Origin of the sequence: Gordonia sp. SID5947, from assembly GCF_009862785.1 — a bacterium.
Classification (GTDB): Bacteria; Actinomycetota; Actinomycetes; order Mycobacteriales; family Mycobacteriaceae; genus Gordonia.
The window spans coordinates 1,091,778-1,207,120 of the sequence record NZ_WWHU01000001.1 but is presented as its reverse complement, the minus strand read 5'-3'; the positions used below and the strand labels follow the sequence as shown (position 1 = coordinate 1,207,120).

Here is a 115,343-nt window from a genome sequence, read left to right as displayed (position 1 = left end):
GGGAAGACGATTCACCTTCGACCGGGTGGAGTAGCGGGAGATCCGAGCGGTGCCGGTGTCGATGACGTACCGAATGCCCGGCACGGTCAGTGAGGTCTCGGCGACATTGGTCGCGAGGACGATCCGCCGTCCGCTCGACGGCGCGAAGACGCGTTGCTGGTCGGCGATCGACAGCCGCGCGAAAAGAGGGACGATCTCGGCACCTGCGGACACCCGGTGCCGCAAGGCGTCCGCGGTTTCGCGGATGTCTCGCTCTGTCGGCAGGAAGACGAGGATGTCACCCGAGCGATGCGACGCCCACAGTTCACTCACCGCTTCGTCGACGGCCTGGACCTGATCGAGGTCGCGATGATCGGAATCGGGATCCCGGTCGTCGCTGAACGGGCGGTACCTGACTTCGACGGGATACGTGCGTCCGGACACCTCGAGGATCGGCACCTCGGCGGGGGCGTCGGCCGCGAAATGTCGGGCGAACCGGTCTGGCTCGATCGTGGCAGAGGTGATGATCACCTTGAGGTCGGGGCGGCGAGGCAGGAGTTGCTTGAGGTACCCGAGGATGAAGTCGATGTTGAGGCTGCGTTCGTGGGCCTCGTCGACGATCAGCGTGTCGTAGTGGCGCAGCAGGGGGTCGGTGCCGATCTCACGGAGCAGGATGCCGTCCGTCATCACCTTGACGAGTGTGTTCGCGCCTGCCCGGTCGGTGAACCGCACGGAGTACCCGATCGCCTGACCGAGCTCGGTGTCGGTTTCGTCGGCGATGCGACGGGCGACGGAACTCGCGGCGATCCGACGTGGCTGCGTGTGACCGATGGCTCCTCGGATTCCGCGACCGAGCTCGAGGCAGATCTTGGGGAGCTGGGTGGTCTTGCCCGATCCCGTTTCACCCGCGATCACCACCACCTGGTGGTCGGCGATGGCGGCGGCGATCTCGTCACGAGCGGCCGACACCGGGAGGTCCGGCGGAAAGGTGATCGTCGGTACCGTGGCTCGTCGACGCTCGAGCCGGTGCGATGCGGCGTCGACGTCGGCGACCAGCTTGTCCCAGGCCGCCGGTTTCGGGGAGTTGCCGAGTTTGCCGATACGTCGGCGCAAACGGTGGGCGTCGAGGATGGTCACGTCGGCGAGGCGGTCGTTGAGCGCTCGTCGGTCCTCTGCGGTCGGAACGGGCATGATCAGTCCAGGATATGGGGTCGAGGGAGGTGACTCGGCGCACGCCCGGCATGATTGGGGCATGGCTGGTTCACTGTGGCACGGTTTCGCCGATATGGGTTCGGTCTCCACCAAGGGGCCGTTCGTGGTCACCCGCGGACAAGGAACGCGGATCTGGGATGCCTCCGGGCGCGAGTATCTCGACGCGACCGCGGGTCTCTGGTTCACCAACATCGGCCACGGTCGAACCGAGGTGGCACAGGCGGTTGCGGATCAGCTCGGCCGGCTGGCGCACTATTCGGGGTTCGGAGACATCACCGCCGACGTCACCGCCGAACTCGCGGAACGGCTGGCCTCGATCGCGCCGGTCCCCGACAGCAAGATCTTCTTCACCTCCGGTGGCAGTGACTCGGTCGACACGGCGGCGAAGCTGGCCCGCCGGTACTGGCACGAGCAGGGCAAGCCGGAGAAGAACATCATCGTCGGCCGTACCAAGGCCTACCACGGCATGCACGTCGCGGGAACGGCGCTCGCGGGCATCCCGGTCAACCGCGAGGGTTACGGCGAGCTGATGCACGACGCCGAGTCGGTGGAGTGGGACAACGCAAAGAGCCTCCTCGGCCTCATCGAGCGACTGGGCGCCGATCGCATCGCGGCGTTCTTCTGCGAACCGATCATCGGCGCGGGCGGGATCTACCTGCCCCCGGAGGGATACCTCGCGGAGGTCCGGCAGATCTGCCGCGACCACGATGTGCTGTTCGTCGCGGACGAGGTCGTCACCGGTTTCGGCCGGATCGGCGGCGAATCCTGGTTCGCATCGACCCGTTTCGATCTCGCGCCCGACATGATGACCACCGCCAAGGGCCTCACGTCCGGATATGTGCCGATGGGTGCGGTCTTCATCGCGCCACACATCGCCGAGCCGTTTTTCGCCGGCGGGGTGTGGTGGCGTCATGGCTACACCTACGGCGGCCACGCCGGTGCCGCCGCGGCCGCGATGGCCAACCTCGACATCATCGAGCGCGAAGGGCTGCTGGCCGAGGCGACCCGGTTGGAGGGCGATCTGGCTCAGGCGCTCTCACCGCTGACCGATCTTGACTCGGTGTCCGAGGTCCGCACCGGCATGGGCGCGGTCACCGCGGTCCAACTGGCCGACCCCGCGCAGGCGGTGCCGATGGTGGGCAGGCTGCGTGAGCACGGTGTCAGTGGGCGTGCCGCGGGCCAGGGCGCGCTGCAGATCTCGCCCGCCTTCGTGATGACGACCGATGAGGTCGGCGAGCTCGCCGACCGGATGCGGGCAGCACTGGCCTGACCCTCTGACGAACGAATCTGCCCCCGGCTCTTTCGACGAGTCGGGGGCAGATCTGTGTGGCGCGTCAGACCGCGGTGAGAGCCTCGGTGGTCGCGATCGCCTGGGCCACACCGGCGACGATCGATGCGACCTTGAGAGCCTCGAAGATGGCCTCACGGTCGACACCCGCCTCGCGCAGGGTGTTCTCGTGCGCGCCGACACAGTGCTCACAACCGTTGATCGACGACACCGCGAACGACCACAACTCGAAGAGTGCCTTGTCCACGCCCGGGTTGCCGATGATGTTCATGCGCAGGCCGGGGCGTAGGTCGTCGTACTTGCCGCCGAGAAATCCGCGGCCGCGGTAGAAGACGTTGTTCATCCCCATGATGGACGTCGCGCCCAGCGCGGCGTCGTAGGCCTCGGCCGACAGCGTGTCGGCTGCCTCGTCGGCGATCTCGGTCAGCACCTTGGCATTACGCGTCGCGGCCGCGGTGGACAACAGGGTGCCCCACAGCTGATCTTCGCTCAGCGCCGTGGTGCGGGTGATCGAGCCCAGGTTCAGCTTGAGATCCTTGGCGTAGCCGGGCAGTGCTTCCTTGAGATTCTCGATGCTCATACGATCTCCTCTCAGACGCTCGCGGTCAGCAGTTCGCCCGCGTCGATGGTCGGGTCGCCCTTCTTCCAGTTGCACGCGCACAACTCGTCGGACTGCAGCGCGTCCAGGACGCGGAGCACCTCCTCGACGTTGCGGCCGACCGAACCGGCGGTGACCGAGACGAATTGGATCTCATTGTTGGGGTCGACGATGAAGGTGGCGCGGTCGGCCACTCCATCCGCGTTCAGAACACCGGCCGCGGAGGCGAGTTCGCGCTTGAGGTCGCTCAACATGGGGAAGGGGAGGGTCTTGAGGTCCTCGTGCTGTGCCCGCCACTGGAAATGGACGAACTCGTTGTCGACCGAGGCACCGAGTACCTGCGCGTCACGATCGGCGAACTCGTCGTTCAGCTTGCCGAAAGCGGCGATCTCGGTGGGGCACACAAAGGTGAAGTCCTTGGGCCAGAAGAAGACGATGCGCCACTTCCCGGGATGATCGTCGCTGGTGACTGTGGTGAAGTAGTCGTCGGGCTTCTGGGCGTCGACCTTGGACAGATCGCCGCCGATGACCGCGGTGAGATTGTATGCAGGGAACTGGTCGCCGATGGTCAGCAAAGCCATGCTCTGTTTCGCTCCTTGGTGTTTCGATCATCGTGATGCGTCATACGGAAGACGCACTTCGTCGTCAGACATGCACCATCGTGCCGGAATCTCGGCAAGAGTGATACGTGATGATACGCACTATATTGATAGGTATGGCCAATAGAAGTAATCAGCCGTCCACGGCGGCGCTCCGGTCGTTCGTAGCCGTCGCTTATCGACGCCATTTTGGTTCTGCGGCAGCAGATCTGGGGGTAAGTCAGCCGACGTTGTCGCAGGCACTGGCGGGACTGGAGTCGGGTCTCGGCGTGCAACTCGTGGAACGGACAACCCGACGCGTGTTCTTGACCCCGCAGGGAGAGCGGTTGTTGCCCAAGGCAATTGCCGTCGTGGATGCAATCGACGAGCTACTTGCCGAGGCGTCAGGTGACGGCGATGCGCTCGCCGGTCCGATGCGGCTGGGTCTGATACCGACTGTCGCCCCGTACATCCTTCCGGCGGTGCTTCGCGGTGTCGCGGAACGAATTCCGGCGTTGCGCATTCAGGTGGTGGAGGACCGGACCGCACGTCTGCTTCGGCAGTTGAGAGAGGGCTCACTCGACGCGGCCATCGTGGCATTGCCCACCGATGAGCGTGGGTTGACCGAGGTGTCGATGTACACAGAGGATTTCGTCCTCGCGGTGCCGGCCGGTCATGCTCTTGCCGGGCGGCGCAGGGTGGACCCGGCATCGCTTGCCGACCTTCCGCTCCTGCTTCTCGACGAAGGTCATTGCCTACGCGATCAGGCGCTGGAGGTGTGTCGACTCGCCGGTGTCCGGCCGGACGTGGGACAGACGAGGGCGGCGTCGCTGGCGACCGCCGTGCAATGCGTGGAGGGTGGGCTCGGGGTCACCCTGATCCCGCAGACCGCGGTAGCGGTCGAGACCGACGGCGGGCATCTGGCCACCGCGACGTTCGCGAGACCGCGGCCGGGCCGGGAGGTCGGGCTGGTGTACAGAGACTCGACGCGCCGGGCAGACGTGTTTCACACGCTCGCCGGCGTCATAACCGATCTCGTCGTCGCGGCCGGCGCGGCACGGCGGAGCTGATCGGCCGCGCGGCGCCGGTACGACGGTCGACCAGGAGCCATGCGGTCCCACCTACCATGGTCGAACGATTCAGACGGCCGGATCTCAGCTGCGGGGTTCGAGGACGAACACCGGGATGACACGGTCGGTCTTTGTCTGGTATTCGGCGTAGTCGGGCCATGCCTCGACGGCTCGTGCCCACCAGGTCTCACGTTCTTCGCCGGTGACCTCGCGTGCGGTGTAGTCGCCGACCTTCTCCCCGTCGCGAAGTTCCACATGCGGCTCGGCGACGAGATTCCAATACCAGACGGGATGCTTCGGGGCACCGCCCAACGAGGCGACGACCGCGTAGTCGCCATCGTGTTCGACCCGCATCAGCGGTGTCTTGCGGAGTTTGCCCGTCTTACGGCCGACCGAGGTGAGGATCACGACAGGTTTGCCCTGCATCGTCGTTGCCGCGGTGCCGTTCGACGCCTCGTATTCGCGGACCTGATCCGTGGCCCAATCCGCCGGGCTGGGTTCGTACTCTCCGGTGAGTGGCATGTCTCCTCCAACGTGGTCGGTGGACTCGACTATTCCATACCGACCTGAGTGAGTTGCTCCCATTCGTCGACCAGGCTGGAGTCGACCTCACGGACCATGGCGCCCACCCGCTCGGTGATCTCGACCACTTCAGGTGTGCTCACGGCAGTCGGAAGTCCTTGTCGCAGAACTCGATAGCAGTCGGACAAGTATCGCAGCAGGACGCCCTCGCTCCTGGCGAGGCCATAGGCGGAGATCAGCTCGGTGAACGTCATCGACCGTTCCAGCATCTCGCGGAGCACCGACTTCGGTGACGGCGGGTAGGACGCCACCCACGGATGGCCGCGTCGGTAGACGCCGAACGCGAACTCGATCTCGTCGGCGAGTGGACGGGGCCACGTGATCTCTTCCAACCGCGCCATGCGTTCTTCGTATTCGACGCCGTCTGCCTTCATCTCGGCGATCGCGGCGTCGCGAGCGACCTTGCGCTGTGCGAACAGGAGGGGTCGAGGATCGTCGAGAGTGGACTCGAGGATGGACAACACGTCGAGTGAGTAGGTTGCCGAGTCCGGGTCGAGAATCTCGAAGGCGGCCAGCGCGAACGACGACAGCGGGTTGGTGAGCGCGAAGTTCTCCGGCATGTCGACCGACATCGCGACGTTCTTGCCGTCCGGGCCGGGTGTGTCGAGTTGCACGACGATGCCCGACTCACGCAGGCCGCGGTAGAGCTCGATGGTGTGCCGGATGTGGCGGAGCTGCCGGTTGCGCGGCTCGTGGTTCTCCTCCAGGAGATGTCGGAGAGCCGCGAAGCAGTCACCCGGCCGCGCAAGCACTTCCATGAGGATGGCGGTGGTCATCCGGAAATGTGACCGCAGAGGTTCGTCGGGTGCGTCGATGAGTTGGGTGAAGGTCTTCTCGCCCCAGGACACGAAACCCTCGGGTGCCTTCTTGCGGACCAGTTTGCGGAGCTTCTTGGGATCGTCACCCGCCTTCGCCACCGCGCGTGCGTTGTCGACATCGTGCTCGGGCGCCTGGACGACCACATAACCCACGCTGTCGAATCCGGCGCGACCGGCCCGCCCGGCGATCTGATGGAACTCACGCGCGCGCAGACGCCGGACCCGGGTGCCGTCGTATTTGCTCAACCCCGCGAACAGGACGGTGCGGATCGGCACGTTGATCCCGACACCGAGGGTGTCGGTGCCGGCGACGACCTTGAGGAGTCCTTGCTGCGCAAGACGTTCCACGAGCCGACGATAGCGCGGCAGCATCCCGGCGTGGTGTACGCCGATGCCCGAGCGCAGCAGCTTGGAAAGGGTGGCACCGAATCCGGTGTGGAAACGGAAGTCGCCGATCGCCTCGGCAATGAGGGCCTTCTCGGCCTTGTCGGCGATCTTGGCCGACAGCAGGGCCTGTGCGCGTTCCACCGCCGATGCCTGGGTGAAGTGCACCACGTAGACAGGGGCGCGACCCGCGGAGATCAGGTTCTCGATGGTCTCGTGGACGGGTGTCATCGCATATGTGTGCTCGAGCGGTACCGGTCGGTCGGTGCCGGTGATCGCCGTTGTCGGGCGCCCGGTGCGGCGCTGGAGATCGTCGACGAAGAACGAGACGTCGCCGAGTGTTGCCGACATCAGCAGAAACTGCGTGTGCGGCAACTCGATGAGCGGCACCTGCCAGGCCCAGCCCCGGTCGGCCTCACCGTAATAGTGGAACTCGTCGGCGACGAGAGTGCCGATGTCGCTGCGCGTGCCGTCACGGAGTGCGAGATTGGCGACGATCTCGGCGGTTGCGCAGACGATCGGTGCGTCGGCGTTGACCGCCGCATCGCCGGTCACCAGTCCCACCGATGCCGCTCCGAACATCGCACACAACTCGAAGAACTTCTCGCTCACCAACGCCTTGATGGGCGCGGTGTAATAGACACGCTCGCCGCGGCATCGCGCGAAATGGATCGCGCCTGCGGCGACGAGTGACTTACCCGAGCCGGTGGGTGTCGCCAGGATCACGTTGTTGCCGGCGATGAGCTCGAGAAGAGACTCTTCCTGGTGCGGGTACAACTCGATGCCCCGGTCGTTCCACCAGTCGGTGAACGTGTCGAACGCGGTGTCCTCGTCGGCCACCGGGGTCAGCACCGACCCCGGCGCCGCGCTCACATCGGGGATGGGGGGCCGCCCGCCTCGCCGCCGTCGGGATCGCCGCCGTCGCGCACCTGCTCGGCGAGGAACCGTTCGAGTTCGGCGCCCAGTTCTTCACCGCTCGGCAGATCCTCTTCGGCCGCGAGGAGTGATGCGCGTTCCTCCTGAGCCTGGGTGAAGGTGTCGTACTGCGTTTCCAGCGCAGCGACCACCGACTCGATCTCGGAATTGCCCGACACCTCGCTGTCGATCTGCGTGCGGACCTTCTCCGCTGCGTTCTCCAGGGCGGTGACCGGCAGTTGGAGGCCGGTCAACTCGCCGACCGCGTCGAGCAGTCGGGCGGAGGCCGCCGGATAGTCGGTCTGCGACAAGTAGTGCGGCACATGGACGGACAGTCCAGCGGCGCGGTGCTCGTGTTCGCTCATCCGCAATTCCAGCAGCATCGAAGCGCTGGCGGGCAACTTCATCGCCGAGCCCCACCGCGGCAGATCGCCGAGCCGATCCGGATCGCTCCCGTGGGCGGTGATCGACGGCGGGCGGGTGTGCGGGACCGCCATCGGAATGGCGTTGAGGCCGATGACGTCGGTCACCCCGAAGCGCTCCGCCAGGCGGCGCACCGCCTCGACGAACTGCTCCCAGCGAAGATCGGGCTCGGAACCCGCGAGCAGCAGGAACGGTCGCCCCGCGGTGTCGCGGATCGCGTGCATGGTCAGCGATGGCATCTCGACATCGGTGAACTTGTCACCGCTGAAGGTGATCGTCGGTCGACGCGACCGGTAGTCGATCAGTTCATCGGTGGAAAACGTCGCAACCAGTTCCGAATCGAACGCATCGCGCAGATGCCGCGCTGCCAGCGCAACAGCATGTCCTGCGTCCGCAAACCCCTCGAGGGCGTGGAGCAGCACCGGTCCGGTGCCCTCGTCATTCGAGACCTGGGGCGCGGGGAACTCCAGCGAGTACAGCGAACTGTTCTCGGCGGGCCGCTCGTCCATGGGTCGTCCCTCCTCGTCGTATGTCTGTCGATTCTCGCGCATCAGCGGCCGGCAGGGCCAATTTCGCAGATCGATGCGCTGTTCTCCTGTGTCAACAACTCCGCGGCAGACTCGATTCCCGCCGCTCCGGATTCGCCGGGTGTCGGTGCGCCGGACCCGCGCTCGTCGATGGCACAGTATGCCCTTGTGACCACAACCATGAGGCATCAGAAACGACGTCCCGTCGTGCTCGCCCCGATGCTGGTCGGGACAGCGATTCTCGTGGCTTCCGGGTGCACGGTGGACGGAGAGGGAGTCGCGGGAGCGGCAGATCTCTCGCACGACTCGGTGGCGGCATCGGATTTCCCGGGTGGATCGGCGAGTCGGGTGCCTCAGCCCGCGGTGCCGGCCGCTCTGGCCGATCTCACCGGACATCCCCTCCACGGGTCGGTGACGCCACCGCAGTGCACGCCCGTCGGCCTGCCCGCCGACGGTGCAGCGGTGCTGGTGGGCCCGGACCCCGACAACTCGACGGCGACCTTCACCTCTGCGGTGACCCGTGCCGGCAGGTCGCTGGCCGACGTGACCACCCAGGCGAGGAATTGTCCACGGGTGATCTCGGGTTCCGCCCCGACCGCCACGTCGCTGGTGACCGTTCAGGTGCTGGCGGCCCCGCGGAAACAGTCGGTCGACACTGCCGCTCTGCGCAGGCAGATCGCGACGGGCAATGTCGGATCGTCAGCGCTGACGACCGGGACGACGACCCTGATGGCGCAACACAGCGGAGTCCGGGTCACCGTCGAGTACCGCCGGCAGGGCGCGGAACCGATGTCGGCCCGAGAGAGTGACCAACTCGCGTCGCTCTTCGACAAGGCGGTCGACGCGGCGTTCGGATGACCCGACGCTGAACGTCGCAGCACTGTCCGCATCGCGCCTGCGTGATCTGTGGAACTTCGCGGGCTTGTGGACAACCAGCCCTCAACGGGCGGTTGCGGGAGGCGGTTGCGCGTGGTGAGCCGGTGGCCCATCCGACGATTGACCGCATGCCTTCATCCAGCAACGCCCGATCCCTGGCCCCATCCACGCTCCTGACGGCGGTGCCGGGGTTGCTCGGCTTCATCCCCGACCGATCCTTCATCCTGGTCGCCTTCGGCGACGACCCGCACGTGGTCCGCACCGCGATGCGTCACGATCTGGTCCTCGACGAGGCCGGCGAGGCGATTCCGGCCCTGACGTCGTTGTTCGGCGATCTCGCCAACGTGTGTGTACGCAACGAGATCCGCGCCGTGGTCGCCGTCATCGCCGATGATCGCTTCCTGCCCGGCGACGACCGGTACCGGCGGGTGTTCGCCGTCGCCGATCGCCGGTTCGTCGAGACCGGTGGCATCGCTGCGGGATTCGTGGTGCCGGAGTTCGCCGACGGCGCGCGATGGCAGCGGGTGTGGGACCCGCGCCCGCAGATGGCCGGCCCCCGCACGCCGCCGATCGCCCCGTCGTCATCGCCGCGCGGCCGGCTTGGCAACCCCAACACCAGTCCGACCGCAGTGCATCACGCGGTGACCACCGGTCGGCGTGTGCTCGCACGTCGCGCGGACATGGCGGCCATGCTGACGCCGCTCGACCACTGCGCGGGGACCGACTGCGCGGTGGGCAGCGTCACCGGCTCGGAGCGCGGCGACGTCCCGTCCGGGCGCCCAGCCGAGTCGCTCACCGACGGCGGACTCCTCCGCGGCCTCGTCGAGCAGGTGATCACCACCATGCCGTCGGCGGCCGGGTCGCAGGAGACCCGAGCACGACAACCCGGGCCACGCCAACTCGATTGCGCGACGGTCTCCATGCTCGGAACCGCGCTGACCCGACTGCCGGTCCGGGATGCGGCGCTGGCCCTCGCCGCGACCGATCTCCGGTACGCCGCCGAGATGCTGTGGCGGGAGCTGGCGCGGCGTCTGACCGGCTCGCAGCGGGCGAGCGCGGCAACCCTGCTGGCACATCTCCACTACATCAACGGAGAGGGAGGATATGCCGGCGTCGCACTCGACTGCGCTCTCGCGGCCGACCCGGAATGGTCGTTGGCCGTGTTGCTCGACAGCGCGCTCCGCGGTGGCATGCCACCGCGGATGCTCCGCGGAATGCTCGACCAGAGCTACGAGATCGCCCATTCGCTCGGGGTCCCGATGCCTGCGCCGACATCGGAGCTCGAGGCGGGCTGACTCAGACCTTGTCGACGAAGACGGAGTGGGCCATCTCCTCCGACAGTTCGAGACCGTCGTGGCCGGGCGAGTTGACCATCGCCTTCTCGCGGTTGATGGTGACCGTGACACGCGCGTTGGGCACCACGCCTGCGTCCCGCAGTTCGCTGATCAGCGCCTGATCGGACTGGGCATGCTCGGACAGTCGGCGCACGATCACGACGACCGGCTCACCCTGCGGTAGATCGGACAGACGGGTGGCGCCGTCGGTGAGCTGCGCCTGCTCGGCGCCCAGAAGTTCCAGACCGGGAATCGGATTCCCGTACGGGGACGTGGTGGGGTTGTCGAGGACGGTGAGCAGACGCCGCTCGACGTTCTCGCTCATCACGTGCTCCCAGCGGCAGGCCTCCTCGTGCACCTGATCCCAGGGCATCCCGATGACATCCACCAGCAGCCGCTCGGCCAGGCGATGCTTGCGCATCACCGCCACGGCGAGGTCACGGCCTCGTTCGGTGAGTTCGAGGTGCCGGTCGCCCGCGACGTGCAACAGGCCGTCGCGTTCCATCCGGGCCACCGTCTGCGAGACGGTCGGGCCACTCTGCTCCAGCCGTTCGGCGATACGGGCGCGGAGGGGGACGATCCCTTCCTCTTCGAGGTCGTAGATCGTCCGCAAGTACATCTCTGTGGTGTCAACCAGATCGTTCACGGTGCGCAGTCCCTTCGTCTAGGCCAAGGGTACCCTGATCAGGCCATGCGACCCTTGCGCGTGTCAGACGACACGCGTATGGGCACGTCGGTCGACCTCACTGCTGCCGCGCCGTGGACGAAGTACGTCGGCGGCCACCGGAAACCACTAGCCTGAGGTCGTGACGCGGACGACGAGCGATGAAGCGGCGGCAGTCATCTGGAGCGAGGACTTCCTGTCGTACAAGTGGGCCCACACCCACCCGATGAACCCGGTCCGTCTCGCTCTGACGATGACGTTGGCCCAGAGCCTCGGTGTCCTCGACGGCATCGACAGCCGCGCGCCACTCCAGATCGACGACTCGGCTCTGACGGTGGTGCATTCCACCGAGTACATCGACGCGGTACGCGCGGTCGGATCCGGCACGGCATCCCTGTCGGGCCCGTTGCTCGAGCGGCTCTTCGGGCTGGGGGATTCCGACAACCCGGTGTTCGACGGGATGCATGAGGCAGCCCGCCTGCTGGTCGGCGGGACGCTCGCCGCGGCGCAGGCGGTGGCGTCCGGGTCGGTGCGGCGCGCGGTGAACATCGGCGGCGGCATGCATCACGCCATGAAGGCGAGGGCGGCCGGCTTCTGTATCTACAACGACTGCGCGATCGCCATCAGATGGCTGCTCGAGAACGGGTACGACCGGATCGCCTACGTCGACGTCGACGCGCACCACGGGGACGGGGTCCAGGTGGAGTTCGCCGCCGATCCGCGCGTGCTGACCGTCTCGTTGCACCAACATCCGGCCACACTGTGGCCCGGCACCGGGTGGCCGACCGAGGTGGGCGACGAGACCGCTCAAGGCTCGGCGGTCAACGTCGCCCTGATGCCCGACGTCAGCGATCGGTTGTGGCTGCGGGCCTTCCACGCCGTGGTGCCGTCGGTCCTCGAACAGTTCCGTCCGCAGATCCTGATCAGCCAATGCGGTGTCGACAGCCACCGTGCCGATCCCTTGACCGATCTGGCCTTGACGGTCGACGGCCAGCGCGCGGCGATGCAAGCCATGCGCGGCTTTGCCGACAAGTACTGCGACGGGCGGTGGATCGCTGTCGGCGGGGGCGGCTACGGCGTCGTCAACGTCGTCCCTCGTAGCTGGGCCCACCTCATCGGGATCGTCGTCGATCGGGACGTCGACGTGGACACGACCATCAACGAATCCTGGTGTGCCACAGCAGAACAGATCGCCGAACAGGTCCACTCGGATTATTCTCAGGCCCCGGTGAGGGTCATGGGCGACGGGGGAGACGTCGGATATGTGGCGTGGGACGGCGACACGGGCCAAGAGCCGCCGGAGGGGATCACCGCCTCCGCGCAACGTCAGACCGATCGCGCGATCCTGGCCACTCGCCGTGCGGTGTATCCGCTACACGGACTCGATCCGGAGGACCCCCGTGACTGATGCGAGCGACGACCAGATGCCGTCCGAAGACCCTGTGACGGAGACGGACCCGGCGAACACCGCGACAGCGGTGAACTCCGGGGATGCGGCCGACCGACCGCAGCCGCGTGAGCCGTGGGACTATCCGCGTCACTGGATCGCCGATGTGCTGGCCTCCGACGGTGGTGTCGTTCATCTGCGTCCGATCGTCCCCGACGACGCCGATCGCGTGGTCCGGTTCCATGCCGGCCTGTCGGAGCGCACGCGCTACATGCGATATTTCGGGCCGACTCCGGCCCTTCCGCCGCGTGAGGTCGCGCGCATGACGACCGTCGACTATCAGAAGCGCGTCGCGCTGGTAGCGGTACTCGGCGGCGACATCATCGCAATCGGCCTCTACGAAGGACTCGAGTTCGACGGCAAGCCCGAATCCGCGGAGGTGGCCTTTGTGGTCGCCGACGACCATCAGGGCCGAGGCCTGGGGCCCATCCTGCTCGAACACCTGGCGGGTGCGGCCGCGGAGAGCGGATTTGTCCGCTTCGAGGCAGAGGTGCTCAGCGAGAACCCGAACATGGTGGCCGTGTTCCGCGACGCCGGTTATCAGTTGTCGCGGAACTTCGACGGAAGCACCGTGCACGTGGAGTTCCTGATCGACCCCACCGAGGCGTTGTTGTCGGTGCGCAACGCGCGAGAGCGTGCCTCCGAGGCGCGCAGCGTCGCCAACCTGCTGCGCCCGTCGTCGGTCGCCGTGATCGGCGCCTCCACCGATCCGAAGAAGGTCGGTAATGCGCTGCTCGCCAACATCATCGCCGGCGGATTCACCGGGCCGGTGTTCCCGGTGAACGGTCCGGGCCCCGCCGACGACGGATCGACGAGCGTCGATGGGCCCACCGGGTCACGGACTGCCCGAGGTCCCGGGCCGGCCCGGTCGACCCCGGCGGAGCGCCGCCGCCACACCCGGCCACCGTCTGTGCGCGGCATCCGGGCGTATCCCACAGTTCGTGACATCCCGGATCCGGTGGATCTGGCGGTGGTCGCGGTGCCCGCGTCCACCGTCGACGAGGTCCTCGACGACTGCCTGGTGAAGGGGGTCCGGACACTTGTCGTGGTCTCGTCGGGATTCGGTGAGAGTGGCGAGGCGGGTCTGGAGAGTGAGCACCGACTGCTCGAACAGGTCCGTGAACACGGCATGCGCCTGGTGGGTCCCAACGCACTGGGCGTCGCCAACAACGAACCGTCGGTGGCGCTCAACGCGACGCTGGCGCCACGGATACCGGCCACCGGCCGCGTCGGATTCTTCTGTCAATCAGGTGCCCTCGGGATCGCGATCCTGGACACCGCCGCGCGTCGCCAGATCGGTCTGTCCACGTTCGTTTCCGCCGGCAACCGTGCCGACGTGTCGGGCAACGACCTGCTCCAGTACTGGGACAGCGACACCGCGACCGACGTGATCTTGCTCTACCTCGAGAGCTTCGGTAATCCGCGCAAATTCTCCCGGATCGCCCGCCGCGTCTCGCGATCGAAACCGATCGTCGCGGTCAAGTCGGGTAAGGGCGCGATGACGGCTGCGCGTGCGGCCCGTTCGTCGGCGGCCAGTCTCGACGACCAGATCGCCCAGATGGTGCTCGAGCAGGCTGGTGTCATCCAGGTCGACACCATCTCCGAACTCTTCGATTGCGCAACGATCTTCGCCTACCAACCGCTACCGCGTGGCCCCCGCACCCGCATCATCGGCAACTCGTCGGTGCTCGGCAGCCTGGCCGCCGAGACCGCCCGTGGCGGAGGGCTGGAGGTGACCGAGACGATCGACCTCGGGGCCGGCGCGAGTGAGGACGCTTTCGAGTCGGCGGTGACGGACGCGATGGGCGACCCTTCGGTGGATGCCGTGGTCGTCGTGTTCGTACCGCCGGTGGCCGTGGACGCCGACTGGCATGCGCGCGCGCTGATGGCCGCGGCCAACTCGCAGACCACACCCGTCGGCGACGGCGCGGCCGAGCAGGACGTGAACCATCCGAAGCCGATCGTGACGACCTTCCTCGCGGTCGAGGGAATCCCGCCGGGGCTGATGAAGCCGGGCGCCAACGGACTGCCCGACGTCGGGTCGATCCCGTCCTACGGCAGCCCCGAGCGCGCGGCCAACGCACTGGCCCGGGCCTGGCAGTACGCGAAATGGCGGGAGCGACCGGAATCACCGATCCATCGACCCGAGGACACCGACCCGGAGGCCGCGCGTGGATTTGTCCGGGAGGCGATGGCCGACCTCGACGGGGCGGACGCGACATCCGATCCAGGCCGGGCTCTGGGACACGTCGAGTCGGCGACCGTGCTGAGCTGGTACGGCATCTCGATCGTGCCGTTCCGGGAGGCCACCACCATGCACGAGGCGTCTGCCGCGGCGCGCGAACTCGGCTTCCCGGTGGCGGTGAAGGCGACATCGAAGGCATGGCGCGGCCGTCTGGACCGCGAGGGGGCCCGGCTCGATCTGCCCGACGCCACCGCGGTGATCACTGCCTTCGCCGAGCTCAGTGAGCTGACCGGGGATCGCGTGCTGCACATCCAGAAGATGGCGCCGAAGGGGATCGGGACGATGATCCGGGTGCGCGACGACCGATCGTTCGGATCACTCATCTCATTCGGCCTGTCCGGGCGAACCTTCGATCTGCTCGGTGACCAGGGTTATCGCGCCATCCCGCTGTCGGCGCTCGACGCGTCGGAATTGATCGATGAACCTCGTTCGTCGGCGTTGCTGGACGGCTACGCCGGCGAGCCGCCGGTGGACCGTGCGGCGCTCGCCGATCTGCTGCTGCGGATCTCCACGCTGGTCGAGGACATCCCCGAGGTCCGTGAGGTGGTGCTGGACCCGATACTGGCCTCGCCGGACGGTGCCGCAGTGCTCACCGCCCTGATACGCGTCGGTCCGGTGCCCACACGAGCGGACACCGGACCGAGACGGCTGGGTTAGCGATCAGCTGGCATAGGCGCGCAGGCGTTCGGCACGCTCGCCCTGGCGCAGCTTGCCCATCACCTCACGCTCGATCTGCCGTACCCGTTCGCGGGAGAGCCCGAACATGCGGCCGATCTGATCGAGGGTGCGCGGCTGGCCGTCGTCGAGGCCGTAGCGCATCCGGATGACCTGCTGCTCGCGTTCGTCGAGCGTCGCCAGCACCGAGCGGATGTCGGAGTGCAGCAGACCGGCGATCACGGCGTTCTCGGCGGAGGTCGCCTCGGCGTCTTCGATGAAGTCGCCCAAAGGCGCTTCCTCGTCGCTGCCGACCGGCATGTCGAGACTCACCGGGTCACGACTGTGGTCGAGCAGGTCGGCGATCTTCTCCGCCGGGATGCCCGACTCGCTGGCGAGCTCGTCGTCGGTGGCCTCACGGCCGAGTTGCTGATGCAGTTCGCGCTTGATCCGAGCCAGCTTGTTGACCTGCTCGACGAGGTGGACGGGCAGGCGGATGGTGCGGCTCTGGTCGGCCATGCCGCGGGTGATGGCCTGGCGGATCCACCATGTCGCGTAGGTCGAGAACTTGAAGCCCTTCGCGTAGTCGAACTTCTCCATCGCGCGGATCAGACCCAGATTTCCTTCCTGGATCAGGTCGAGCAGGGGCATCCCGCGACCCGTGTACCGCTTTGCCAGCGAGACGACCAGACGGAGGTTGGCCTCGAGGAGGTGCGATCGGGCCGACTCTCCTTCGCGGACGATGATCGCGAGATCACGCTTCCGCGTCGCCGACAACCGCTTCTTGGTGGCCAACAGATGCTTGGCGTAGAGGCCTGCCTCGATCATCTTGGCGAGTTCGACCTCCTGCTCGGCGTTGAGCAGGGCGGTACGGCCGATGCCGTTGAGATAGACGCGAACGAGGTCGGCGGCCGGGGACTGTGCATCGAGATCCTGCTCCGTCATCGCGGGGCGGGTGCGGGCGGAAGTGGGATCGTCGGCGAATCCAGTAGTCGTGGTCGGGCGTGAAACTGTCGAGCGTGACATTCGGCCTCCTGACTTGAGTGCGTTCATGAGGTCCAACGCGTTCGGTGGGGTGAAAGTTCCCGGGGGTTCCCGCGACGCCGTCGTCGGAGACCGGGATGACCAGCGATTTCGGCAGGTCGATTCAGGGGGTTACATGAGAAGTTGCTGAGAGTGTGGTCAGCGGGTGCCGTGATCCGGGTCGTCGTCCCGCAGGCCGTCCGGCGTGTCGACGGTGGTGTCGACGACCCGGGGTCTCGGGGTGTTCTCCAACGACATCTGTTCGACGACGGAGTGGTCGGCGCCGTACTTGTACTGCGGTGCCTCGCCACGCTTGCGTGGCGGACGATCGTTGGCGATCAGGACCGCGACCCAGGGGATGGGGATCGAGATCGCGACGATTGCGAGGGCGAGCAGACCGTTGCCGGTCGAGCTGTAGACGATTCCGGCGATCACCAGCGCGGGAACGCGAAAGGCCATCAGCGTCAGATACTTGCGCACTCGCCTGCGTTGCTGGTCCTCGAGCGACTGCTGTGCGTCGGTGATCAGGAAGGCGTCGCGGTCGTGGCGGTGCGGTATCCGGGCACCATCTGTGCCCGTGCCCCCGCGTGCCCCGGATCCGTCGCCAGCCATGAATCCACTGTCCCACTTTCGGGAGTGGATTGCACCGTCGGGATCCCCCGCGGCCGCGGGCCTGCGGGATCGGACCGGCCCGGTGGCCGACGACCGGCGCGGCTGGCCGCGGACACCGGGTGTGTCGCACAATGGACCCATGGGAACTCAGACGATCGAGCGGCCGGACCTCGACGAACGGACCGATGTCGACGAACGGCCGGACGCCGACGCCACCGACCATGGTGATGACGACCGCCCCAAGTTCTTCCACTACGTGAAGAAGAACAAGATCGCCGAGAGCGCCGTGATGGGTAGTCATGTGGTCGCGTTGTGCGGGGAGACCTTTCCGGTCACCCGTTCCGCCAAGCCGGGTTCGCCGGTCTGCCCGAAGTGCAAGAAGATCTACGAGCGGATGAAGAAGGGCTGAGCGACGACGATCAGCCGGCCTGCCCGTCGTCGGGTGGTCGGGATCGTGTCGATCGTGTCCGGGCCGGTCGCTCTCGTCCGGTCTCCGGATCGTCGGGGTAGCGGCCACGCCGGATCGGGCCGGAGGCCAGCCGGTCGGGCAGCGTCTTGAGTTGACCCGTGATATCGGAGGTCTGCGAGGAGACCCACTCGCGTACCTGGGTGGACGCGGCCGGTTTGGCAGGCCAGAGGGACTGCACCGCCGCGTTGAACTCGGCGCCGACCACGATCGCGAACCCCAAGAAGAACGCGAACAGCAGGAAGGCGATCGGGGTCGCCAGGGCCCCGTAGGTGTAGCCGGCGCGGGTGATCGCGGTCAGGTAGATCCGCAGGATGTAGCTCGCGATCCAGAAGAACACCCCCGCCACCACGGCGCCGCCGACGAGGCGGTGCCAGGGCAGAGGATTGGGCAGTGCCAGGTGGTAGAGCGTGGTGAGAACGATCAGCATCAGTGCGGCGACAAAGGGGAAGTAGCCGTAGTCGATCAAGTGGGTGACGATCGGATCCCACGATTCGGGCACGATCTCGTGCAGATAGTTGGGACCGAGCGCGACGAGCGGGAGCAGGAACACCGCGATGACCAGGAATGCCACGTAGAGGAACAGGGCGAAGAAGCGCTGCCACACGGGATTTCGTACCTGATGCTGGTCATGCGCGCGCACGATCGATGCGACGAAACAGGAGACCGCCGACGATCCGGCCCACAGCGAGATGACGAAGCCGGCCGAGATCACCACGACGCGACCCCGTCCGAGCACGTTGTCGACGGTGGGTTTGATGATGTCGCCGACCACGTTGTCGGAGAATGTGCGGTTGGCGAAGGCGATGATCCGTTCGTAGATCACGTCGACGGTGTCGGGGCCGAACCATCCGGCGATGTAGCCGACGCTTCCCAGAATCCCGAGCACCAGCGGCGGTAGCGAGAGCGCCTGCCAGAAGGCGGCCTGGGCGGCCCAGCCGACGATGCCGTCGTCCCAGGCCTTCTTGATCGTCCGCCACACCAACCGGTGCAGATTCGGTAGCACCGGGGGCCCCGGAGAGCGCGAGAACTCCACTGCCGGGTCGTCGTGCCCGGTGGGCGGGCGGGATGAGGCGTCGTCGAGCGGCGGGCGACCGGTGCGTTCGCGCTCGAGCGCCTCCGAGGCGGGTTGCGGTTCGCGAGGGCGAGACGGCCTCGGCTCTGCCGTGCGACGGCCAGTCGGCGTGGTCGGCGGTGCGGGGCCGAAGAGCGGGGTGGTCGGAGTGTTCTGACCGGGTGTGCTGCTCGCGTTGCCGGGGTTCCGCGCATAGGACGCACCCGCCGACGACGAGCTGTCCTCGGGTATCGGTACGGGGTTCCGGTTGCGACTGTTTATGGGTCCAGCATCCCTGATCACGCACGGAAGCGGGTGACCGGTCCCGGCGTGGTGTGTGGTCGGTCGCCCAGGCCGCCGGCGGACGGGACCGTCTGCGTCACACCGCGCGACCGAGTGCGCGTCGCCCGGGCCGTCGTCAGCGGCCACCGGTAACATGTCGGAGGTCCCCTTGAGTGTGCGGATGGATCGGGAACCGAGCGACCGGGCCGGGCGAAGATCGCGTGCACGAGGGGATGTTTCATGCCCCCGGAACGTGGTGTCCGGCCCCGATGACAGGTGTCAGGAGCAGTGCAGGAGTGACTTCAGCAGCCCAGGACCCATCCGCCGACGACGAGGTGGCCGTCGCGGCAGGCCCGGCGCTACGCGCCTGGCAGCGGCGCGCACTGACGAAGTACCTGACACGCCGTCCCAAGGATTTTCTCGCGGTGGCCACACCCGGCGCCGGGAAGACCACCTTCGGGCTCCGGGTGGCGCGCGAACTGCTGGACGATCGGACGGTCGAACAGATCGCCGTCGTCGCGCCGACGGAACATCTGAAGCACCAGTGGGCGGAAGCGGCTGCCCGGGTGGGGATCGCACTCGACTCGCGGTTCAGCAACTCGACGGGCCAGACCAGTTCCGACTATCACGGGGTCGCTCTCACCTATGCGCAGATCGCGGCGCATCCCACCCGGCATCGTGTGCGGACCGAGAACCGGCGGACCTTGGTGATCCTCGATGAGATCCACCACGGTGGTGACGCCAAGTCGTGGGGCGATGCGATCCGGGAGGCCTTCTCGGACGCGACGCGCCGGCTGGCATTGACCGGCACCCCGTTCCGCTCCGACGACTCGCCGATCCCGTTCGTCACGTACGAGCCCGAGGCGGGCGGGGTCTTGCGGTCCAAGGCCGACCACACCTACGGCTACGCCGACGCGCTCGCCGACGGCGTGGTCCGTCCGGTTGTCTTCCTCGCCTACAGCGGGCAGGCGAGCTGGCGGACCAGCGCGGGTGAGGAGTTCACCGCGCGACTCGGCGAGCCGTTGTCGCAGGAGCACACCGCACGGGCGTGGCGGACCGCGCTCGATCCCCACGGCGACTGGATTCCCGCGGTCCTCGAGGGTGCGCACACGCGGCTGCGGCAACTGCGGGCGGGCGGTATCCCGGACGCGGGTGGACTGGTCATCGCCACCGACCAGACGACGGCGCGAGACTACGCCGAGCTGCTCACGGCGATCACGGGCAAGCGACCGACCGTCGTGCTCTCCGACGACCCCAAGTCGTCGTCGCGCATCGCCGAGTTCTCGGCATCCGACGACGAATGGATGGTCGCGGTGCGGATGGTGTCGGAAGGCGTCGACGTGCCGCGACTCGCGGTCGGTGTCTACGCCACCAGCGCCTCGACGCCGCTCTACTTCGCACAGGCGATCGGACGCTTCGTACGATCGCGGCGTCCGGGCGAGACAGCGAGCGTGTTTCTGCCATCGGTGCCGGTGCTTCTCGGGCTGGCCAGCGAGATGGAAGCCCAGCGCGACCACGTGCTGGGCAAACCACATCGGGAGAGCGAGGGCCTCGACGATGCGCTGCTGATCGATGCGAACAAGCAGAAGGACGAGCCGGGCGAGGACGAGAAGGCGTTCGAGTCGCTGCACGCCGACGCCGAGCTCGACCAGGTCATCTTCGACGGTGCGTCGTTCGGAACGGCCACCTTCGCGGGGAGCGAGGAGGAGTCCGACTACCTGGGTCTCCCCGGCCTGCTCGACGCAGACCAAGTTCGCGCCCTGCTGCGTAAACGACAGGCCGAGCAGGTGTCTGATCGCACCGCCGCGGCGGCGGTCGATACGCCTGCGGCCGCGCCGAGTCCACGTCCTGCGGGGGAGAACCTGCACGCGTTGCGCAAGGAGCTCAACGGCCTGGTCGCGATGCATCATCACCGGACGGGCAAGCCGCACGGGATGGTGCACAACGAGCTACGAACGCGGCTGGGCGGACCCCCGACGGCGATGGCGAGTGCTGATCAGCTGCGTGAACGGATCGCCGCGCTGCGCGAATGGCGCTGAGAACACACAGAGAAGCGTGAATGAGCGGGACCCGGATATGCGACGACCCGGCCGGATCTCCCGGCCGGGTCGTCGCGGTTGCTGGTATCGATCAGACCAATTCGCTCGCGGACTCCACGACCGTGGCGGACAGCTCGACGAGCTTCGCCTCGTGTTCGTTGAAGTGATGACGGCAGAAGAGAAGCTCTCCGCCCGCGGGCAGTACCGCCCGAACCTTGGCGGCTGCGCCGCAGCGGTCACAGCGGTCGGCAGCAGTGAGCGGCATGGAGATCGGGGATGTGGTGGCGGTGTCTGACATATTTCCTCCGTCCCGGTCCGGCGGATCCGTCCGAGGTCGGTCGCCTTTCCCTTCGTGAGCCGACACATCGGTCTGATGCGTCGCCCTCACCATGTCAGACGTTTGGGGGTTTCGTATTGTTCCGAGAGCCCGCTCGGGTGTGTCGTCACTCACCCGTAACACGGCGAGGCACGACGGCAACAAATCCGCACCGACATGTCACTGTCGGCGGTCAGCCGGTGGGTGCGACGGTGTCGACGGCGGCGGGTGTCACCGCGACCTGACGCTCTTCGCGGGCCCGGCTGATCGCGTCCGAGGACTCGTTCTCCCGGTCGCGCAGGTACTCGCGCAGCGAATATGCGAACGCGCTGGCCCAGATCACGACAACCGCCACGTAGATGGTTGCCTGGACCCCGGCCGGGACGTCGACGAGGTCGCTGCGCAGCAGCGAGCGGGTGTTGGTGAGCACGATCAGGCCGCCGACCGACGCTCCGAGCAGTCGCGGCGGGATGTGGCGCACCAGCCAGGCCGCGATGGGAGCCGCGATGATGCCGCCTACCAGGATCGCACCGACCCACGCGAAGTTGATGCCCTGGGAGCCGAGACTGAACAGGAAACCGAGGCTCGCGGCGACCGCGATGATGAACTCGCTTGTGTCGATCGAACCGATGACCTTGCGCGGCTCGAGTCGACCGCTGGCGAGGATGGCGGGCGTCCCCACAGGCCCCCAGCCTCCGCCGCCCGTGGCGTCGACGAACCCGGCGATCAGGCCGAGAGGGGAGAGGAAGCGCTTACGGAGCGGTTTGCCGAGGTGGTGGCGAGGGATGCCCTGCAGTGTGAAGCGGGCGAGGATGTAGATGCCGAGAAGCAGCAGGATGACGGCCATCAGCGGGGCGGCGGCCTCGGTTGACAGATTCGACAGGACCGTCGCACCCACGAAGGCGCCGATGGCGCCGGGTATCGCGATCCGGCGGACCACCTTCCAGTCGACGTTGCCGAAACGCCAATGGGCGACGCCGGAGACCAACGTGGTCCCGATCTCCGCCAGGTGGACGGTGGCCGACGCGGCGGCCGGATTGGTGCCGACCGCGAGAAGCAGTGTGGTGGTGGTCACCCCGTAGGCCATGCCGAGGCTGCCGTCCACGAGTTGTGCGGCGAGGCCCACGAGGCCGATCAGAACGATGGTGCGCATGCGGTGAGACTTTCGATTCAGGTGGCGGCGGGGAGCGGGACACGCGCGTCCATCGGGGTTGGCCCGGTACCGGACAGCGCGGTCGGGGACGCGCCGCGGCGACCGTCAGACGAACGGGCCGCGACGCCGCGGACACAGCATGGACGCCACCCGGAGGAGGTCGACGGCGCGTCGGGTCACCAGCATGCGGAGAATCGTAAGGCGCGCCGACCGGAAGCCACGCATCCGCCACGTCCGCGGAATCCGGCCGAGTACAACTCTTGACAAGACGTCGTTCGCGTGGGTACTCCGCAGGGATGATGTCGGACGAATCCGCTGGCGTGTTGCTGCATCTGTGCACCCATGGTGAGTGGGCCGAGGCGCGCCGCTCGGGGTTTCGCAATCCATCGTCGGTGGCCGACGACGGCTTCATCCATCTGTCCACACCGGATCAGGTGCATCTACCCGCGAATCGACTGTTCGCCGGGCGTGACGACGTGGTGCTCCTCGTCATCGACGCGGACCGGTTGTCGGCGCCTGTGGTGTGGGAGCCAGGGGCGCCCGACGACCCGGAGAGCATGCGCTTCCCACACCTCTACGGTGCACTGCCCACCGACGTCGTCGTCGAAGCACGGCCGTACACGCCGAACGCGGACGGCGCATTCGCACCGCCCGCGTTGTGACGCTTGAGTCCCGTTCGGATCAGTCCAGGTAGTCGCGCAGCACCTGGGAACGCGACGGGTGCCGCAACTTCGACATCGTCTTCGATTCGATCTGGCGGATACGCTCACGAGTGACGCCGTAGACCTGACCGATCTCATCGAGGGTGCGCGGCTGTCCGTCGGTCAGACCGAAGCGCAGCCGGACGACGCCGGCCTCGCGCTCGGAGAGCGTCTCGAGCACCGACTGCAGCTGATCCTGGAGCAGGGTGAAGCTCACCGCGTCGACCGCGACCACGGCTTCGGAGTCCTCGATGAAGTCGCCGAGCTGGCTGTCGCCCTCGTCACCGATGGTCTGATCGAGCGAGATGGGCTCCCGGGCGTACTGCTGGATCTCCAGCACCTTCTCCGGCGTGATGTCCATCTCCTTGGCGAGCTCTTCGGGAGTGGGCTCGCGACCCAAATCCTGGAGCAGCTCACGCTGGATACGACCGAGCTTGTTGATGACCTCGACCATGTGCACCGGGATGCGAATGGTGCGGGCCTGGTCGGCCATCGCACGCGTGATCGCCTGCCGAATCCACCACGTGGCGTACGTGGAGAACTTGTAACCCTTGGTGTAGTCGAACTTCTCGACGGCGCGGATCAGACCGAGGTTGCCTTCCTGGATCAAGTCCAGGAAGGCCATCCCGCGACCGGTGTAGCGCTTGGCCAGGGAGACGACGAGGCGGAGGTTCGCTTCGAGCAGGTGATTCTTTGCCCGGTTGCCGTCGCGCGAGATCCAGTTCAGGTCGCGCTTGGACGCCGTGCTGAGCTTGTCGCCGGAATCGACGATCCGGCGCAGTCGCTCGGTGGCGAAGAGTCCTGCCTCGATGCGCTTGGCGAGCTCGACCTCTTCTTCGGCGTTGAGCAGCGCGACCTTGCCGATCTGCTTGAGGTAGGCCCGGACGGAATCGGCGGACGCGGTGAGCTCGGCATCCTTGCGGGCCTGTCGCAGCGCTTCGGACTCGTCCTCGTCCCAGACGAAGTCGCCTGCGGTCTTCTCTTTCTCCTCCGCGGCCTGCTTGCCCTTGGCGGCGGACGGTTTGCCTGCTCCGCCTGCGGCGGGGACGACCACCGTCTCCTCGGGATCGTCGTCGGTCTCGGCGTCTCCGCCGTCGGCCGCGTCGTCATCGTCATCGTCGTCGTCGACGGCGATGTCGTCGATCACCACGTCCTCATCGAGTTCGCCGTCGGGGGCGTCGATGTCGTCGATCGTGCCGGTGCCGTCGAGGTCCTCGTTCGACTCGACGTTGTCGGCATCGGACGGCTTGGCGGCTTTCTTGGCTCCGCGCTTCGCCGGGGCCTTCTTTGCCGCCTTCTTGGCGGCTGCCTTGCGGGCAGGGGCCTTCTTGGCCGCCTTCTTTGCGGGTCGCTTCGCCGGCGCGCTCTCCGTGGCGGTCGTCGCGTCTGTCGAATCGTCGACGTCGGCCTGGCGGGTCTGGGTGGCTGCCACGTACAACCTTTCGGAACTGACTATCGTGAATCTCTCACGGCGGCATACGCCGACGCGGATCAGGGCTTGATTTCTCGGTGCGTGATCACCGGTGAGGACCATTGTAACGACATCGGTCCACCGAATGTGACAAAGGCCAGGTCAGTGAGTTGTGGGCGTGCCGCCGACGGTCCACAGCCGGACTCAGGTGCGAAGACCGGCATCGACGGCCATCGCGGCACCGACGATACCCGCGGTGTTGAGCAGGGTCGCCGGCACAACGGGCGTCTTGTTGGTGAGGTACGGGATCCACTTGTCCGACTTGCGACTGATCCCGCCTCCCACGATGAAGAGCTTCGGCCAGAGCAGCGCCTCGTACGCCTCGAGGACATGCGAGAGCTTGTGTGCCCACTTCTCGTAGGACCAGCCCTTGTCCTCCTTGACCTTCGAGGACGCTCGATGCTCGGCCTCCTTGCCGTCGACGATCATGTGGCCGAGCTCTGTGTTGGGTACCAGGGTGCCGTTGATGAGGATGGCGGTCCCGATCCCGGTGCCGAGGGTGAGGAGCATGACGACGCCCTCGATCCCCGCACCGCCGCCGTGGCGGTCCTCGGCCATCCCGGCCGCGTCGGCGTCGTTGAGCACCGACACGGTCCTGCCCGACAACGCGGAACTGAAGAGTTCGTAGACGTCGGTCCCGATCCAGCCCTTGTCGATGTTGGCCGCAGTGCGCATGGTGCCGTCGGTGATGACGCCGGGCAGGGTGATCCCGACGGGGCCGGTCCAGCCGAAGTGGTCGACCACCTCGGCGACGCCTCCGGCAACGGCGTCCGGGGTCGAGGGTTGCGGGGTCAGCACCTTGAACCGATCTCCGACGAGCAGGCCGGTGTCGAGGTCGACCATTCCGCCCTTGATGCCGGAACCGCCGACGTCGACCCCGAATCCGAGATTTGCCCCGGCTCGGGTGGTGCTCGCTACCTCGGCGTCGGTCATGTCGAATCCTCTCTGATCCACCCATCGGGAAATGGCGCGATCTCAAGGCTATCCAGCCCGCCGGGACCGTGCTCGGGGTCGATGCAAAGTCGTCACCCAGTGCACGGCCCTCGTTCAGGATCGAGCCCCCGTGGGCAGAACACGCACGGGTGTGCTCACATAGGGGCGTGACGGATCATCCCGGGCCAGAGGTCCTCGAGCGCGTCGCGATCGACGTGGCGCAACGCGCGGCCGACCATGTGCGGCGACGACGGCCAGAGCTGTTCGGTCCACGGCCGGGCCACGATCCGCACGCGGTCCGCGCCGAGAGCGACGCCCCGGACGAGGACGCGGCAGCGGTCAGCACCAAGTCGACACCGACCGATCCGGTGACCCTCGCCGATACCGAGACCGAACAGCTGGTCCGCGCGGAGCTCCGATCGCGCCGCCCCGGGGACGAGATCCTCGGCGAGGAGGCCGGTGGCACCGTCGACGTCCCTTCCGGGGTGCGGTGGGTGGTCGATCCGATCGACGGCACGGTGAACTTCATGTACGGCATCCCCGCGTACGCGGTGTCGGTCGCGGCCCAGATCGACGGACGCTCGGTGGCCGGAGCCGTGGTCGATGTGGCGCGCGCGATCACGTATTCGGCCGCTCTCGGTTGCGGCGCATACGTCGACGCGGGCGACGGACGGATCGAGCTGTCCTGCAACCCCATCGGTCGCCTGGATCTGGCGCTGGTGGCCACCGGGTTCTCCTACGACGCGGACCGCCGCGCCACCCAGGGCGCGATCATCGCCGAGATGCTCCCGCAGGTGCGCGACATCCGACGCGTCGGTGCGGCGGCACTCGATCTCTGCATGGTGGCCAGTGGCGCGGTCGACGCGCATTTCGAGCACGGGCTCAGTCCGTGGGACTGGGCCGCCGGTGGATTGATCGCCGCCGAGGCAGGCGCGCACGTGCTCACTCCGCCCCCCGACTCTCGGTCGGGTGACGGCCATCCGACGATCGCCGTGGCGCCGGGTATCGCCGACGATTTCCTACGGCTCCTCGATGGTCTCGGGGCACGAGGTTTGATGCCGTCCGCCTGATGCCGTCCGCCCGGTGCAGCCGGTCGGAAGCCGTTGCGCGTCAGCAGGACGCCGAGTGGACTGCCTTGACCAGGGTGGGGTCGGCGCCGGTCCGCGGGTCCTTGGGATCCGCCGATCGCAGCGCCTCGAGTGCGGCCTGCGCATCCTGAGACTGTTCGCGCCCCTCGTAGTACTTGCCCAGCGCGACGTCGACACCCGTGCCCTGGCGTCCGTCGTCGACGAGTTGGGCGCACGGCAGGGCCAGCCAGACGGCGGCGGCACTCGCTTTGCCCGCCGGACCGAAGCGGATCTGCGCGTAGCACGACAGATCCTGGTTGGTGTAGACCGTGTCGTCGCCGTACGGCGCGTCGGGAGCCGGATTGAACCCCTGGCCGGTCAGGTCGTCGGAGACCGATCGTGCCGCGCCGCGCTGCGACGACGCGTTGAGCACCCGGACCTGGAAAGTGGACAGGGCGGCGGGGGCCACGGCGAGCATCTCGTCGCGGTCGGCAGGTGTGACCGTGGTGGGCGCAGGCGTCGGTGCGGGCATTCCCGGATCCGGCGCCGCCACCCCGGATGGCTGCGCAGATGCCTCGGTGGGCTGGTTGCAGTTGGTGGGCACCGCCACCGGGCCCGAATCGGCGAGCGCCACCGCCCAGGTGATCAATCCCGCGATCAGCAACACCACGGCCAGGATGATGGCCGGGCGGAGTCGGCGACGACGAAACGGGCGACCCTTGGAGTCGACCGAGGATCCCGATGTTAGCTGCGACACCACCGTGAACTGGCTCCTTCTCCGACACCCGACCTTGGCGCCCACTGTAAACGGTGCCGATCCGCGCGACGCGCAGGCAGGCCGTGAGCCCGGATAACGCCTGGACAGAGCCCCTGTCCGACGCGTTCGGGCCAGGGATTCGGCATGGTCGGCTCATTCGGGCGGACGCGCCGGGAATGATCGAGCCGAGGAGATCGTTGACCGAGCCACACCGGTGGACTAAGCTTCGGGCGCCCGCCCCTCCAACCAGTGGGGGGCGCGCAGATTGAATGTGATGAAGATCACTCCGATCTGCAGGGTTCTGGGTAACGAATTGCACCGGTCACGACGTTGTAGAGACGCCGCCGGCAAGACAATCCCGGCGGGCTCGCGCACCTAGGTTTGTTCGGTCACAAGCCGACATATCCGAGAGCGCCCCTCACACTCTCTCTAATAGGTAAGGCACACAATGGCTACTGATTACGATGCGCCACGACGCACAGAGACCGAGGACATCAGCGAGGATTCGCTCGAGGAGTTGAAGGCGCGTCGCAGCGAAGCCCAGTCCTCGGCAGTCGATGTCGACGAGAGCGATACGGCCGAATCGTTCGAGCTGCCGGGTGCGGATCTCTCCGGCGAGGAACTGTCGGTGCGGGTGATCCCCAAGCAGGCCGACGAGTTCACTTGTACGAGCTGCTTTCTCGTCTACCACCGCAGCCGTCTCGCGCGCGAGAACGGCAATTCGATGATCTGCGTCGACTGCGCCTGAGCCTCGACGAGGAGGCGGGTCGCGTTGCCGATCCCGCCTCCGACGGTCAGTCGGCAATGCCTCCGACGGTCAGTCGGCAATGCCTCCGACGGTCAGTCGGCGATACCCGCCTCGGCGGCCGCGTCCGGTAGGTCGAGCGCCGCGAGCAGCGCCGACGGATTCCGGGTCGACACGAGCCAATACGGTGTCGGGTCATCGGGATCGTCGAGCACCAGCAGCACCATGGTCTTGACCCATGCCTTGTGCATGAGGAACGCGGCGGGATCGAGTTGGCGGCCCAGCGCGGCGCTCTTGGCGGTTGCCGGCACAGTGGCGCCACGCGCGATGACCGTCCGCGGAAGGCGTGCGCGTCCGGCGTGCAGTTCGCGGTCCGGGGTCACCCGGACCGACGCGCGGCCGAGTGACCACAACATCCACGCGCACAGCAATCCGACCACCACATAGCCCGCCACGCTCCAGGCCGAGCGGTGCGCCGACAGCTGGATCTCGTAGCCCAGCACGCCCGTGACGACCGCCGCGGCCACCCACCACCACCACGGCACGTGGAGTCGTTCGTGGAAGCGATCAGAACCTGAGTTCTCTTCTCCCGCTGATCGGTGTGCGTTGCCGGGAACCTCGACGTGATCGTCGCCGGATGACGGATCGGCCGGATTCTCAGGTGATGCTGGAGGAGTCACGCGACCAGCGTAGTCTGCCCTCGTGACGCCGAAATCCTCCGCCGCGGCATCTGACCGGCCGGCCCCGATCGGGGCGTTGCGGGTCCGCCGACTCGACCCCGACATCCCGCTGCCCACCCGTGCGCATCCCGGCGACGCGGGGGTCGACCTGTGTTCGACGACCGACCTCGAGCTGGCGCCGGGTCGCCGCCAGCTCGTCGGTACCGGACTCGCCGTGGCATTGCCGGTCGGAACCGTGGGGCTGGTACATCCGAGGTCTGGGCTGGCCGCGAGGGCGGGACTCTCGATCGTCAATGCGCCCGGCACCATCGACGCCGGATATCGTGGCGAGATCAAGGTGTGTCTGATCAATCTCGATCCCGACGAGTCGATCTCGATCGCGCGGGGGGACCGCATCGCCCAGTTGTTGGTCCAGCGTGTCGAACTGCCCGAGCTGGTCGAGGTCGACGAGCTCGACGACACGAGTCGCGGGTCCGGCGGTTATGGCTCCAGCGGCGGGCATGCGGTGCTGGCGGAGGCACTTCCGGAGATCGACGGCGATCCCGGTCCGTGATGCGACCGACGACCGGCCGACCGACGATGCGCTCGGTGAGCGAACACTTCCCAAGGAGTACACGACATGGCACGAGATGAGCAGGGCGAGTTGCGGATCGGCTCGGCAGGCGGGCCCTATGACATCGAAGCTCTCGACACCCCCGCCGAGGAACTCGAGAACTCCCACCTCGACCTCGGCTCCGTACTGGTGCCGGTCGTCGAGGGAGGCCAGGTCACGGTGGAGATGTCCGCCGCGCACGAGCCGGAGGCCGTCTACCTCGTGACGCCGCACGGGCGGATCAGCGTGAGCGCGTTCGCGGCACCGAAGTCCCCGGGCCTGTGGCGTGAGGTCGTCACGGAGCTCGCGGCCTCGTTGCGGGAGGAGGGCGCGCAGGTGTCGATCGAGGACGGCCACTGGGGTCGCGAGATCGTCGCGACCGTCCCGGGTGCCGCCCATCGTTTCGTCGGCGTGGACGGACCGCGATGGATGGTGCGATGTATCGCCAGCGGCCCCGACGAGACCGCCGACGAGCTCGGCCGGCTCGCCCGGGCGGTCCTCGCCGAATCCGTGGTGCGTCGGGGAGACGAGCCGCACCCGCCGCGGGACGCACTGCCGATCGTGTTGCCGCCGGTCCTCGCCGAGCAGGTCGCCGCAGCGCAGCAGCAGATGCTCGACGAGCAGGGGCCGACCGACGAAACTGGCGGCCCAGCGGGTTCTCCGGACGATTCGGTTCCCGGCGGCGCACTCGAGCAGGTCGCGTCGGCCACCGTGATCAGTGAAGACGGCGCGCCGCCCGCGACCGCGGAGGAACCCGCAGCGACGGAAGAGCCTGCGGTGGAGGACGACGAGCCGATGCCACGCTCATCCGGCTCGGCGATGCAGCGCTTCCGCCGCAACCGGCGCGGCTGAGCCGGCCGACCATCGTCGTCACCTGATCCCGAGCCAGCCTCGCGCGCAACCGAATCCGAGAACGGCCGGATTGTCGCCCCATTCGGCGAGCGTCACCTCGGCCAGCGCCGATCTCGGCGCCGCGGCCGCCCATGCCCGGCCCACCTCGCCGGGGTGGACCGGATCGTCGGTGGCCGCGGTGATCGCCAACGGCGCGGTGAGGGTGGCGATCTGCGCGAGGTCGGGGGAGTGGAACTCGGCGGCGTCGGCCAGCTGCTTGCCGAGCCCGGGATGGAGTCCCCGCCACGAGCGGCTCAGTTCGGCTGCGAGCCAAGCCGGACTCGACGCCGCCATCGCGGCAATGGTCGGTTCGAGACCGTCGGCGGCCAGGGCGGCGACCGTGGCGCGGGCGCTCCACGCCGCGGGCGCATCGGCCGGGTCGCCGGTCCAGGCAGGCAGCGCCGCCCACACCCCGGCACATGGGTTGTGCAGCGCCCAGGAAAGCGCTATCGCGGCGCCGATGGACACGCCTCCCACGATGAGCGGTCCGGCGGCGTCGGCGATCTCGTCGAGGCTGCGGAGATGCCCATCGACCAGGTCCGTCGATGGCTCGAGCGCAACCAGTGTGAGCCCCATCTCGTCTGCGGCGGGGCCGAAGGCGCGGTGCACGTAATCAGCGTCGGAACCCGTTCCGGGAATGGCCACGATCGTGGTCGGCACCCTCCGATCCGAACCTGCTGTCTCGGGCATGTCATGATCATGCCCGACGTTGAACAGGGAGCAAGAAGAGGATTAGGCTGGCGGAGGCGAGCAGGGTCTTGCACTCAGCCCACTTCGCTCGCGACAAGTCACCCAGGAGGGTGTGATGGCTACCACCGGTTATCTCAAGCGGTTGACGCGCCGGTTGACCGAAGATCTCGGAGATGCCGACGCCGTACAGATCGCAGAGGAGTCACGTGCCACGGGCGCGCAGCGCGCCTCGGAGTGCTGTCGTGGTGACGAGGTGACGATGCACGGCGAACTGCGGGCGGTGGAGACCTGTTCACGCTCCGCCAAGGTCGGGGTGAAGGCGGAGTTCTTCGACGGCTCCGACACCGTGATTCTCAAATGGCTGGGCCGTAACCGGATCCCGGGAGTCGAGCCGGGGCGAAAGCTGACGGTGCGTGGTCGGCTCGCCGAACACGACGGCACCAAGGTGATCTACAACCCGTACTACGAACTCTATGGCTCAGACGACGAATGATCCGTCGGCTGGTGGCCCCGTCGACGACGCGGCCGGCGCCGGGAGGCGACCGGAGCGCGTCGACGATCCCGCCGATCAGAGCCCGCCGCCCGCACCGACGATTCTCGAGCAGATGGGCGGCGTGTCCGGACTGATCTACTCGACGGTGCCGATCGTGGTGTTCGTGCCCGTCAACGCGGTGTGGGGTCTGACCGCCGCGATGATCGCGGCCATCGCCGTCGCCCTGGCGATCTTCTGCGTGCGCCTCGTGCGCCGTGAGCCGCTCAACCCCGCCATCTCCGGCCTGATCGGCGTCGCGATCTGTGTGTTCATCGCCCACAGGGTCGGAGACGCGAAGGGCTACTTCCTCTTCGGCATCTGGACCACGCTCGCGTACGCCGTCGTCTTCGTGGCGTCGATCGTGGTGCGATGGCCGTTGGTCGGTGTCGCCTGGAACTTGATCAGCGGCGACGGGATGGCCTGGCGCAAGCATCGAAAGACCCTGCTCGCCTATGACTTCGCCACGGCGTTCTGGGCTCTGGTGTTCTTCGCCCGGTACCTGACGCAGTCGGAGCTCTACGACCATGGCAGCACCGGCTGGCTCGCGGTTGCGCGGATCTCGATGGGCTGGCCACTGACCGCGCTCGCCGTGCTGGCGACCGTCGTGCTGGTCCGCCGGGCGACGCGCGAAGAGGACCGGATGGACGCCGTCGACGAGGCGACCGGTGCAGACAACGACACTGCCGGGATCGCCGACAACCCCTCACGCTGACACGTTCGAGCCGGGGCCGCCGCGCAACGGCGGGTTCGGCCGGGGTCGGTCCCTCAGTGGATCTGCATCGCCTGGTGCAATGCAGGCTCGGCCTCGGCGGGGGCGATGAACACCAACTCGTCGCCACCCTCGATGGCGTCGTCACTCTGCGGCACGATCACACGGCCGCCGCGCAGGATGGTGACCAATGCCACGTCGCGCGGGAGCTCCAGCTTCCGCACCGGCTTGCCTGCCAGGCTGGTGTTCGGTGGGAGGGTGAGTTCGACCAGATTGGCCTGGCCCTGACGGAACGTCATCAGGCGGACCAGGTCTCCGACCGATACCGCCTCCTCGACCAGCGATGCGAGGATGCGGGGCGTGGAGACCGCGACGTCGACACCCCAGTCGTCGTCGAACAACCATTCGTTGCGCGGATCGTTGACCCGGGCCACCACCCGGTTGACCGCGAATTCGGTTTTCGCGAGCAGACTCACGACGAGGTTGGCCTTGTCGTCGCCGGTCGCCGCGACCATCACGTCGAATGTCTGTAACGACGCCTGCTCGAGGTTGCTCAGTTCACAGGCGTCGGCCTGTACCCACGTCGCCTCTCGCACCGCATCCCGATCTATGTGGGACGGGTTGCGCTCGAAGAGGGTGACCTCGTGCGAATTGATCAGGAGCTCACGGGCGATCGAGCGCCCGACTGCGCCGGCACCGGCGATGGCGACCTTCATCGTGTGTTCTCTCTCACCCTCAGTCAGAGGTGCGGTATGGGGCCAGTGCGGTTGCACGGGCATTGGCGAGATTGTCGGTCAGTGTGGCTGCGTAGATGAGATCTTCTTGTTGGAGAACGGTTTTCACGTCCGGTAGGACTGGTCTGCCCAGCCGGGTGAGGAACGCGATCCGAGCGCCGGTCTCCTCCTGGAACTTCCCGACGGTCACGCCGATCCACGTTTCGTCGATGTCGAGTTGGGCGATGGCCAACGCGCCCGACGGGTCACGCCACGCAGTGGTCGTCGACGTCTCGCCGAGCGCCGAGACGAAGCGCTCGGTGGTCCAGGGCACGGTCGCCACTGTCGGGATGCCGAGGCGTTCGTAGACCTCGGCGCGTTTGGCGTCGTAGATGCGTGCCACGACTCGTTCGACGCCGAAGGTCTCCCGCGCCACCCGCGCCGCGATGATGTTGGAGTTGTCACCAGAGGAGACCGCGGCGAACGCGTCGGCGGTCTCGATCCCTGCCCTGGTCAGGACATCCCGGTCGAATCCGACCCCGATCACGGTGGTGCCGCGGAAGTCGGGACTGAGGCGGACGAACGCAGAATGATCGCGGTCGATGATCGACACGGTGTGGCCGCGCTTCTGCATCGCCATCGCCAGCGACGACCCCACGCGCCCGCAACCCATGATGACTACCTGCACGTCCATCCTCTCCACGGCCTCGGCGTCCGAGTCGGTGCCCGACGCATACGCGTTGGACGCATCGAACCTACCCGCACGGGTGAACCCGCGCGCGAGACCACCGATACCGTGTCGCGACCTCGGGTGGCCCGGGCCTGTGGCCCCTTGTGGCCCGGGCCTGTGGCCCCTTGTGGCCCGGGCCTGTGGCCCCTTGTGGCCCGGGCCTGTGGCCCCTTGTGGCCCGGGCCTGTGGCCCCTTGTGGCCCGGGCCTGTGGCCCCTTGTGGCCTTTGTCTACTACACGCTCTAGTGTTGCCTGGTGTCCACCGTGTCCAAGGTGTCCGTGGCGACGAAACGTCTGCTGCTCGGCCGCCCGTTCCGTAGTGACAAACTGGGTCACACCCTGTTGCCCAAGCGCATCGCGCTTCCCGTCTTCGCCTCAGATGCCATGTCGTCGGTGGCCTACGCGCCGCAGGAGATCTTCCTCGTCCTGTCCGTCGCGGGTCTGAGTGCGCTGACCTTCACCCCGTGGGTCGCGCTGGCCGTCGCCGTGGTGATGATCGTCGTCGTCGCGAGCTATCGGCAGAACGTGCACGCCTATCCCTCCGGCGGCGGCGATTACGAGGTGGCCACCGTCAACCTCGGCCCCAACGCCGGTCTGACGGTCGGTAGCGCACTGCTGGTCGACTACGTGCTGACCGTCGCCGTGTCGATCTCGTCGGCGGCGGAGAACATCGGTTCGGCGATCCCGTTCGTGTCCGAGCACAGGGTCTGGTTCTGTGTCGCGGCGATCGTGTTGATGGCCGCGGTCAACCTGCGCGGCATCAAGGAGTCGGGCACGGTCCTCGCCATCCCGACATACGCGTTCATCATCGGTGTTCTCGCCATGCTCATCTGGGGATTCATCGAGCTGGTCATCCTGAACGAGCCGGTTCGGTCGGAGGCTGCGGATTTCGGCATCCGTCCCGAGCAGGATCATCTCGTGGGGATAGCCTTCGTCTTCTTGATCGCGCGGGCGTTCTCCTCCGGTTGTGCGGCGCTCACCGGTGTCGAGGCCATCAGCAACGGCGTCCCGGCCTTTCGCAAGCCCAAGTCCCGCAATGCCGCCACGACACTGTTCCTTCTCGGCGCGTTCTCCATCACCTTGCTGCTCGGTATCGTGTTGCTCGCCCAGCGGATCGGCGCGAAATATGTGATGGACCCGGCCACCGACCTGATCGGCGCTCCCGAGGGATATCAGCAAAAGGCGATGATCGCTCAGCTCGCCCATGCCGTCTTCGATTCCTTCACGCCCGGCTTCTACTTCGTCGCGACGGCCACCGCGCTGATCCTGTTGCTGGCCGCGAACACCGCGTTCAACGGATTCCCGGTGCTCGGCTCGGTGCTCGCGCAGGACCGGTTCCTGCCGCGCCAGCTCCACACCCGCGGTGACCGGCTCGCATTCAGCAACGGGATCCTCTTCCTGGCGCTGGCGGCCATCATCTTCGTGGTCGCGTTCGGCGCTCAGGTCACGTCCTTGATCCAGCTGTACATCGTCGGCGTGTTCGTGTCGTTCACCCTCAGCCAGACCGGCATGGTGCGGCATTGGACGCGTCACCTGCGTACCGAGACCGATCCGCGCGCCCGGCGGCGGATGATGCAGTCGCGGGTGATCAACTCGATCGGCCTGGTGATGACGGCGAGCGTCCTCGTGGTGGTCCTGATCACGAAGTTCCGTGCCGGGGCATGGATCGCGATCCTGGCGATGGTGGCTCTGTTCGTGGTGATGAAGCTGATCCACCGGCATTACGCGACCGTGCAGCGCGAGCTCGAACTCGAGGAAGACGAACCGGTGTTGCCCAGCCGGACCCATTCGATCGTGCTGGTCTCGACGCTGCACCTGGCGACCAAGCGTGCGGTGCTGTACGCCCGCGCCACCCGGCCCGACGTGCTCGAGGCGATCACGGTGAACGTCGACGACCGCGACACCCGCAAGCTGGTGTCGCAATGGGAGGCGAGCGACATCACCGTGCCGCTCAAGGTGATCGCCTCGCCGTACCGCGAGATCACCCGCCCCGTCATCGAGTACGTCCGACGGGTGCGGCGCGAATCGCCCCGGGACGTGATCACCGTGTTCATCCCCGAGTACGTGGTCGGGCACTGGTGGGAGCAGATCCTTCACAACCAATCCGCGCTGCGTCTCAAGGGGCGGCTGCTCTTCGAGCCGGGCGTGATGGTGACCTCGGTCCCGTGGCAGCTGACATCGTCGGATCGCCTCAAGAACCGAGACCTCGCATATTCGGCTCCCGGGGACACCCGTCGTGCCCTCGGTGGTGACCCGGAGCAGCGATGAACGAATCCATCGGCAGGGCAGGCGGTGTGGGCGCCGAGCTGATCGTACGGCTGGACCGCCCCGCCAACGGCGGCGAGTCGGTCGGTCGGGTGGACGGTCGCGTCGTCTTCGTCCGTGGCGCCATCCCGGGTGAGCAGGTCCGCGTGCAGATCACCGACGACCGACGGGAGAGCTTCCTGCGCGGGGAGGTGGTCGAGATCCTGGAGCCGTCGGCGCACCGCATCGACACGCCATGCGACGCCGCACGTCACGGGGCAGGCTGCTGCGATCTCGGGTTCGTCGAGCCCGGGCACGCGCGAACGCTGAAGGGACAGGTCATCCTGGATGCGCTTACGCGCATAGGCCGGTTCTCGGTGGCCGATCTCGACGGCATCGACGCGGGCACGGTCGCGTCGCTGGGAGATGACGGCACCCACTGGCGGGTGCGGACCCGACTCGGTGTCGATGCCGAGGGTCGCGCTGGGATGCACGCGTTCCACGGCTCGTCCATCATCACCGATCACCCTTGTGCCGCACCTGAACCCGGAATGGTCGACGGACTCGACGCTTACACCGTCACGCCCGGAGCGGATCTCGCGGTGGTCGCCGACATGGACGGACGTCGCCACATCACCGAACTCGCCCCACCTCGTGTGCATGCGCGGCGAAGCCGACCCGGTACGCGCGGTCGGACGCAATCGATACGCAGGGGTCGCGAGGCGCCCCGCGCCCAGCGGGTCGTCGAGGGTGATCCCATGGCCGCCCATCGGGTGGGGGATCGGATATGGCAGATTCCGGTCGCGGCGTTCTGGCAGGCACATCGCGCCGCACCGTCGGCCTATGCGCGCACCGTGGTCGAACTGCTGGCCGGCGTGGAGCTCGCGGCCGGGCCGGAGCCGCTCGTCGCGTGGGATCTCTACGGCGGTGCCGGCGTATTCGCCGCGGCGATGCTCGACGCCCCGGGCGATGGACTGGAAGCCATCGGAACCGTGCACGTGGTCGAGTCCGATACGGCCGCCGTCTCGGCCGCCGAGCGGACCTTCGCCGACGATGACCGGGTGGTCCTGCATCCCGGTGACGTCGCCGGCGTGGCGGCCGGGCTACCCACGCCCGACGTGGTGATCCTCGACCCGCCCCGCACCGGCGCGGGGGCAGCCGTGATCGATGTGGTCGCCGATGCCGACCCGGCGGTGATCGTTCACGTGGGCTGTGACGTGGGACGGTTCGCGCGTGACCTGGCGCTCTTCGCCGAGCACGGGTACCAGCCCCGAGTGATCCGCTCCTTCGACGCGTTTCCGATGACACACCATGTGGAGGCCATCGCCTGCCTGGTACCCGCGCACCGCGAGATGTGACGGACTCGTCGCCCGAGCGCCGCCTTGCGGGGCGAGGACCCTGCGCAGGGTCCGTAGACTGTTGAGCACATGACCGTGTGTGCCGAATGGGCCCGGATATGCCGATCGCGCCGACAGCCCGGCGCGCTCACGGACCGGGCCGTGGACTTGTGATGGAGGATTCGATGGGCGTGCTGGACACGATCGGATCGCCGGCCGACCTGCGGACGCTGTCGTCGGAGGAGATGATCACCCTTGCGGGCGAGGTCCGCGAGTTCCTCATCGCAAAGGTCTCGGCGACCGGTGGCCACCTCGGTCCCAATCTCGGAGTGGTTGAACTGACGCTGGCGTTGCACCGCGTCTTCGACTCACCGACCGATCCGATCATCTTCGACACCGGCCACCAGAGTTATGTGCACAAGATCGTCACCGGCCGTACCGCGGGTTTCGACACCCTCCGCCAGAAGGACGGGCTGACCGGGTATCAGGACCGGGCCGAGAGCGAGCACGACTGGGTGGAGTCCTCGCATGCGTCGGCGGCGCTGTCGTATGCCGACGGGCTCGCGAAGTCGTTCGAGCTCACCGGGCAGGACACGCGCACGGTGGTCGCGGTCGTCGGCGACGGCGCTCTCACCGGCGGTATGTGCTGGGAGGCGTTGAACAACATCGCCGGGGGTGACCGCCCCCTCGTCGTCGTGGTCAACGACAACGGACGCTCCTATGCGCCGACGATCGGCGGGCTGGCACGACATCTGTCGGGCCTGCGTCTGCAGCCCGGATATGAGCGGTTTCTGGACGAGAGCCGCAGAGCGGTCAAGCAGTTGCCCATCGTGGGTCCACCGGCCTACGCGGTCCTGCACGGTATGAAGAGCGGGTTGAAGGATCTCATCGCGCCGCAGGCGATGTTCACCGACCTGGGACTCAAGTACGTCGGTCCGGTCGACGGACACGACATCGGGGCGTTGGAGTCGGCACTCGGCCACGCGAAGGCCTTCGGCGGCCCGGTGATCGTGCACACCGTCACCCGAAAGGGGATGGGTTACGCGCCGGCGGAGAATCACGAGGCCGATCAGATGCACTCGACCGGCGTCATCGATCCGCGGACCGGGCGCGCCACGAGTGTCTCACCGCAGGACTGGACGTCGGTGTTCTCGGCGGCGCTGGTCGAGGCGGGTGGGCGTCGCGACGATGTCGTCGCCATCACGGCGGCGATGCCCGGTCCGACCGGCCTGACACCGTTCGGCGAGAGATTCCCGGATCGTATGTTCGACGTGGGTATCGCCGAGCAGCACGCGATGACCTCCGCGGCCGGTCTGGCGCTGGGCGGGATGCACCCGGTGGTGGCCATCTATTCCACGTTCCTCAACCGCGCGTTCGATCAGTTGCTCATGGATGTGGCCCTGTTACGCCTCCCGGTCACCCTGGTTCTCGACAGGTCGGGGATCACCGGCCCCGACGGTCCCAGCCACCACGGCATGTGGGATCTGTCGTTGATGTCACTCGTGCCGGGTCTGGCTGTGGCGGCGCCCCGCGACGCCGTACGCCTGCGTGAAGAGCTCGACGAGGCGCTGGCGGTCACCGATGGCCCGACAGCGCTGCGGTTCTCCAAAGGCGCTGTACCGGAGGATATCCGGGCGGTGGAGCGTCTCGACGACGGCGTCGATGTGCTGTACCGGTCCACGCCCGGTGTCGGCGAGGCGTCCGGTGATGTCCTGATCGTCGCGGTTGGTGCGTTCTGCGCACTCGCGGTCGACACGGCGCAGCGGCTCGGACAGCAGGGCATCGACGCGACAGTGGTGGACCCGCGGTGGGTGTTGCCGGTTCCCGCGTCGATCGCGCCCCTCGCGGCACGGCACCGGCTGGTGGTCACGTTGGAGGACAGCGGTGTACGCGGTGGCGTCGGGTCGGCCGTCAGTGACGCGCTGTCGGAGGCCGACGTCGCGGTACCAGTACAGCACCGCGGCATCCCACAGGATTTCGTCACACATGCGTCGCGCGGCGAACTGCTCGCCGAATTCGGGCTCACCGCACAGGATCTGGCACGCACCATCACCGCGACGGTGGCCGGTATGCAGGCCGTGCCGGGCCTCGATGACACGGCCGACCTCGGTCACCACGCAGAGAATGCGAACGTCGAGCCGTCGAGCCGGAGTTCGGAACCGGACGCCTGAGCGGAGACCGCCGAGGGTCAGTCGCTCGGATCGGCAGTTGTCTCGTTGAGCGCGTCGGCGATCGCCGACGCGCACAGGTCACGCTGCCACTGTCGGGCGCCGAGCGCTGCCAGGCGGTGATCCACCGCGTCAGTGCCGGCGGGGAGATCGACACCATCCCAACACAATTGGCGAACCGTGTCGGGTGCGAGCAGGTTCTCGACGGGGAGATTGTGCGCCCCGGCGATGTCGCGGACCAGCGGTCGCACTTTCGCTGCACGGGCCGCCGCCTCGGGATTGCGTTGATCCCATCGGTTCACCGGCGGCAGCCCGACCGTCGGTGACCTACGCGACGGCAGTTCGTTGTCCGGCAGTTCACGGGCCCGGTGTAGGGCCTCGAGCCAGATACGGGCCTGCCGGCGTTGCCGCGGGCCGCCGAACACCGGCAACCCCAGGAGTTCGGACTGTGTCGTCGGATCTGCGGTGGCCGCGGTGACGATCGCAGAGTCGGGCAGGATACGTCCGGGCGCGACATCGCGACGCTGCGCGAGCTCTTCGCGCGCGGTCCACAACTCCCGGATCGCCGCCAGCGTCCGGGTGCTCTTGATGGTGTGCAGATTCGACGTCTTGCGCCAGCGGTCGGTTCGCGGCGGGGGCGCCGGCCGATCGAGTACCGCCTGGAACTCCTCCCGGGCCCAGGCCGACTTCCCCGCCTCGACGAGGGCGGCCTCCATCGCGTCACGTAACTCCACCAGGACCTCGACGTCGAGCGCCGCGTAGTTGAGCCAGTCCGCGGGAAAGGGGCGTCGCGACCAGTCGGCTGCGCCGTGCCCTTTGACCAGGCCGAGACCGAGGAATTCGGCCACCATCGCGGCGAGATTCACCTTGGCCAGGCCGAGCAGTCGGCCGGCCAATTCGGTGTCGTAGAGGTTCCGGCAGACGAATCCGAGTTCACGCAGGCACGGGAGGTCCTGGTCAGCGGCGTGCAAAACCCATTCGGGGCCGTCGAGCGCGGCGATGACGGGTGCGAGCGCGTCCGGGTGTTCGATCGGATCGAGCAGAAATGTGCCCGCTCCCAGCCGTCGGATCTGGATCAGGTATGCCCGTTGCGAGTAGCGGTACCCCGATGCGCGCTCGGTGTCGACCGCGATCGGTCCGTCGGCGTCTGCGATCAGCGCGGCCGCCTCGGCGAACTCGGATGGTGTGGTGAGCACCGGAGGGACGCCGTCGGAGGGCCGGAGAAGCGGGACGGTGGGCGGCTCGGCGGCCACATCGTCGGGCTCACTCCGGCCGCCGGGCTGATCGTCAGCGGTCGTCATGGCCGGACCCGCGGCGACTCAGATCGAGCCCAGTTCGGTGACACCGGCCGGTGGGAGACCGGCGGCAGCGGAGAGGACATCACAGAAAGCCTCGAGATGGGTGCCGAGGTCAAGGCCGGTCGCCGTCCACGAGGCGCGGAGTTCGAGCTGATGCGCCCGCGGCGGACCGGCGATGTCGCCGTAGCGCACCGACGTCGTGGAGGTCACGGTGCCGCCGAGGGCGGTCACCTCGACGTCGCGGTCCGACGTGGACGCATCGGTGGTTGCTGTCTCGCCCGGCGGCACGCCGAGCGCGTCCGACAGCCAGCTCCAGGCCACCTCCGGCAGCAGCGGGTCCATCGCGAGCGCCGCCTCCACCTCGGCCTGGATGTAGGCGACCAGGCGCATCGTCCCGTTCCAGGCCTCCTGGCCCGCCGGGTCGTACAGCAGGATCAGACGCCCGAAGGAACTCCCGGTCGAGTCGACCGGGATCTCGTCGGGATCATCGGCACCGGGCCGGACCTCAGCGCCCACCGCGTAGCTGTAGGGGGCCAATCGTTGCGGGGGCGGATCGGACCGACCTCGATTTCCGGCCGGATCCGCGCGGCGTGCAATGACTCGACCGCGGTGCGGAAGTCAGCAGGCTCCGTCGGAGCTCCAGAAGAGGTCACCGTTCGACGGTAGGGCGGGCCACCCCACCGTCGTCGGAGGCGCGCCGACACATGGCAGAGTAGGCACTGATGTCCGAGACAACGCGATCCCAGGCCCGCCGTGCGCACCATCGTCCGCTCGTCGCCGCGGCCACCGGTGAGACCCCCAGCCGTCGACCGGTGTGGTTCATGCGCCAGGCAGGACGATCCCTGCCCGAGTATCGCGCCATCCGGGCCGACCACGGAATGCTCGAGTCGTGTTTCGACTCGGCCCTGGTCTGCGAGATCACCATGCAGCCCGTGCGCAGGCACGACGTGGACGCCGCCATCTTGTTCTCCGACATCGTGGTGCCGCTGAAGGCGGCCGGCATCGACCTCGACATCGTGGCCGGCACCGGTCCGGTGATCGCATCGCCGATCCGCACGACCGCCGACGTCACGGCCCTGCCGCGCCTGGAACCGGAGTCCGTGGGCGCGATCGCCCGCGCGATCGAGCTGCTCCTCGACGAACTGCCGGAGGCGGCGGCGCTGATCGGCTTCGCCGGCGCGCCGTTCACGCTGGCGTCATACCTGATCGAGGGTGGACCGAGCCGCAACTACGCGCGTACCAAGGCGCTGATGCACGGTGAGCCGGAGACGTGGCATGCGTTGATGGGCCGGCTCGCCGACATCACCATCGCCTTCTTACGAGTCCAGCTCGACGCAGGTGTGGACGCGGTCCAGCTGTTCGACTCGTGGGCAGGCATGTTGTCCCTCGCGGACTACCAGACCTTCGTGGCGCCGCACAGTGCGCGTGTCTTCGCCGAGATCGCCGGCTACGGGGTGCCGAGAATCCACTTCGGCGTGGGTACGGGCGAGCTGCTCCGCGCGATGTCCGATGCCGGTGCCGACGTGATCGGCGTCGACTGGCGGGTACCGCTCGACGAGGCGGTGCGTCGGGTCGGCCCGGGGAAAGCCGTCCAGGGCAATCTCGATCCGACGATGCTGTTCGCCGGACCCGACGTCGTCGAGCGTGAGGTTCGCCGGGTGATCGCAGACGGAGAGCGTGCGGTCCGGGCGGGCGCGACCGGGCACATCGTCAACCTCGGTCACGGTGTGTTGCCCGACACCGACCCCGACGTGCTCACCCGGGCCGTCGAGTTGATCCACACGATCTGATGGTCCGGGTCGCGGTCGTCGGAGGTGGCATCTCCGGACTCACGGCGGCCTACCGCCTGCGACGGGCACTCGGGCACGACGCGCAGATCGACCTCTTCGATGCGGGTGACCGGCTCGGCGGCGACCTGCTGACGACGGAGGTCGGTGGCCGGCGGGTCGACGTGGGAGCTGAGGCGTTCATCGTCCGCCGACCGGAGGCGCTGGACCTGATCGGCGAGCTCGGACTGGCCGACCGAGTCGTGGCGCCGACGCCGCGACGTCCCGCGGTCTGGGCCGGGGGACGCCTGCACCCGATGCCCACGCCCGCCCTGATGGGGATCCCGGCAGGTGCGGAAGCTGTTGCCGGACTGGTTGATCCGGCCGATCTCGACCGAATCCGGGCCGAACCCCACCGGGGCCTGGATTGGAGTCCGGACCGCACACCGACAGTCGGCGAGTTGGTGGCGGAGCGATTCGGTCCGTCGGTGGTTGCGCGCAGCGTCGATCCGATGCTGGGCGGCGTCTACTCGAGCCTGGCGGGTGACATCGGGCTGCGCGAGTCGATCCCGGCCCTTGCGGCAGGCCTGGATGCCGGCGCGCCGAGTCTGTCGGCGGCGGTGGCCGACCTGACCTCGCGCGCGACCGGTTCGGGTCCGGTCTTCGGGGCGTTGATCGGTGGCTACTCGGTACTTCTCGAGACGTTGGTCGACGCAGCCGGGATCGAACCGCGGAACTGTTCGTTCGTCACCGGATTGGCCCCGCGACCGGGGGGCTGGACGCTGGAGATCGGTGACCACACCGTCGACTACGACGGGGTTGTCCTCGCGATCCCGGCCTGGTTGGCCGGTCACATCATGCGCAGATCGCTGCCGCATCTCGCCACGCCGCTGATCGCGGTGCGGCGCGCCTCGTCGGTGGTGGTGTCCATCGCGCTCGAGCCGGGCACACGGCTACCGGAGCATTCCGGCGTGTTGGCGGCCACCGGGGACAGCTTGCGCGCCAAGGCCTTCACCTTCAGCTCGCAGAAGTGGCCGCACCTGTCCGACGATGATCGCCCGGTGTCTGTGCGTGCCTCCTTCGGTCGGTTCGGCGCCCCCGTACCCGACGACTGCGTCGAGGAAGGCGTGGACGACCGGATTCGTGCCGAGGCGGTCGACGATCTCGACGAGGTGTGCCGGGCGGCGGGAGTCCCGCAGCCGTCGGGTCGCGTGACCGACGTGTTCGTGCAGCGTTGGACAAACGGCCTGCCGGTGTATGGTCCGGGCCACCTCGCGGCCATGGCCGAGGTTCTGCGGTCGCGACCCGCACGTCTCACCTTCGCCGGTTCCGCGTACGCCGGGGTGGGCGTCCCGGCCTGCATCGGCCAGGCGGGGCGTGCGGTGGCCGACCTGCTCACGGATCTCGCCTGACCGAGCCGATCGTCCGCGGGGCCCCGGCACCCGGCGATGTGACCTGCCTTCCCCGGATTCGGCCGCCGGTGGCACCATGAACCCATGAGCCGCTTGGACTATGCAGAACTCAACGCCACTGTTCGCTACCTGATGTTCTCGGTGTTCGCGGTCAGGCCCGGCGAGCTGGGGGCCGATCGCGATCAGGCGAAGGCCGACGCGACGGACTTCTTCAAGTCGCTGGAGGACGCCGGGGTGGTGGTGCGCGGCGTCTACGACGTGTCCGGCCTGCGCGCCGACGCCGACTTCATGATCTGGTGGCATGCCGAGGAGGTCGAGCAGCTGCAGGCGGCGTATGCGCGATTCCGGCGGGAGACGGTGCTGGGGAAGGCCTGTGATGCAGTGTGGAGCAATGTCGCACTCCATCGGCCGGCGGAATTCAACAAGAGCCACATCCCGGCGTTCCTGGCCGGTGAGGAACCGGGTGCCTACATCTGCGTCTACCCGTTCGTCCGGTCCTACGAGTGGTATCTGCTGCCCGACGAGGAACGTCGCAAGATGCTCGCAGATCACGGCATGGCCGCCCGCGCGTACAAGGACGTCCGGGCCAACACCGTGTCGTCGTTCGCTCTCGGCGACTACGAATGGTTGCTCGCGTTCGAGGCGCCGGAACTGCATCGGATCGTCGATCTCATGCGTGACCTGCGTGCCACCGAAGCACGTCTGCACGTGCGCGAGGAGACCCCGTTCTTCACGGGTCCGCGGGTCGAACCGACCACGTTGATCGACGCGCTGCCCTGAGGGGCGGCGCCGGCAGGCGTGTTCGGGTCTCAGTCCTCTGCCGGTTCGTGCGTGAGGCTGATCGAGTTGATGCAGTACCGCAGATCGGTCGGGGTGTCGTAGCCCTCGCCCTCGAAGACGTGCCCGAGGTGACTGCCGCAATTGGCGCACAGCACCTCGACGCGGCGCATGCCGAGCGAGTTGTCGGCGCGTTCGATGACCGCGTCGCCGGCGAGCGGGGAGAAGAACGACGGCCACCCGCAGTGCGACTCGAACTTCTGCTCGCTGCGGAACAGCTCGGCGTCACAGGCACGGCAGCGGTAGACGCCGACGGTCGTGGTGTCGGTGTACTCACCGGTGAACGGAGCCTCGGTCCCGGCCTCGCGGAGCACGCGGTACTCCTCGGGGGTCAGCCGCTCACGCCACTGCTCATCGGTGATGTCGGCGGCGTCGGGATCGGCAGGACGATTCGAGGTCATTTCTCCACGGTAGCCACTGCGCCACGATCATCGCCACCGCCGCCGGATGTCTCGCCGCCGGCCGGGGCCGCGGAGGAGCTCGACGCGGCGTCGTCACCGAGTGCGGTGACGCCGTCCCGGCGCATGTCGAGGTATCGGAACAGCAGCGAACAGAAGACCGCGATCATCAGCAGCGACCAGCCCCAGGTGACCTTGTTGAACTCGAGCTGGCGACCGAACGCCTCCCATCGCACCGAGTAGAACGAGTCGAAACTCATGCAGCCGTACACGCCGAGCCACGCCGGCCAGTTGCGCATCGTCGACCCGGACAGGAACACCGTCATCAACAGCGGGAACAGCAGCATCGAGTAGTAGCCCTGGCCGAGTGCGCCGACCAGGAAGGTGGTCACCAGCAGCACCCCGGACGACGTGGTGAGCCACAGCAGTTCGTCGGTACGGCGGTAGTAGCGGTAGAGGAACCAGAGCGCGAACACCGCCATCACCACGAATGCGACGCGGAGCAGGATGATCAGCCAGTCCGCGACCCCGAAATAGGCGCCGTTGCCGGCGATCGAACTGTTGTAGTAGTCCCGGGCCTCGTTGAGGTAGGGCATCGTCCGGGTGATGAAGTCCTTCGGATCGACCACCAACGGCCACGCCACCACGGTCAGCACCACCGGGATCCCGATCGCCGTGACCAGGATCCGCCACTGCCGGTTGAGCAACGGCAGCAGCAGAAGTGGCAACAACACGGGTTTCACCGCGACGGTGAGACCGATCGGGACGCCGGCCCACAGATCTCGGCGCCGCATCATCAGCAGCATGAACGCGAGCATGCCGAGCAGGACGAACGAGTTGAAGTTCGTGAAGATGAGGGTGTGCGCCACCGTCTCGGTGCTGAAGAAGAAGAACAGGATCACCGGCACGACCCACGACCGCGCAGAGAACCCGAACAGCTTGGCGAGCAGGTAGGCGCTTGCGATGAGCGCCAGAACGCTGAGCGCGATGAACAGCCAGCGAGCGCGCTCCGGATCGATGATCGCCATCGGCGCCATCAGCAGTGTTCCCGACGGCGGGTACAAGTAGTGCGGATCGACGGTGTTGAAGTTCTCGCCGTAGACCGGTTGGCGATTCAGGAACTGCAGCGCAGCCTGGTACACGGGCTTGAAGTCGTCGGTGCGGTCTCCGTTGACACCGAGGATCACCGAGCGGTGGAAGATCATCATGATGGTGATCGGCCACAACACCAGCGGGATGATCCGCTGCGCACTCATCTGCGGGTGGAGGTACCTGTCGAGAATCGCCACCCGCGAACCGTACTACGTCTGCGCGCCCGCATTCGCACAGCCTGTGCCGTCGGCCGTGCTGCCGTGCAGGTCGATCAGGTCGGGCACCCACGTTCGGTGGGTTCTCCGAGGGGCCGATCTCCGAGGTACTGGGTCACGGTGTCGGCTGCGCATCCGCTGCGTGCCAGCACGGAGTAGCCCAGTCCGTCCCAGGAGACAGTGGTAGGCGTGACGCCTGCCTTGATGAACAGTGCCTTGAGTGCGTCCGCGCCGCCGGCACCGTTGACCGGATCGTTCGCACCCGCGAGCACCAGGGGGTCGACGGGGAGAGCGTTGGGTGGATTGACCGGCGTCGATGACGCCCAGCCGTTGCATCGCAGCATCGACAGCGCGCTGTCGGCGCCGGTGAGCGGGTTCTGCTTGGTCCATGCATCGATCAATCCGGGAATCTCGTTCTGGCCGACCGGGCCGCTGACGTCGTTGCAGCGGGAGACCAGCTGTCCGTCGCCGGTCCGCAATCCCTCCGCGCGCCGGACGAGCCCGGTCAGGGCGCCGGTGTCGCCACGATCGGCGGCGGAGATCGCGGTGGCCAACTCGGTCACCGCCTGCGGTCGGCTCGGGGACAGTGCGATGGCCGTCGTGATGGCCGAGAGGGCCTGCGTATCCGAGATGTCACCGAGACGTCCGGTCCGTCCCTTGACGAGGACATCGCCGATGGTCGACAGGCCGTCGGCGCCCAGCGGGCAGGAACCGGCGCTCGCGCAGCTCTGTGCGAACGTCCGGAGGGCGGCCTGCACCCCCGTCGCCTGCGTGGCGGCACGATCACGCGCGTTGGCCCCGAACGGGGTGGGGGTGTCGAGGACGATACGTCCGGCGCGGCCCGAGTAGTTGCTGGCATAGGAGAGCACCACGTCGGAACCCTCACCGACGCCGATGAGCCCGAGATGATCGACGCCCCAACGGATGCGCAGGGCCTCGATGTCGGCGGCCGCGAATCCCGCACCGAAGTCGAGCTGATGCGGGGTCAGGGTCTCGGTGCAGCCGTCCGACGCCGACGATGCGGCCCGGGCCAGCCGGCTGATGCGCTCGGACTGGTTCGACGACCCGGCGTCGGGAAGACCGTTGCGACTCATGGCCGACCGCTCGATGCGGGTCATGCAGTCGAGGTCACCGCTCATGGGGGTGCCCCTACGGTCGATTGCCACCACCGGGTGCTGCGACAGCAGGTTGCGGCCGGGCCCGGCCGCGAGCAGAAGGAGCGTCCGCGACGACGGGAGATCCGACCCGGAGGTGAGCACCAGTGGCGCAGCATCTTTCGGGGTGGCGGCCACCGCCGTCCGGGTCAGTGCGACCGAGAGGGTGTCGCCGGTCGGGTTGTTCGGGTTGACCGGTACGTCGAGCTCGGCGCATTCGACGGAGACCCCGCTGGGGCGGGGACGCCGAAACGAGCCGCCGTCGGCCGTGCGCAGTCTTTCCAGTCGAGGTCCGACCGGGGCGCCGCGAGTGCCGGAAGTGCGGGGGCGGCCTTCGACGACGACGTGGCCGCGTCGCCGGCGCCATCCCCGCCCGTCACGGCGTCCGGTCCGATGTCGGGGCCGATCGCACAACCCGCCAGCCCTATCACCATCGCTGTCGCCGCGGCCGCGGCCGCGAACAGCATCGCGGCGGACCGTGATCCGATGCCGTCGGCGTGCCGCCGGGGTGCTCGTCGCATGTCCGCGAGCCTAGTCATGCCGCCCGGGCATACCCGTCACGGCTCCTCGGCCGAAGCGCGGACCCAGCGGATGAACACGAAGCCATCGTCGTCGGTGATGATCGTGACCGGGCGCATCCGATGGAGGCCCGCCTGGGCAGGGTGATGCGCGATGCGTCCGGCGTCACCGGCCACCGCGTTGGGGCTCGTGGTGACACACAGTTCGTCGAGGACGTCGTCGTCGATGAACGATCCGAGCAGGGTGGGACCCCCCTCGCTCAGCGCGCGCACCCAGCCCCGCTCGGCGCAGACGTCGAGGACCATCTGCATGTCGACGTCGTCGTCGCCGCAGTCGATCACCGTCGCACCGGCGTCGCGAAGTGCGGCGCGCCGATCCGCGGACGCCGACCGGCAGGTGAGGACCACCGTGTCGGGGTGCGCAAGGGGTGCGAAGTCGGTGGGGATGGACAAGGTGCGTGACAGTAGTGCGAGGGCCGGGGCGGGCGCCTGGTCACGTTCGGCGCGCATGGCGGCGAACACCTCGTCGGGTGCAGGCCGGTGATAGCCCTCCACGACGGCGGTGCGCGCACCGACGATGATCACGTCGGCCAGTGCCCGCAGCACCCGGAAGACCGCCTTGTCGCCCGGGCCGGCGAGGTCGCCGGAGCGGCCGTTGTGGGTGACCGCCCCGTCGATCGAACTGATCATGTTCACCCGCAGACAGGGACGGGGCAGACATGGTGGGGACGCGGGTCGGTCCGGATACGCGTACTGCGCGGCGAGCCACCGCAGGGTGGACGCCTCATCCTGCGTCGATGTGACCTGGGTCGCTTTCTGGAGACCGAACATGAGTCCATCATGTCCGAGGTGGATACCCTCCCACTATGACGGCACGACTCTGCGATCGAAATCCGATGGTCGCCCCCGAGGCGCTCATCGACGAGATGGTGCCACCGTCGACGTTCGACACGGTCAGCTTCGACTCGTACATCCCGGATCCGGCCGAACCCTCCCAGGCGCAGGCGGTGTCGAAGGCCCGGGATTTCGTCGCCCGCGCGAGCAAGGTCCGCGGCGGCAAGCGCGGCCTGTTCTCGCGCAAGTCGACAAGCGAGGGTGTCGGCCTCTACCTCGACGGCGGCTTCGGTGTCGGCAAGACCCACCTGCTCGCCTCGATCTACCACTCGATGCCGGAACCGAAGGCGTTCGCGACCTTCGTCGAGGTCACGCACGTGGTGGGCGCTCTCGGGTTCGTCAACGCGGTCGAGCGGCTCGCCGATCACACGGTGTTGTGCATCGACGAGTTCGAACTCGACGACCCCGGGGACACCATGCTGGTGTCGCGTCTCTTGACCGAGCTCACCGCAAAGGGCGTCTCGATCGCCGCGACCTCCAACACATTGCCCGGCCAGCTCGGCGAGGGCCGGTTTGCCGCGCAGGACTTCCTGAGGGAGATCCGCAAGCTCTCGGCGGTCTTCGAGACCATCCGGGTGGACGGGCCCGACTACCGGCACCGAGACCTACCGCCCGCCCCGGAGCCCCGTGGTGACGCGGAACTCGAGGAGGTCGCCGCGGCGACACCCGGGGCCACTCTCGACGACTTCGACGCGCTGTGTGATCACCTGAGCACGCTGCATCCCTCGAAGTACAAGGCCCTGGTCGACGGCGTCTCGCTGGTGTGCATCGAGGGTGTGCACCCGGCGAAGGATCAGTCGGTGGCGCTGCGTCTCGTCGTGCTGGCCGACCGCCTCTACGATGCCAACATCCCGGTGACCGTGTCGGGGAGCAAGCTCGACGAGATCTTCACCGACGAGATGCTCGCGGGCGGGTATCGGAAGAAATATCTCCGTGCCACCTCCCGCCTGCTCGCGTTGTCGAGGTTCGCCGAGACCACTGTCTGACCGGAGGGCCGGTCACGTCAACGGCTGCGCCAGGATGAAGTCGTGCTCGATCGAGCCGTTCAGGTCGAAGGTCTTCACGCCGACGCGGGTGAAGCCCATCTTGGCGTAGAAGCGTTGTGCGCGGACGTTCTCCTGGTTGACGCCGAGCCACGCCAGCACACTCCCGCGCTCTCTCGCCAGATCCAGTGCGGCACGCATCAATGCGTGTGACGGGGGAGTGCCGCGCCCCAGCGCGTGGTGGGTGGGTGCGACATACATCTTGGAGATCTCGGTGACCGGCCGCTCGGTGACCACTGCCGCGACATCGGGGTGGGTCGGGGCGCAGTGGTGGATCAGTGCGTAACCCACGATCGGGCCCGCGATGCCGTCACGCGCCGTGAGGACATCGCTGTCGGGACTGTGGATGTGGTCGGCGAATCGTTCCGGGTGCAGGTTCTCCCGGATGAACCCCGCGATGTCGTCGGCCGTCGAGTGCGGCGGGCATGCCAGAGGGAACGTGGCAGCCGCCACCTCGGCCACGGCGCCGGCCTGGGCCGGGTCGGTGACGGTCTCGATCACTGCTTCGACAGGCACATCGGCAATCTACGCCCAGGATGTTCGGGCCCTCACTCGCCCGCCAGATCGGCCGACAGGTCGGCCACCTCCACTCCCTCGGGGACCTGCACCTCGGTGATCCGCTCCGGGACGTTGTCGAACTCGAGTTTCAGGGCTTTGCTCATCGTCGCGTGCATGTCGTACATCGCCGTGATGTAGGTCAACTGGAGGATCTGATCCGACGGGAGGTGTTCGGTGAGGACCTCGAAGACCCCGTCCGGCACTCGGCCCCCGTCCAGGACCAACGCGTCGGTGTAGGCCAGGACTGCCCGCTCGAGCGGCGAGAACAGTTCGCTGACCTGCCACGCGGGGATGGCCGCGATCTTCTCCTCCGGCATCCCCAGCGATCGCATCTGTTTGCAGTGCTGGGAAAACACGAACTGGCTCCCGCGCGCATACCCGGCCCGGCCCTGACCCAGCTCGCGCAGCAACGGATCGAGAGTCGCGTTGCGGTACAGGGCAAATCCGCGCACCGCGTGACGGAACACCTCGGGGGACTGGGCGAAGACCGTCCACCAGTCGCCCGGTGTCGCGTGAATGGTGCCGTGGTCGACCGCCGGGTCCCGGTCCTTTCCGAACAGGTGGTCGTAGAAGAAGAGGATCTTCTCGTCGGTGACGTCGGCGCGACGGACCTCGGGCAGGCGTGGCATCGGGTTCCTTTCGGGGCTGTACAGGTCAGTTGGCGGCGTGAACGTGGCGGTCGGCCGCCGTCTTGGGTTCGTGAGCTACGTCTGCATCGGTGAATTCTCTTGTCCAGCAGGCAAACTCCAGCAAGACTCCATCGGGATCCTGGAAATAGAACGATCGGACGAAAGTGCCCGGGTGGACGTGGCGGGAGACCCCGGCCGGGCTGTCGTCGTGATTGAGGACGGGGCTGACCGCCACGCCCTCGGCTTCGAGGCGGGACCGGTACTCGTCGAACTGTTCCGGCGGGACGGCGAATGCGACATGGTTCATGGAACCGACGGCACTGGCGAGTTCGCCCTCGTCCGGCCGTCCTTTGGGGGCGGCGATGCCGGGGGCGGCATCCGGCGAGTCCGCGAGCCAGAAGAACGCGACGGTGTTGCCGCCACCGCAGTCGAAGAAGAAATGTTGTCCGAGCCCGGCAGGCAGATCGAGGGTCTTGACCAAGGGCATGCCGAGCACGCCCGAGTAGAAGTCGATCGTCCGGCGCATGTCGGCACACACCAACGCCAGGTGATTGATGCCGCGCAGTTCGAACTTGGGGTTCGTGGTCGACATGGAGCTCCTTCCCGAACATGACTTGACTGTCATGTCATCTTCTTGGAGAGTCTCGAACGTGGCGAAGTCATCTGTCAACACCCCGACAGCAGATGTGGATTCGCTGTCGCCGCGGGGAGGGCGACACGTGATGCGCTGCTCGACGCTGCCACGCGGGTCTTCGAGCGTGTGGGTTTCCTCGACGCCCGGGTGGAGTTGATCGCACAGGAGGCCGAGGTCTCCTACGGCACCTTCTACCGGTACTTCGAATCCAAGGAAGACATCTTCCGCGAACTGAGTACGCGGCTGTTCAACGATGTACACCTGCGCGAACCGGTGGCCCCCGGCCGGACCCCTGCCGAGCGGCTGATCGCATCCAATCGCGCCTATTACCAGGCCTATCGACGGAACTCGCGCATGATGGCGATCGTCGAACAGGTCGCGACCTTCAACTCCGACTTCCGAGAGTTGCGTCACCAGCACCGGGCGCAATGGATCGAGCGCACCGCCGCCGCGATCTCGCGGTGGCAAGACGAGGGTCGGGCCCGCGCCGGCATCGATCCCACCATGGCAGCGCGTGCGATGGCCGCGATGGTCGATCACAGCCTCTACCTGTGGCTCGTCCAGGGCGAAGACGCGGACGAGACGAAGCTGCTCGACACTCTCGACCAGATGTGCCTCGGGGCATTGGGTATCGACGACTGAGAACACGGGTCGGTCGCCGAAGGGCGGCCGTGAGGAACGGAGACAGCGATGACGATCGACGAGCTCGCAGATCGCTTCTTTGCGGCGATCGAGGCCGGGGACACGGCGACGCTCCGCGCGATGTACACCGACGACGCGATGATCTGGCACAACGAGGATCGGTCCGCACAGACCGTCGACCAGAATCTGCGAGTGCTCGGCTGGCTGTCGCGGACAGTCGCCCGACTCCGATACCGCGACGTCCGCCGCATCGTCCATGACTCAGGGTTCGTGCAGCAGCACGTGCTGACCGGTGTCCTCGACGACGGCACCGAGCTGTCCATCCCGGCGGCCTTGTTCGTCGACGTCACCGACGAGATGATTTGCCGTATAGATGAATACGTCGATTCCGCCCACATCGCCCCGTTGCGTGCCATGGTGGCCCGAGACCGTGCGGCCGGGACACGATGACCGGCCCCCATCAGAAAGTGACCACGATGACCGATCCGGCGACCTCTGCACCCGGCGACGATCTCGCCCGACTGTGCGCCCGTATGCGCGCATTCATCGATGACGAGGTGATACCCCGCGAGCACGAGCTGCTCGGCGAAGACGATGTCTCGGCCAAGGTGCTCGACGAATTGCGCTCCCGCGCCAAGGACCTCGGCCTGTGGGCGCTCGGCCACCCCGCGGAGGTGGGCGGCGGTGGCGTGCCGTTCATGGACTTCGTCTATCTCAACGAGATCATCGGACGCTCGGAATTCGGCCAGCTCGCGGTCGGTTCGGTCACCATGCAGGACACCATCATGCTGCACAAGCACGGTACCGAGGAGCAACAGCGTCGATGGATCCCCGGGATGGTCGCCGGTGACGTGTTCCCGTCCGTCGGCCTGACCGAACCCGAGGTGGCCGGATCCGATCCGACGCTGATCAACACCAGGGCCGAACTCGACGGCGACACCTGGGTGATCAACGGCCACAAGTGGTTCACCACCGGTGTCAACCACGCGGCCTATTGCTCGGTGTTCGCGCGAACCGAGGACGAGTCGGTTCCGCGGCATTCGCGGATCAGCTCGATCATCGTGCCCACCGACACCCCGGGATTCGAGATCGTCCGCGCGATTCCGACCATGGGGCATGATCCGAGTGACCATTTCGAGGTCCGTCTGACCGACGTCCGGGTGCCGAAGGAGAGCCTTCTCGGCGAGCGGGGCAAGGGCTTCGTGATCGCGCAGGACCGGCTCGGGCCCGGTCGGATCTTCCATTGCATGCGCTGGCTCGGCCAGGCCCAGCGCGCCTACGAACTCATGTGTGAGCGTGCCAATTCGCGCTACGTCCACGGCTCGTTGCTCGCGGAGAAGGGCGAGATCCACCGCTACGTCTCGGAGTCGGCGGCCGAGATCCAGGCGGCCCGGCTGATGACCCTCGACGCCGCCCGGGTGATGGACACCGGTGACGATGCGCGGGTCCAGATCGGCCTGATCAAGTTCTGGGGCGCACGGATGCTCCACAATGTGATCGACCGGTCGATCCAGGTGCACGGTGCTCTCGGCCTGACCGCCGACACCCCGCTGGAACGGATGTACCGGCATGCCCGATACGCACGCGTCTACGACGGCCCCGACGAGGTCCACCGGATGTCCACCGCGCGACGGTTGCTCCGCGACCCCGATGCCGCGCCGTGGCGGTGACCACGACGATGACCGACAGCGACCAAGCACTCGGCGCCGGGATCGCGAAAGTACTGACCGACTCCACCGGGGGTGAGATCGTCGTCGACGAGGTGCGCCGACTCACCGGTGGCGCCAGTCGTGAGACCTGGGCAGCGCGGGCGCAGACCGATGCCGGCGAACGCACAGTCGTGTTGCGGCGCGACCCGCCCGGTCATGGTGAACCGGCACGGATGCGAGCCGAGGCCGCCTGTCTGCGGGCGGCCGCGGAAGCCGGCGTTCCGGTCCCGACGCTGATCGCCTCGGGTGACGATGCCCCGGGTATCGACGCGCCCTTCCTCGTGACCGACATGGTCGAGGGCGAGGCGATCGCCCGGAAGATCCAGCGCGACGACGCGTTCGCCGCGGTGCGCGGGCACCTCGCTCGGGACATGGGACGGGTACTGGGACTCATCCACCGCACTCCCACCGACACGCTCGACATGCTCGACGATCCCGACCCGGTCGACCTCATCGAGTCGATCTACCGCGACGTCGACGAGCCGCGGCCCGCGGTCGAGACCGGGCTGCGTTGGCTGCGCGAGCACCGGCCCGTCCGTCGGCCGAACACCTTGGTGCACGGTGACTTTCGCATGGGAAATCTTCTGATCGACGACTCGGGCATCCGGGGGGTGCTGGATTGGGAACTGGCGCACCTCGGCGACCCGATCGAGGACCTCGGATGGCTGTGCGTGCGCGCCTGGCGCTTCGGCCAACGAGCGCCGGTCGCCGGGATCGGCTCACGGGAAGATCTGCTGGACGGTTACGGCGACGTCACCGGTGACCGCCCCGACGCCGCCGAGCTGCATTGGTGGGAGGTCTTCGGGACGCTTCGATGGTTGGTGCTCAGCCGATTTCAGGCCTACCGGCACCTCAGCGGTGCCGAGCATTCGCTGGAGCTCGCGGCCGTGGGCCGTCGGGTCTGTGAATCCGAGTACGACCTGTTGCTCGCGCTCGGTTTGCTCGACGAGAGTGTTCACGACGTGGCCGTCGAAACTCGGACCAGCACGGTGCACGACCGGCCTGCGCTGACCGAGATCGTCGACCTGGTGTCCGAGGCGCTGCGCACCGATGTGCTCGGCGCGCTGCCGCCCGACCGGGGACGTGAGAAGTACCTGCTGAAGATCTGCCTGAATCTTCTCGGCATGGTCGACCGCGAGATCGGCAGCAGCGCCGATCACGCCACAGTGGCGCAGGCCTTGGGTGAGGCCGGCGTCGCCGACGAGGTGACGCTCGCCCAGGAGATCCGGGCAGGAACCGTCGATCCGACCACGGCAGGTATTCGGCGAGCGATGTCGGCGGCGGTGTTCGCCCGCCTCCGGGTGGCCAATCCCCGCCATTTCGTCTCGTAGCCGAGGGAGTGAACCGGTGTCCGCGTCGGGGTGATCGTCGACGCGGACACCCTTCGACCGCTACGGCCCGACGACCCACCGGCCGCCGGAGCACATGACGGCCTTGCCCCGCGGTGTCCGCGCCACCGGGTACTGGCCGGAGCATGCGGATCCCGGTGTACGCACCGTCGGGTCGACCGCGGCGGTCCGCACCCATTTGTATCCGCCGGAGCCGAGGTAGGCGCAGACGGTGGGTTGCTTCTTCACCGTGTAGCGCAGATTGCCGGCCTCCGAGGCGCCGCAACGGTGGCCGATGGCCGGGGTGCTCGCGTCTGCGGCGCCTGGGACGACCGCGACGAGAGCGCCCGCGGCAGCCATCGTCGCCAGTCCTGCGATCATGCGGGTTCTCATGGTCTCGGAGTGTAGCCATGGGCAGTGGGGGACGAGGCCTTTGTAGTCCGACCAGATGACTTGCGGCGCGGGGGATTCGCGGCCTGTGTCGATGGACGACGCTTCCGTGGCCGCAGACAGTCGTGGCTGACGCAATAGGCACCCGAGGATCGGGCGGTCGTGATTCACTTGTCGCAGTCAACCTGTACCGATGCGGTCCGTTCTGGGCAGTCATCGTTCACATCGGGGGTCCGTGGCCGGCGCAGGTTGAGGGGGAATGTCGGTGGGCCGGGGGAAATGAGGAACCGCCATGTGGTGGAAACCTGTCGCCATGTGCAGTGCTCTGTGGACCGCGATCGCGGCCTCTCTGGTGGGAGTCTCACCGGCAGAAGCGGTGCCAGAGGTCTCGACTCGAGCCGCGCCCGGGGCGCGGCTCGTCGCCGTCGCCATGACGTCGCCGACGCACGCGACGGTGACGGTGTACTCGGCCGCGATGCGGCGGCCGATCAGCGTCACGGTGTTGCTACCGAGGGACCGCGGGAAACCACGACCCACGCTGTACCTCCTCGATGGCATCGACGCAGGGGTGTACACGAAATACACCGAGAGTGGGTGGACATATCAGACCGATGTCGCCCGATTCATGGCCGACAAGAATGTCAACGTCGTGCTGCCCATCGGGGGGACCGGTTCGTATTACACCGACTGGGCGACACGGGATCCGGTCCTCGGACTGAACCGTTGGGAGACCTTCTTGACCGAGGAACTGCCGCCTCTCCTCGATTCCCGCTTTCACGGTAACGGGGTGAACGCGATCGGCGGACTTTCCATGGGCGCCCTGGGCGCGATGTCACTGGCCGTCCGCAATCCCGAACTGTATTCGGGCGTTGCCGCATTCAGCGGCTGTCTCGACCAGGGGAGCGTCGAACTCCGTCAGGCGACGGCGGCGACGGTGGCCACGCGGGGCGGGAACCCCGACAACATGTGGGGGCCGCTCGGTGGCACCGATTGGGCGGCGCACGACCCGGCCGCCAATGTTTCCGCGCTCCGGGGGAAGCCCATCTACGTCGCGGTCGGGAACGGCCTTCCCGATCCATCTCTGGGGTTGGCAGGGATGGCGTCACCGGTGGGCGGCATCCTCGAAGGCGTCGTCCTCCAGTGCACGGTGAGCTTCCGGAGGCAGGCCGAGCGCGCGGGTGTCCACGCGACCTATGACTTCCGGGCCGGCTTGCACTCGTGGGGGTACTGGAACCGGGATCTCCATCGCGCGTGGCCCACCCTGGCCACAGCGCTGCGCGTCCGCCCCTGACACGACGGTCGTCGTCACGATGTCGCGTCGCGGCCCTCGCAGGGGCTAAATCGATTTCGTCCAGCGCGCGATGAGATCGCGAATGCGCTCCTCGGTGAACATGTCTGCGCCGGTGTCCGGGTCGGTGTAGGGCGACGCATCGGCGGCGACGACGAGCCGGAACCGGTCGGGAGTCGTCAGTTGGTGCACGACGCCGCCGATCTCCACACGCGCGGACGGCCCCGGCATGGTGACGTGAAAACCGTGCGGCCGCGTGAGCGCATTGAGTTCCTCGAGTTTGGAATGTGACGGACCCGGGACCTGAAAGCTCACGATGCGACCTCCTCGATGGCGACAATCTGCCTCATCACCTCAGGGTAGGGGTGCTGATCCGCCGGGTGCTGATCCGCCGAAGCGCCACCCCAGCGGTCCGATGCAGCGGCGGCCCATCACGCCCGTGCAGATACCGTGCGGCACCCGCAACCCCGCGGCCGACGCCGGACAGCATCCCTGAATCGCTGAACTGTCGCCACGTGGAAGCCGGCCTCCGACAGCCCGTTTCCCACACAGACGAGCGAGGGGCTCGCGCTCCGAATGCGGTCATGCGCGGGAGTATCGATCAAGCCCCCACCTGCTCTTTCATCGGGATCGTGACACCCGTCGCGCCCGGTGTCGACGATGACTCCTATCACCCCCGGCCCGCTTTATCAGGCTTCGTTCAGGGCTCAGTGAGTAACCTCGCCGTGTCCTTGCCGATACCGCACTGTTATCAAACGAACGGACCTGAACGTGCTACGACACCAATTGAACGCCCAGACCTCGACGCCGCCCGTCGCCGACATCCTGACCGACAATCCGCGGCGCGCCGAGCAGCAGGGCCGGCATCGCGCAGCCGTCCGCAGCTCCCGGACCGCCAAGATGAAGGCCACCGCGGTGGCGGCCTTTGTCGGCGCCATCGGCCTGAGCGTCGGCGGCGCAGCTCACGCAATGGCGCAGCCCGCTCCGCAGAACCCCGCCCTGCCGGCGAACCTGACACTTCCGCCGCAGCTGCATGACCTGGCGCGCGACATCCTTCCCCCGCACATGCTCGTGCCCGGGCCGGGTCGCGCAGTCGCGCCGGCCAGCGGCACCGTCACCTCGGGGTTCGGCCCACGCTGGGGCGCCAGCCACAACGGCGTCGACATCGCCAACAAGATCGGGACTCCCGTTTACGCGGTGACCGACGGGGTCGTCCTCGAGTCCGGCCCGGCATCGGGCTTCGGCCAGTGGATCCGGGTCCGTCAGGACGACGGCACCACCGGCGTCTTCGGACATGTCGACCAAAGCTTCGTGCGTGCAGGCCAGCAGGTACACGCAGGCCAGCAGATCGGCACCGTCGGCAACCGCGGCGAGTCCACCGGCCCCCACCTGCACTACGAGGTCTGGGACAAGGGCGGCAAGAAGATCGATCCGCAGATCTGGCTGAACAAACGCGACGTCCATCCGTGACCGCCCTTTGAGGCAGACTCGCTCGCCACGCACCGACGAGTGTCGAACGTTCCGCCACAACTGCAGGCCGTTTCTCAAACCTGCCCGTGCATCGGACCCCGCATCCCTTCGATGTCCTGTTGATCAATCCTGGTATTTCTGGGGCTCAGAGTGACAATCGAGCAGTCTGGTTGTGGGGTTCGATCCGTGGACTCACTGCTGAAACGAAGCTAGCCCCGGCAAAAACCGGGGCTGACCTGCGTAAACTTTGGTGCGCGATACTGGGATTGAACCAGTGACCTCTTCCGTGTCAGGGAAGCGCTCTCCCACTGAGCTAATCGCGCGAGACTATGAAGTTGGTGTTTCTTGGAGGCGGCGACGGGAATCGAACCCGTGTGCACGGCTTTGCAGGCCGTTGCCTCACCACTCGGCCACACCGCCAATTGCGAGAGGACTCGCTCGCCGAGCGGATGACGGGATTCGAACCCGCGACCCTCACCTTGGCAAGGTGATGCGCTACCAGCTGCGCTACATCCGCATGGTCGGGAGCTGATCTTGTGGATCTTTTGTTGCTCTCGACGCGAAGCAGAACACTATCGGACCACTCGGCGCCTCGCCAAATCGCCTGGTCAGCGCGTCGTGTCACGACGGAGAAACGTGGCGACACGATCACCGGGTGGGGATTTGGGTTCCGCGTACCAACCCGTGTAATCTTCCTCCTCGTGCACCGGCGCCGAGCGCGCCGAGCGCGGTCCCGTGGCTCAGTGGAAGAGCGTCCCGTTCACACCGGGAAGGTCGCTGGTTCGATCCCAGCCGGGACCACCTCGATCAGAGCGACTTCTGTTCAGCGCGTTCGCGTTCCGTCGCTGTGCGGGATCATCCTTCCGAAGTTCTCGTCGGTACGTCGACTGTCAATCGTGGTCGGCGGTGGGAGACAGGCGGGCTACTCCTCGAAGCAGCCATGGAGTTCGCCGGGCCATCACCTCCACCGCACGATCCGTTCGGCGCATGGTGGCACGCCGGCCCGGGGTGGGCGACTGTGCGAGTCGCGCCTCGGCCGATCCCGCCCGTGCGCCGTCTCGGTCGACCGCCAGTAGCTGCCAACTGCCGGACACGCCACGGAGTTCGACCGCGCCGCGGTCTGTGAAACCGATACCCGAGCCCACTACGAGGTCACGGACCGTGCGCGACACGAGGATGTCCCCGGCACCGGCCTGCCCCAGTATCCGTGCCGCGATGTGCACCGCGATCCCGCCGATGTCGTTGCCCATGAGCTCGCACTCGCCCGCGTGTATCCCGGCGCGTATCTCGACCCCCAGTGCCTCGATGTCGCGGCGCAGCGCCTCGGCGCAACGGATGGCCTGCGTCGGTCCGCTGAAGGTGACGAGATATCCGTCGCCGGTGCTCTTGACGACCGTGCCGTCGAATCGGTGGGTGAGATCCGATGTCATCTCGCCGAAGCGGTGCAGCACCGCGCGCCAGCGCTCATCGCCCGCGGCCTCGGCGCGCCGCGTGGAGGCGACGATATCGGTGAACAGGACCGTGCGCAGCGCGCGATGTGACTGCGCGGGAGCGGCGTGGCTGCCCGTGAGGAACTCTTCGATCGCCGTCAGGATCCGGTCGGGTTCGGTGGACCACGGCGCGTGGTCGACCCCGTCCACCTCGAGCAACGCGGCTCCCGGGATGTGGGCGGCCAGGTAGCGACCACATTCGAGCGGGATCGTCTCGTCTCGCGCATGGATCACCAGGGTGGGTGTGTGCAGTGACGGCAGGATCGGACGGACGTCGATCGCGAGGTTCGAGTACAGCGTCGCGCGTGCCATCCCCGGACTCGCACACATACGTTCGACCATCGCGAGCTGGCGTATCGATCTGATCGACGGGAACATGCACTTGGCGGCAGCGCCGCTGCCCCAATCCGAACGGGTCGCATGCGTGAGCTCCTGGAGACCGACGACCTTCTCGACGGTCGGCGTGAACTCGGGACCCAGTTCGAGTTGCATGCGTGCCCGGATCTCGTCCGGTTCGCCGTCCAGGGCCTCCCAGTCCGCGCCCGCGAGAAAGGCGAACGATCCGTACAGGATCAACGCCCGGACGCGGTCGGGCCGCTGCGCTGCAAAGAAGATCGCCTGCGGGCCACCCTCGCTCATCCCCAGCATCGCGGCCGAGTCGAAGCCGGCGGCGTCCATCACCGACTCGATCTCGCGTGCCCGGTCGTCCAGGGTGCGTACCCGGGGCAGTGGATCGGACAATCCGACACCTGCCTTGTCGAACATGAGGACACGACCGAACGTCGCAAGCTGGTCGAAGAACGCCTTGAACTCGGGCAGGGTCCAGAACAGCTCGAGGTGGGTCACCATGGGGCCCACGAAGACAAGGTCGATGGGCCCGTCGCCGATCACGCGGTACGCCAGGCTGATGTCGCCGCACCGTGCATACGACGTTTCCTGCACGGTCCCGACGATACGGCTTCCCGAGCGCGTGCACGCGGGCTTCGGCGGGTGCGCCCGATCAGCTCGCGGTCGGGGTGATCAGGTGCTCGCCGTCGGTGGCGAGGTGACGAAACGGGGTGCCGTCCTCGAGTTCTGCGACCAGCGTCCCGGCCTCCGCATCACGTCGGATGATCGTGCCGAGCCGTGCAGCGGCTTCGGCATATCCGGAATCGTCGAGCAGTCGCTGTGTCGCGTCGGCTATCTTGGTTGTTTTTGCCTTGCGGGACAACGTGATTCCGGCACCTCGGGTGGTGACGCGGACAGCATTGTCCGCCTGGTCGCGGCCATGGGGGAGCGCGAGGACGGGTACACCTGCGGCGAGGGCCCGGCAGACCGTGCCGTGGCCGGCGTGGGTGATGACCACGCTCGCGTGTTGCAGGACCTGCGAGTGCGGGGCCGCTTCGACGACGGTGACGTTGTCCGGCGCGTGCACAGCGCCGGGTTCGACGGCGGGGCCGGTGGTGACATAACCGCGAACCGGCAGCTCGGCCAGCGCATCGATGACGCGCTGCAGGCAGTCGACCTGATCCTGGAACGTCGACGAGAGTGCCACCAGGACAAGTGGTGCGTCGCCGGGCGGGGGTGTCCACGGCGCCGACCGGGTCCAGGCCGGATCGTCCAGAACGGCTCCGACGTAGCGGACGTGAGATGGCAGCTGTGCGGGGAAGTCGAACTCGGCGGAACTGAGGACGAGGTGTTTACGGGCGAGGTGGACCTGATCGAAGAACTGCCGCACCGGTGGGAGACCGTATGACGCCCGCACCGAGTTCAGCATCGGGACGCCCTTGTCCCATTGCCGCAGAGTCAACCGCCGGACCACTCGATCGCGGAACCGGGTGAGCGGACCGTGTGCGGGACGAAGTCCCAGTCCGATGGGCGGCATGCCGTCGGCGGGAAGCAGATACGTGTTGGGAAAAGGCACATCGAACGGGACGCCCCGCGCCTGTGCTGCCACCATCGCGCCGATGGCGAAGAAGGAACAGACCGCCAGGTCCGGCTGCACATCGTCGATGGCATCCGACATGTCGCGCGCGTAGTCCGCGGCGGGCCCGGCGAATTGGCTGTCGAGGAGTCGACCGAACAGCTCGAGCGGGTTGGTGCACTCCCAGTCCCGGTAGGGATCGTCCTCGGGCCGACGCGACGCGCGGTTGGGTGCCGCGGTCCACCGGACGAAGGTTGCGCCGCTGGCCTCGACGTCGGCTGCCATCGAGTCCTCGGCGAGGACCGTCACGCGATGGCCGCGTTCCACGAGGCGGCGGGCTGCGCCCAGTTCGGGCGGCACCGTGCCGCCCCCGTCGACGAGTGCGAACAGATAGGTGTGAGCGTTCATGATGCGATGCCTTCCAGTACGCCGGCCACGAGGTCGGCCATGGTCTTCTCGGTCTCGGCGCGGGTTCGCCGCAGATCTCGTCGGAGCAGCTTCCAGACGTAGACGTCGGTGGCCGCGTGCAGCGCGTCCAGAACGGGTTCCCGTCGTTCCGGGTCCGCGGGCAGCCTGTCGTCGAACATCGCCTCCAACCACGTCCGGTGGCCGGCCCTCGCGATGTCCATCTGGGCGGCCAACTCGGGGAAGCGATCTGCTGAGATGGCCCACCGGACGTTGGCGTCGCCGATCTGTTCGTAGTGGCGCACGAGCGCCTCGATGGCACCTACGACGTCTCCTGGGCGGGCTTGGTAGCGAACCTCGAAGGTCTGTTCGGCGATCAGCTCCGTGACGCCGAGCACCACGCCGGCTTTGGACTCGAAATGGTTGAGCACGGTCTGATGCGACACCCCGGCGGCCTTGGCGATCGACGCGAGCGTGACCTCCTCGAAGGCCTTCTCGAGGAAGAGGTCTTGTGCGGCAGCGAGGATTCGGGCGCGCGTGGCGACTTTGCCGTCGGCGCGGCCGGACTGGATGTAGGTGCGTGTCGTTTTCATTTGACTGTCACTCAACCATGTATTTGAGTGGCAGTCAAGTGAAATCTGCCATCATGTCGGACTCCCGTCGCACAGTCGGGCAGCTGTGGTCCGTCGCGTAGGCTGAGCGGGCGAATTCGGTCAGAGCGGTGACGGAGTGGGGATTATGTCGGCCTGGAAGCGGTTGCGGCTCTGGGGCCGCCAGCGGCGGTACCTCATCCGCCGGAATCCGAGATTGCATCTCGCGTACCGCATCGCGGTCGGCGTGGTCGGCACGCTGGTCTTGGTGTGCGGCGTCGTCACGATCCCGTACCCGGGTCCCGGCTGGCTGATCGTGTTCCTCGGCCTGGGCATCCTGGCCTCGGAGTTCGCATGGGCGCACCGGGTGCTGACCTTCGCGCGGGGCAAGTACGACGCCTGGATGGACTGGATGAAACGGCAACACTGGTCGGTCCAGGCGGGCGCGTGGTTGGGCACCGCGGCGATCGTCGTGGTCACCCTGTGGCTGTTGGGCGCGATCGGGATGGTCGCCGGATGGGTGAACATCGACGCCTCGTGGCTCGCGAGTCCCATCCTCTCCTGACGAGACGGGTACGCCGCGCCGAACGGGTCGGCGGATGCGGGTCGCCGAACAGGCGCAGATACGATCAGAGGCGCAACCAAACCGCCTCGACACGTCCATCGTGTTCTGACTGCTGAGGAGCGTCCTCGTGCCCGACGATCTCCAGGTGACCGCCCCCGCCACCATCCGTGTGCCGGCCGGGACCACCGCGGGTACGGCGCTCCGCGACCACGACCTGCCCAACAAGGGGCCGGAGGCGGTCGTCGTGGTCCGCGACCCGGCGGGGCAGCTGCGTGACCTCTCCTGGACTCCGGAGCTCGACACCGACGTCGAGCCCGTCGCCGCGAACACCGAGGCCGGTCGCAGCGTGATCCGGCATTCCTGCGCGCACGTGCTCGCGCAGGCCGTGCAGGAGCTGTTCCCCGACGCCAAGCTCGGTATCGGTCCGCCCATCAAGGACGGCTTCTACTACGACTTCGACGTCGCCGAGCCCTTCACCCCCGAGGACATCACCGCCCTCGAGAAGAAGATGAAGCAGATCGTCAAGTCGGGGCAGCGGTTCTCCCGTCGCGTCTACGCGTCGAAGGACGAGGCGCGCGCCGAACTGGCTGCCGAGCCGTACAAGCTCGAACTCATCGACGACAAGGGTGCCGCCGACGACGCCGAGGTCATGGAGGTCGGTGGCGGCGAGCTGACCGCGTACGACAACCTCAATCCGCGTACCGGCGAACGGATCTGGTGCGACCTGTGTCGCGGTCCGCACGTACCGACGACCAAGTACATCTCGGCGTTCAAGCTGACCCGCAGCTCCGCGGCCTACTGGCGGGGCGATCAGGCCAACGCCGACCTGCAGCGGATCTACGGCACCGCCTGGGAGTCGGCGGAGGCGCAGGACGCGCATCTCGCGATGCTCGCCGAGGCCGAGAAACGCGATCATCGACGACTGGGCTCCGAACTCGATCTGTTCAGCTTCCCCGACGAGATCGGGTCGGGTCTGCCCGTGTTCCACCCCAAGGGCGGGATCATCCGCAAGGAACTCGAGGACTATTCGCGACTACGGCACTCGCAGGCCGGTTACGAGTTCGTCTACACGCCGCACGCGACCAAGGGTGATCTGTTCAAGAAGTCGGGTCACCTCGACTGGTATGCCGACGGCATGTACCCGCCGATGCAGCTCGACGAGGAGGTCGATGCCGAGGGCGCCGTTCGGCGTCCGGCCATCGACTACTACCTGAAGCCGATGAACTGCCCGATGCACAACCTGATCTTCAACTCGCGCGGACGTTCGTATCGCGAACTGCCCCTGCGGTTGTTCGAGTTCGGCACCGTGTATCGCTACGAGAAGTCCGGCGTGGTCCACGGCCTGACCCGAGCGCGCGGCTTCACCCAGGACGACGCCCACATCTACTGCACCCGTGAGCAGATGGGTGCAGAGGTCCGATCTCTGCTGCAGTTCGTGCTCGACCTGCTCCGCGACTACGGACTCGACGACTTCTACCTCGAGCTGTCGACGCGGAACCCGGACAAGTCGATCGGCTCCGACGAGGCGTGGGACGAGGCCACCGAGGTGCTGCGCGAGGCCGCGTCGAGCTTTGGACTCGATCTCGTGGACGATCCGGGCGGCGCCGCGTTCTACGCGCCGAAGATCTCCGTGCAGGCCCGCGACGCCATCGGGCGGACGTGGCAGATGTCGACGATCCAGGTCGATCTGATGCTGCCGGACCGGTTCGAGATGGAATACACCGGTTCCGACGGCGCCAAGCACCGCCCCGTCATGATCCACCGGGCGCTTTTCGGCTCGATCGAGCGGTTCTTCGGAGTGCTCACCGAGCACTACGCGGGAGCGTTCCCGGCATGGCTGTCACCGGTGCAGGTCGTCGGGATCCCGGTCGCGGAGGCCTTCGCCGACCATCTGCAGGCCGTGATCGATGAGCTGCGCACGAGAGGGATACGCGCCGAGGTCGATCACTCCGACGACCGGATGCAGAAGAAGATCCGCAACCACACGACGGCCAAGGTGCCGTTCATGCTCCTCGCCGGAGAGCGCGACGTGAGTGCCGATGCCGTGAGCTTCAGGTTCCGGGACGGCTCCCAGGTCAACGGGGTGCCCGTGGCCGCCGCCGTCGATCTCATCGCGGCGTGGGTGTCCGGGCGTCGCAACGACTCACCGTCGGCGGAGACCATCGACCTCGGCGCAGGCGGATCGGACGCTGCCGATGGCTGAGCAGGCAGGCACCGACGGCGACCGCGAGATCCGTGACTGCGGAACCGGGGATCCTGATCGCTTGCAGCGCTTGTGGAGCCCGCATCGGATGACCTACATCACGTCCGACCCGCCACCGGCAGCAGCGTCGACCGGGCATCCGTTTCTCGACATCCCACTCATGTCCGACGAAGACGGATTGATGGTGGCGCGTGGTGCGGCTGTCTATGCGGTCCTCAATCTCTACCCGTACAACCCGGGCCACACCATGATCGTCCCCTATCGCCAGGTGGCCGACCTCGAGGATCTGACCGCCCAGGAGTCCGACGAACTGATGTCGTTCACGCAGCGGATGATCCGCACCATCAAGTCGGTGTCGAACCCGAATGCGTTCAACGTCGGCCTCAACCTCGGTTACGCCGCAGGCGGTTCGCTCGCCGAGCACCTTCACCAGCACATCGTCCCGCGATGGATCGGCGACGCGAACTTCATCACGGTTGTCGGGGAGACGAAAGTCATGCCACAGTTGCTGCGCGACACCCGGTCGCTGCTCGCCGACGCATGGCTGGACCAGCCGTGACACCGGCAGCGCCGATCGCGGTCGGGCGGAGGACGAAAGGAGCGGTCACATGTTGAGCATCCGGGGCCGTGCCTCGGTCTCCAAGGTGACGTTGCCGCTCGGTCGCGCATTGCTCCGCACCGGCCTCAGTCCGGACATCATGACCCTGATCGGCACTGCGGCGACGATCGCGGCGGCCCTCACGCTGTTCCCGATGGGCCATCTCTTCATCGGCACGCTGGTGATCTGGCTCTTCGTGATGTTCGACATGCTCGACGGAGCGATGGCGCGGGCCCGTGGTGGCGGGACCAGGTTCGGTGCGGTGCTCGACGCCACCTGTGACCGCGTCGCCGACGGAGCGATCTTCGCCGGACTGGCGTGGTGGTGTGCGGTGACCGAACCACACCAACTGTTGCTGATCGCCACGTTGATCTGTCTGGTGACCTCACAGGTCATCTCTTACGCGAAGGCGCGCGCGGAGGCGAGCGGCCTCTACGGCGACGGTGGATGGATCGAGCGTCCCGACCGTCTGATCATCGTGCTCGTGGGCACGGGCCTCACCGGCCTCGGGCTGGATTGGGCTGTGCACGTGGCGGTCTGGGGGCTCGCGGTGCTGTCGGTCATCACCGTCGGCCAGCGCATGTGGTCGATCTACAAGTCGCCGGGCGCCCGGGATCTGATCCCGCTGTCCACCTCGAGCGCCGACGAAGACGAGCCGCCCGCGGCGGGCAAGCAACCCGAGGCCGGGGCACACTGACACACATGGTGACGGGGGAGAGGGCCCGATGAGCTCGGTCACGGGCGCGATGGCCGACCTGGGGTACGCGGCCGGCTGGGCCGCCGTGCGCCATGCGCCGGAGTCGGTGGCGCGCGGCCTGTTCGACAAGGCCGGTGAATTCGCCGGTCGTCGTAAGGGTGGGCCCGCGCAGCTGCGCCGGAATCTCGCCCGGGTGGTCGGCACCACGCCGGAGGAGGTGCCCGACGACCTCGTCGCGGCCGCGGTGCGTTCCTATGCCCGGTACTGGTGTGAGGCGTTCCGGTTGCCGGTCCAGGATCTCGCCGCGACAGCGGCGACGGTGACGGTTCCGGCGCCCGACCAGGTCGTCCTCGACACTGCGTTGGATGCCGGGAAGGGCGTGATCCTGGCCCTACCGCACACGGGCAACTGGGACATGGCCGGTGTCTGGCTCGTGCAGAATCGTGGACACTTCGCGACGGTCGCGGAGCGTCTCGAGCCGGAATCGCTGTTCAACCGGTTCGTCGAGTACCGGGAATCCCTGGGCTTCGAGATCTTTCCGCTCAGCGGCGGCGAAGAACCGCCGTTCGCGCGGCTCGCCGAGAGACTGCGTGCGGGTGGCGTCGTCTGTCTGCTCGGCGAACGGGACCTGGCCCGGCACGGCGTGCCGGTGACCTTCTTCGGCGAGACCACACGGATGCCTGCCGGTTCGGCGAAGCTGGCCATCGAGACCGGCGCGGCGCTGGTGCCGGTCCACCACTGGTTCACCGAGGCGCCCACCTCGATGATCTCGTGCGGGACGCCGATCGACGTGTCCGGCGGGGTAGGACCGGCGACGCAGGCGCTGGCGAACGTGTTCGAGAAGAACATCGCCGCCCACCCCCAGGACTGGCACATGCTGCAGCCGTTGTGGGAGGCCGACTGGTCGTCGGAGCGGCGCGCGCGCATCGAGGACGGCTCGACGATCGAGGATTCGGGCCGATGAGGATCGGGATGGTCTGCCCCTACTCCTTCGACGTCCCCGGCGGCGTGCAGGCGCACGTCGTCGAACTCGCACAGGTGTTCATCGGCCGTGGACACGAGGTCAGCGTGCTGGCGCCGGCGGCCGACGAGACGCAGCTGCCCGACTACGTGGTCTCGGCAGGCCCCGCGCTGGCGATCCCCTACAACGGGTCGGTCTCGCGGGTGAGCTTCAGCCCGAAAGGCTATCTGCGCCTGCGAAACTGGGTCGACGAGAGCGGCTTCGACGTCCTGCACGTACACGAACCGAACGCGCCGAGCATCTCGATGTTGTCGCTGATGGTGGCTTCCGGCCCGATCGTGACGACCTTCCACACCTCCACCACGCGCTCGATGTGGCTGAGCGTCTTCCAGGGCATCCTCCGGCCCTACCACGAGCGGATCTCGGGCAAGATCGCCGTCTCCGAACTCGCGCGGCGCTGGCAGATGGAGTCGCTGGGCTCCGATGCGGTGGAGATCCCCAACGGGATCGACGTGGGCGGGTTCGCCGACGCGCAGCCGCTGGACGGCTATCCGTGGCCGGGCCACACGATCCTGTTCCTCGGACGCTACGACGAACCGCGTAAGGGCATCGACATCCTGATGCGGGCACTTCCGTCGATCGTGGCGGAGTTCCCCGACGTGCGGGTGCTGATCGTCGGTGGCGGCAGCGAGCGTGCCCTGCGCCGCCGCGCCGGGACCCTGGCGTCACATCTCGTCTTCCTGGGCCAGGTCGACGACGCGACGAAGGCGCGGGCGCTGCGTTCGGCGGATGTCTACTGCGCGCCCAACCTCGGCGGAGAGAGCTTCGGCATCGTGCTCGTCGAGGCGATGGCCGCGGGCGCCGCGGTGGTGGCCAGTGACCTGAACGCGTTCCGGCGCGTCCTCGACGACGGTCGCGCCGGACGCCTGGTGCCGACCGGATCACCGGAAGCGCTGAGCGGCGCGGTCCGGGAACTACTCGGGGACGGTGAGGCCAGGGCAGAACTGGTGAGAGCAGGCAGGCGACGGGCCGATCGGTACGACTGGTCGCGGGTCGCCGACCAGATCCTGCGCGTCTACGACACAGTGACGGTCGGCACCGGGCCGGTCGTCGTGTCCGATTGAAGGAGGTGGGCAGATGACGATATCGGGCCTCACGATTCTCGTGATCGGGGTGATCATCCTGCTCGTCGTCCTGGCGGGCGGATGGGCATTCCAGACAGCGAATCGTCTCGACCGGCTCAACGTCCGTGTGGATCTGGCCCGCCAGGCACTCGACGCTGCCCTGGCGCGTCGTGCGGTGGTGGCACGGGCGATCGCGTCCGGGATGGTCGTCAGCTACGACGAGGAGATCCGGACCGCCGGCCAAGCGTTGGCGGCCGCAGCCGATCATGCCGAGCATGCCCCGGTCCACGCCCGGGAACAGTCGGAGAACCGGGTGTCGGCCCTCCTCGCCCAGACCGATACGCAGACCAGGCCGCAGGGACTCGTCGTCGAGTTGGCCGATTCCGAGACCCGGGTGATGATGGCGCGACGGTTCTACAACGACGCCGTGCGTGACACCCGCAACCTGGCCGAACGTCGACTCGTCCGTTGGCTACACCTCGGCGGTACCGCGGAGCTGCCGCAGTACTTCGAGATCATCGAACGCGTCACCCCCAGCAGCGGCGGCTGAGTCCGGCCGCGGAGCGTAGGCGGCTGCACCAGGGCTGATGGGCGACCGACGATGACCGCCGTCGTACGACTCGCCTAGACTTGTGGGGCAACCGCGTCATGCGGACCCGGCACGCAGTGCCGGAATGACGACATCAGGAGACATCACAGTGAGTCAATTCCAGTCAGGGAACACTCCCGGACCGGACGCCCCGAACACCCACGACGGCACCGCCGGCAACGGACTTCGAGATCCGGCACCGACCGTCGGGCAGGGTACGGCCCGGGTGAAGCGCGGCATGGCCGAGATGCTCAAGGGTGGCGTCATCATGGACGTCGTCACGCCGGAGCAGGCACAGATCGCCGAGGACGCCGGCGCGGTGGCGGTCATGGCCCTCGAGCGCGTGCCCGCCGACATCCGCGCGCAGGGCGGCGTGTCGCGGATGAGCGACCCGGACATGATCGACGGCATCATCTCGAAGGTCTCCATCCCGGTGATGGCCAAGGCCCGGATCGGCCATTTCGTGGAGGCCCAGATCCTGCAGAGCCTCGGCGTCGACTATGTCGACGAATCCGAGGTGCTGACTCCGGCCGACTACGCCAACCACATCGACAAGTGGCAGTTCACGGTGCCTTTCGTCTGTGGCGCCACCAATCTCGGTGAGGCACTGCGACGGATCACCGAAGGTGCGGCGATGATCCGCAGCAAGGGCGAGGCGGGTACCGGCGACGTGTCGAACGCGACGACCCACATGCGCAAGATCCGCGACGAGATCCGCCGGCTCACATCGCTCCCGAAGGACGAATTGTTCGTCGCGGCAAAGGAACTCCAGGCACCGTACGACCTCGTCGTGGAGGTCGCCGAGGCCGGAAAGCTCCCGGTCACGCTGTTCACCGCGGGCGGTATCGCCACTCCGGCAGACGCCGCGATGATGATGCAGCTCGGCGCCGAGGGCGTGTTCGTCGGTTCGGGCATCTTCAAGTCGGGCAACCCGCAACAGCGGGCCGCCGCGATCGTGCAGGCGACCACGTTCCACGACGATCCGGATGTGCTGGCCAAGGTCTCGCGAGGCCTGGGCGAGGCGATGGTCGGCATCAACGTCGACGACATCCCGCAGCCACACCGACTCGCAGAGCGGGGCTGGTAGGTCTGATCTGCCGTAGGATCTGCTGATCATGGACGCGGCGACGATCGTTCGGGACGCATCCCGTTGCGGCACCGACACACTGGCGGGCCTGCAACTCGAGTGGGCGGCGGTGTGCAACGTCGGCCGGGTGCGTGAGACAAACGAGGATGCCGCGCTGGTGGAGCCGGGCCGATACCTGCTCGCCGACGGCATGGGCGGGCACGACAGCGGTGAGCTGGCCAGTGAGGCGGCTCTCGAGACCCTGGCAGCTGTCCAGGCGCTGGGCGACCAGACCGAGACCCAGTTGGCCCTCATCGAGCTGCTGTCAGACGCCCAGGTGCGGATCGGCGAGATCGACACCGAGTCGCAGCGCCGCGCGGGAACCACCGCAACCGGTGCCGTTCTGGTGACCCACGAGGGGGAGCCGCACTGGTTGGTCCTCAACATCGGCGACTCGCGGACCTATCGTCTCCAGAGCGGCGAACTCGAACAGCTCACGGTGGACCACTCGCAGGTCCAGGAGTTCGTGGACGCCGGCTTCCTCACGCCCGAAGAAGCCCGTGTCGACCCACGACGCAACGTGATCACCCGTGCGCTCGGAGCCGGTATGGCCGAGCCGGAGGCAGACTTCTTCTCGCTTCGGGCGTTGCCCGGCGACATGCTGTTGATCTGTTCCGACGGACTCACCGGCGAACTGCCCGACGAGGAGATCGCCGATCTCCTGCGGAGCGCGTCGTCGGCGGAAGGCGGCGCCGAGGCGCTGGTGGAGGCGACGCTTGCGCTCGGTGCGCACGACAACGTCACGGTCATCGTCATCGCGGTCGGCGAGGCCGCCTCTGAGGTCGACGGTGCCGAGGTGGATGGTGCCGAGGTCGATGATGCCGAGGTCGACGGCGCCGAGGTCGATGGTCGGGTGGTCGACGGCGGCCACGGCGACGGTCCCGACTGAAGCAGCTCCGACACGGTCGGCCGCCGCGTCGATGAATTAGTTCTCAGATTCACGGAACCTTGTGGCGATTCGTCGCGTCTAACTCACGACACCAGGGCAGATACACCGGATGCCCCCTGACGGAGTGAGGACAACCATGACAGTGATCGCACATCAGCTTTCGCAGCACCGTTCTTCTGTCGCCGGCACAGATCAGCCCGCTCCCGGCGCCGGCACTGATCGGCCCGCTCGCTGCGCTCCCGGCGCCGGCACTGATCGGCCCGAGCGCGACGCGCGCCTGCACGCCGAGTCGTCACGGCGTCGCCAGGAGGCGCTCGCCCGCCTCGCGCAACGACGGATGCCGCTGCCTGGGCAGCCACTCGACGGCCCCCTCGTCGCTTCCCGTCGCACGGGTCCCGGTCGCGCACACATGACTCTGGTCACGTCCGCGGCCCGCGCCGAATCCGATCGTCGGCTCTGTTCGTGCGGAGCCGACGCCGCGGAGAGCGAGCATCCCTCGCTCACCACCCGTGAGATCGAAGTCCTCCGTACCTGGCTGATGCTCGACTCCAAAACCGCAGTGGCAGAGGCACTGTTCATCTCTCTCGGGACAGTGAACACGCACCTGACGAGGATCCGTGTCAAGTATTCGGATGCCGGTCGGACGGCCTCCACCAAGGCCGCGCTGGTCGCGCGTGCCGTTCAGGACGGGCTGATCTCGCTCGACGAACTCTGACCGTTCCCGGGCGCGGAGGACGTGACGTCGGCAACACACCCGGTCAGACCGCACGGGCAGCACCCGCGCCGGACGCCCGGTGCGCGATACTGGGCCCGTGGCAACCATCGAAGAGATCCTCCAGGTCGAGTCCATCGAGACCGACATCTATCGGGGACTGGCGTTTCCCACGCTGATGCAGCGAACGTTCGGTGGCCAGGTCGCCGGTCAGGCACTGATGTCGGCCACCCGCACGGTGTCCGCCGAGTACGCGGTCCACTCGCTGCACGGCTACTTCCTGCGGCCCGGGAAACCGGAGAAGCCGACACTGTTCCTCGTCGATCGGATCCGCGACGGTCGGTCGTTTGTCACACGGCGGGTGACCGGTGTCCAGAACGGCGTGGCGATCTTCACGATGTCGGCATCGTTCCACGTGCGCACCGACCAGGGCATCGAGCATCAGGACCGGATGCCGCCGGCCCCGGCTCCTGACGATCTGCCCGACGAGGCGCACGATCTGCCGGAGGACGCCAAGGCGATCTTCCGGGAATGGAAGAACTTCGACATCCGCCTGGTCCCACCCGCGCAGCTCGCGACCTCCGACTATTTCGCCGCGCAGCAGCGGGTGTGGTTCCGCTACCGTCACCGGTTGCCCGACGACCAGGTCTTCCACGTGGGAACCCTCGCGTACATGAGCGACATGACCCTTCTCGGCTCGTCGAAGGTGCCGCACCCTGAAGCCGATCTGCAGGCCGCCTCGCTCGACCATGCGATGTGGTTCATGCGTCCGTTCCGCGCCGACGAGTGGCTTCTCTACGATCAGACTTCGCCGTCTGCGTTCGGTGGGCGGGCGCTCACCCAGGGCCGGATCTTCGACCATGCCGGCCGGATGGTCGCCGCGGTCACCCAGGAAGGGCTGACCCGGATCGGACGGGCCGCTCCCGCTGAGCAGCATGACGATGCCCGGTGAGCGGGTCCACCACACCGCGGATCGGGGTTCTGGCTCTCCAGGGCGACGTGCGCGAGCACCTGGCCGCTCTGACCGAAGCAGGCGCTGAGGCAGAGACCGTCCGCCGCCCCGCCGAACTCGCAGCTGTCGACGCGGTGGTGATCCCGGGCGGCGAATCGACGACGATGAGCCATCTGCTCAGCGTGTTCGACCTGTTCGATCCTCTGCGTGAACGGCTCGCCGCGGGCATGCCGGCCTACGGTTCCTGCGCCGGCATGATCATGTTGGCGAGCACCATCCTGGACACGCGCGCCGACGCCCGCCACCTCGACGCCCTCGATATCACGGTGCGGCGCAACGCTTTCGGTCGGCAGGTGGAGAGTTTCGAGGCCGATCTGCAGTTCACGGGCATCACCGATCGGCCCGGGGACGCCCTGATGCGGGCGGTGTTCATCCGCGCACCGTGGGTGGAGTCGATCTCGCCGGAGGTCGAGGTGCTCGCACAGGTCCCCGAAGGTCCTGCCGAGGGGCGGATCGTCGCGGTGCGGCAGGGCAACGTGCTGGCGACGTCGTTCCATCCCGAGGTCACCGGCGACCGGCGGGTGCATCAGTACTTCGTCGACATGGTGCGGGCGCCGGGAGCGTAGCGAGCGGGCCTGATGGTGGGGCGCCGGGAACGAAGTGAGCGGGCCGGTTGACGCGGGCGCCGGGAGCGTAGCGAGCGGGCCTGATGGGTGGGGCGCCGGGAACGAAGTGAGCGGGCCCGGTTGACGCGGCGCCGGGAGCGTAGCGAGCGGGCCCGTCAGTACATGGTCCGTCAGTACCGCGCCGGGAGCGTAGCGGACAGGCGAGTCGACACGCACCGGTAAGATCTTTACGTTGGGCCGATCGTCATCTGGCGGTCGTGCCACGTGGTACTGACGTCGAGAAGGATGTGGGAGTCTCATGAGCGGCCATTCCAAATGGGCCACCACCAAGCACAAGAAGGCGGTCGTCGACGCCAAGCGCGGCAAGATGTTCGCCAAGCTGATCAAGAACATCGAGGTGGCGGCGCGTACCGGCGGCGGTGATCCGGCCGGCAATCCCACGCTCTACGACGCCATCCAGAAGGCCAAGAAGTCGTCGGTGCCCAACGACAACATCGAACGGGCCCGCAAGCGCGGTGGTGGCGAAGAAGCCGGCGGCGCCGACTGGCAGACCATCATGTACGAGGGATACGGCCCCAACGGTGTCGCGATCCTCATCGAGTGTCTGACCGACAACCGCAACCGTGCGGCGGGCGAGGTCCGAACCGCGATGACACGCAACGGCGGCAACATGGCCGACCCGGGCTCGGTGGCATACCTGTTCACCCGCCGCGGGGTGGTCACGCTGGAGAAGAACGGCCAGTCCGAGGACGACGTGTTGATGGCCGTCCTCGATGCCGGTGCCGAGGAGGTCAACGATCTCGGGGAGTCCTTCGAGGTGGTGAGCGAACCGACGGATCTCGTCGCGGTGCGGACGGCGCTGCAGGAAGCCGGGATCGACTACGACTCCGCGGAGGCGGACTTCCGGGCCTCGGTCGAGGTTCCGGTGGACGCCGACGGCGCACGCAAGGTGTTCAAGCTGATCGACGCTCTCGAGGACTCCGACGATGTGCAGAACGTGTACAGCAACGTCGACGTGAGTGACGAGGTTCTCGCTGAGCTCGACGCCTGAGCCCATCGAGTCGTTCCCACGGGGATCACCGTGTGGTGACTGCCGGACGGTCTGGATGGTCGTAGCGGACCTCGATGTCGGCGGGTGCTGCCGTCCGCGCCGCCGCTGTCAACGCCGGCACGGTCCAGAGGTCGGGCTCGGCGGTACGTCGCCGTAATGCGCCCTCGCTCATGGTCAATGCCACCGTCGCATCGACCGGGAGTCCGCTGCCGAGCAGCAGTGGGCCGGCCAGGAGCAGCACCTGGTCCGGCGCGGCCGTCCGGGGGACGTCCCGGAAGGATCGGTCGCGCGTGGCGTCCCACAGGCGGGGTAGCCAGCGACCGCGCTCGTGAAGCGCATCGATGACCTCTCGTCGCACGGCTTCATGGTCGAACCAGATGGTGCGATAGCTCTCCGGATCGGTGTGACCGTATTCGAGGCGCAGCGACGCCGGACGCATGAAGTCGGACATGACGACCACCGCGGCCGCATGTCCGGCGATCTCGAGTCGGGCTGCGATCTCGGCGGCAAAGGCATCGGGACCGGCGGCGTCGGCACCGTCCACGGCCACGACGCGACATCCGGGAATTCGTGCCACGAAGTCCACACAGAGATCGACGAGACCGTCGGGGGAGATGGGGCGCACGTTCGGCATGTCACTGCCATTGTGGCCTGATGATCGTCGCGTGTTGTTCGGCCACCTCGTCGGTGACGGCCGATAAGATGTCGAACAACTGTTCGGTCCGGTGAAGCGGAGGGTCTGCGTGCGTGTGATGGGAGTCGATCCGGGCCTCACGAGGTGCGGCATCGCGCTGGTCGAGTCCGGTCGGGGGAGGGCGGTCACCGCGCTCGATGTCGACGTCGTCCGCACGCCCACCGACATGGAACTCGCCGAGCGTCTGCTGGCGATCTTCACGGCGGCGAGCCACTGGCTCGACACCCACCAGCCCGACGTGGTCGCGATCGAGCGGGTGTTCGCCCAGAATCAGGTGTCCACCGCGATGGGGACCGCGCAGGCCGGCGGGGTCATCGCGTTGGCGGCGGGCCAGCGTGGCGTGCCGGTGCGCTTTCACACGCCGTCCGAGGTCAAGGCGGCCGTCACTGGGAGTGGTCGGGCCGACAAGGCACAGGTGACCATGATGGTGACCCGCATCCTCGGAATGCAGACGAAGCCGAAGCCGGCGGATGCCGCCGATGCCCTGGCACTGGCCATCTGCCACTGCTGGCGAGGAGCGACCACCGAGAAGATGATCGAGGCACAACGTAAGGCCGAACAGTTGGCGCGGCGCCATCGGGAGCGGGTGGCGCAGGCGTCTGCCGCGCGCATCGCGTCGGCGGGACGGTCGCGGTCCGGGGGAGCGGCATGATCGCCTCGGTGCGGGGTCCAGTGGTCGATGTCGCCCTCGACCATGTGGTGATCGATTGTGGCGGCGTCGGTTATCGCGTCCTCGTGACACCGGGAACCGTGGGATCGCTGCGCCGTGGCGAGGAGGCCACGTTGCTCACGTCGATGATCGTGCGCGAGGACTCGATGACGCTCTACGGCTTCACCGACTCCGATGCGCGGTCGCTGTTCACTCTGCTGCAGACGGTGACCGGGGTGGGCCCCCGCCTGGCGATGGCGACCCTGGCCGTGCTGGAGCCCGACGCGCTCCGCCGGGCGCTGGCCGAGTCGGACGTGAAGGCCCTGACCAGCGTGCCGGGAATCGGCAAACGGGTGGCCGAGCGCCTGGTCGTCGAACTGCGGGACAAGGTCGAGGCGCCCGCGGTAGGGGATGGGGTTGCGTCGACCACCGCAATCGGCGGCACGGTGCGCGATCAGGTCTCGGAAGCGTTGCTGGGTCTCGGCTTCACCGCCGCGCCCGCCGACCGCGCGCTGACCGCAGTACTCGCCGAGGCGCCCGACGTGGACGCGTCCACACTTCTCCGCAAGTCGCTCGCGCTCCTGGGGAAGACCGCATGACCGACGATCAGGTTCCTGGCCCCGCAGAGCGGGACACGAGTGCGGCCGAGTTGAGCTCGGACGGCGATTTCGACGCCGGGCTGCGTCCACGATCACTGGCCGATTTCATCGGCCAGCCCCGGGTTCGCGAGCAACTCGAACTCGTGTTGCGTGGCGCCAAAGGCCGCGGCGGTACCCCCGACCACATCCTGCTGTCCGGCCCTCCGGGGCTCGGCAAGACGTCGTTGGCGATGATCATCGCCGGCGAGATGGGGGCGGCCATCCGCGTGACGTCCGGACCAGCGCTCGAACGGGCGGGCGATCTGGCAGCGATGCTCTCCAACCTGGTCGACGGCGACGTCCTGTTCATCGACGAGATCCACCGGATCGCCCGGCCGGCCGAGGAGATGCTCTATCTGGCGATGGAGGACTTCCGCGTCGACGTGGTCGTGGGCAAGGGGCCCGGTGCCACGTCGATCCCGCTCGACGTGGCACCGTTCACCCTCGTCGGCGCCACCACCCGATCCGGGTCGCTCACCGGGCCATTGCGGGACCGGTTCGGTTTCACCGCGCACATGGAGTTCTACGAGAACGATGAACTCGTGCACGTGCTGCGCAGGTCGGCCGGGATTCTGGGCATCCGGCTGCTCGAGGACGCGGCCGTCGAGATCGCCGGCCGGTCCCGCGGCACCCCGCGTATCGCCAACCGGTTGCTGCGCCGCGTCCGCGATTACGCCGAGGTGCGCAGCGACGGTGTCATCACCAAGGACATCGCGCGGGCGGCGCTCACGGTCTACGACGTCGACCAGCTGGGTTTCGACCGCCTCGACCGCGCCGTGCTCAACGCCCTTGTCCGGGGTTTCGGCGGCGGACCTGTCGGGGTCTCAACCCTGGCGGTCGCGGTGGGTGAGGAGCCCACCACCGTCGAGGAGGTGTGCGAGCCCTTCCTGGTGCGCGCCGGGATGATGGCGCGCACGCCGCGTGGCCGTGTCGCGACCGCCGCGGCCTGGCATCATCTCGATCTCACGCCCCCGGCCGGTGCGCTGAATGCCAGCTTCGGTGTCCGCACCCGCGATCCTTTGACCGAGAGCTTGTTCGACGACCTCTGAGCGGCGCCGGAGCACAAGGATCGCGAGGATTCTCCGCGGCATGGCACACTGGGGACAGCCCGCCGGAGGACTTGGTGCGATCACGCGCGCCTGCGAGCGGCATTCGGCTGACCGGCCGAACCCGACATAACGCCCACAATTAGACCGAACCGACAAGGATTGTTGCTGTCATCATGGAGTCCCTCTTCTTCCCCTTCTGCTGGCCTTGCTGGCCGGTTTCATGTTCCTGAGCATCCGCAAGCAGAAGAAGCGCATGTCCGAGATGCAGGACATGCAGAACTCCGTGGCCACCGGTGCGCGCGTGCAGCTGACCTCGGGCATGTTCGCCACCGTCGTCGACGCAGGATCCGGCGACTTCGTCGACCTCGAGATCGCGACCGGTGTCGTGACGCGCTTCAATCGCGCCGCAGTGGTGCGGGTGGTGCCGACCGAGGACGCCGCCGAGACCTATCCGGGTGCCCTGGCCGGGCGCCCGGAGGAGATCGAGGATCCGTCGCCGTCGCTGGGCGCCGATCCCATCGACGACAGTGTGACCAGCGATCGTCCGGGTGACACCCCCTCCGACGAGAAGTGAGCCATCGCCTGCGGGCGTGTGAGCGCCCGCAGGCTTCGAGCGCGTGCGGCACCGGAGGACGGTTGCTACCGCGGAGTCAGTAGAGTGGGCGACCGACCGCCACGACCGCGCGGCGGGGCCTCATGATGCCCGCGCGCATTCCCTAGGAGACCAGAACAGCAGTGACCACACCTCGCCGGGCGTCGGCGAAGCGGTCGGGACCTCCACGTGAGATTCCGCCGTGGAGACCCCTGACCGCTTTCTTCGTGTTGTTGGCCGTCGTCTGGGGGCTGGTCTTCTTCACCGGCGGCGGATCAGCGACACCCAAGCTGGGCATCGACCTGCAGGGTGGCACGCGTGTGACCCTGACCGCTCGCACCCCTGACGGCAAGCCGCCGTCACGCGAGCAGCTCGACCAGGCGAAGCAGATCATCGAGCAGCGTGTGAACGGGCTCGGTGTGTCCGGCTCGGAGGTCGTGGTCAACGGCAACAACCTGGTCATCACGGTTCCGGGTGACGACGGCAAGCAAGCGCGATCACTGGGCCAGACGGCTCGGCTGTTCGTGCGCCCGGTGGAGAACGTGCAGCCGGCGACTCCGCAGCCGAAGACCGAGCAACAGAAGCAGCAGGAGGAAAACCAGTCCGACGAGACCTCCGCCGCTGCGATCGAGGAACAGCGCAAGCTGCGGCAGGCACCCGCCGGGGCCAACCTGGATGCGCTGACGGCGCAGATGGCGAAGATGGACTGCTCGCCCGGTGCCAACGATCCGCTGCTCGGCAACGATCTGCCCGACCAGTACCTCGTCGCGTGTTCACAGGACGGCAAGGAGGTCTACCTCCTCGGTCCGGAGATCATCGACGGCAGAGACATCAAGAACGCCACGGCCGGCACCACGCAGCAGGCCGGAGCGTGGATCGTGCAGGTCGAGTTCAAGGGTGAGGCACAGAAGTTCTGGCCCACCTACACCGGTCAGAACACCGGTAAGCAGACGGCGTTCACGCTCGACACCAAGGTGGTCTCCGCACCGCAGATCCGCGGCGCGATCACCACACCGTCCACCGAGATCAGCGGCAACTTCACTCAGCAGGAGTCCAAGGACCTCGCCAATGTCCTCAAGTACGGCTCGTTGCCGCTGTCGTTCGAGGCCTCCGATGCCGAGACGGTGTCGGCGACGCTGGGTCTTGCGTCACTGCAGGCCGGCCTGATCGCCGGACTCGTCGGACTGATCGCGGTCCTGCTCTACGCACTGTTCTACTACCGTATGCTCGGCATCCTGACGATGTTGTCGCTGGTGCTGTCGGGAATGATGGTGTACGGCATCATCATCCTGCTGGGCCGCTGGATCGGCTTCACGCTCGATCTGTCCGGCATCGCGGGTCTGATCATCGGTATCGGTATGACCGCCGACTCGTTCGTCGTCTACTTCGAGCGAATAAAGGACGAGATGCGGGAGGGCCGGAGTTTCCGGTCGGCGGTGCCGCGCGGCTGGGCGAGCGCGCGGCGCACGATCTGGTCGGGTAACGCGGTCAGCTTCATCGCCGCGGTCGTCATCTACGTCCTGGCCATCGGTGAGGTCCGTGGATTCGCGTTCACGCTGGGTCTCACCACGATCCTCGACGTCGTGGTCGTCTTCTTGGTGACTCATCCGCTTGTCGTCCTGGCGAGCCGGTCCGAGTTCCTGTCCAGACCGAAGGTCAACGGACTGGGAGCCGTGAGCGAGGTGGCGCGCCAGCGCAGATTGTCAGCCCGGACCGTCAAGGTCGAGGCGTCGGAAGGAACGGCGAAATGAGCAGTACGCAACGCCCCGATTCCGGTCGCACAGACGGCTCCCGCGGTGCGGGACAGACCGACAGCATGGTTGACGAAGCGGGGGTGACGAACGGGACGGCCCGCACGTCGGAGGCGAACTTCGTCGCGGAGTCCGACCGGTCGTTTCTGTCCCGTCTCTACACGGGAACCGGCGCGTTCGAGATCGCCGGCCGCCGTCGGACGTGGTACATCGTCACCGCCGTGATCCTGGCGATCTGTATCGCGTCGATCGCCATCCGTGGATTCACCCTCGGCATCGACTTCGAGGGCGGCACGCAGGTCTCCATCCCGGTCTCGGCCGGCGTCACCAGTGACGCCGTCGAGGAGGTCTTCACCAAGACGCTCGGCAGCGAACCCGAGTCGGTTCAGACTGCGGGGTCGGGAAGTTCCGAGACCGTCCAGGTGCGCACCGAGACACTCACCATCCAGCAGACCGAGCAGGTGACGAGGGCGCTTGCCGACAGATTTGCTCCCGAGTTGACCGCGGCCGAGGTCAGCTCGTCGGATGTCAGTTCCACATGGGGCGGGGAGATCACCGAGAAGATGTTGATCGCCTTGGCGGTCTTCCTGGTGATCGTGTTCGTCTACATCGCCGTTCGCTTCGACCGGGAGATGTCGCTCGCCGCACTGGCATCCCTGTTCTTCGACATCGTCGTGACGGCCGGTGTCTATTCGTTGGTGGGCTGGGAGGTCACCCCGGCGACCGTGATCGGCCTCCTCACCATCCTGGGTTTCTCGGTGTACGACACCGTCGTCGTGTTCGACAAGGTCTCGGAGAACACCCGATCCGTGTTGCAGACGACGCGCCGGACCTACGCCGAGCAGACGAACCTGGCCATCAATCAGACGCTCATGCGGTCGATCAACACCACGATCATCTCGGTGTTGCCGATCATCGCGTTGATGGTGATCGCGGTGTGGCTGCTGGGCGTGGGCACGCTGAAAGACCTGGCGCTCATCCAGCTCGTCGGCGTGGTCGTCGGTGCGTATTCCTCGATCTTCCTGGCCGCGCCGCTGCTCGTCACGCTCAAGGAGCGTCGCCCGGAGATCGCTCGCCACACCAAGCGGGTCCTCGACCGGCGTGCACGCGTCGCCGCCGGGCAAGATCTCTCCGACGAGCGGCCGACTAGGGGTCGGTCGGCAGCAAGCCGGTCGGCGAAGCGGTCCGACGATGATGACGCACCGTCGAGCCCGACCGGAAAACGCCGGCGGTCGCGCTAGTCTACGGGTCGTGAGTGTGCGGACCGGGTCGGACGCCCGGCGACGAACCGGCCTGCCCATGACGACGATCGCCCTTGTCGGCGTGGTGGTGGTTCTCGCCGGACTACTCGCCGGGTGCGGTGAGGACGGTCCTCCGACGATCGACTACGCGGTGGATGCGCGCATAGACAGCTACAACGCCAACACCGTCGACGGCAACGCCGGCGGTGCGCTGATGGCAACCACCCGTATGTTGCCCGGCTTCAGTTATCTGGGCGCGCACGGCCAGGTCACCCCCGACCGCGACATCGGAACCGTCACACCGGTTCCCGGGTCGTCGCTGACCCTTCGCTATGACTTCAACCGGGAGGCGAGGTTCTCGGACGGTCCGTCGGTGGACTGCGACGATCTGGTGCTGGCCTGGGCGGCGATGAGTGGCCGATTCCCCGGCTTCCGCCCGGCGACCACAGCGGGCTACCGCGACATCGAGCTCGTGGACTGCTCGCCGGGCCAGACGACCGCGACCGTGACGTTCGCTCCCGGCCATGACTATCGAGACTGGCTGTCGCTGTTCGGCGCCGGGACGATGCTGCCCGCACACGTGGTGGCACGCGAGGCCGGTGTCGCCGATGTCGTCGAACCGATCCGTACGCGGAATCAGGTCGTGGTGGGGAAGCTCGCACGCGCCTGGAACTCCGGATTCGCGCTCGCCCCGGGACCTGTCGACCCCGCGCGGTTTCCGTCGTCGGGACCGTATCGGATCGACCGGTATTCGACATCCGGCGGACTCGTGCTGGTGGCCAACGACAAGTGGTGGGGTGACGCGCCGAAAACTCCGCGGATCGTGATCTGGGGCCGCGGAACCGACGCGGAGAGCCGAATCCCGGACGGCTCCTTCGATGTCGCCGATCTGACGGGCGGGATGACAACCGACGAGGTCGCCCCGTCGGGATCGACCGATGAGACCATCCAGCCGCTGCCTCAACCGGATCGCGCACTCGCCGTCGAGGAGCTCGTGCTCTCCTCACGTGGGGTTTTCGGCGATGTCCGGGCCCGGCAGGCGTTTGCCTCCTGCGTGCCTCGAGATGCGTTGGCGCGTCAGTTCGGTCAGGGGGCGCAGTTGTGGAACCTGCGCGTCCTGGCCCCCGCCGACAACCTCGCCGGCCAGCTCAACGGTGACTTCGGCCGTGCCTATGCCAGACCGGACATGGGCCGTTCACGTGCACTGGCCGATGCCGTCGGATCCCCCGGCCGCTGCGGGTGCGGCTGGGGTACCTCGCACCGAATGCGCGGCGGCAACAGATGGTCGCGACGATCGCCGAGTCCTGTCGCCGGGCTGGGATCGACGTGGTCGACGCCGGGGCGCCCGACCTCACCCCGTCCGCGCTGGGCAAGGATGTCGATGCACTGTTGGTCGCCAACGGTGCTTCGTCCGCGGCGGCCGGCGCAGCCAATCCATCTCGGGACGCGTACCAGCTGCGCGGCGGGGATCCGTTGAACCTCAGCGGCTTCCGTGACGCGGATGTGAGTGCCGCGATCGACCGGCTGGTCGCCTCGGACCTGGCTGCCGACCGGCTCGAACTCGTCCGCACCATCGAGAACGCCGCCTGGGCCGCGGTCCCGTCGATCCCGCTGTTCGCGGCCCCGCGCGTGCAGCGGTGGGGTGGCCGCGTCGATAATGTGATGGCCGGGTTGGGCCGCAACGGAACCGGATGGAACATGGATCGGTGGACAGTACGTGACTGACGATGTGCGCAAGGCCGGGTCCGCACCCGACGACGACATCACCACGCGGGCGCTCGACGAGGCCCGGCGGGCGATCGACGACCACGCGCGGATGGTGGCCGACTTCCCGGCGCCCGGCATCGACTTCAAGGATCTGACACCGGTCCTGGCCGATCCGGTCGGACTCTCGTCGGTGGTCACCGCGCTCACCCACGGGTGCCGCGGCATCGATCTGGTGGCCGGTATCGACGCGCGGGGCTTTCTGCTCGGCGGTGCGGTCGCCCGGGAACTCGCGGTGGGGGTGCTCGCCGTCCGCAAGGGCGGGAAGCTTCCGCCGCCGGTGCACAGCACCAGCTACACGCTCGAGTACGGGACGGCGGTCCTGGAGATCCCGGCGAGTGGCATCGACATCAGCGGGATGCGTGTGTTGCTGGTCGACGACGTGCTCGCGACCGGCGGGACCGTTGTGGCGGCAGCACAGCTGTTGCATCGGGCCGGCGCCGACGTGGTGGGTGTCGCGGTGATCATGGAACTCGACGGGCTGGGTGGGCGCGCGACCATCGCAGAAGGCCTCGGTGCGGATCTGCCGGTCCATACCGTCGTCAACGGCTGAGCGAACCGCGGTCCGCATACGGCGGACTAGACTCACCCTCATCCGGTGTTGTCCAGAGTGACCGGGAAACCGGCGATGGGTGGCCGGTGCCACGATGGAGGGCCACCCGGACGAGGAGAGGAGGTCACGATGCCCGACGAGGTCGACACCGATGCCCGGCGCCACGCAGCTGAGATGGCGGGATCGGTCACGCCTGGTGTGAAGAGCGCATCCGACCAGCCGCTCCCCGGGGCTGATGCGATGGGTTCGCCGTCGTCGTCGGCGTCCCGACGCGTTCGCGCCCGGCTCGCTCGCCGGATGACCGCCACCCGAAGCCTGGTCCGTCCGGTGCTCGAACCGCTGGTCACACTCCACCGGGAGATCTACCCGAAGGCCGACGTGGCGTTGCTGCAACACGCCTACGACGTCGCCGACGAACGGCATGAGGGGCAGAAGCGCAAGTCCGGCGACCCGTACATCACCCACCCGCTTGCCGTGGCGACAATTCTCGCCGACCTCGGCATGGACACCACCACGCTGGTGGCGGCCCTGCTGCACGACACCGTCGAGGACACGGGATACAGCCTCGAACAACTGGAGAAGGACTTCGGCGCCGAGGTCGCTCATCTCGTCGACGGCGTGACGAAGCTCGACAAGGTGGCCCTCGGCAGTGCTGCCGAGGCCGAGACGATCCGCAAGATGATCATCGCGATGGCCAGGGACCCGCGGGTGCTGGTGATCAAGGTGGCCGACCGGCTCCACAACATGCGGACGATGCGCTTCCTGCCGCCCGAGAAGCAGGCGCGCAAGGCTCGCGAGACCCTGGAAGTGATTGCGCCGCTGGCACACCGCCTCGGTATGGCGACGGTCAAGTGGGAGCTCGAGGATCTCTCGTTCGCGATTCTGCACCCGAAGCGTTACGAGGAGATCGTCCGGTTGGTCGCCGACCGCGCTCCGTCGCGGGACACCTACCTCGCCCGCGTGCGCGCCGACGTGAACAACGCGCTCGGTGGTTCGCGGATCTCGGCGACCGTCGAGGGACGGCCGAAGCACTACTGGTCGATCTATCAGAAGATGATCGTCAAGGGGCGCGACTTCGACGACATCCACGATCTGGTCGGCATCCGCATCCTGTGCGACGAGGTCCGCGACTGCTATGCCGCTGTCGGCGTGGTGCATTCGCTGTGGCAACCGATGGCGGGGCGGTTCAAGGACTACATCGCCCAGCCCCGGTTCGGTGTCTATCAGTCCCTGCACACCACGGTGATCGGCCCGGAGGGCAAACCCCTCGAGGTCCAGATCCGTACGCACGAGATGCACCGCACCGCGGAGTTCGGCATCGCCGCGCACTGGCGCTACAAGGAGCGCAGGGGCAAGAATCCGCGCAAATCGTCCGACGCTGCCGAGATCGACGACATGGCCTGGATGCGCCAACTACTGGACTGGCAGCGGGAGGCGGCCGACCCGGGCGAGTTCCTGGAGTCGCTGCGTTACGACCTGGCAGTCCAGGAGATCTTCGTGTTCACGCCGAAGGGCGACGTGATCACGCTGCCCGCCGGATCCACTCCGGTCGACTTCGCCTACGCGGTTCACACCGAGGTGGGGCACCGCTGTATCGGGGCCCGGGTGAACGGTCGGCTGGTGGCGCTCGAACGCAAGTTGGAGAACGGCGAGGTCGTCGAGGTCTTCACCTCCAAGGCGTCCAACGCCGGGCCGTCGAAGGACTGGCAGAACTTCGTCGTGTCACCGCGGGCCAAGGCGAAGATCCGTCAGTGGTTTGCCAAAGAGCGTCGCGAAGAAGCGCTCGAAACAGGCAAGGAGGCCATCGCCAAGGAGGTGCGTCGCGGCGGACTACCGTTGCAGCGCTTGATGAGTGCCGAATCCATGGCGTCGGTCGCGAAAGAGTTGCGGTACACCGATCTCACCGCCCTGTACACCGCGGTCGGGGAGCACCATGTCTCGGCCCGTCATGTGGTGAATCGCCTCGTCGCATCGCTCGGGGCATCGACGACGCGGTCGACGAGATCGCCGAACGGTCGACGCCGTCGACCCTGCCGACCCGCACACGCCAGGGCGGCGACGCGGGCGTCGTGGTGGAGGGTCTCGACAATGTGATGGCGAAGCTCGCCAAGTGCTGTACGCCCGTACCGGGCGACGAGATCATGGGTTTCGTGACCCGCGGTGGCGGCATCAGTGTTCATCGCACCGACTGCACCAACGCCGCGTCGCTGCAGGAACAGTCCGAGCGCATCATCGAGGTCTCGTGGGCGCCCTCGCCGTCGTCGGTCTTCCTCGTCGCCATCCAGGTGGAGGCGCTCGACCGTCACCGGTTGCTGTCGGATGTCACCAAGGTGCTCGCCGACGAGCGGGTGAACATCCTCTCCGCATCGGTGACCACCAGCCGTGACCGGGTGGCCGTCAGCAAGTTCACCTTCGAGATGGGTGACCCGAAGCATCTCGGTCACGTGCTGAACGTGGTCCGGAACGTCGAGGGGGTCTACGACGTGTACCGGGTGACCTCGGCCGCCTGACCCCCTCGCGCCCGGGTCAGGCGGCGGAGCCGCCGTCGACGGTTGCGGTGGTGATGTTCACCGGTTGCTTGGGCTTGCCGTCCTGCGCGCTCCCGTTGGGGCCGGGGATCAGACCGTTCTTCGCGATCTTGTCCAGCACGGTCAGGCCCTTCGGGTCGACCTTGCCGACGACCGAGTAGTTCGCCGCCAGCTGGCTGTCCTGCATGACCAGGAAGAACTGGCTCGAGCCGGTGTTCGATTGACCCGTCTGCGGGTTGTTGCTGTTGGCGATCGCCACGGTGCCGCGCGGGTAGATCACCGGCGCCTCTCCGGAAGTCGGGTCCGGCTGGCCCGCGGGCTTGAGGTCCGTGGGCAGTTCGTCGGGGCTCGACCATCCCGGGCCGCCCGCGCCGGTCCCGGTCGGGTCACCGCACTGCAGAACCTTCAGCGTCTCGCTGTTGGTGAGTCGATGGCACGGCGTGGCGTCGTAGAACTTCTTCTCGGCCAACGAGATGACCGCACCGGTGTTGCACGGTGCCCCGGTGCGCTGCAGCGCGATCGGGATGGCGCCCTGATTGGTGTCGAGCACCATGTTCGCGGTGCCTTCCTTCAGCTGCTTGGAGTCCGGCTTGGGAGAGGTCCGTTGTTTGGCCTGGCCAGCCTTCATCTCGTCGAGGTAGGCCTGAGCCTGTGCGCGCTGGTCGGCGGGGACCTCGGCCGGGACCTCCTTGGGAAGCTGCTCGAAGCGACTCGGCTGGTCTTCGTACGAACATGCCGTCCAGCGGGCGGCCTCGCGATCGTCGAGGACCTTCTTCACGATGAGGGTTGTCGCAGTTGCGACGATCGCCACGACCACGACGGTCGAGACCGAGGCGATGATGATCTTGCGCCGGCGTGCTTGCTGCCGTTCCCGTTCGAGGCGTTCTTCGAGCTTGCGCTTGGCGGCTTCGCGGCGTTCCTCATTGGTGGACACGCGGTTAGACCCTCCTGAACTCGTGTGCCGTGACTCCCCCCGGGAGGTGGCACGCCGGACGTGGTGTCGAGGCATGCGGTCGTCGCTGATGCTACGTCGACAGGCCAGTGTGCCAGCCGAACCTGAGAACTCCATGGCCGGGGCGCGCGTCCGTGCGGGCGGGCCGCGGACCTGTCGCGGACGGTTTGCCACAATGGGGAGATGCTGATCACCGGATTCGCAGCGGGGATGTTCCAGACCAACTGCTACCTGCTCGCCACCGAGGCAGGGGCGGAGGCCGTGATCGTCGACCCGGGACAGGACGCCGCCGCTCGCGTCCGTGAACTGTTGGCCGAGCACGATCTGACGCCCGTTGCGGTGCTGCTCACCCACGGCCACCTCGACCACACCTGGAACGCGGCCGAACTGTGCGACGAGTACTCCATCCCGGCCTACATCCATCCCGCCGACCGGCCGATGCTGGCCGACCCGGGTCGTGGCCTGGGTCGTGCCCTGGAGTCGGTGATCGGCGCCCTCGAATTCCGTGAACCCGAGAAGGTCGTCGACTTCGTCGACGGCGAGGACGTCGATCTCGCGGGCATCCGGATCTCGGTCGACCTCGCACCCGGGCACACGCAGGGATCGGTGTTGCTCGGCATCGAGGTCCCGCTGGACGCTGATGCCGAGCAGCAGGACGGGGTGTTGTCGGAGACGGTGCCGGTGTGTTTCTCCGGTGACGTACTGTTTGCCGGGTCCATCGGACGGACCGACCTGCCCGGTGGTGATCACCAGCAGTTGCTCGACTCGATCGCGACCAGACTCCTCCCGTTGCCCGACCACACCCAGGTACTGCCCGGACACGGGCCGCAGACGTCGATCGGCGCCGAACGGGCGAGCAATCCCTTTCTCGCCGACATGACCACCGCAGCAGCGGACACACCCAAGAAGGGACGATACGGACTGTGAGTGCCGACTTCGCCGCGCCGCGGGGCATCCCCGACTACTTCCCGCCGAACTCGGCAGACTTCCGGCGGGTCCGGGACACCCTGACCGACGCGGCACGCCGGGCCGGCTACGGACACATCGAGTTGCCCGTCTTCGAGGACACTGCGCTCTTCGCCCGGGGCGTCGGTGAATCCACCGACGTGGTCAGCAAGGAGATGTACACCTTCGCCGATCGCGGCGACCGGTCGGTGACCTTGCGTCCCGAGGGGACCGCCGGGGTGGTCCGGGCGGTCATCCAGCACGGGCTCGACCGGGGGCAGCTGCCCGTCAAGCTCTGTTACGCCGGACCGTTCTTCCGGTACGAGAAGCCTCAGGCCGGGCGTTACCGGCAGCTGCAGCAGGTGGGGATCGAGGCCATCGGGATCGACGACCCGGCGCTCGATGCCGAGGTCATCGCCGTCGCCGACGAGGGATACCGCCGGCTCGGACTGTCCGGCTTCCGCCTCGAGATCACGTCGCTCGGTGACGACGCGAGTCGGGGGCCGTACCGGGAAGCCTTGCAGCAGTTCCTGTTCGGACTCGATCTCGACGAGGCGACCCGCAAGCGCGCCGAACTCAACCCGCTGCGTGTGCTCGATGACAAGCGTCCCGAGATCAAGGCGGCCACCGCGGACGCACCGCTGCTCATCGACCACCTGTCCGAGGACGCGCGTGCGCATTTCGATGCCGTGCTGACCCACCTCAAACGGTTGGGCGTTCAGTACGAACTGAATCCGCGCCTGGTGCGCGGTCTCGACTACTACACCAAGACCACCTTCGAGTTCGTCCACGACGGGCTCGGCGCGCAGTCGGGCATCGGTGGCGGAGGCCGGTACGACGGCCTCATGTCACTGCTCGGAGCCAAGCAGGATCTGTCCGGGATCGGATTCGGTCTCGGCGTCGACCGCACGATGCTGGCAATGGAGGCGGAGGGCGTCGCGCATGCCGACACCGCTCGTTGCCTGGTGTACGGGGTGCCGCTCGGAGCCGACGCCAAGGCCGAATTGGTGGGTGTCGCCGGAGAATTGAGAGCCGCCGGGATCAGTGTGGACCTCGCCTACGGAGATCGCGGTCTGAAGGGTGCGATGAAGGCGGCGGACCGCTCCGGTGCCCGTCTCGCGCTTGTACTCGGCGATCGTGAGCTCGCCGAACGTCGGATCGAGATCAAGGATCTGAGCAATGGTGAACAGCACCAGATCTCGCTCGACGACGTCACCGTCGAGGTGTTGCGCCTACTCGGCTGAGGTCAGGTGCGGGTGACCTCGTCGACGAGGACGTCGAGGGACACCCCGCCGAGTGCGAGGGCCTCGCGGTGGAAGTCCTTGCGGGTCCAGTGCGGGTGGGTGCCGAGGGCGGCAGAACGGGCCTGCTCCCAGACCCGTTGTCCGAGTGCGTACGACGGTGCCTGTCCGGGCCAGCCGAGGTATCGGTCGAGTTCGAACCGCAAGACCGAATGGTCCATCGCGACCGAATCGGTGAGGAACCGCCAGGCCTTGTCGGCATCCCACACTCCGCCGCCGAGAGCCGCGGGGGCGGGTTGCCCACAGTGCACACCGATGTCGACCACGACGCGTGCTGCCCGCAACCGTTGTGAGTCGAGCATGCCCATCCGATTGCCGGGGTCGTCGAGCCAACCGATTTCGTCCATGAGGCGCTCCGCGTAGAGCGCCCAGCCTTCGCCGTGGCCCGAGGTGAACGACGCCAGTTTCCGCCAGGAATTGAGGTCGGCGCTGACGATGGCCGAGCCGAGTTGCAGATGATGTCCGGGGACGCCTTCGTGGAAGACGGTGGTCGTCTCCTGCCAGGTGTGGAAAACGGTCTGCTCCGGCGGAACCGACCACCACATCTGTCCCGGGCGTACGAGATCTGCGCTCGGCTGTGTGTAGTAGATGATCCCCGTCGACGACGGGGCCAGGCGGCATTCGAGTCGGGACAACCGGGGTGGGATCTCGAAGTGGGTACCGGACAGGCCGTCGACGGCCCGATCCGACAGGTCCTGCATCCACCTCACGAACTCGTGACGATCGCGAATGGCGTACTGCGGCAAGGTGTCCAGATGCGACAGGGCCTCGCGCACGTCTCCGCTCGGCACGAGATCACGAGCGATCGCGGATTGCTCGTCGATGATCGAGGCGAGGTGATCAAGACCCCACGCGTAGGCCTCGTCGGGATCGACGTCGCTGCCGAGATGGACGGGGAGATACCGGAGGTAGCGTTCCCGCCCGACCGCATCGACATCCGTCGCCGTGGGCGCCACCTCGGTCCGCAGGACCGCCGCCAAGGCGGCGAAGGCCGCGTCGGCGTCCTCGAGCGAGCTGCGGAGGTGATCGGCGAGGGAGGCATCGCCGGCCATCGCGGTGGCGGAGGACTCGATGGCCGCGGCCGCGCCCCGGGCCTGAGCGGCGACGAGCTCGACCTGGCGTAGTGCCGCCGCAGGCCCATGTGCCACCCGGTGCCGGAGACCGTCGATGACGGTGTCCACACATTCGGGAACGGCCCGCAGTCGGGCGAGGAACACCTCCCGCGATTCCGTGGTGTCGGTGGGCATGAGATCGAAGACATCGCGAATCGCCTGCAAGGGCGACGCGATCACGTTGCACTCGCCGATCCGCTCGCCGGCGTCCCCGAGGGCGATCTCCCGTCGAAGTGCGGCCGTCATCGTCGCGACGGTCACCCGGTCGACGTCGTCGGACACCGGCGCCGCCGCCAACGCGTGCACGGCGCCGCGTGCCAGTGACACCCGCGCCGCGCAGGCGTCGGGGAGAAGTCGGTCAGCAGGTGGTCGTGTCCGCCGACACCGATCTCGGTCGCGAAGAGCGGGTCGTGCCGTACCTGGTCGGCGAGATGGGCATCGGCCAGGCGATCGACGGGCGTCGGACGTCGCGTGGCGCCCGGGCGCGGCTCGCTCACAGATCGTTGGTGGCGAACGTGTCGCACCGGCCGGGGTCCCCGGACCGGTACCCGATGGTGAACCAGCGGGATCGCTGCTGAGCTGATCCGTGCGTCCATCCCTCGGGGTTCGAATCGGCGCCCTGGATGGTGTCGTCGCCGATTGCTTTCGCGGTCTGGATGACACTGGCGATCTGCTGCTGGGTCAGCGGTTCGAGCATCGCGTCCGGCCCCTTGTCGGCGTGGTATGCCCACACCCCGGCCAGACAGTCCGCCTGCAACTCGACGCGCACCGATCCCGACAGCGGGCCCTGCGACCCCATCCGGTTGCCCTTCTGGAGCGCTCCGGTCAGATTCTGGACGTGGTGGCCGTACTCGTGTGCCACCACGTACTCCTGGGCGAGCGGCCCGTCACTCCCGCCCATCTGCTCGAGCTGGGCGAAGAACGACGGATCGATGTACACCGTCTGGTCGGCCGGACAATAGAAAGGCCCGGTCGCCGAGGTCGCCGCGCCGCATCCGGTGGCGACCGAGCCGGTGAAGATCTTGGTCCCGGGCGGTGTGTAACCGCGCATCTCCTCCGACCACACCTTGTTGAGGCTGTTGGTGGTCGCGACGATGCGGCAGACGGAGTCGGTGTTGGCCTTCTCGACGGTGCACGACCGGATGTGCTCGTCGAGCTCGGCGGCGCTCTGGCTGGAGACGGTGTCACCACCGAGGCCCGCACCGCCGGTGACCGACCCGGGGTCGATCCCGAAGAACAGAGCCACCAGGGTGATGATCAGTCCGGCCCCGCCGCCGAGCGCGATGCGCGCCCCGCCGCCTCCGCCACCGCCCCCTGAGACGCCGCTGGTGTCGAGTGGACCGTCGCCCTGAAAAACCATGTCGCTCCTTGTCGCGGCTGCGCGCCGTCCACACCCACGGCCGGGTGAGTCCGAGTTCGGCACGCTCGAGCCTATTCGCCGCCACGGCGGTCGTGAGGAGATCGGAGTCGATGCCGGGTCCGTGTTGTCGCGGCCGATGTCCGGCGGACGGCCGGGTGCAGGTCACCCGAGGTCACGACAGTAGGATTGGCCGAGATTCACCACGTATCCGTTTGGGAAGGACTCTGAGTGCTCCGCACGCATCTCGCCGGTTCGCTTCGCCGCGCCGACGCCTCGCAGACCGTCACCGTCGCCGGTTGGGTCGCGCGTCGTCGCGATCACGGGGGCGTGGTCTTCATCGATCTGCGCGACAGCTCCGGGCTGGTCCAGGTCGTCTTCCGGGACGAGGCCGTTGCCGAGGCAGCCCATCGGCTCCGGGCCGAGTTCTGCGTCGCGGTGACCGGTGTCGTCGAGGAGCGCCCGGCGGGCAGCGAGAACCCGAACCTGTCGTCCGGCGAGATCGAGATCAACGCGGTGAGCCTCGAGGTGCTGAACGCTTCGGCGGCCCTGCCGTTCCAGCTCGACGAGGCGCCCGGCGAGGAGGCGCGTCTGCGGTATCGGTACCTCGACCTGCGTCGCGAGGGCCCGGCGCACGCGCTGCGACTGCGGTCCAAGGTGAACGCGGCCGCGCGCGGTGTGCTCGCCGGTCACGACTTCGTCGAGGTCGAGACCCCGACGCTGACGCGGTCGACCCCGGAGGGCGCCCGTGACTTCCTGGTGCCGGCACGCCTGCAGCCGGGCACCTTCTACGCGTTGCCGCAGAGCCCGCAGCTGTTCAAGCAGTTGCTCATGGTGGCCGGCATGGAGCGCTACTACCAGATCGCGCGCTGCTATCGCGACGAGGATTTCCGCGCCGACCGGCAGCCGGAATTCACCCAGCTCGATCTCGAGATGAGCTTTGTCGATCAGGACGACGTCATCGCGCTCGCCGAAGAGGTTCTGGCTGCGCTGTGGAAGCTGATCGGCGTGGAGATCACCACCCCGATCCCACGCATCACCTACGCCGATGCGATGCGGCGTTACGGGAGTGACAAGCCGGATCTCCGGTTCGGTCTCGAACTCGTCGAGTGCACCGACTATTTCGCCGACACCCCGTTCCGGGTGTTCCAGGCACCGTACGTCGGTGCCGTCGTCATGCCGGGTGGGGCGTCGCAGCCGCGTCGCCAACTCGACGCGTGGCAGGAATGGGCGAAGCAGCGCGGGGCCAAAGGTCTTGCCTATGTCCTCGTCGGCGACGACGGCGAACTCGGTGGTCCCGTCGCCAAGAACCTCTCCGAGGAGGAGCGTGCGGGCCTGGTCGCACACGTGGGCGCCGAGCCGGGCGACTGTGTGTTCTTCGCCGCCGGGCCGGCCAAGGCGCAGCGCGCCCTGCTGGGTGCCGCGCGCGGTGAGATCGCCGCACGGCTCGGGCTGATCAAGGACGGTGACTGGGCCTTCACGTGGGTGGTCGACGCCCCGCTGTTCGAGCCCGCCGACGATGCGACCGCCTCCGGTGATGTCGCAGTCGGATCCGGCGCATGGACCGCGGTGCACCACGCGTTCACCGCACCCAAGCCGGAGTCGCTGGACGTGCTCGAGACCGATCCCGGGGCAGCCCTGGCCTACGCGTACGACATCGTCTGCAACGGCAACGAGATCGGCGGCGGATCGATCCGTATCCACCAGCGTGACGTGCAGGAACGAGTTTTCGAGATCATGGGCATCAGCCATGACGAGGCACAGGAGAAGTTCGGCTTCCTTCTCGACGCCTTCGCCTATGGCGCCCCGCCGCACGGTGGAATCGCCTTCGGCTGGGACCGGATCACCGCGTTGCTGGCGGGGGAGAACTCGATCCGTGAGGTGATCGCGTTCCCGAAGTCGGGTGGCGGCGTCGATCCGCTCACCGACGCACCCGCGGCGATCACGCCGCAGCAGCGCAAGGAGTCGGGTATCGACGCCAAGCCGGTTGTCCGGAAGAAGCCGGACGGCGAGGGTGCGGCGCAGGAAGCAGGCCCCGGCGGCGCCTGACCGCCGGGTACCGACGGTGCTCCACGCGCGCCGGGCACGTACAGTTTTCCGGTGATCGTTTCGTCCGGTGGCCCGGCCGGGAATCGACTGCCCGGGGTCTTCGACGGGTACCGGTCCGATGGCTCTGCGCTATTCGATGTCGAGGGCCTGCCCGGTGGTGCTGACGCGCCCGGTTCGTCGGCTGCGCCCTTTGACGAGGTCGTCGACGGGCGTGGTCGGACGAGACCCGCCTGGTCGGATCTGGTGGCGGGTTATGCGGCGCGCGGCGACGACCGATTGCGAGGCGCGGCGGCGCGCCTGGCCACCGCAGTCAGCGACGAAGGCGTCATCTACAACGAGTTCGATGGCGCCGAGACCGTCGCCCGCGATTGGCAGGTCGACCCGGTACCGCTCGTCGTCGACGGGCTCGAGTGGACGCAACTGGAGAAGGCGGTCACCCAGCGGTCGATGCTGCTCGATCTGCTCCTGCGTGACATCTATCGCGATCAGAAGACGATCCACCGCGGTCTCATCCCGCCCGAGATGGTGTTCGGGCACCCCGGCTACATCCGGAAGGCCGCGCGAATGGAGGTCCCCGGACCGCACGCGTTGTTCTTGCACGCCCTCGATCTCGGGCGTGCGTCCGACGGCCGGTTCGAGGTGTACGCCGACCGGACGCAGGCACCGTCGGGGATCGGTTTCGCGATGGTCGACCGTCGACTGCTCTCCCACACCTTCCCGCAGCTGTTCCAGACCGTTGCACCAAGGCCCATCGCGACGTTCGCCGGGACGTTGCGGCTCGCCCTGTTCGACTACGCCCCGGCCGGCGTCGAGGAGCCCACGGTTGCGGTGCTGAGTCCCGGGAGCATGTCGGAGACAGCCTTCGACCAGGCCTACCTCGCATCGGTGCTGGGCTTCCCGCTGGTCGAGGGCGGTGACCTGACGGTGCGCGACGGTGCGGTGTACATGCGGTCGCTGGGCAAGTACAAGCGCGTCGACGTGCTGCTTCGCCGAATAGACGCCGAGTATGCCGACCCGCTGGATCTGCGGACCGACTCCCGGCTCGGTGTCGCGGGTCTGGTGGAGGCGATCTCACGCGGCACGGTCACCGTAGTCAACACCCTCGGCAGCGGCGTGCTCGAGAACCCGGCACTTCACACGGTGCTGGAACGACTCGCACCGGCGCTGCTCGACGAGGATCTCGCGCTGCCGTCGGTGCCGACCCTCTGGGCAGGCGATGACCTGCAGCGCACCAAGATCCGCGCCGATCTCGACGAACTGCTGCTGTCCAACTTCGCCACCGACGAAGAGCTGATCGGCCCGATGCTCGACGCGGCCGGCCGTGCCGACCTCGCCGCCCGGATCGAGGCACACCCGTGGCAATGGGTCGCCCGGACGCTGCAACCCGTGTCGATCGCACCCACGATGACAGCCGGCCGCATCACGTCGGAACGCACCGGAGTGCTGCGCGCTGCCCCGGTCGGACTGCGCGCCTTCAGCGTCGCGCAGGGGCCGACATATGCGGTGATGCCGGGCGGACTCGGGATGGTGCTGGCCGACGGGGTCGAGGGCGCGGCGCAGCGGACGGTTGCGGCGAAGGATGTCTGGGTGACCAGCGCCGATGTCGGTGGCCATGTCTCGCGCAAACCGGGTACACGGTCCGCGGTCGGTGAGAAGACGGTGGCGGCACCACGTCCGGCCCGTGCACATCGCGGCGTCGGCTACCACGACGTCGCCGCGGCGGCCAGCCCGCGCGTCCTTGCCGACCTCTTCTGGCTCGGGCGCTACGGCGAACGGACCGAATCGACGACGCGTCTGGCAAAGGTTGCGAGAGAGCGTTATCAGGAGGTGCAGTACCGACCGTGGATGAGCGGATCGGCCGCCGTGCCGCTGGTGCTGCACGCCGTCGCGCGCGTGACCGGCACGGCGCTCTACCTCGGCACCGCCGACCTCGCCGCCGAGCACGAAGACCGCCCGGCCGAGCCGGGGCGGGTCAACGAGGCGATCGCGAAGATCACGGATCTGACCATCGCGCGCTCGGTGGCCGGGACCATCGCACACTCGGCCGATCGGCTGGTCGCCACGGCGCGAGCGGTCCGCGACCAGATGTCGACGAGCACCTGGATGGTGCTGGCGCCGGTCGAACGGGCGATCGAGCAGCTGAGCCGGCAGGTCCGCGCGGCCCGCGCCGCATCCGATCCCGCCTCGGCAGCCGTCGACTCGACGCTCGAACTGGGCGCTGACCTCGGCCGCACACACGACGAGGTCCTCCACGGTGTGCTCGGGCTGGCGGGTCTCCAGGCCGACTCGATGGTGCACGATCCCGGGTGGTTGTTCATGGACATCGGCCGGCGCATCGAACGGACGATCACCCTTGCCGACCTCGCCGCGGCGCTGTTCGTCGAGGAGCAGGACCGCGAGGTCGAGCAGGCACTGCTGGAGACCTATCTGGTGGCCAACGAGTCGTCGGTGATCTACCGCAGGCGCAACCGTGGTCTCTACCAGTTCGGCGCGGTGGTCGGCCTGTTGTTCTTCGACGAGACCAACCCGCGCGCGGTGATCTACCAGCTCACGCAGTTGCGCGACGACCTGACCGCGTTGCCCGATGAACTGCGCTCGGTGGGCGCCGAACGGATCGTCGAGGAACTGACCGCCGAGTTGCGCCGTTCCGATCCGGACGATCTCGCCGCCGTCGACGGTGACGGCCGGCGTGCACAGTTGCGTGATCTGATGGCCGACCTGGGCGGTGGAGCGCGCGATCTCTCGGACATCCTGACGCGCACCCGCTTCGCGTTGCCGCAGCAGGCGCAGCCGATCTGGGGCGGGGGAGGTGAGAGCGCGTGACCGACCCGCGCCGTCGTTACCAGGTCATGCACCGAACGACCTACACCTATGACGACGTCGTGTCGGCGTCGTACGGACGCTGTCACCTGACTCCTCGCGAACTCCCGCATCAGCGCGTGCGCGCAGCGGAGGTGACCATCGAACCCGAGCCCGACGACTGGTCGACGGGTGTGGATGTCTACGGGAACAGCGATTCGTACTTCCATGTCCGGACCGACCACGACGAGTTGGTGGTCACGGCGACCTCGCTCGTGGAGGTGGATCCACCAGATGCGGGCGTACCGCTGTCGCCGGCGGCACGCGGCCCGTGGGAGCAGGCCAGGCCGTCCGCGGTTGGTGTGGCGGGCGCCGGCGTGATGGAGTTCGTCCTCGACCTCCAGCCGCCGGAGATCACTCGTGCGGTGGCCGACTTCGCGGCCGATATCTTCTGGCCGGGCCGTCCTCTGATCGAGGCCGTGACCGACCTCAACTCGCGGATCCACCGCGAGTTCACCTACAAGTCGGGATCGACGGCGATCAGCACCCGGGTGGACACCGTGCTGGAGCGGCGCATGGGGGTCTGTCAGGATTTCGCCCGTGTGGCCATCGCATGCCTGCGATCGGTCGGCCTGGCGGCACGGTACGAGTCGGGCTACCTCGCCACCGACCCGCCACCGGGCCGGGAACGGATCTTCGGTGCCGACGCGAGCCATGCGTGGGCAGCGGTATGGCTGCCCGACGATCGGTGGCTGGCCTTCGACCCGACCAACGACAAGTTCGTCGACGAACGACACGTGACCGTGGCCTGGGGTCGCGACTACGACGACGTCCCACCGCTGCGCGGGGTGATCTACACGGAGTCGAAGAAGAGTCGGATCGACGTGTCGGTGGACGTCAGTCCGATCGATGTGTCCGAGATCACCGATGGACCGTCCCGGGCGGGTGCCGACTAGCGTCGACCGCCCGGTCGGCCCGGATCAGCCGAACAGATGACACCCGTCGGCGGGGGGCTGGACCTCCACATGACCTTAGTTGTGCGAGACGGGATCTGGCATCGACCGAGGTCGACGGGGTTTGTCAGTGGCAAATGCATTGCAGATGGATCAAGAGTCGTGACGCCGTGTTCGGCGATTGGGTAGGTTGGTGGATGACATGACGGTAATAACTGAGAGTCGCATCGCCGGTGTGGTGCGCGCGGCCGAGGCGGTTCTCTCGCATCGGGCCGGTTCCCCCGTCTCCCTCGCAGACCCCGAAGACCTCGGGGTAGTGGTCGCACCGTCGTGGTGCGAGCGAGGGTGGCGGTCAATCCTTTGTCGATGGATCGCACGTTGGTGATCAAGGCGCTGCCTGCCGACGAGGATCCGCGCGCGTTCCACCGCGAGCTCGCCTCCTACAAATACGCCACCGCGCTGCCGACCGAGTCGCGCCCGGGGCCCCAGCTGATCGCATCCGACCCCGATGTGCGGGTCCTCGTTCTCAGCGATCTCGGGCACGGACGCTCCCTGACCTCCCTGTTGTCCGGAACCGACGTCGTCGAGACGTCACATGCGGTCAGTGCCTGGGGCCAGGCGCTCGGCCGGATGCACGCGGCGACGGTCGGCGGCGAGGTGGACTTCCTGGCGATCCTGCGGCGCGGAGCCAACGGTGCCGATGATGTCGACCTGCTCGGCGAGACGGCCGCGCGGGCGGTCGAGGACGCGCCTGCGCTGACCGATCGGCTGGGTGTGGATCTGCCGGAGGACGTGGCGAAGCGGTTGACGATCGCCTGCTCGCTGTTCGCCGACGGAGACCACCGGGCCTTCAGCCCCTCGGACGTCGGCGCAGAGAACATCCTGCTCAACGACGAGGGTGTGCAGTTCATGGACTACGAGTGGGGCGGTTTCCGCGACGCCACCCTCGACATCGCGTACGCGCTGGTGACCTTTGCTGCGCAGTTGTCCCACGTCAACGTCGACCACCGCGCCGACCTCGAGATCGCGATGGTCGACGCGTGGCGATCCGAGGTCTATCCCATCTGGCCGGGACTCGGTCACGACGGTGAGGCCACCCGCAAGATCACCACTGCCCGGCTGCTGTGGACGTGGCTCTCCACGGTATGGATGCTGCCCGACGACGATCCCGGTGCTGTCGAGGACCCACGGTCGGGCCAGTCCGGCCAGACCCACGACTGGGCGCTGCACAGCAACGATCCGCGCGTGATCGTCGCGCGTTGGGCCGACCTGTCGGCCGCCGCGGTCCGGGCCGGTGAAGCGGAGATCGCCGAGTTCGCGTCCCGGCTCGGTGCGGCTTTGCAGCGCATCTGGCTCACCTGACGGGCCGCTGTGGAAGGGCTGTTCGATCCACCGGCGGCCGCCTCGGGCCCAGGCTCGGGCGGTCTCACGTCACCACCGGGTGCACATGCGCCGCTGGCGGTGCGGATGCGTCCGGAGTCGCTCGACGAGATCGTGGGCCAGCAGCATCTGCTGGGTACCGGATCGCCGCTGCGTCGGTTGATCAACGGCTCGGGTGCCGCATCCGTGCTGCTCTACGGGCCGCCGGGCACCGGTAAGACGACGATGGCCGCGTTGATCTCTCGTGCCACCGGCGGCAGATTCGAAGCGCTCTCGGCGCTGTCGGCCGGTGTCAAGGAGGTACGCGCCGTCATCGACGTGGCGCGGCGCAGGCTGATCGAGGGCCAGCAGACCGTGTTGTTCATCGACGAGGTCCATCGCTTCTCCAAGACCCAGCAGGATGCGCTGCTCGACGCGGTGGAGAACCGCATCGTGCTTCTCGTGGCCGCGACCACGGAGAATCCGTCGTTCTCGGTGGTCGCGCCGCTGCTGTCCCGATCACTCGTCTTGCAATTGCGATCCCTCTCCGACAGCGACATCCGTGAGGTGCTGCGACGCGCCGTCGCCGATCCTCGCGGCCTCGACGGTCGGGTCGAGGTCAGCGACGAGGCGATCGACCACCTCGTCGCGGTGGCGGGCGGTGATGCACGTCGTGCGCTCACCGGATTGGAGGCCAGCGCGGACGCGGCCCTGCGCGGAGACGACGACGAATCCGCCGCCGGAGACGGCCATCGCGCGGTCCTCGACGTCACCGAGGTGGAGGCGGCGATCGATCGGGCCGCGGTGCGTTATGACCGCGACGGTGATCAGCACTATGACGTGACCAGCGCGTTCATCAAGTCGATCCGCGGTTCCGATGTCGACGCCGCGCTGCACTACCTGGCGCGGATGATCGTGGCCGGCGAGGACCCGCGATTCATCGCGCGTCGGCTGATGATCCATGCCAGCGAGGACGTCGGGATGGCCGACCCGACCGCATTGCAGACGGCGGTGGCTGCCGCCCAGGTGGTGGCCCTGGTCGGCATGCCTGAGGCGAAGCTGGCGCTCACGCAGGCCACCATCCATCTGGCCACCGCGCCGAAGTCGGGGGGAGTGGTGTCGGCGATCGGAGCGGCGATCGCGGACGTGGAGTCCGGGAAGTCGGGCGCTGTGCCCGCCCATCTGCGCGACAGCCACTATGCGGGAGCCAAAGGACTGGGCAGCGGGATCGGATATCGATATCCGCACGACGACCCGGGTGGAGTGGTAGCGCAGCAGTACGCGCCCGATGACCTCGTCGGGGTCGACTACTACCTGCCGACCGATCACGGACACGAGCGCGAGATCGGTGCGCGGCTCGGCCGTCTGCGTTCCATCGTGCGCCGGGCGACGAGGGGCCGGGATCGATGATCCGGGAGCGACGATCCCGGATCGCCGCTCCCGTCGGAGAAGGGGTCGACCGGGTGATGCATCGCCGGTACGAGTCGCGGTCATGAGGTCAGTTTGCGATGTGTGCAGCCGGGACGCCGGGGTCGATGCGGCGGGGTCGGACCGGTCCGAGCGCGCGCGGCGACGGCCGGGAACCGGCGCGGATATTCGCCGGCGGTAGTCTGGAGTGTCGCCGACCGGTCTCGACCACCGGTTCGGACCACCAGACGGCAGACCCACCACCTCACCAAGGACGAACTCAGTTGCAGACGCATGACATCCGGCAGCGCTTCCTGGATCACTTCATCAAGGCGGGTCACACCGAGGTGCCGAGCGCCTCGTTGATCCTCGATGACCCGAACCTGCTGTTCGTCAACGCGGGCATGGTGCCGTTCAAGCCCTACTTCCTGGGCGAACAGACGCCGCCCTTCGACCGGGCGACCAGTGTGCAGAAATGCGTACGCACCCTCGACATCGAAGAAGTCGGCATCACCACGCGCCACAACACGTTCTTCCAGATGGCCGGCAACTTCTCGTTCGGTGACTACTTCAAGCGCGAGGCGATCAACTTCGCGTGGACGTTGCTCACCAACAGCGTCGACGACGGCGGATACGGGATCGCGGCGGACAAACTGTGGCCGACGGTCTACCTCGACGACGACGAGGCCGAGGCCATCTGGCGCGATGAGATCGGTGTACCCGCCGAGCGCATCCAGCGGCGGGGGCTCAAGGACAACTACTGGTCGATGGGGATCCCCGGCCCGTGTGGTCCGTGCTCGGAGATCTTCTACGACCGCGGGCCGGCGTACGGCAGGGAAGGCGGCCCGGAGGCCGACGAGGACCGCTACATCGAGATCTGGAATCTCGTCTTCATGCAGAACGTGCGGGGCCCCGGCGGCGGCAAGGAGGGGTACGAGATCCTCGGCCCGCTGCCGAAGAAGAACATCGACACCGGCATGGGGATCGAGCGGGTGGCGTGCATCCTGCAGGGTGTCGACAACGTCTACGAGACCGACCTGTGCAAACCCATCATCGATCTCGCCGCGCGTCTCACCGGCCGGGCCTATGGCGCCGGTTCGCACGACGACGACGTGAAGTTCCGGGTGATCGCCGACCACGCCCGCACCGCCACGCTGCTCATCGGTGACGGTGTGCTGCCCGGCAACGACGGCCGCGGTTACGTGTTGCGTCGACTGCTGCGGCGTGTGGTGCGGTCGGTTCGTCTCCTCGGAGCGGATCAGCCCACGATGGGTGATTTCATCAATCTCGTCGTCGACACCATGGCGCCCTCGTATCCCAACCTGGCCGAGCAGCGCACCCACATCGTCGATGTCGCGATCGGCGAGGAGGCGTCGTTCAGCAAGACGCTGGCCGCCGGCTCCAAGCTCTTCGCCGACGCCGCACAGGCAACCAAGGCCGCGCAGCACACCACCATCAGCGGTGACGACGCGTTCACCCTGCACGACACCTATGGCTTCCCGATCGATCTGACGCTCGAGATGGCCGCCGAGGCGGGGCTGTCGGTGGACCAGCAGGGTTTCACCAGTCTGATGGCCGAACAGAAGCAGCGCGCCAAGGCCGACGCGACCGCCCGCAAGACCGGCCACGCCGACCTTTCGGTGTACCGGGAGTTCCTCGACCGTGGACCGACCACCTTCACCGGGTTCGACGAACTCGTCTCGGAGGCAAGGGTTCTGGGGCTGGTCTCGGACGGCACCCGGGTGCGGAGTGCGTCGCCGGGCCAGGAGCTCGTCGTGGTGCTCGATCGCAGTCCGCTTTACGCCGAATCCGGTGGTCAGATGGCCGATGTAGGGACCATCACGACCGGAGACGGTGTGCGACTGCGCATCACCGACGTCCAGAAGGCCGGAAAGTCGGTGTGGCTGCACAAGGTCACCGTCGACGAGGGCGAGATCGCCGAGGGTGACGAGGTCATCGCGTCGGTGGATCAGACATGGCGCCATGGTGCGACACAGGGACATTCGGGAACCCACATGGTGCACGCCGCGCTGCGGGAGGTGCTCGGACCCACCGCGACCCAGGCGGGTTCGCTGAACCGCCCGGGATATCTGCGATTCGACTTCCATTCCGGAAAGCCGTTGTCGGAGAGTCAACGTCGCGAGATCGAGGAGATCAGCAACGCGGCGGTCGAGGCGAACTACCCGGTGCACACCTTCGAGACCGGGCTGACCGAGGCCAAGCAGATGGGTGCGCTGGCGCTCTTCGGCGAGAACTACGGAGACGTCGTCCGGGTGGTCGAGATCGGCGGGCCGTTCTCGATGGAGTTGTGTGGCGGAACGCATGTCGCGTCGTCGTCCCAGATCGGACCGGTCACGGTGATCGGCGAGTCGTCGGTGGGTTCGGGAGTCCGGCGTGTGGAGGCCTACGTCGGCATGGATTCCTTCCGTTTCCTGTCCAAGGAACGGGCGCTGATGGCCGGCCTGGCGTCGTCGCTGAAGGTGCCGTCCGAGGAGGTGCCGGGGCGCGTCGAACAACTGGTGAACCGACTGCGCGACGCGGAGAAACAGGTCGAGCGGCTGCGGGCGGATTCGGCGCGCGCGGCGGCCGGTGGGCTGATCGATTCCGCCGTCACGGCGGGTTCCACGCTGATCGTGGGCGGTCGGCTGCCGGACGGTCTCGACGCCAACGGACTGCGTTCGCTCGCAACGGATCTGCGTGGCAAGGTGGCCGAGCGGCCGGCGGTGGTCGCGCTGTTCTCGTCGTCCACCGACGGCGAGAACACGAAGGTGCCGTTCGTGGTGGCAACCACCGAAGCCGCTCGCGGGCTCGGTATCAAGGCAGGCGACATCGTCAAGGAGGTCGCCGGACTCGTCGGCGGCCGAGGTGGTGGAAAACCCGACCTGGCGCAGGGATCCGGGACAGATGCGGGTGGCGTCGACGCCGCGATGACCCGGCTGCGCGAACTCGTCCGGGACCGATGACGGGGATGCGCGGGCGTCGCGTCGGCGTCGACGTCGGATCGGTTCGCATCGGTGTCGCGGTGTGCGACCCCGACGGCATTCTCGCGACACCTGTCGAGACCGTCCGCCGTACACCGGGCGGCACCGCCGACATCGAACGAATTGCCGCCATCGTGGCGGAGTACGACGCCGTCGGGGTGGTGGTGGGTCTGCCCAAGACGTTGCGCAACGAGGACGGGAAGGCTGCCGGTCTGGCGCGCGAATTCGGCGATCAACTCGCGGAGCGCATCAGCCCCGTCGGTGTCGAATATCACGACGAGCGTCTGACCACGGTCACCGCGACCCAGGCACTGCGCGCGAGCGGCGTGAATGCGAAATCCTCGCGCGCCGTAATTGATCAAGCGGCTGCGGTCGCTATCCTGCAGGGGTGGCTGGATACGCGACGATGAGTTCTAGAGCCGTCCAGCCCCACGGCGCAGCACAATTCGCGATCTCGAACCAGCGGTGCAGTCCGATCGACCATCGCCGGAACCGGAGAGGAATCATTCGGTGACCGACGAGCACCAGCATCGGCCGCGCTCGCGGCGTCACGACATCTCCGATCAGCCCACCGAGCAACTCGACCTCGACCGGCTTCGGTATTTCACCCAACCGGCCGACGGCAAGCCCTCGACGCGCCATCGCCGGCGCCGGGAAGTCGAGTCCTCCGAGCAGGCAGACGTCCCACGGCCTGCGCAGGCCCCGGTCCCGCCGAGTGCGCCACCCCCGCGTCCTCCGCAGGGAACCATGCCGCCGTCGCCGCCGCCCCCGCCGCGGACCGGGCCGCAGCGTGTGGCGCCGGACGCCCGTCGCATGCCCAGCGCGCCGCCGCAGAGCCGGCCCGAGCAGAACCCATCGGGGCAGATCCCACTCGAGCAGATCCCAGGGGCGTCGGACGAGGATCCGGACCAGCCTCTGAGGCTGTCCTCGGGCGAATACAGCGACCCCTTGCGTACCGCGGTACCGCACCGGGTGCGTCCCCAGACGATCGATCCGCAACCGGCGCGCACCCACTTCCTCGACACCGACGACGCGGGCCTGGCCGAGGCCGGCGACGATGTGCCGGATCGTGGAGGCAAGCGCTCGAGACGGCAGGGCAGCCCCGGACGCCCGAAGAGCAGACGTTCGGGCCGCCCGAAGGGCAGTTCACCTAATCGCACCCGCCGGCGCGTCATCCTCGCGGCCGTGATGGCCTGCATGCTCGTCCTGGTGGCCGGGGTCGGATTCGTCGGACTGCGCTCGATGGGAGTCTTCGAGAACCACAAGGACTACTCGAGTGCGGCCGGTACGGCGGACGTCATCGTCGACATCCCGCAGAACTCGACCTTGATGGACTTCGGCCGGATCCTGGAGAAGGACGATGTCGTCGCCAGCGTGAACGCGTTCCTCGATGCGGCAGGCGGGCAGGCCATGTCCGGGGGCTTCTACAAACTCCGCACCCAGATCCCGGCATCCACCGCGGTCGAGATGATGACCGATGGCAACGAGCACCGTGTCGGCCGGATGGTGGTGCCGGAAGGGCTGCAGCTCGACAACAAGAAGGGGGTCGACGGGAAGACCACCCCCGGAATCTTCCAGATGATCTCGGACGCGACCGCGGTGACGGTGAACGGTCAGCGGATCGGAGCGGACGTCGGCCAGCTCGAGAAGGCGGCGGCCGAGTCGGCGCCAGAACAGCTCGGCGTCCCGGCCTGGGCCCGGCCGACTGTCGAACAGCTCACCGGTGACCATCGACGGATCGAAGGGCTGATCGCACCCGGGACGTGGGAGACGATCGATCCGAGCCACTCGGCGACCCAGATCCTGCACGACCTGATCGTGGCCAGCTCGATCCGGTTCCAGCAGTGGGGTCTGCTCGAGCAGCACGACTCCGGATTGACTCCGTACGAGACGCTGGTCGCGGCCTCGGTCGTCGAACGTGAGGTGGCCGATGCGCAGGACTTCCCGAAGGTCGCAAGGGTGATCCTCAACCGGCTGGCCAAAGATCAACGGCTGGAAATGGATTCCACCACCAACTACACCGCAGATGTGACCAACATCGACGTCTACGGTGACGCGTACAAGGCCGACAACAAGTGGAACACCTACCGCAACACGGGGCTTCCGGTGACGCCGATCGGCGCGGTGGGCGAGCGGGCGCTGAGTGCGGTCGAGCACCCGACCGCAGGCGCCTGGCTCTACTTCGTGACCGTCGATCGACAGGGCACCACACTGTTCGCCGACACGTTCGAAGAACACCAGCAGAACCGCGAGAAAGCGTGCGAGAACAAACTGCTGAGTACCGGATGCGGATGATCGGATGGACGTGACGAGGCGACGTGCGGCAGTGCTCGGGTCGCCGGTCGGTCATTCGCGGTCACCCGATCTGCACTTGGCGGCCTACCGCGCGCTCGGTCTGCCCGAGTGGACCTACGACCGGATCGAGTGCACGGCAGAGGAACTGCCTGAGCTGGTCGGCGGGCTCGGTCCAGACTTCGTCGGTCTCTCGGTGACGATGCCGGCCAAGCTGGCAGCCCTCGCATTCGCAGACGAGCGCACACCACGCGCCGAACTGGTCGGATCGGCCAACACACTCGTACGCACCGACCACGGCTGGCGTGCGGACTGCACAGACATCGACGGAATGTCCGGCGCACTGCGCGAGGTGGGCGCAGACGCCGGCGCAGGTCCGTCCGCGGTCTTGGTGGGCGCCGGAGGTACCGCGTTGCCGACGGTGGCCGCACTCGCCGACGCCGGGTTCACCGATCTCGTGGTGGTGGCGCGGGACGCGGGGCGGGCGCAGCCCGTCCTCGAACTCGCACACACGGTCGGCATGACCACCGCGGTGCTGCCCTTCGAGCCGGGCGCCGACCTCGAGGAGCGTTGCCGTGCGGCCGGCGTGATGATCTCGACGGTCCCCGCGGGCGCGACGACGCCACTCGTCGGTTCGTTGGCCGCAGCGGCGAAGGTGGTCGACGTGATCTATCACCCATGGCCGACACCGCTGGCCGCAGCGGTGTCGACGGCCGGCGGCCGGGTGGCCGGCGGTCTGGTGATGTTGCTCAACCAGGCCTTCAGTCAGGTCGAGCAGTTCACCGGACGTCCGGCACCGCGTGAGGCGATGGCGGCGGCACTCGACATGGTCGGATGATCGACCGGCGCTAGCACGACGTCGGCGCGGGGCCACCGGACCATCCACAGCCGGCCGGCGATGCACAGGGTCGTCTGTTGAGCGCGCCGACCCGTGCGCGCGACCGGCACGCTGTGCGGATGAGTTCTTTCCTGGTGCTGACCTGGCTCGCCGTGATGGTGGTGGGCGATCTGCGGTCGGGTCGGATCTCGACGGCGATGCTCTGGCCCGGTATCGCGGCGACGCTCGCGATGTCGGTGGGGCACCCGGCGGTTCTCGCGGCAGCACTCATGACGGCGTCTCCGTACCTGTTCGCGGCACTCGCCCGTGCGTGTGGGGGTGGCGATCTCAAGCTCGCCTTCGTCCTCGGTGGGTTGGTCGGCGACGTCGGTGCCGCGCTCCTGGTGGTACTCGGCGCCGCGGTGATCGCGGTCGTGACACACCTGCGAGCACACACAGATGCGGCCGGTCGACCACACGCCCCGGCGCTGGTCGCCGCCGCGCTCTGCGCTCTAGGCGCCGTGTGAGCGGGTCTACGAGGTGGGGTGGTGGGGTGACAACGAGGCCATGGAACAATTGAGCACTGTGTTGCGCTGGATAACTGCCGGAGAATCCCATGGCCCGGCCCTGGTCGCCCTCGTCGAGGGGATGGTGGCCGGAGTGGAGATCACCTCGTCCGACATCGCCGAGCAACTGGCCCGTCGCCGCCTCGGCTACGGGCGTGGGGCGCGGATGAAGTTCGAGGCGGACAAGATCACCCTTGTCGGCGGGTTGCGGCACGGACGGACGATGGGCGGTCCGGTCGCCATCGAGATCGCCAACTCCGAATGGCCCAAATGGGAGACGGTGATGGCCGCCGACCCGGTCGACCCTGCCGAGCTGGAGGGCAGCGCGCGTAACGCGCCCCTCACCCGGCCGCGGCCCGGGCACGCCGACTACTCGGGCATGCTGAAGTACGGGTTCGACGACGCCCGCCCGGTCCTCGAACGTGCCAGCGCTCGGGAGACTGCGGCGCGGGTGGCCGCCGGTACCGTCGCCCGAAACTTCCTGCGTCAGGTGTTCGGGATAGACGTGCTGTCGCATGTCATCTCGATCGGCGCGAGTGAGCCCTATGACGGTCCGGCGCCCCGCATCACCGATCTGCCCGCGATCGACGAGAGCCCGGTCCGCGCGTTCGACGCCGACGCCGGGCAGCGGATGATCGACGAGATCGAGGCCGCGAAGAAGGACGGCGACACTCTCGGTGGTGTCGTCGAGGTCGTCGCCACCGGCGTACCGGTCGGCCTGGGCTCGCATGTCAGCGGCGAGACCCGTCTCGACGCGCGCCTGGCCGGTGCCCTGATGGGCATCCAGGCGATCAAGGGTGTCGAGGTCGGCGACGGCTTCACCACTGCCCGACGCCGCGGAAGCCAGGCCCACGACGAGATGGTGCCGGGCCCTGACGGTGTGCTCCGTTCCACCAACCGTGCCGGCGGTCTGGAGGGCGGTATGACCAACGGCGAGGACGTGCGGGTTCGGGTGGCGATGAAACCGATCTCGACGGTGCCGCGGGCATTGTCCACCGTCGACATGGCGACCGGCGACGAGGCCGTGGCGATCCACCAGCGGTCTGACGTCTGTGCGGTCCCGGCCGCCGGTGTGGTCGCCGAGGCGATGGTCGCACTGGTGCTCGCGCAGGCCGCCCTCGACAAGTTCGGTGGTGACTCGGTGACCGAGACCGCGGAGAACCTGGCGGGTTACCGCAAGCTGATCGACGCGCGACCACCGCAACGATGACCGCGACCCGCCCCGAGCGTCGTCCGGTCGTGGTGCTCATCGGCTTCATGGGCGCGGGAAAGTCGACGGTCGGCCGCATCCTGGCCGATCGACTGGGCGTGGACTTCCTCGACACCGACGCCGAATTGGTGCATCGCACCGGCCGGACCATCCCGGACATCTTCACGACGGACGGACCCGAACGGTTCCGCGAGATCGAGCGTGACGTGGTACTCGACATCTTGCGCTCCCACGGTGGGGTGCTCGCGCTCGGCGGTGGGGCGGTGATGACGCCCGCGGTGGCGGCTGCCCTCGCCGACCACCGGGTGGTCTACCTGCAGATCGACGCCGAGCAGGGCTTCGCCCGGGTCCGCGACAGCGACCGGCCGCTGATCGCCGGTGACGATCCGCACCGCCGGTACCGTGAACTCCTCGCCGAACGTGACGACACCTATCTCCGGACGGGCACTCTCACGGTCGACGCGGCCGCCGGTGAACCGGAGGACGTCGCAGACGCCGTCCTCGCCGAACTCGCCCGTGTACTCGCGCCAGAAAGGGCCGCCACCACATGACCGAACCCATTGCGATCACGGTTGACGCCGGCGCACCGTACGACGTGGTCATCGGGCGTGGCCTGCTCGACGACGTCGCCGCCGCCGCGGCCGGTGCCGACCGCATAGCGATCCTGTACCAGCCGACGCTGGCCAAGACGGCTGAGCAGATCCGGGAATTCTTGGCGGACAAGGATTTCGACGCCCATCGTATCGAGATCCCGGATGCCGAGGCGGGTAAGGACCTCTCGGTTGCGGCGTTCTGCTGGGACGTGTTCGGCAGGATCGGCCTCAAACGGAACGACAAGGTGATCAGTCTCGGTGGCGGCGCGGCCACCGACCTCGCGGGTTTCGTCGCCGCGACCTGGATGCGCGGCATCGGCGTCATCCACATCCCGACGACGCTGTTGGCGATGGTCGATGCGGCGGTCGGCGGCAAGACCGGGATCAACACCGACGCGGGTAAGAATCTCGTCGGCTCGTTCCACGAACCCGACGCGGTCCTGATCGACACTGCGACCCTGGCCACGGTGCCGCGCAACGAGATCGTCGCCGGGCTGGCCGAGGTCATCAAGACCGGCTTCATCGCCGATCCGGCGATCCTCGACATCATCGAGGCCGACCCGGTCGCCGCGACGGATGCGGCGGGCGACGTGTTGCCGGAACTGATCCGCCGGTCGGTCCAGGTGAAGGCGGACGTGGTCTCGGCGGACCTCAAGGAATCGTCCTTGCGTGAGATCCTCAACTACGGGCACACCCTCGGTCACGCCATCGAGCGTCGGGAGCGCTATCGCTGGCGCCACGGTGCCGCCGTGTCGGTGGGGCTGGTGTTCGCCGCGGAGCTGGCGAGACTGGCCGGGCGGCTCGACGATGCCACTGCCGATCGCCACCGCACGGTGCTCGAGCTGGTCGGCCTACCGACCAGCTACGACGCCGACGCGTTGCCCGACCTGCTGGAGACGATGTCGGGGGACAAGAAGAACCGGTCCGGTGTGCTGCGCTTCGTCGTCCTGGACGGCCTGGCCAAGCCCGGCCGGCTGGAGGGGCCGGACCCGGGCCTCATCGCTGCCGCCTACTCGGCGATCGCCGGCGATGCCGCGCCGTCGGGCGGCGTGCTTCTCTGACCCGAGCCACAAAGAACTCCCACCGTCGCGGCCTCGTGCGTCGGTGGGAGTTGTTCTTGTGTCGGGTTTGTCAGCCGGCGACGTGTTCGCCGTCGCGGTCGGGATGCACCGACCAGTCGTCTTCGGTGTCCTGCCCCTTGCGCTGATCGCGGCGGACCAGGAAACGACCGACGGCGGCGCCGACGAACGCGGGGGCGAACACGAGCAGCGCGGTGAACGAGCCGCCCGCGATCAGTTCGATGAACAGGCTGGCCTCGCCGATACCGGCGAACACGAAGCGGCCCAGGATCCAGCAGATCAGGCCGGCGGCGACACCCGCGAGCAGGCCCGCCTGCAGCCAGCGCACGGTGAGATCCCGGTAGTCGTCGGGATCCGGATTCGCACGGGCGTCCGCGGTGCCGTCGATCCCGCCCCAGAGGAGCGCGACGAGGACGACCGCGGCGATCGCGATCGTCTTCCAGACGGTGGAATGCAGTGGGGCGTTGACGACGGCCACACCGAGCAGCACACGGGCGATGACGTGAACGGCGGTCATGACCACACCGCGCAGCAACCACGAAGACATAGCCGACAGGGTACGCAACGACGAACGTGTTCCAAAACACATCCCCACGAGATCATCGATGCCGACGCGTCGAAAGGTGTGTGATCGGACGCGCGGTAGCGTGAAGAGATGTCTGCCGATGCCATGACCAGCGACTACCGAGCCCGCCGCGACCGCGTCCGCACCGCCCTCACACGGCTGGAAGAACCCGCGGAGGCCGTTGTCATCACCGACCTCGTGAACGTCCGCTACCTCACCGGGTTCACCGGCTCCAACGGCGCTGTCCTGATCTGGGCCGCCGACGGCTCAGCCGACCGCATCGGCACCGACGGCCGTTACCTCACCCAGGTCGCCGAGCAGGCCGGGGATCTGGAGGCGGTGATCGCCCGCGACTGCCTGACCGAACTGGCGATGCACGCGCACCGGGCGGGGGCCCGGGCGATCGGCTTCGAGGCCGACTCGGTGACGGTCGCCGAGCACCGCGGTCTCGTGGGGCGGTTGGAGGGCCAGGACGGCCCACCGGCGGAGTTGGTCGGTTGCCGGGCGTTGGTCCAGGAACTCCGCAAGGTCAAGGATGCAGCCGAGATCGAACTGTTGCGCCGCGCCTGCGGGATCGGCGACCGGGGGCTGGCGGCCATCATCGATCGTGGGGTGATCCGCGCCGGCGCAACCGAACGCGAGGTCGCCCGAGCGCTCGAATGGGAGATGTATGCCCTCGGCGCCGACGACATCGCCTTCGAGACGATCGTCGCCGCCGGTGCGAACTCCGCCATCCCGCATCACCGCCCGACGGATGCCGTGCTGGCGGATGGCGATTTCGTCAAGATCGACTTCGGGGCGGTGGTCGAGGGCTATCACTCGGACATGACCCGCACGTATGTCCTGTCGCGCGCCGCGGACTGGCAGCGCGAGATCTACGAGCTGGTGGCCACCGCCGCGGCCGCCGGCCGCGCAGCATTGCATCCGGGTGCGGACCTGCGCGGCGTGGACGCGGCCGCGCGGTCGGTCATCGCCGACGCGGGGTACGGCGAGCACTACGTCCACGGGCTCGGCCACGGCGTCGGACTCGAGATACACGAAGCGCCCGGGATCGGGTCCCTGGCGACGGGTACACTGCCTTGCGGCGCGGCGGTGACCGTGGAGCCCGGCGTCTACCTCCCAGGGCGAGGTGGCGTCAGGATCGAGGACACGCTCGTCGTCACAGACGACGCACCGGACCTGCTGACCGCCACCGACAAGACATTCACCGTCATCTGACGGTCGTTGACCCCGAGAAGACAGGGAAGAGAACCACATGGCGACCACCGCCGATTTCAAGAACGGCCTCGTGCTGCGCATGGACGACCAGCTCTGGCAGATCCAGGAATTCCAGCACGTGAAGCCCGGCAAGGGGCCGGCCTTCGTCCGCACCAAGATCAAGAACGTGCTCTCCGGCAAGATCGTCGACAAGACGTTCAACGCCGGCGTCAAGGTGGAGACCGCGACCGTCGACCGTCGCGACATGACCTACCTCTACAACGACGGCACCGACTACGTGTTCATGGACGGCGAGACCTTCGACCAGATCTCGGTCCAGCCCGCCACCATCGGCGACGGCGCGCGATTCCTGCTCGAGAACATGACTGTGCAGGTGGCCATGCACGAAGGCAATCCGCTCTATGTGGAGCTGCCGGTGACCGTCGAACTCGTCGTCTCGCAGACCGATCCCGGGCTGCAGGGGGATCGCTCGACCGGTGGCACCAAGCCGGCGACGATGGAGACCGGCGCGGAGATCCAGGTCCCGCTGTTCATCAACACCGGCGACAAGCTCAAGGTCGACTCCCGGGACGGCGGCTACCTCGGCCGCGTCAACGGCTGATCGAACGATCCGCCCGTGAAACAGCCCGGAACCAGACACAAGGCCCGCCGTCGCGCGGTCGACCTGTTGTTCGAGGCGGAGGCCAAGAAGGTCAGCCCGGCGCAACTGGTCTCGGAGCGTCGCCTCTACGTCCGTGACGACGAGAGCGTCGGGACCATCCACGACTACACGGCGACCGTCATCGAGGGCCTTGCCGTCGACCTCTCGCAGGTCGACGCCGTGGTGTCCTCGCATCTGCGCGGGTGGACGCTGGAGCGGCTGCCCGCCGTCGACCGTGCGATCCTCCGGTTGGCCACCTGGGAGCTCTTCAACGCCACCGACGTCGACCCGGTCGTGATCGTCGACGAGGCGGTGGAGTTGGCGAAGGAACTCTCGACCGACGATTCGCCCGCGTTCGTCAACGGAGTGCTGGCCCGTATTGCCGAGCTCGCGCCTCAGGTCCGCGCCGCGGCCGCCGCCGACGAGGCGCGTGCCGAGCACGACGGCACCGACACCGTTTGATCAAACACACACCTCGTCGGCTCGGTTCGGCGGGGTGTCGGCGTGTAAAGTATCGCGAGACAGACATCCTTTAACGATCCGTCCAGCGAGGCGGAGAAGGAGGTCGGCTTGCCCATGCCAGCAGATGGCGCGCGGCCAACCGATGGTGCCCGGTCCATGGGACGGGTTCTTCTCGATGCTTCCGACGTCTCCCGCACCATCGCAAGGGTCGCCCATGAGGTGATCGAGAAGACCGCGCTCGACTCGCCCGATGCCCCGCGCGTGGTGATCATCGGGATCCCGACCCGAGGGACCTATCTGGCGTCCCGGCTGGCGGACAAGATCAACGAGTTCGCCGACACCCACGTTCCGGTCGGCTATCTCGACATCACGCTCTATCGCGATGACCTCCGTGCCAAGCCGCACCGGCCACTCGAACGGACCGTCGTGCCCGCGGGTGGCGTGGACAACGCGGTGGTCATCCTGGTCGACGACGTCCTCTTCTCGGGCCGCACCGTGCGCGCCGCCCTTGATGCGCTCCGCGACCTGGGCCGTCCCGCGGCAGTTCAGCTTGCGGTACTCGTCGACCGCGGGCACCGGGAGCTCCCGCTGCGCGCCGACTACGTCGGCAAGAATATCCCGACGTCACGCGACGAGAACGTCTCGGTGCATCTCGTCGAGCAGGACGAGATCGACGAGGTCGTCTTGAGTCCGGCGTCCCGGCCGTCGACGGGAGGGGAGGCCTGATGCGGCACCTTCTCTCCACCCAGGATCTGACGGCCGACGAGGCGACCGAGCTGCTCGACGAGGCGGAGCGATTCGAGCAGGCACTCACCGGACGCGAGGTGCGCAAGCTCCCCACCTTGCGCGGGCGCACCGTGATGACGGTTTTCTACGAGAATTCCACCCGTACCCGGGTCTCCTTCGAGGTCGCCGGAAAGTGGATGAGCGCCGACGTGATCAACGTGAGCGCGTCGAGTTCGTCGGTGGGCAAGGGAGAGTCGTTGCGGGACACCGCGAAGACCCTGCACGCGCTGGGCGCCGATGCGCTGATCGTGCGCCATCCGGCCTCGGGGGCCGCTCACCAGATCGCGGCCTGGACCTCGGGTGGGGCGCGGGGATCCGCCGACGACGCGACCGGCCCCGCGATCATCAACGCAGGCGACGGTACCCACGAGCATCCGACCCAGGCTCTGCTGGATGCCCTGACCCTGCGTCAGCGACTCGGTTCGCTCAAGGACCGCCGGGTGGCCATCGTCGGAGATGTCCTGCACTCGCGCGTGGCGCGTTCCAACGCCCACCTGCTTGCCACGCTCGGCGCCGAGGTCGTCCTGGTGGCGCCGGAGACGCTGCTGCCGGTCGGGGTCGAGGACTGGCCGGTGGTCACCTCGAACTCGCTCGACGCGGAGTTGGCGGCGGCAGACGCGGTGATGATGCTGCGAGTCCAGGCCGAGCGCATGAACGGCGGGTTCTTTCCCAGCACCCGCGAATACTCGGTGCGGTTCGGCCTGAACGACCGACGGATGGGCCTGCTCGCCGACCACGCGGTCGTGTTGCACCCGGGCCCGATGCTGCGCGGTATGGAGATCGGTTACTCGGTCGCCGACTCACCGCGGGCAACCGTCCTCGAACAGGTACGCAACGGGGTGCACGTGCGGATGGCGGTCTTGTTCCGCCTGCTCGTCGGCACCGACAGCCCAGGAGCCCAGTGACCATGCCAGGAGCTCAGCGAGTGGAGATACAGAAGTGAGCGCTCCGACAACAGGTTCGATCCTGATCGCCGACATCCGTCCCTACGGGGAAGGCGACCCGGTCGACGTTCTCGTCGTCGACGGTGAGATCACCCAGATCGGGGCCGGACTCACCGCGCCGGACGGGGTCGACCGCGTCGACGGTGCCGGAGCGGTGCTGCTGCCCGGCTTCGTCGACCTGCACACGCATCTGCGTGAGCCCGGCCGGGAGGACACCGAGACCATCCGCTCCGGATCATCGG

Annotated in this window: 102 protein-coding genes, 4 tRNA genes and 7 pseudogenes (2 of these 113 cut by a window edge); 72 read left to right on the top strand and 41 right to left on the bottom strand. The window is 67.7% G+C overall.

Annotation, left to right across the window (positions count from 1 at the left end; genetic code table 11):
- Nucleotides 1–1,170, bottom strand: the 5' end (the start) of a protein-coding gene (gene hrpA, locus GTV32_RS05610) for an ATP-dependent RNA helicase HrpA (protein WP_161059285.1). Its footprint begins 2,739 nt before the window's first position; only the first 1,170 of its 3,909 coding nucleotides appear in the window; the start codon lies at nt 1,168–1,170; the stop codon falls past the left edge of the window.
- A 61-nt stretch (nt 1,171–1,231) separates the two neighbouring features.
- Between hrpA and GTV32_RS05605 the strand changes: the two genes are divergently transcribed.
- The gene (locus GTV32_RS05605) at nt 1,232–2,461 is read left to right on the top strand and encodes an aminotransferase class III-fold pyridoxal phosphate-dependent enzyme (protein ID WP_161059284.1); all 1,230 of its coding nucleotides are present in this window, start codon (nt 1,232–1,234) and stop codon (nt 2,459–2,461) included.
- A 64-nt stretch (nt 2,462–2,525) separates the two neighbouring features.
- Here GTV32_RS05605 and GTV32_RS05600 read toward each other — a convergent pair whose 3' ends face one another.
- Together GTV32_RS05600 and GTV32_RS05595 are read right to left on the bottom strand one after the other, a co-directional pair.
- On the bottom strand, nt 2,526–3,059 hold the full coding sequence (locus GTV32_RS05600; RefSeq protein WP_161059283.1) for an alkyl hydroperoxide reductase: 534 nt from the start codon (nt 3,057–3,059) through the stop codon (nt 2,526–2,528).
- Nucleotides 3,060–3,070: 11 nt separating this feature from the next.
- Nucleotides 3,071–3,658 (bottom strand): peroxiredoxin, encoded by a 588-nt coding sequence (locus tag GTV32_RS05595; RefSeq protein WP_161059282.1) that lies wholly within the window; start codon nt 3,656–3,658, stop codon nt 3,071–3,073.
- A 110-nt stretch (nt 3,659–3,768) separates the two neighbouring features.
- Between GTV32_RS05595 and GTV32_RS05590 the strand changes: the two genes are divergently transcribed.
- A complete protein-coding gene (locus GTV32_RS05590; RefSeq protein ID WP_161062367.1) occupies nt 3,769–4,725 on the top strand; it encodes a hydrogen peroxide-inducible genes activator in 957 nt (318 codons plus the stop codon).
- An 84-nt stretch (nt 4,726–4,809) separates the two neighbouring features.
- Here GTV32_RS05590 and GTV32_RS05585 read toward each other — a convergent pair whose 3' ends face one another.
- Genes GTV32_RS05585 through GTV32_RS05575 form a run of 3 tightly spaced genes read right to left on the bottom strand, consistent with a single transcriptional unit; the run spans nt 4,810 to nt 8,356 of the window.
- Nucleotides 4,810–5,247, bottom strand: a complete 438-nt coding sequence (locus GTV32_RS05585; RefSeq protein ID WP_161059281.1) for a nitroreductase family deazaflavin-dependent oxidoreductase — start codon at nt 5,245–5,247, stop codon at nt 4,810–4,812.
- Between the two features lie 29 nt (nt 5,248–5,276).
- Nucleotides 5,277–7,382: a DUF3516 domain-containing protein gene (locus GTV32_RS05580; protein WP_343287222.1), complete on the bottom strand. Its 2,106-nt coding sequence runs from the start codon at nt 7,380–7,382 to the stop codon at nt 5,277–5,279.
- The gene (locus GTV32_RS05575; RefSeq protein WP_161059280.1) at nt 7,379–8,356 is read right to left on the bottom strand and encodes a PAC2 family protein; all 978 of its coding nucleotides are present in this window, start codon (nt 8,354–8,356) and stop codon (nt 7,379–7,381) included. The genes GTV32_RS05580 and GTV32_RS05575 overlap by 4 nt, the downstream gene beginning before the upstream one ends.
- Nucleotides 8,357–8,542: 186 nt before the next feature.
- Here GTV32_RS05575 and GTV32_RS05570 point away from each other — a divergent pair, with 186 nt between their 5' ends.
- Nucleotides 8,543–9,232: a hypothetical protein gene (locus tag GTV32_RS05570; protein WP_161059279.1), complete on the top strand. Its 690-nt coding sequence runs from the start codon at nt 8,543–8,545 to the stop codon at nt 9,230–9,232.
- Between the two features lie 146 nt (nt 9,233–9,378).
- Entirely contained in the window at nt 9,379–10,545 is a 1,167-nt protein-coding gene (locus GTV32_RS05565; protein WP_161059278.1) for a DUF4192 domain-containing protein, read from the top strand.
- 1 nt (nt 10,546) lies between these two features.
- Here GTV32_RS05565 and GTV32_RS05560 read toward each other — a convergent pair whose 3' ends face one another.
- Nucleotides 10,547–11,230, bottom strand: a complete 684-nt coding sequence (locus GTV32_RS05560) for a metal-dependent transcriptional regulator (protein WP_161059277.1) — start codon at nt 11,228–11,230, stop codon at nt 10,547–10,549.
- A gap of 160 nt (nt 11,231–11,390) precedes the next feature.
- Here GTV32_RS05560 and GTV32_RS05555 point away from each other — a divergent pair, with 160 nt between their 5' ends.
- Nucleotides 11,391–12,656 (top strand): acetoin utilization protein AcuC, encoded by a 1,266-nt coding sequence (locus GTV32_RS05555; RefSeq protein ID WP_343287221.1) that lies wholly within the window; start codon nt 11,391–11,393, stop codon nt 12,654–12,656.
- 16 nt (nt 12,657–12,672) lie between these two features.
- Nucleotides 12,673–15,597: a GNAT family N-acetyltransferase gene (locus GTV32_RS05550; RefSeq protein ID WP_161062364.1), complete on the top strand. Its 2,925-nt coding sequence runs from the start codon at nt 12,673–12,675 to the stop codon at nt 15,595–15,597.
- Nucleotides 15,598–15,600: 3 nt separating this feature from the next.
- Here GTV32_RS05550 and GTV32_RS05545 read toward each other — a convergent pair whose 3' ends face one another.
- On the bottom strand, nt 15,601–16,620 hold the full coding sequence (locus tag GTV32_RS05545) for a sigma-70 family RNA polymerase sigma factor (RefSeq protein WP_161059276.1): 1,020 nt from the start codon (nt 16,618–16,620) through the stop codon (nt 15,601–15,603).
- Between the two features lie 156 nt (nt 16,621–16,776).
- Nucleotides 16,777–17,229, bottom strand: a complete 453-nt coding sequence (locus tag GTV32_RS05540) for a DUF3099 domain-containing protein (protein WP_161059275.1) — start codon at nt 17,227–17,229, stop codon at nt 16,777–16,779.
- A 139-nt stretch (nt 17,230–17,368) separates the two neighbouring features.
- On the opposite strand from GTV32_RS05540, the gene GTV32_RS05535 reads away from it, so the two are divergent.
- Nucleotides 17,369–17,638: a DUF3039 domain-containing protein gene (locus GTV32_RS05535; RefSeq protein ID WP_161059274.1), complete on the top strand. Its 270-nt coding sequence runs from the start codon at nt 17,369–17,371 to the stop codon at nt 17,636–17,638.
- Nucleotides 17,639–17,648: 10 nt separating this feature from the next.
- Here GTV32_RS05535 and GTV32_RS05530 read toward each other — a convergent pair whose 3' ends face one another.
- The gene (locus GTV32_RS05530; RefSeq protein ID WP_343287433.1) at nt 17,649–19,001 is read right to left on the bottom strand and encodes a YhjD/YihY/BrkB family envelope integrity protein; all 1,353 of its coding nucleotides are present in this window, start codon (nt 18,999–19,001) and stop codon (nt 17,649–17,651) included.
- Nucleotides 19,002–19,300: 299 nt separating this feature from the next.
- Here GTV32_RS05530 and GTV32_RS05525 point away from each other — a divergent pair, with 299 nt between their 5' ends.
- Nucleotides 19,301–21,070 carry a DEAD/DEAH box helicase gene (locus tag GTV32_RS05525; protein WP_161059272.1) on the top strand — a complete coding sequence of 590 codons (1,770 nt, stop codon included), beginning with the start codon at nt 19,301–19,303 and terminating at the stop codon, nt 21,068–21,070.
- Nucleotides 21,071–21,161: 91 nt separating this feature from the next.
- On the opposite strand, the gene GTV32_RS05520 is transcribed toward GTV32_RS05525, so the two are convergent.
- Complete coding sequence (locus GTV32_RS05520; RefSeq protein ID WP_161059271.1) at nt 21,162–21,368, bottom strand: hypothetical protein; 207 nt, start codon at nt 21,366–21,368, stop codon at nt 21,162–21,164.
- 211 nt (nt 21,369–21,579) lie between these two features.
- Nucleotides 21,580–22,539, bottom strand: a complete 960-nt coding sequence (locus tag GTV32_RS05515) for a sulfite exporter TauE/SafE family protein (protein ID WP_161059270.1) — start codon at nt 22,537–22,539, stop codon at nt 21,580–21,582.
- Between the two features lie 299 nt (nt 22,540–22,838).
- Between GTV32_RS05515 and GTV32_RS05510 the strand changes: the two genes are divergently transcribed.
- On the top strand, nt 22,839–23,201 hold the full coding sequence (locus tag GTV32_RS05510) for a DUF952 domain-containing protein (RefSeq protein WP_161062363.1): 363 nt from the start codon (nt 22,839–22,841) through the stop codon (nt 23,199–23,201).
- Between the two features lie 19 nt (nt 23,202–23,220).
- Here the strand turns inward: GTV32_RS05510 and GTV32_RS05505 are convergent, their stop codons facing one another.
- Nucleotides 23,221–24,672: an RNA polymerase sigma factor gene (locus tag GTV32_RS05505; protein ID WP_343287220.1), complete on the bottom strand. Its 1,452-nt coding sequence runs from the start codon at nt 24,670–24,672 to the stop codon at nt 23,221–23,223.
- Between the two features lie 183 nt (nt 24,673–24,855).
- Nucleotides 24,856–25,644, bottom strand: coding sequence for an ROK family protein (locus GTV32_RS05500; protein WP_161059268.1), 789 nt, complete (start codon nt 25,642–25,644; stop codon nt 24,856–24,858).
- A gap of 167 nt (nt 25,645–25,811) precedes the next feature.
- Between GTV32_RS05500 and GTV32_RS05495 the strand changes: the two genes are divergently transcribed.
- Nucleotides 25,812–26,714 (top strand): inositol monophosphatase family protein, encoded by a 903-nt coding sequence (locus GTV32_RS05495; RefSeq protein ID WP_343287219.1) that lies wholly within the window; start codon nt 25,812–25,814, stop codon nt 26,712–26,714.
- Nucleotides 26,715–26,754: 40 nt separating this feature from the next.
- On the opposite strand, the gene cei is transcribed toward GTV32_RS05495, so the two are convergent.
- Nucleotides 26,755–27,471 (bottom strand): envelope integrity protein Cei, encoded by a 717-nt coding sequence (gene cei, locus GTV32_RS05490; protein ID WP_161059267.1) that lies wholly within the window; start codon nt 27,469–27,471, stop codon nt 26,755–26,757.
- A 445-nt stretch (nt 27,472–27,916) separates the two neighbouring features.
- On the opposite strand from cei, the gene GTV32_RS05485 reads away from it, so the two are divergent.
- Nucleotides 27,917–28,216 (top strand): DUF4193 domain-containing protein, encoded by a 300-nt coding sequence (locus tag GTV32_RS05485; RefSeq protein WP_161059266.1) that lies wholly within the window; start codon nt 27,917–27,919, stop codon nt 28,214–28,216.
- A gap of 92 nt (nt 28,217–28,308) precedes the next feature.
- On the opposite strand, the gene GTV32_RS05480 is transcribed toward GTV32_RS05485, so the two are convergent.
- The gene (locus tag GTV32_RS05480; RefSeq protein WP_343287218.1) at nt 28,309–28,893 is read right to left on the bottom strand and encodes a DUF3093 domain-containing protein; all 585 of its coding nucleotides are present in this window, start codon (nt 28,891–28,893) and stop codon (nt 28,309–28,311) included.
- A gap of 22 nt (nt 28,894–28,915) precedes the next feature.
- Here GTV32_RS05480 and dut point away from each other — a divergent pair, with 22 nt between their 5' ends.
- Nucleotides 28,916–29,446, top strand: a complete 531-nt coding sequence (gene dut, locus GTV32_RS05475; protein WP_161059264.1) for a dUTP diphosphatase — start codon at nt 28,916–28,918, stop codon at nt 29,444–29,446.
- A 66-nt stretch (nt 29,447–29,512) separates the two neighbouring features.
- Nucleotides 29,513–30,337, top strand: a complete 825-nt coding sequence (locus GTV32_RS05470) for a DUF3710 domain-containing protein (RefSeq protein ID WP_161059263.1) — start codon at nt 29,513–29,515, stop codon at nt 30,335–30,337.
- Nucleotides 30,338–30,355: 18 nt separating this feature from the next.
- Here the strand turns inward: GTV32_RS05470 and GTV32_RS05465 are convergent, their stop codons facing one another.
- Nucleotides 30,356–31,066, bottom strand: coding sequence for an alpha/beta hydrolase (locus GTV32_RS05465; protein ID WP_161059262.1), 711 nt, complete (start codon nt 31,064–31,066; stop codon nt 30,356–30,358).
- 115 nt (nt 31,067–31,181) lie between these two features.
- Here GTV32_RS05465 and GTV32_RS05460 point away from each other — a divergent pair, with 115 nt between their 5' ends.
- Both GTV32_RS05460 and GTV32_RS05455 read left to right on the top strand, forming a co-directional pair.
- Nucleotides 31,182–31,559, top strand: a complete 378-nt coding sequence (locus tag GTV32_RS05460) for an OB-fold nucleic acid binding domain-containing protein (RefSeq protein ID WP_161059261.1) — start codon at nt 31,182–31,184, stop codon at nt 31,557–31,559.
- Between the two features lie 112 nt (nt 31,560–31,671).
- On the top strand, nt 31,672–32,310 hold the full coding sequence (locus tag GTV32_RS05455; protein ID WP_237421711.1) for a DUF3159 domain-containing protein: 639 nt from the start codon (nt 31,672–31,674) through the stop codon (nt 32,308–32,310).
- Between the two features lie 53 nt (nt 32,311–32,363).
- Here GTV32_RS05455 and GTV32_RS05450 read toward each other — a convergent pair whose 3' ends face one another.
- Entirely contained in the window at nt 32,364–33,023 is a 660-nt protein-coding gene (locus tag GTV32_RS05450; protein ID WP_161059259.1) for a TrkA family potassium uptake protein, read from the bottom strand.
- 19 nt (nt 33,024–33,042) lie between these two features.
- Nucleotides 33,043–33,708 carry a TrkA family potassium uptake protein gene (locus tag GTV32_RS05445; protein WP_161062361.1) on the bottom strand — a complete coding sequence of 222 codons (666 nt, stop codon included), beginning with the start codon at nt 33,706–33,708 and terminating at the stop codon, nt 33,043–33,045.
- A gap of 297 nt (nt 33,709–34,005) precedes the next feature.
- On the opposite strand from GTV32_RS05445, the gene GTV32_RS05440 reads away from it, so the two are divergent.
- The 3 genes from GTV32_RS05440 to dxs all read left to right on the top strand — a co-directional run bounded on the left by GTV32_RS05440 (nt 34,006) and on the right by dxs (nt 39,502).
- Entirely contained in the window at nt 34,006–36,018 is a 2,013-nt protein-coding gene (locus GTV32_RS05440; protein WP_343287217.1) for an APC family permease, read from the top strand.
- Complete coding sequence (locus GTV32_RS05435; RefSeq protein WP_161059258.1) at nt 36,015–37,352, top strand: TRAM domain-containing protein; 1,338 nt, start codon at nt 36,015–36,017, stop codon at nt 37,350–37,352. The genes GTV32_RS05440 and GTV32_RS05435 overlap by 4 nt, the downstream gene beginning before the upstream one ends.
- A 164-nt stretch (nt 37,353–37,516) precedes the next feature.
- The gene (gene dxs, locus GTV32_RS05430) at nt 37,517–39,502 is read left to right on the top strand and encodes a 1-deoxy-D-xylulose-5-phosphate synthase (protein WP_161062359.1); all 1,986 of its coding nucleotides are present in this window, start codon (nt 37,517–37,519) and stop codon (nt 39,500–39,502) included.
- Between the two features lie 17 nt (nt 39,503–39,519).
- Here the strand turns inward: dxs and GTV32_RS05425 are convergent, their stop codons facing one another.
- Nucleotides 39,520–40,800, bottom strand: coding sequence for a ribonuclease D (locus GTV32_RS05425; RefSeq protein ID WP_161059257.1), 1,281 nt, complete (start codon nt 40,798–40,800; stop codon nt 39,520–39,522).
- An 18-nt stretch (nt 40,801–40,818) separates the two neighbouring features.
- Nucleotides 40,819–41,450 (bottom strand): annotated as a pseudogene (locus tag GTV32_RS05420) (DUF3000 domain-containing protein).
- A gap of 69 nt (nt 41,451–41,519) precedes the next feature.
- On the opposite strand from GTV32_RS05420, the gene hemE reads away from it, so the two are divergent.
- The 3 genes from hemE (at nt 41,520) to hemQ (ending at nt 44,755) form a co-directional block, all read left to right on the top strand.
- A complete protein-coding gene (gene hemE / locus GTV32_RS05415; protein ID WP_161059256.1) occupies nt 41,520–42,587 on the top strand; it encodes a uroporphyrinogen decarboxylase in 1,068 nt (355 codons plus the stop codon).
- The gene (locus GTV32_RS05410; RefSeq protein WP_161059255.1) at nt 42,587–43,975 is read left to right on the top strand and encodes an FAD-dependent oxidoreductase; all 1,389 of its coding nucleotides are present in this window, start codon (nt 42,587–42,589) and stop codon (nt 43,973–43,975) included. Before hemE ends, GTV32_RS05410 begins: the two co-directional genes overlap by 1 nt.
- A gap of 84 nt (nt 43,976–44,059) precedes the next feature.
- Nucleotides 44,060–44,755: a hydrogen peroxide-dependent heme synthase gene (hemQ, locus tag GTV32_RS05405; RefSeq protein ID WP_161059254.1), complete on the top strand. Its 696-nt coding sequence runs from the start codon at nt 44,060–44,062 to the stop codon at nt 44,753–44,755.
- 29 nt (nt 44,756–44,784) lie between these two features.
- Here hemQ and msrB read toward each other — a convergent pair whose 3' ends face one another.
- The 4 genes and pseudogenes from msrB to GTV32_RS05385 form a co-directional block, all read right to left on the bottom strand.
- Complete coding sequence (gene msrB, locus GTV32_RS05400; protein ID WP_161059253.1) at nt 44,785–45,213, bottom strand: peptide-methionine (R)-S-oxide reductase MsrB; 429 nt, start codon at nt 45,211–45,213, stop codon at nt 44,785–44,787.
- Nucleotides 45,210–46,499, bottom strand: coding sequence for a glycosyltransferase family 87 protein (locus GTV32_RS05395; protein ID WP_161059252.1), 1,290 nt, complete (start codon nt 46,497–46,499; stop codon nt 45,210–45,212). Before GTV32_RS05395 ends, msrB begins: the two co-directional genes overlap by 4 nt.
- Nucleotides 46,500–46,573: 74 nt before the next feature.
- Nucleotides 46,574–48,105: pseudogene (locus GTV32_RS05390) on the bottom strand (alpha/beta hydrolase).
- A 123-nt stretch (nt 48,106–48,228) separates the two neighbouring features.
- Complete coding sequence (locus tag GTV32_RS05385; protein WP_161059251.1) at nt 48,229–49,020, bottom strand: pyrimidine reductase family protein; 792 nt, start codon at nt 49,018–49,020, stop codon at nt 48,229–48,231.
- Nucleotides 49,021–49,055: 35 nt separating this feature from the next.
- On the opposite strand from GTV32_RS05385, the gene zapE reads away from it, so the two are divergent.
- Nucleotides 49,056–50,069, top strand: coding sequence for a cell division protein ZapE (zapE, locus tag GTV32_RS05380; RefSeq protein WP_161059250.1), 1,014 nt, complete (start codon nt 49,056–49,058; stop codon nt 50,067–50,069).
- A 12-nt stretch (nt 50,070–50,081) separates the two neighbouring features.
- Here zapE and GTV32_RS05375 read toward each other — a convergent pair whose 3' ends face one another.
- Genes GTV32_RS05375 through GTV32_RS05365 form a run of 3 tightly spaced genes read right to left on the bottom strand, consistent with a single transcriptional unit; the run spans nt 50,082 to nt 51,905 of the window.
- Nucleotides 50,082–50,642, bottom strand: coding sequence for a GNAT family N-acetyltransferase (locus tag GTV32_RS05375; protein ID WP_161059249.1), 561 nt, complete (start codon nt 50,640–50,642; stop codon nt 50,082–50,084).
- Between the two features lie 32 nt (nt 50,643–50,674).
- A complete protein-coding gene (locus tag GTV32_RS05370; RefSeq protein WP_161059248.1) occupies nt 50,675–51,313 on the bottom strand; it encodes a carboxymuconolactone decarboxylase family protein in 639 nt (212 codons plus the stop codon).
- Between the two features lie 25 nt (nt 51,314–51,338).
- Nucleotides 51,339–51,905, bottom strand: coding sequence for a VOC family protein (locus GTV32_RS05365; protein WP_161059247.1), 567 nt, complete (start codon nt 51,903–51,905; stop codon nt 51,339–51,341).
- A gap of 42 nt (nt 51,906–51,947) precedes the next feature.
- On the opposite strand from GTV32_RS05365, the gene GTV32_RS05360 reads away from it, so the two are divergent.
- From GTV32_RS05360 to GTV32_RS05345, 4 genes are read left to right on the top strand one after another with little or no spacing between them, the layout of a single operon-like run.
- Nucleotides 51,948–52,589: a TetR/AcrR family transcriptional regulator gene (locus GTV32_RS05360; protein ID WP_237421484.1), complete on the top strand. Its 642-nt coding sequence runs from the start codon at nt 51,948–51,950 to the stop codon at nt 52,587–52,589.
- Between the two features lie 48 nt (nt 52,590–52,637).
- Nucleotides 52,638–53,039 (top strand): nuclear transport factor 2 family protein, encoded by a 402-nt coding sequence (locus GTV32_RS05355; RefSeq protein WP_161059246.1) that lies wholly within the window; start codon nt 52,638–52,640, stop codon nt 53,037–53,039.
- Nucleotides 53,040–53,065: 26 nt separating this feature from the next.
- The gene (locus GTV32_RS05350; RefSeq protein WP_161059245.1) at nt 53,066–54,259 is read left to right on the top strand and encodes an acyl-CoA dehydrogenase family protein; all 1,194 of its coding nucleotides are present in this window, start codon (nt 53,066–53,068) and stop codon (nt 54,257–54,259) included.
- Nucleotides 54,260–54,267: 8 nt separating this feature from the next.
- Nucleotides 54,268–55,629, top strand: coding sequence for a phosphotransferase family protein (locus GTV32_RS05345; protein ID WP_161059244.1), 1,362 nt, complete (start codon nt 54,268–54,270; stop codon nt 55,627–55,629).
- Nucleotides 55,630–55,689: 60 nt separating this feature from the next.
- Here the strand turns inward: GTV32_RS05345 and GTV32_RS05340 are convergent, their stop codons facing one another.
- A complete protein-coding gene (locus tag GTV32_RS05340; protein WP_161059243.1) occupies nt 55,690–56,019 on the bottom strand; it encodes a hypothetical protein in 330 nt (109 codons plus the stop codon).
- A gap of 289 nt (nt 56,020–56,308) precedes the next feature.
- Here GTV32_RS05340 and GTV32_RS05335 point away from each other — a divergent pair, with 289 nt between their 5' ends.
- The gene (locus GTV32_RS05335) at nt 56,309–57,307 is read left to right on the top strand and encodes an alpha/beta hydrolase family protein (RefSeq protein WP_161059242.1); all 999 of its coding nucleotides are present in this window, start codon (nt 56,309–56,311) and stop codon (nt 57,305–57,307) included.
- A gap of 45 nt (nt 57,308–57,352) precedes the next feature.
- Here GTV32_RS05335 and GTV32_RS05330 read toward each other — a convergent pair whose 3' ends face one another.
- On the bottom strand, nt 57,353–57,619 hold the full coding sequence (locus GTV32_RS05330) for a hypothetical protein (RefSeq protein WP_161059241.1): 267 nt from the start codon (nt 57,617–57,619) through the stop codon (nt 57,353–57,355).
- Nucleotides 57,620–58,204: 585 nt separating this feature from the next.
- Between GTV32_RS05330 and GTV32_RS05325 the strand changes: the two genes are divergently transcribed.
- Nucleotides 58,205–58,774, top strand: a complete 570-nt coding sequence (locus GTV32_RS05325; RefSeq protein ID WP_161062358.1) for a M23 family metallopeptidase — start codon at nt 58,205–58,207, stop codon at nt 58,772–58,774.
- Between the two features lie 248 nt (nt 58,775–59,022).
- Here GTV32_RS05325 and GTV32_RS05320 read toward each other — a convergent pair.
- The 3 genes from GTV32_RS05320 to GTV32_RS05310 form a co-directional block, all read right to left on the bottom strand.
- A tRNA-Val gene (locus GTV32_RS05320) sits at nt 59,023–59,097 on the bottom strand.
- Between the two features lie 23 nt (nt 59,098–59,120).
- Nucleotides 59,121–59,194: transfer RNA gene (locus tag GTV32_RS05315), tRNA-Cys, on the bottom strand.
- 24 nt (nt 59,195–59,218) lie between these two features.
- Nucleotides 59,219–59,291: transfer RNA gene (locus GTV32_RS05310), tRNA-Gly, on the bottom strand.
- A 212-nt stretch (nt 59,292–59,503) separates the two neighbouring features.
- Here GTV32_RS05310 and GTV32_RS05305 point away from each other — a divergent pair.
- Nucleotides 59,504–59,575 (top strand) — tRNA-Val (locus tag GTV32_RS05305).
- 89 nt (nt 59,576–59,664) lie between these two features.
- Here GTV32_RS05305 and GTV32_RS05300 read toward each other — a convergent pair.
- From GTV32_RS05300 to GTV32_RS05290, 3 genes are read right to left on the bottom strand one after another with little or no spacing between them, the layout of a single operon-like run.
- On the bottom strand, nt 59,665–61,206 hold the full coding sequence (locus tag GTV32_RS05300) for an adenylate/guanylate cyclase domain-containing protein (RefSeq protein WP_161059240.1): 1,542 nt from the start codon (nt 61,204–61,206) through the stop codon (nt 59,665–59,667).
- Nucleotides 61,207–61,264: 58 nt separating this feature from the next.
- Nucleotides 61,265–62,575, bottom strand: coding sequence for a glycosyltransferase (locus GTV32_RS05295; RefSeq protein WP_161059239.1), 1,311 nt, complete (start codon nt 62,573–62,575; stop codon nt 61,265–61,267).
- A complete protein-coding gene (locus GTV32_RS05290) occupies nt 62,572–63,165 on the bottom strand; it encodes a TetR/AcrR family transcriptional regulator (RefSeq protein WP_161059238.1) in 594 nt (197 codons plus the stop codon). The genes GTV32_RS05295 and GTV32_RS05290 overlap by 4 nt, the downstream gene beginning before the upstream one ends.
- A gap of 145 nt (nt 63,166–63,310) precedes the next feature.
- On the opposite strand from GTV32_RS05290, the gene GTV32_RS05285 reads away from it, so the two are divergent.
- From GTV32_RS05285 to GTV32_RS05225, 13 genes are all read left to right on the top strand, one after another.
- Nucleotides 63,311–63,727, top strand: a complete 417-nt coding sequence (locus GTV32_RS05285; RefSeq protein ID WP_161059237.1) for a TIGR02611 family protein — start codon at nt 63,311–63,313, stop codon at nt 63,725–63,727.
- Between the two features lie 127 nt (nt 63,728–63,854).
- Nucleotides 63,855–65,930 (top strand): threonine--tRNA ligase, encoded by a 2,076-nt coding sequence (gene thrS / locus GTV32_RS05280; RefSeq protein WP_161059236.1) that lies wholly within the window; start codon nt 63,855–63,857, stop codon nt 65,928–65,930.
- The gene (locus tag GTV32_RS05275; RefSeq protein ID WP_161059235.1) at nt 65,923–66,489 is read left to right on the top strand and encodes an HIT domain-containing protein; all 567 of its coding nucleotides are present in this window, start codon (nt 65,923–65,925) and stop codon (nt 66,487–66,489) included. Before thrS ends, GTV32_RS05275 begins: the two co-directional genes overlap by 8 nt.
- A gap of 49 nt (nt 66,490–66,538) precedes the next feature.
- On the top strand, nt 66,539–67,225 hold the full coding sequence (pgsA, locus tag GTV32_RS05270) for a phosphatidylinositol phosphate synthase (RefSeq protein WP_161059234.1): 687 nt from the start codon (nt 66,539–66,541) through the stop codon (nt 67,223–67,225).
- Between the two features lie 28 nt (nt 67,226–67,253).
- Nucleotides 67,254–68,189 (top strand): phosphatidylinositol mannoside acyltransferase, encoded by a 936-nt coding sequence (locus tag GTV32_RS05265; RefSeq protein WP_161059233.1) that lies wholly within the window; start codon nt 67,254–67,256, stop codon nt 68,187–68,189.
- Nucleotides 68,186–69,310, top strand: coding sequence for a glycosyltransferase family 4 protein (locus GTV32_RS05260; protein ID WP_161059232.1), 1,125 nt, complete (start codon nt 68,186–68,188; stop codon nt 69,308–69,310). The genes GTV32_RS05265 and GTV32_RS05260 overlap by 4 nt, the downstream gene beginning before the upstream one ends.
- Before the next feature lie 13 nt (nt 69,311–69,323).
- Nucleotides 69,324–69,860, top strand: a complete 537-nt coding sequence (locus GTV32_RS05255) for a LemA family protein (protein ID WP_161059231.1) — start codon at nt 69,324–69,326, stop codon at nt 69,858–69,860.
- 148 nt (nt 69,861–70,008) lie between these two features.
- Nucleotides 70,009–70,986, top strand: coding sequence for a pyridoxal 5'-phosphate synthase lyase subunit PdxS (gene pdxS, locus GTV32_RS05250; protein WP_161059230.1), 978 nt, complete (start codon nt 70,009–70,011; stop codon nt 70,984–70,986).
- A 28-nt stretch (nt 70,987–71,014) separates the two neighbouring features.
- Complete coding sequence (locus GTV32_RS05245) at nt 71,015–71,914, top strand: protein phosphatase 2C domain-containing protein (RefSeq protein ID WP_161059229.1); 900 nt, start codon at nt 71,015–71,017, stop codon at nt 71,912–71,914.
- A 136-nt stretch (nt 71,915–72,050) separates the two neighbouring features.
- The gene (locus GTV32_RS05240) at nt 72,051–72,629 is read left to right on the top strand and encodes a LuxR C-terminal-related transcriptional regulator (protein ID WP_161059228.1); all 579 of its coding nucleotides are present in this window, start codon (nt 72,051–72,053) and stop codon (nt 72,627–72,629) included.
- Between the two features lie 97 nt (nt 72,630–72,726).
- A complete protein-coding gene (locus tag GTV32_RS05235; protein ID WP_161059227.1) occupies nt 72,727–73,578 on the top strand; it encodes an acyl-CoA thioesterase II in 852 nt (283 codons plus the stop codon).
- Nucleotides 73,575–74,204, top strand: coding sequence for a pyridoxal 5'-phosphate synthase glutaminase subunit PdxT (gene pdxT / locus GTV32_RS05230; protein ID WP_161059226.1), 630 nt, complete (start codon nt 73,575–73,577; stop codon nt 74,202–74,204). Before GTV32_RS05235 ends, pdxT begins: the two co-directional genes overlap by 4 nt.
- 298 nt (nt 74,205–74,502) lie before the next feature.
- On the top strand, nt 74,503–75,255 hold the full coding sequence (locus GTV32_RS05225) for a YebC/PmpR family DNA-binding transcriptional regulator (RefSeq protein ID WP_161059225.1): 753 nt from the start codon (nt 74,503–74,505) through the stop codon (nt 75,253–75,255).
- A 25-nt stretch (nt 75,256–75,280) separates the two neighbouring features.
- Here GTV32_RS05225 and GTV32_RS05220 read toward each other — a convergent pair whose 3' ends face one another.
- Nucleotides 75,281–75,889, bottom strand: a complete 609-nt coding sequence (locus tag GTV32_RS05220) for a hypothetical protein (protein WP_161059224.1) — start codon at nt 75,887–75,889, stop codon at nt 75,281–75,283.
- Between the two features lie 109 nt (nt 75,890–75,998).
- Between GTV32_RS05220 and ruvC the strand changes: the two genes are divergently transcribed.
- From ruvC to GTV32_RS05175, 9 genes and pseudogenes are all read left to right on the top strand, one after another.
- The gene (gene ruvC, locus GTV32_RS05215) at nt 75,999–76,601 is read left to right on the top strand and encodes a crossover junction endodeoxyribonuclease RuvC (protein WP_161059223.1); all 603 of its coding nucleotides are present in this window, start codon (nt 75,999–76,001) and stop codon (nt 76,599–76,601) included.
- Complete coding sequence (ruvA, locus tag GTV32_RS05210) at nt 76,598–77,197, top strand: Holliday junction branch migration protein RuvA (RefSeq protein ID WP_161059222.1); 600 nt, start codon at nt 76,598–76,600, stop codon at nt 77,195–77,197. The genes ruvC and ruvA overlap by 4 nt, the downstream gene beginning before the upstream one ends.
- Nucleotides 77,194–78,285, top strand: coding sequence for a Holliday junction branch migration DNA helicase RuvB (gene ruvB, locus GTV32_RS05205; RefSeq protein WP_161059221.1), 1,092 nt, complete (start codon nt 77,194–77,196; stop codon nt 78,283–78,285). The genes ruvA and ruvB overlap by 4 nt, the downstream gene beginning before the upstream one ends.
- A 190-nt stretch (nt 78,286–78,475) precedes the next feature.
- Nucleotides 78,476–78,859, top strand: a pseudogene (yajC, locus tag GTV32_RS05200) (preprotein translocase subunit YajC); the annotation flags it as partial.
- Nucleotides 78,860–79,020: 161 nt separating this feature from the next.
- Entirely contained in the window at nt 79,021–80,628 is a 1,608-nt protein-coding gene (secD, locus tag GTV32_RS05195) for a protein translocase subunit SecD (protein WP_161059219.1), read from the top strand.
- Between the two features lie 65 nt (nt 80,629–80,693).
- Nucleotides 80,694–81,869 carry a protein translocase subunit SecF gene (secF, locus tag GTV32_RS05190; protein WP_237421709.1) on the top strand — a complete coding sequence of 392 codons (1,176 nt, stop codon included), beginning with the start codon at nt 80,694–80,696 and terminating at the stop codon, nt 81,867–81,869.
- A 58-nt stretch (nt 81,870–81,927) separates the two neighbouring features.
- Nucleotides 81,928–83,594: pseudogene (locus tag GTV32_RS05185) on the top strand (ABC transporter substrate-binding protein).
- Entirely contained in the window at nt 83,587–84,186 is a 600-nt protein-coding gene (locus tag GTV32_RS05180) for an adenine phosphoribosyltransferase (protein WP_343287216.1), read from the top strand. Before GTV32_RS05185 ends, GTV32_RS05180 begins: the two are co-directional and overlap by 8 nt.
- Nucleotides 84,187–84,426: 240 nt before the next feature.
- A pseudogene (locus tag GTV32_RS05175) lies at nt 84,427–86,696 on the top strand (RelA/SpoT family protein).
- A gap of 16 nt (nt 86,697–86,712) precedes the next feature.
- Here the strand turns inward: GTV32_RS05175 and GTV32_RS05170 are convergent.
- Nucleotides 86,713–87,648 carry a peptidylprolyl isomerase gene (locus GTV32_RS05170; RefSeq protein WP_161059217.1) on the bottom strand — a complete coding sequence of 312 codons (936 nt, stop codon included), beginning with the start codon at nt 87,646–87,648 and terminating at the stop codon, nt 86,713–86,715.
- A 201-nt stretch (nt 87,649–87,849) separates the two neighbouring features.
- Here GTV32_RS05170 and GTV32_RS05165 point away from each other — a divergent pair, with 201 nt between their 5' ends.
- Both GTV32_RS05165 and hisS read left to right on the top strand, forming a co-directional pair.
- Nucleotides 87,850–88,593, top strand: coding sequence for an MBL fold metallo-hydrolase (locus tag GTV32_RS05165; RefSeq protein ID WP_161059216.1), 744 nt, complete (start codon nt 87,850–87,852; stop codon nt 88,591–88,593).
- Nucleotides 88,590–89,855: a histidine--tRNA ligase gene (gene hisS, locus GTV32_RS05160; protein WP_161059215.1), complete on the top strand. Its 1,266-nt coding sequence runs from the start codon at nt 88,590–88,592 to the stop codon at nt 89,853–89,855. The genes GTV32_RS05165 and hisS overlap by 4 nt, the downstream gene beginning before the upstream one ends.
- 2 nt (nt 89,856–89,857) lie before the next feature.
- On the opposite strand, the pseudogene GTV32_RS05155 reads toward hisS, so the two are convergent.
- Together GTV32_RS05155 and GTV32_RS05150 are read right to left on the bottom strand one after the other, a co-directional pair.
- Nucleotides 89,858–91,521: pseudogene (locus GTV32_RS05155) on the bottom strand (DUF885 domain-containing protein).
- Nucleotides 91,518–92,384, bottom strand: coding sequence for a neutral zinc metallopeptidase (locus GTV32_RS05150; protein WP_161059214.1), 867 nt, complete (start codon nt 92,382–92,384; stop codon nt 91,518–91,520). Before GTV32_RS05150 ends, GTV32_RS05155 begins: the two are co-directional and overlap by 4 nt.
- A 228-nt stretch (nt 92,385–92,612) precedes the next feature.
- Between GTV32_RS05150 and aspS the strand changes: the two genes are divergently transcribed.
- The 13 genes and pseudogenes from aspS (at nt 92,613) to aroB (ending at nt 110,468) form a co-directional block, all read left to right on the top strand.
- A complete protein-coding gene (gene aspS / locus GTV32_RS05145; RefSeq protein ID WP_161059213.1) occupies nt 92,613–94,430 on the top strand; it encodes an aspartate--tRNA ligase in 1,818 nt (605 codons plus the stop codon).
- 51 nt (nt 94,431–94,481) lie between these two features.
- On the top strand, nt 94,482–97,253 hold the full coding sequence (locus GTV32_RS05140; RefSeq protein ID WP_161059212.1) for a circularly permuted type 2 ATP-grasp protein: 2,772 nt from the start codon (nt 94,482–94,484) through the stop codon (nt 97,251–97,253).
- Between the two features lie 26 nt (nt 97,254–97,279).
- Nucleotides 97,280–98,185, top strand: a complete 906-nt coding sequence (locus tag GTV32_RS05135; RefSeq protein ID WP_161062356.1) for a transglutaminase family protein — start codon at nt 97,280–97,282, stop codon at nt 98,183–98,185.
- 199 nt (nt 98,186–98,384) lie between these two features.
- Nucleotides 98,385–99,544 (top strand): annotated as a pseudogene (locus GTV32_RS05130) (hypothetical protein).
- A 9-nt stretch (nt 99,545–99,553) separates the two neighbouring features.
- The gene (locus tag GTV32_RS05125) at nt 99,554–100,951 is read left to right on the top strand and encodes a replication-associated recombination protein A (protein ID WP_161059211.1); all 1,398 of its coding nucleotides are present in this window, start codon (nt 99,554–99,556) and stop codon (nt 100,949–100,951) included.
- A 281-nt stretch (nt 100,952–101,232) separates the two neighbouring features.
- Nucleotides 101,233–103,911, top strand: a complete 2,679-nt coding sequence (gene alaS, locus GTV32_RS05120; RefSeq protein ID WP_161059210.1) for an alanine--tRNA ligase — start codon at nt 101,233–101,235, stop codon at nt 103,909–103,911.
- Nucleotides 103,908–104,339: a Holliday junction resolvase RuvX gene (gene ruvX / locus GTV32_RS05115; RefSeq protein ID WP_161059209.1), complete on the top strand. Its 432-nt coding sequence runs from the start codon at nt 103,908–103,910 to the stop codon at nt 104,337–104,339. The genes alaS and ruvX overlap by 4 nt, the downstream gene beginning before the upstream one ends.
- A gap of 100 nt (nt 104,340–104,439) precedes the next feature.
- The gene (locus GTV32_RS05110) at nt 104,440–106,224 is read left to right on the top strand and encodes an endolytic transglycosylase MltG (protein WP_343287215.1); all 1,785 of its coding nucleotides are present in this window, start codon (nt 104,440–104,442) and stop codon (nt 106,222–106,224) included.
- Between the two features lie 4 nt (nt 106,225–106,228).
- The gene (locus GTV32_RS05105; protein WP_161059208.1) at nt 106,229–107,059 is read left to right on the top strand and encodes a shikimate dehydrogenase; all 831 of its coding nucleotides are present in this window, start codon (nt 106,229–106,231) and stop codon (nt 107,057–107,059) included.
- A 119-nt stretch (nt 107,060–107,178) separates the two neighbouring features.
- Complete coding sequence (locus GTV32_RS05100; RefSeq protein ID WP_161059207.1) at nt 107,179–107,565, top strand: prepilin peptidase; 387 nt, start codon at nt 107,179–107,181, stop codon at nt 107,563–107,565.
- 40 nt (nt 107,566–107,605) lie between these two features.
- Nucleotides 107,606–108,814 carry a chorismate synthase gene (aroC, locus tag GTV32_RS05095; RefSeq protein ID WP_161059206.1) on the top strand — a complete coding sequence of 403 codons (1,209 nt, stop codon included), beginning with the start codon at nt 107,606–107,608 and terminating at the stop codon, nt 108,812–108,814.
- Nucleotides 108,811–109,365: a shikimate kinase gene (locus GTV32_RS05090; RefSeq protein ID WP_161059205.1), complete on the top strand. Its 555-nt coding sequence runs from the start codon at nt 108,811–108,813 to the stop codon at nt 109,363–109,365. The genes aroC and GTV32_RS05090 overlap by 4 nt, the downstream gene beginning before the upstream one ends.
- Nucleotides 109,362–110,468: a 3-dehydroquinate synthase gene (gene aroB / locus GTV32_RS05085; RefSeq protein ID WP_161059204.1), complete on the top strand. Its 1,107-nt coding sequence runs from the start codon at nt 109,362–109,364 to the stop codon at nt 110,466–110,468. Before GTV32_RS05090 ends, aroB begins: the two co-directional genes overlap by 4 nt.
- Nucleotides 110,469–110,538: 70 nt before the next feature.
- Here aroB and GTV32_RS05080 read toward each other — a convergent pair whose 3' ends face one another.
- The gene (locus GTV32_RS05080; protein ID WP_161059203.1) at nt 110,539–111,033 is read right to left on the bottom strand and encodes a B-4DMT family transporter; all 495 of its coding nucleotides are present in this window, start codon (nt 111,031–111,033) and stop codon (nt 110,539–110,541) included.
- A 108-nt stretch (nt 111,034–111,141) separates the two neighbouring features.
- Between GTV32_RS05080 and GTV32_RS05075 the strand changes: the two genes are divergently transcribed.
- From GTV32_RS05075 to GTV32_RS05050, 6 genes are all read left to right on the top strand, one after another.
- A complete protein-coding gene (locus GTV32_RS05075) occupies nt 111,142–112,269 on the top strand; it encodes an aminopeptidase P family protein (RefSeq protein ID WP_161059202.1) in 1,128 nt (375 codons plus the stop codon).
- Between the two features lie 37 nt (nt 112,270–112,306).
- Nucleotides 112,307–112,870 (top strand): elongation factor P, encoded by a 564-nt coding sequence (gene efp, locus GTV32_RS05070; RefSeq protein WP_161059201.1) that lies wholly within the window; start codon nt 112,307–112,309, stop codon nt 112,868–112,870.
- A gap of 15 nt (nt 112,871–112,885) precedes the next feature.
- Nucleotides 112,886–113,371, top strand: a complete 486-nt coding sequence (gene nusB, locus GTV32_RS05065) for a transcription antitermination factor NusB (protein WP_161059200.1) — start codon at nt 112,886–112,888, stop codon at nt 113,369–113,371.
- 156 nt (nt 113,372–113,527) lie between these two features.
- Nucleotides 113,528–114,097, top strand: a complete 570-nt coding sequence (gene pyrR / locus GTV32_RS05060) for a bifunctional pyr operon transcriptional regulator/uracil phosphoribosyltransferase PyrR (RefSeq protein ID WP_161059199.1) — start codon at nt 113,528–113,530, stop codon at nt 114,095–114,097.
- Entirely contained in the window at nt 114,097–115,062 is a 966-nt protein-coding gene (locus tag GTV32_RS05055) for an aspartate carbamoyltransferase catalytic subunit (RefSeq protein WP_161059198.1), read from the top strand. The genes pyrR and GTV32_RS05055 overlap by 1 nt, the downstream gene beginning before the upstream one ends.
- A gap of 34 nt (nt 115,063–115,096) precedes the next feature.
- A protein-coding gene (locus GTV32_RS05050) for a dihydroorotase (RefSeq protein WP_161059197.1) crosses the window boundary here: on the top strand, nt 115,097–115,343 show its 5' portion. The gene runs 1,100 nt beyond the window's last position; the window shows 247 of its 1,347 coding nt (coding positions 1–247); the start codon lies at nt 115,097–115,099; the stop codon falls past the right edge of the window.

Coding starts and splice junctions, on each gene's coding strand:
- GTV32_RS05605 (WP_161059284.1), top strand. CDS start 1,232: ATGGCTGGTTCACTGTGGCACGGTTTCGCCGATATGGGTTCGGTCTCC.
- GTV32_RS05600 (WP_161059283.1), bottom strand. CDS start 3,059: ATGAGCATCGAGAATCTCAAGGAAGCACTGCCCGGCTACGCCAAGGAT.
- GTV32_RS05595 (WP_161059282.1), bottom strand. CDS start 3,658: ATGGCTTTGCTGACCATCGGCGACCAGTTCCCTGCATACAATCTCACC.
- GTV32_RS05590 (WP_161062367.1), top strand. CDS start 3,769: ATGATACGCACTATATTGATAGGTATGGCCAATAGAAGTAATCAGCCG.
- GTV32_RS05585 (WP_161059281.1), bottom strand. CDS start 5,247: ATGCCACTCACCGGAGAGTACGAACCCAGCCCGGCGGATTGGGCCACG.
- GTV32_RS05575 (WP_161059280.1), bottom strand. CDS start 8,356: ATGGACGAGCGGCCCGCCGAGAACAGTTCGCTGTACTCGCTGGAGTTC.
- GTV32_RS05565 (WP_161059278.1), top strand. CDS start 9,379: ATGCCTTCATCCAGCAACGCCCGATCCCTGGCCCCATCCACGCTCCTG.
- GTV32_RS05550 (WP_161062364.1), top strand. CDS start 12,673: ATGCCGTCCGAAGACCCTGTGACGGAGACGGACCCGGCGAACACCGCG.
- GTV32_RS05545 (WP_161059276.1), bottom strand. CDS start 16,620: ATGTCACGCTCGACAGTTTCACGCCCGACCACGACTACTGGATTCGCC.
- GTV32_RS05540 (WP_161059275.1), bottom strand. CDS start 17,229: ATGGCTGGCGACGGATCCGGGGCACGCGGGGGCACGGGCACAGATGGT.
- GTV32_RS05535 (WP_161059274.1), top strand. CDS start 17,369: ATGGGAACTCAGACGATCGAGCGGCCGGACCTCGACGAACGGACCGAT.
- GTV32_RS05525 (WP_161059272.1), top strand. CDS start 19,301: ATGACAGGTGTCAGGAGCAGTGCAGGAGTGACTTCAGCAGCCCAGGAC.
- GTV32_RS05520 (WP_161059271.1), bottom strand. CDS start 21,368: ATGTCAGACACCGCCACCACATCCCCGATCTCCATGCCGCTCACTGCT.
- GTV32_RS05515 (WP_161059270.1), bottom strand. CDS start 22,539: ATGCGCACCATCGTTCTGATCGGCCTCGTGGGCCTCGCCGCACAACTC.
- GTV32_RS05510 (WP_161062363.1), top strand. CDS start 22,839: ATGTCGGACGAATCCGCTGGCGTGTTGCTGCATCTGTGCACCCATGGT.
- GTV32_RS05500 (WP_161059268.1), bottom strand. CDS start 25,644: ATGACCGACGCCGAGGTAGCGAGCACCACCCGAGCCGGGGCAAATCTC.
- GTV32_RS05485 (WP_161059266.1), top strand. CDS start 27,917: ATGGCTACTGATTACGATGCGCCACGACGCACAGAGACCGAGGACATC.
- GTV32_RS05470 (WP_161059263.1), top strand. CDS start 29,513: ATGGCACGAGATGAGCAGGGCGAGTTGCGGATCGGCTCGGCAGGCGGG.
- GTV32_RS05465 (WP_161059262.1), bottom strand. CDS start 31,066: ATGCCCGAGACAGCAGGTTCGGATCGGAGGGTGCCGACCACGATCGTG.
- GTV32_RS05460 (WP_161059261.1), top strand. CDS start 31,182: ATGGCTACCACCGGTTATCTCAAGCGGTTGACGCGCCGGTTGACCGAA.
- GTV32_RS05455 (WP_237421711.1), top strand. CDS start 31,672: ATGGGCGGCGTGTCCGGACTGATCTACTCGACGGTGCCGATCGTGGTG.
- GTV32_RS05450 (WP_161059259.1), bottom strand. CDS start 33,023: ATGAAGGTCGCCATCGCCGGTGCCGGCGCAGTCGGGCGCTCGATCGCC.
- GTV32_RS05435 (WP_161059258.1), top strand. CDS start 36,015: ATGAACGAATCCATCGGCAGGGCAGGCGGTGTGGGCGCCGAGCTGATC.
- dxs (WP_161062359.1), top strand. CDS start 37,517: ATGGGCGTGCTGGACACGATCGGATCGCCGGCCGACCTGCGGACGCTG.
- GTV32_RS05425 (WP_161059257.1), bottom strand. CDS start 40,800: ATGACGACCGCTGACGATCAGCCCGGCGGCCGGAGTGAGCCCGACGAT.
- hemE (WP_161059256.1), top strand. CDS start 41,520: ATGTCCGAGACAACGCGATCCCAGGCCCGCCGTGCGCACCATCGTCCG.
- GTV32_RS05410 (WP_161059255.1), top strand. CDS start 42,587: ATGGTCCGGGTCGCGGTCGTCGGAGGTGGCATCTCCGGACTCACGGCG.
- hemQ (WP_161059254.1), top strand. CDS start 44,060: ATGAGCCGCTTGGACTATGCAGAACTCAACGCCACTGTTCGCTACCTG.
- msrB (WP_161059253.1), bottom strand. CDS start 45,213: ATGACCTCGAATCGTCCTGCCGATCCCGACGCCGCCGACATCACCGAT.
- GTV32_RS05385 (WP_161059251.1), bottom strand. CDS start 49,020: ATGTTCGGTCTCCAGAAAGCGACCCAGGTCACATCGACGCAGGATGAG.
- zapE (WP_161059250.1), top strand. CDS start 49,056: ATGACGGCACGACTCTGCGATCGAAATCCGATGGTCGCCCCCGAGGCG.
- GTV32_RS05370 (WP_161059248.1), bottom strand. CDS start 51,313: ATGCCACGCCTGCCCGAGGTCCGTCGCGCCGACGTCACCGACGAGAAG.
- GTV32_RS05365 (WP_161059247.1), bottom strand. CDS start 51,905: ATGTCGACCACGAACCCCAAGTTCGAACTGCGCGGCATCAATCACCTG.
- GTV32_RS05355 (WP_161059246.1), top strand. CDS start 52,638: ATGACGATCGACGAGCTCGCAGATCGCTTCTTTGCGGCGATCGAGGCC.
- GTV32_RS05350 (WP_161059245.1), top strand. CDS start 53,066: ATGACCGATCCGGCGACCTCTGCACCCGGCGACGATCTCGCCCGACTG.
- GTV32_RS05345 (WP_161059244.1), top strand. CDS start 54,268: ATGACCGACAGCGACCAAGCACTCGGCGCCGGGATCGCGAAAGTACTG.
- GTV32_RS05340 (WP_161059243.1), bottom strand. CDS start 56,019: ATGAGAACCCGCATGATCGCAGGACTGGCGACGATGGCTGCCGCGGGC.
- GTV32_RS05335 (WP_161059242.1), top strand. CDS start 56,309: ATGTGGTGGAAACCTGTCGCCATGTGCAGTGCTCTGTGGACCGCGATC.
- GTV32_RS05325 (WP_161062358.1), top strand. CDS start 58,205: ATGAAGGCCACCGCGGTGGCGGCCTTTGTCGGCGCCATCGGCCTGAGC.
- GTV32_RS05295 (WP_161059239.1), bottom strand. CDS start 62,575: ATGAACGCTCACACCTATCTGTTCGCACTCGTCGACGGGGGCGGCACG.
- GTV32_RS05290 (WP_161059238.1), bottom strand. CDS start 63,165: ATGAAAACGACACGCACCTACATCCAGTCCGGCCGCGCCGACGGCAAA.
- GTV32_RS05285 (WP_161059237.1), top strand. CDS start 63,311: ATGTCGGCCTGGAAGCGGTTGCGGCTCTGGGGCCGCCAGCGGCGGTAC.
- GTV32_RS05275 (WP_161059235.1), top strand. CDS start 65,923: ATGGCTGAGCAGGCAGGCACCGACGGCGACCGCGAGATCCGTGACTGC.
- pgsA (WP_161059234.1), top strand. CDS start 66,539: ATGTTGAGCATCCGGGGCCGTGCCTCGGTCTCCAAGGTGACGTTGCCG.
- GTV32_RS05265 (WP_161059233.1), top strand. CDS start 67,254: ATGAGCTCGGTCACGGGCGCGATGGCCGACCTGGGGTACGCGGCCGGC.
- GTV32_RS05260 (WP_161059232.1), top strand. CDS start 68,186: ATGAGGATCGGGATGGTCTGCCCCTACTCCTTCGACGTCCCCGGCGGC.
- GTV32_RS05255 (WP_161059231.1), top strand. CDS start 69,324: ATGACGATATCGGGCCTCACGATTCTCGTGATCGGGGTGATCATCCTG.
- GTV32_RS05245 (WP_161059229.1), top strand. CDS start 71,015: ATGGACGCGGCGACGATCGTTCGGGACGCATCCCGTTGCGGCACCGAC.
- GTV32_RS05240 (WP_161059228.1), top strand. CDS start 72,051: ATGACAGTGATCGCACATCAGCTTTCGCAGCACCGTTCTTCTGTCGCC.
- GTV32_RS05225 (WP_161059225.1), top strand. CDS start 74,503: ATGAGCGGCCATTCCAAATGGGCCACCACCAAGCACAAGAAGGCGGTC.
- GTV32_RS05220 (WP_161059224.1), bottom strand. CDS start 75,889: ATGCCGAACGTGCGCCCCATCTCCCCCGACGGTCTCGTCGATCTCTGT.
- ruvA (WP_161059222.1), top strand. CDS start 76,598: ATGATCGCCTCGGTGCGGGGTCCAGTGGTCGATGTCGCCCTCGACCAT.
- ruvB (WP_161059221.1), top strand. CDS start 77,194: ATGACCGACGATCAGGTTCCTGGCCCCGCAGAGCGGGACACGAGTGCG.
- secF (WP_237421709.1), top strand. CDS start 80,694: ATGGTTGACGAAGCGGGGGTGACGAACGGGACGGCCCGCACGTCGGAG.
- GTV32_RS05165 (WP_161059216.1), top strand. CDS start 87,850: ATGCTGATCACCGGATTCGCAGCGGGGATGTTCCAGACCAACTGCTAC.
- GTV32_RS05150 (WP_161059214.1), bottom strand. CDS start 92,384: ATGGTTTTTCAGGGCGACGGTCCACTCGACACCAGCGGCGTCTCAGGG.
- GTV32_RS05135 (WP_161062356.1), top strand. CDS start 97,280: ATGCACCGAACGACCTACACCTATGACGACGTCGTGTCGGCGTCGTAC.
- ruvX (WP_161059209.1), top strand. CDS start 103,908: ATGACGGGGATGCGCGGGCGTCGCGTCGGCGTCGACGTCGGATCGGTT.
- GTV32_RS05105 (WP_161059208.1), top strand. CDS start 106,229: ATGGACGTGACGAGGCGACGTGCGGCAGTGCTCGGGTCGCCGGTCGGT.
- GTV32_RS05100 (WP_161059207.1), top strand. CDS start 107,179: ATGAGTTCTTTCCTGGTGCTGACCTGGCTCGCCGTGATGGTGGTGGGC.
- aroC (WP_161059206.1), top strand. CDS start 107,606: ATGGAACAATTGAGCACTGTGTTGCGCTGGATAACTGCCGGAGAATCC.
- GTV32_RS05090 (WP_161059205.1), top strand. CDS start 108,811: ATGACCGCGACCCGCCCCGAGCGTCGTCCGGTCGTGGTGCTCATCGGC.
- aroB (WP_161059204.1), top strand. CDS start 109,362: ATGACCGAACCCATTGCGATCACGGTTGACGCCGGCGCACCGTACGAC.
- GTV32_RS05080 (WP_161059203.1), bottom strand. CDS start 111,033: ATGTCTTCGTGGTTGCTGCGCGGTGTGGTCATGACCGCCGTTCACGTC.
- GTV32_RS05075 (WP_161059202.1), top strand. CDS start 111,142: ATGTCTGCCGATGCCATGACCAGCGACTACCGAGCCCGCCGCGACCGC.
- efp (WP_161059201.1), top strand. CDS start 112,307: ATGGCGACCACCGCCGATTTCAAGAACGGCCTCGTGCTGCGCATGGAC.
- pyrR (WP_161059199.1), top strand. CDS start 113,528: ATGGGACGGGTTCTTCTCGATGCTTCCGACGTCTCCCGCACCATCGCA.
- GTV32_RS05055 (WP_161059198.1), top strand. CDS start 114,097: ATGCGGCACCTTCTCTCCACCCAGGATCTGACGGCCGACGAGGCGACC.